Source organism: Acidovorax sp. JG5, from assembly GCF_017939685.1.
Lineage (GTDB): Bacteria > Pseudomonadota > Gammaproteobacteria > Burkholderiales > Burkholderiaceae_C > Acidovorax.
Window position 1 is genome coordinate 305,782 of sequence record NZ_JAGKSE010000002.1, and the last position, 99,890, is coordinate 405,671.

Below are 99,890 nucleotides of genomic sequence, written 5' to 3' on the forward strand. Positions count from 1 at the left end.
AGGAATGTACGCAGTTTCATTTTTTCAGTCTCCTTCAGGTCAGTATGGAAAACGGTTGTACAGCGAAATCAGTAGCCCAGGCGCGCGGGCAGCCACAGGGCCAGTGGTGGGAACGCAATTACCAGCACCATGACGAGGAACATGGCGAACAGCATCCAGCCGACCCAGCGCACGGTGGATTCCATGCGCACGCCGGCGATGCGGCACGACACCATCAGGTTCACGGCCAATGGCGGCGTGAACTGGCCCAGCGCCACCTTGAGGGTGAGGATCACGCCGAACCACACGGGGTCCCAGTGGTAGTGGTTCATGATGGGCAGCAGCAGGGGCACGAAGATCAAAAAGATCGAGATACCGTCCAAAAACATGCCCACGGTGATGAGCAGCACGATGAGCAGCGCCAGCACGCCGTATTCACCCAGGCCCGAGTTCACGATGGCGTTGGCCACGGGGTCGATCACGCCCAGGGTGGAGAGCGAATAGGCAAAGATGCCCGCGAGGGACACCACGATGAGGATCACTGCCGACAACTCGCCCGATTCGCGCAGGATGGGGAATAGGTCGCGCACCGAGATGGTGCGGTGGATGACCATGCCCACAAACAGGCCGTAGAACACCGCCACCACGGCGGCTTCGGTGGGCGTGAACCAGCCCGCACGCATGCCGCCCAGAATCAGTACCGGCGCGGCCAGGCCCCACAGGGCTTCGCGCAGGCTCTTCCAGAACGGCGGGCGGGGCATGGTGGCTTCGAGGGCGCCCATCTTGTGCCTGCGCGCCATCCACACGGCGGGCACGATCAGGGCGATGCCGGCCAGCACGCCGGGGATCATGCCCGCTGCAAACAGCGCCGGCACCGAGGCGCCGGGCACCAGCACCGAGTAGATGATGAACGCGACCGACGGCGGGATCAGGATGTCAGTGGCGGCCGCTGCCCCCACCACACTGGCCGAGAACGAGGGTGGATAACCCGCGCGCGACATGGCCGCGATCATCACGCCGCCCACGGCGGCCGCATTGGCCGGGCCCGAGCCCGAGATGCCGCCCAGGAACATGGCCACGGCAATGGCCACCAGCGGCAGCATGCCGGGGCCGCGCCCCACGATGGCTACGGCAAAGTTGACCAGGCGCAGCGCCACGCCCGAGCGGTCGAAGATGGAGCCCACCAGCACGAACATCGGAATGGCCAGCAGCGGGTATTTGCCCAGCCCGGCGTAGAAGTTCTGCGGCACGGCCAGCAGGCCGAACCATTGGCTGTCGGCGTTGGCCAACGCAATGGCGGCGGCGCCGGCCAGTCCCAGGGCGGCGCCAATCGGCACGCCCACAAACATCATGGCCAGGAAGGCCACGAACAGCAGCGTGGCGATCATGCTGGGAAGTCTCCGTGGTGGTCTGCTGACGGCGTCTGGCGGCCCCGGCGGATGAACAGGCCGATGGCGCGCGCGGCGATCAGCGCCGAGATCACGGGCAGCCAGATCGAATACCACCACTGGGGCAGGCCGATGCCCGGCGAGGTCTCGCCAAAGCGGTAGTCGTCCCACACCACGCGCACGCTCAGCACGGCGATCAGGCCGAACAGCAGGGCCACCATGAGCGCGCCAAACCGCGCCAGCAGCTTGCGCCGGGCCATCGATCCGCCTTCGGCAAAGTATTCGATGCGGATGTGCTGGTCGCGCGCCACGGCGGCCGAACCTGCCACCAGCGCCAGCACGATCATCAGGAAGACCGAGATTTCTTCGGTCCATGCAAACGAGGAATTGGTGAAGTAGCGCACCAGCACGTTGGCGAAGGTGATGAGGGCCAGCGCTGCCATCACGATCACCGTGAGCCAGTCTTCGATGCGCAGCGAGCGGGGGGCGTTGTCTTCAGGCGCCAGGGACGGCGGGGCGACGGAATCCGTCGACCCGGTAGGGAAGGAGGGAGGCATGGGGGCAGGGTCTCAGGGAAACAAACATGGCGAATGCTGTCGCTCTGCCCGGCAGTGTTGTGCACCAGGGGCCTTGGACGGGGACGGCGCTGTGCGCGCCGCCGCACATTATGGGGTGTGTTGCGGTGCGCGCCCGCTTTTGCGTGGCCCGACGGCGACGCCAGCACGCGCGGATAATGCGGCGATGGAAACCAAGTGGCTTGAGGATTTTGTCAGCCTGGCGGAGACGCGCAGCTTCAGCCGCTCTGCCCAGCTGAGGCATGTGACGCAACCGGCCTTTTCGCGCCGCATTCAGGCACTGGAGGCGTGGGCCGGAACCGATCTGGTCGATCGCAGTTCTTACCCCACGCGCCTGACACCGGCGGGCAAGACGCTGTACGACCAGGCGTTGGAGATGCTGCAGGCCCTGCAGAACACGCGCGCCATGCTGCGCGCGCACACCAGCGCCAGCCGCGACATGATCGAGTTTGCGGTGCCGCACACGCTGGCGTTCACGTTTTTCCCGGCCTGGGTTTCAAACCTGCACGAGAAATTCGGCCCCTTCAAAAGCCGCCTCATTGCGCTCAATGTGCACGATGCGGTGATGCGTCTGGTGGAAGGGGGCTGCGACCTGATGATCGCCTACCACCACGCTTCGCAGCCGTTTCAGCTGGATACCGACCGCTACGAGATGGTGACCCTGGGGCAGGAGGTGCTGTCGCCCTATAGCAAGCCCGATGCCGACGGGCAGCCGCTGTTTCGTCTGCCCGGCCGCTCAGGCCAGCCGCTGCCCTATCTGGGCTACGCGCCCGGGGCCTATCTGGGGCGCATGACCGAACTGATTCTCAAAGAGTCGGGCACCGCGATTCACCTGGAGCGGGTGTATGAAACCGACATGGCCGAAGGCCTCAAGGCGATGGCGTTGGAAGGCCATGGTGTGGCGTTCCTCCCTTACAGCGCCGTCAAGAAGGATGTGCGCGCGCGCAAACTCGTGAGCGCGGAACCGGCGGACCAGTCAGGCCTGCAGATCGTGATGGATGTGCGCGCCTACCGCGAAAAACCCAGCGCACGAGAGGCCCCGAAGGGCACGGCGCAAGCCTTGTGGACCTATCTGCAGGGCGTGGGCTCCAGCCAGGGGGCCCTGCGGATATAAACCCTGTGTCTGCTTGCTCGCGCATTCGGCATAGGCAATTCTCGGGACTGACATTGACAATCGGCGTGCACGCGGTGGTGCACAGGCCACGGCCTTGCTGCGGCACGAAGGTTGCTATATAAATTTTCAAGTACTCGCAGGAGCGTGGCATGGCCGGTGGTCGTCCCATGGATCCGGCCAACCCTGTTGCGTACCGAACCCGTCAGTCAGTCAGTCGTTTGCGGCGCGGCACCTGAAAGCACCCTGCCGGCCAGGTGCCGTGGTGACCGGAGCGGCAGGTAAACCCGCTGTTCTGGAGGGCGCTACTCGCTCACAATGCGGGCTGGCGCAAGTCTCTAGAATCCCTTTTTTGCATGACACCAGGAGATTGAAATGAAGAAGCATATTTTCGCGATGGCCGTGGTCGCACTGGCTGCCGGCGGCGCTTTCGCGCAGGCGAACGACACCTTGGCCAAGATCAAGTCGTCGGGCAGCATCACGCTGGGCGTGCGCGAATCGTCGGGCCTGTCGTACACGCTGGGCAACGGCAAATATGTGGGCTTTCATACCGAGATGGCCGAGCGCATCATCTCCGACCTGCGCAAGCAGTTGGGCCTGTCCGCGCTGGAAACCAAGTACCAGCCCGTCACGTCGCAAAACCGTATTCCGCTGGTGACCAATGGCACGGTGGACCTGGAGTGCGGCTCCACCACCAACAACGCCACGCGCCAGAAGGATGTGGCCTTTGCGGTGACCACTTATGTGGAAGAAGTGCGCATCGCCGTCAAGGCGAATTCGGGCATTGCAGCGATCAAGGACCTCAACGGCAAGAGCGTGGCCACCACCACGGGCACAACGTCGGTGCAGACCCTGCGCAAGAACGAGCGCGCCGGCGGCATCGACTTCAAGGAGGTCTATGGCAAGGACCACGCCGACAGCTTCTTGCTGCTCGAAACCGGCCGTGCCGATGCGTTCGTGATGGATGGCTCCATTCTGGCCGCCAACATCTCCAAGGCCAAGAACCCGGCCGACTTCAAGATCGTGGGCGAAGTGCTGTCGGTCGAGCCGATTGCCTGCATGCTGCGCAAGGACGACCCGGCCTTCAAGAAGGCAGTGGACGACAGCATCAAGCGCCAGATTGCCGACGGCTCGCTGACCAAGCTGTACGACAAGTGGTTCATGCAACCCGTGCCGCCGACCAACATCAAGGTTGGCTTGCCGCTGTCGGATGCCACCAAGGCCGCCTGGGCCAACCCCAACGACAAGCCCATGGAAGACTACGCCAAGAAGTAATCTCCCAGGATTGAACCGCCCCTTCGGACCGCGGGTTTGAAGGGGCTTTTTTGTTGGACGCCGCCCGCGGTGCCCAATAAATTCCGTTTGAAGAAGGAACCAACCTATGAGCTGGGATTGGCAGGTGTTCTGCGAAGACACCCTGGAGCGGCAGGCGGTGCAGGGCTGCTTTGGCAAGGGCGGCGACATCACTTACCTGGACTGGATGCTGTCGGCCTGGGGCTGGACCGTATCGGTTTCGTTGTGTGCGCTGGTGCTGGCACTGGTGCTGGGATCGTTCATCGGCACGCTGCGCACGCTGCAAGGGCGGCCCGTGGTGGTGCGGCTGGGCAATGCCTGGGTGGAACTGTTTCGCAACATTCCGCTGCTGGTGCAGATTTTTTTGTGGTACCACGTCGTGCCCACCATGTTCCCCGCCATGCAGGCCGTGCCGGGCTTCGTGCTGGTGGTGCTGGCGCTGGGTTTCTTTACCTCGGCGCGGATTGCCGAACAGGTGCGCTCGGGCATCCAGGCGCTGCCGCGCGGCCAGCGGTACGCCGGCATGGCCATGGGGTTCACCACCTTCCAGACCTACCGCTATGTGCTGCTGCCCATGGCGTTTCGCATCATCATTCCGCCGCTGACCAGCGAGACGATGAACATCTTCAAGAACTCGTCCGTGGCGTTTGCCGTGTCGGTGGCTGAACTCACCATGTTTGCCATGCAGGCGCAGGAAGAGACCTCGCGCGGCATCGAGGTCTATCTGGCCGTCACGGCCTGCTACATCGTCTCGGCATTTGCCATCAACCGCATCATGGCGTTCATCGAGAAGCGGGCGCGCATCCCCGGGATGGTGTTGGCCGGTGGCGCGGGTGGGGGGCACTGACATGAACCTCAGCCTTGATTTTTCCTTCTACAACTGGGACCTGATCTCCAACTTCGTGCTCAAGGGGCTGTATTTCAGCCTCATGCTCACGCTGGTGGCCACCATTGGCGGCGTGATCTTCGGCACCGTGCTGGCGCTCATGCGCCTGTCGGGCAAGAAGTGGCTTGCGGCGCCCGCCACCGTCTATGTCAACGGCATGCGCAGCATTCCGCTGGTCATGGTGATTTTGTGGTTCTTCCTTTTGGTGCCGGCCATCATCGGCCGGCCCATCGGTGCCGAGGTGTCCGCGGTGATCACCTTCATTGCCTTTGAAGCCGCCTATTTCAGCGAAATCATGCGTGCTGGCATCCAGTCGGTGCCACGGGGGCAGGTGTTTGCCGGCCAGGCCTTGGGAATGACCTACAGCCAGAACATGAAGCTGGTGGTGCTGCCGCAGGCGTTTCGCAACATGCTGCCGGTGCTGCTGACGCAGACCATCATCCTGTTCCAGGACACCTCGCTGGTCTATGCCATCGGCGCCTACGACATGCTCAAGGGCTTTGAAGTGGCCGGCAAGAACTTTGGCCGCCCCATCGAGGCCTATCTGGCGGCGGCCGTGCTGTATTTCGTGATGTGCTACGCCCTCTCGTGGATGGTCAAGCGCCTGCACCAGAAGATCGCAATTATTCGCTGATGCGCAAGAGATTGAGGAACAAGTTAATGATCGAACTCAAAAACGTATCCAAGTGGTATGGCCCCGTGCAGGTGCTGACCGATTGCTCCACCACCATCCAGAAAGGCGAGGTGGTGGTGGTGTGCGGTCCCTCGGGTTCCGGCAAGTCCACGCTGATCAAGACCATCAACGCGTTGGAGCCCTTTCAGAAGGGCGAGATCTATGTGGATGGCGTGGCCGTGCACGACCCCAAGACCGACCTGCCCAAGCTGCGCAGCCGCGTGGGCATGGTGTTCCAGCACTTCGAGCTGTTTCCCCACCTGTCGGTGACCGACAACCTCACCATCGCGCAGATCAAGGTGCTGGGCCGCAGTGCCGATGACGCCAAGAAGCGCGGCCTCAAGATGCTGGAGCGCGTGGGCCTGATGGCGCACAAGGACAAGTTCCCGGGTCAGCTCTCGGGCGGGCAGCAGCAGCGCGTGGCCATTGCGCGCGCCCTGAGCATGGACCCCATCGTGATGCTGTTCGACGAGCCCACCTCGGCGCTTGACCCCGAAATGGTCGGCGAAGTGCTGGACGTGATGGTGGGCCTGGCCAACGAAGGCATGACCATGATGTGCGTGACCCACGAAATGGGCTTTGCCCGCAAGGTCAGCAACCGCGTGATCTTCATGGATGTGGGCGGCAAGATCCTGGAAGACTGCTCCAAGGACTCCTTCTTCGGCCACCCCGAGGCCCGCCAGCCACGCACCAAGGACTTTCTCAACAAGATCCTGCAGCACTGAGCACGCAGCACTGAGCACGCAGCGCTGGCGAATGCCCGATGGCGGGGCAGTGATGGGACAATGGCGGCCATGACTGCCGCCCCAGACACCCTCACCATCACCCGCCCCGACGACTGGCACCTGCATGTGCGCGACGGCGAGCCCCTGCACACCGTCGTGCCGCACACCGCCGCCCAGTTCGGCCGCGCGATCATCATGCCCAACCTGCGCCCGCCCGTGACCACGGCGCAGCAGGCGCTGGATTACAAGGCGCGCATCCTGGCCGCTGTGCCCGCAGGCATGGGCTTCGAGCCGCTGATGACGCTGTACCTCACCGACAAGCTGCCGCCCGAAGAAATCGTGCGTGCGAAGGCGGCCGGCGTGGTGGCCTGCAAGCTCTACCCCGCAGGCGCCACCACCAACAGCGACGCGGGCGTGACCGACCTGCGCAAGATCTACCCCACGCTCGAAGCCATGCAGAAGGCCGGCATGCTGCTCCTGGTGCATGGTGAAGTGACCAGCAGCGACATCGACCTGTTCGACCGTGAGGCCGCGTTCATCGAGCAGCAGCTCATCCCGCTGCGCCGCGACTTCCCCGAGCTGAAAATCGTTTTCGAGCACATCACCACCCAGGATGCCGCCGACTACGTGCGCGAAGCCGACCGCTTCACCGCCGCCACCATCACGGCGCACCACCTGCTGTACAACCGCAACGCCATCTTTACCGGCGGCATCCGCCCGCACTACTACTGCCTGCCCGTGCTCAAGCGCGAAACCCACCGCGTGGCCCTGGTGCAGGCCGCCACCAGCGGGTCGCCCAAGTTCTTTCTGGGCACCGACAGCGCGCCGCACCCCGCGCACCTCAAGGAACACGCCAGCGGCTGCGCCGGTTGCTACACCGCGCACGCCGCCATCGAGATGTATGCCGAGGCGTTCGACAACGCGGGTGCGCTGGACCAGCTCGAAGGCTTTGCCAGCTTCCACGGCCCCGACTTCTACAGCCTGCCGCGCAACACCGGCACCATCACCCTGCGCCGCGAAAGCTGGACGCCGCCAGACAGCTTCGCCTTCGGCGAGGCCGAGCTCAAGCCCTTGCGCGCGGGCGAAGCGCTGCCGTGGCGGCTGGTCTAGCGCCCAGCCCGTTCGGCGCCATTGACTGGGCCACACCCTGGCTGGATCCGTGGCGTGGGGCGGGCGAGCCGCTGGCGCGGAAGGTGCTGCAAGGCGGCTGCGCGGTGCACGCCGTGCTGCAGGTCGCAACTTCCGAAGGGGGCCCCGTGGGCTTCGCGCCGCCGCAGGACCTGCCCGATGGCATCGCCTACGAGCAGTTCATCTTCGACACCGGCCGCGTGCCCACGCGTGACAACCTGCATGACTTTTTCAACGGCTTGGTCTGGCAGCAGTTTCCGCAAACCAAGCAGCGGCTGAATCAGTTGCAGGCGCAGGCCATTGCCGCCGATGGCGTGCAGGCGGTGCGAGGGCCGCTGCGTGATGCGCTCACCGTGTTCGACGAAAACGGCGCCCTGCTCAGCGCTCCGCCTGCGCTCTGGGCGGCGCTGCGGGCGCGGGACTGGCGGCGGCTGTTTGTCGACCTGCGGCCGCTGTGGCGCGAGGCCCGGCTGGTGTTGTTCGGCCATGCGCTGCTGGAAAAGCTGGTTTTTCCACGAAAACCCATCACAGCGCATGTGTATCAAGCGCAAGCAGCTATTGATTCGGTAGCATCGCTCGATGCCTGGCTGGCGCAGTCGCTGCAACCCGAGCGCCTGGTGACCAAGCCGTTTGTGCCATTGCCCGTGCTGGGGATACCCGGCTGGTGGCCCGGAAACGAGAACTTTTCCTTCTATGATGACTCCCTCGTCTTTCGCAGCGCGCCCCGCAAAAGCAATCACACCATGGGATCTGCCGTGCTGTGACACCGGCTTGAAGGAGCGCGCGGCCACCCCCATGTGTGCCGCTCAAGGCTTCTAGGGCCAGACAACCCCGCCTCTCTGTGGAGAACCCATGAAACGTATTATTTTGTTCCTCTTGACCAACGTGGCCGTGGTGGCCGTGCTGGGTGTTGTTGCCAGCCTGCTGGGCGTCAACCGCTACCTCACGGCCAACGGGCTGAATCTGGGCGCGCTGCTGGGCTTTGCCTTTGTCATGGGGTTTGGCGGCGCCATCATCTCGCTGCTGATCAGCAAGCCCATGGCCAAGTGGAGCGCGGGCGTGCAGATCATCGAGCAGCCGCGCAATGCCGATGAAGCCTGGATCGTTGAAACCGTGCGCAAGCTGGCCGAGAAGGCCGGCATTGGCATGCCCGAGGTCGGCATCTTCGAGGGCGATCCCAACGCCTTCGCCACGGGTGCGTTCAAGAACTCGGCGCTGGTGGCCGTCTCGACGGGCCTGCTGCAAGGCATGACGCGCGAGGAGGTGGAGGCCGTGATCGGCCACGAGGTGGCGCACATCGCCAATGGCGACATGGTCACCATGACGCTGATCCAGGGCGTGATGAACACCTTCGTGGTGTTCCTGTCGCGCGTGATCGGCTACGCGGTGGACAGCTTCCTCAACAAGAACAACGAGAACCGCTCGGGCCCAGGCATCGGCTATATGGTCACCACCGTGGTGCTCGATATCGTGCTGGGCTTTGTGGCTGCCATCATCGTGGCCTGGTTTTCGCGCCAGCGCGAGTTCCGCGCCGACGCCGGTGCCGCCCAGCTCATGGGCCGCCGCCAGCCCATGATCAACGCCTTGGCCCGCCTGGGTGGCATGCACCCCGCCGAGCTGCCCAAGAGCATGGCGGCCATGGGCATTGCCGGTGGCATCGGCAAGCTGTTCAGCACCCATCCGCCGATTGAAGAGCGCATTGCCGCGCTGCAGAACGCACAGCAGCAAGGCTGATCGGGTTCCCTTTTCGGCCCTTCCCAAGGGAAGGCCGCTGCAGCGCTTTGCGCTGCAGCGGCCTTTTTATTGCCAGTTGGGCAGGCAGATCTTGCGGAGATTTAAGAGGGTGTAACTTTTTGTCGATAAGCTGGGGACTGCCTGCAATCCAATGCCGCGTAGCGTCGCGCCCAGGTTTTTGTTGACTTTTATTCTCTTAAGAACGCTTTATGTCCATCTCTCACGCACGTGTTGCGGTCCGCCTGGCCCTGGCCTTTGGTGTTGTCTGTCTGGTCATGTCGCTGTCAGCGGCCATAGGCATTTGGCGGCTGGCTGACTTGCAGGACATTGCCGATGACCTGGGCGGTGCCTCGTCCGAGCGCGCGTTGTTGGCGCGCGAGTTGCACGCTATCGTGGTGCTTAGCTCAGTGCGCGCCGAAACCCTGCTGGAAATCGACAACCCCACCTATGCCGCACGCATCGATGCAGACCGCAAAGTCACGTCGGCCCGATCCTCTGAAGTGCGCAAGCGGCTGGATGCACTGGCGGCAGACCCGCAATCCCAGGCACTGTTCGATGCCATTGACAAGTCGGGCAACGGCTTCCGTGCAGTGCGTGACGACCTCGTCAAGCGCCGCAAGGCGGGCGAAGCCCTGCCGCCAGACGCCATTGCCAACCAGCTACGGCCTGCAGCCGACGCCTATGCTGCATCGGTGAACAAGCTGGCCGAGTACCAGCGCCAGCGCGTGGCCGAGGCCCGCGAGGCTGCAGCCCGCAGCGAAAGCCAGGGCATCACGCTGCTGGCGGCGGGCTCGCTGGTGGGGCTGCTGCTGAGTCTGGCCTGCGCCTGGTTGCTGTCTCGCTCCATCCTGCAGCCTCTGGCCCATGCGTCCGAGGTGACCGACCGCATTGCCGAAGGCGACCTCACATCCCCCGTGCAGCAGCCGAAGGCGGGCAGCCGTGACGAATTGCAGGCCCTGCTGGCACGCCTGGGTGGTATGCAGGCACGGCTGGCCGAACTGGTGGTGGGCATGCGCCAGGCCAGCACTTCGGTGGCCGGCGCCAGCAGCGAGATCGCTGCGGGCAATAGCGACCTGTCGGCGCGCACCGAGCAGACGGCGTCCAACCTGGAAGAGATCGCCGCCAGCATGGAAGAACTGCTGGCCACTGTGCGTCACAGTGCCGACGCCGCCGCGCAGGCCAGCCACCTGGCCACGGGCGCGAGCGATGTGGCCCGCCGGGGCCGCGAGGCGGTGGACCGCGTGGTGGGCACTATGGACGGCATCGCGCTGTCGTCGCGCCGCATTGCCGACATCACGAGCGTGATCGACGGCATTGCGTTCCAGACCAACATTCTCGCGCTCAATGCGGCGGTGGAAGCTGCCCGTGCGGGTGAACAGGGCCGTGGTTTTGCTGTTGTGGCCAGCGAGGTGCGCAGCCTGGCCCAGCGCTCGGCCACCGCGGCCAAGGAGATTGGTGGCCTGATCGGCGACAGTGTGCGCCAGGTCGATGAAGGCGCGAAGCTGGTGCATGCCGCGGGCGACACCATGGGCGAGATTGTCGATTCCGTCCAGCAGGTGGCCACCATCATTGGCGAGATCAGTACGGCGGCCCGTGAGCAGACCACCGGCCTGAGCCAGGTGGGCGAGGCGGTCTCGCAGCTCGACCAGATGACTCAGCAGAATGCGGCGCTCGTGGAGGAGTCTTCGGCCGCTGCCCAGGGCCTGCGCGCGCAGGCGCAGCAACTGGCGGAGATGGTGGATGCGTTCCGGTTGCCTGCTGCAGCGGGCGGCGTGAGAGCGCTGCATTAAAGCCCGGGATTGTTGATGGACGCGGGGCTTTGCCCGCAGCCCCGGCGCCCTGCATTGAGGCGCAGGGTTAGCGCACCATGAGGCCCATCCAGGGCCAGTAGGTCAGCGCAAAAATCACCAGCAGCACCGAGCCCACCACCGTGATCATGAAGCCGGTGCGCACAAAATCACGGGCCTCGAAGGTGTCGGTGCCGTAGGCAATCATGTTCTGTGGCGCGTTCACCGGCAGGATGAAGCCGAAGCTCACCACGAACTGCAAAATCATGGTCATGCCCACGATGTTGATGCCCGGCGTCTGCACGGTGGACAGCACGCTGATGATGATGGGAATCATGGTGGACGCCAGCGCCGTGGCACTGGCAAAGCCCAGGTGGATGACGATCAGAAAGCCCGACAGCAGCATCAGGATGGCGAATGCCGAGGCCATCTGCAGGCCCAGGTTGGTCACGATGAGTTGCGCCAGCCAGCCAGCGGCCTTGGTCTGCAGCAGGGCCGAACCCACGCTGATGCCCACGGCAAACAGCACCACGGTGCCCCAGGGGAAGCCCTTTTGCGACTGCTTCCAGTCCATCACGCCGATGCGCGGAAACAGCATCAGCGCCACGGCTGCGATGGTGGTGGAGGTGGTGTCAAAGCTGTGCAGCACCTTTTCGGTGGACCAGAACCCCAGCAGCGCCAGCACGATGGCCAGCAGCTTCCACTGGTTCACCGTCATGGGGCCCAGCTCCTGCAATTGCTTGCGGATGGTTTCCTGGCCCCCGGCAATCTCGTGCATTTCGGGCTTCATCATGCGGGTCATGATGAAGAACAGCGCCACCGTCAGCAGCGCGGCAAAAGGCGCTGCGGCCACGAACCATTCGCCCCAGGTGATCTGCGCGCCCAGCTGTTTTTCGATGAAGCCGATGGCCACCATGTTCTGTGCGGCGGCGGTCTTGATGCCCACGTTCCAGATGCTGGCGGTCTGCGCCGTGGTGATCACCAGCAGGCCGGCGAAGCGGCTTTTTCGGTCCACATTGAAGGCCAGCACAAAGCCCATCATGATGGGCATCAGGCAGGCCACGCGGGCGGTGGTGCTGGGCACGATGAACGACAGCAAAAAGCCCACGATCATGGCGCCAATGACGATGTGGTGCGTCTTGGCCCCCACCTTGGAAAGCACCGTGAGCGCGATGCGCCGGTCCAGCCCGGTGGCCGTCATGGCCGAGGCAATGAAGCACGCCGCCGCCACCAATGCCACGGCACTGTTGGCAAAACCCGAGAGCGCCAGGCTGAGCGAAGCCCCGGTGCCCATGGCGGTGGTCATGCCCGGCTTGGCGGCGCTGGGCGCGTAGGCCAGCAAAAAGAGCATCAAGGCGCCAATGACCACGGCGCTGACCGAATAGTCGAGCGCCTCGGTCATCCACACGATCACGGCAAACGCCAGAATGGCCAGCATGTAGTGCCCGGCCAGCGGCAAGTCGGCAGGGGTGGGCAGCAGCAACACGGCCACCATGGCCGCCAGAGCCGCCCACAGCCCAAAACGTTTGATCAGCCCCGCTGGCGCGGGGGGCGATGCGGGAAGGGGTGTTGCGAGCGGTGCGGTCATGGGTGGGTCCTGTTGCGTGGCAACCTTGCCACCTGCAGTGTGCCGCCCCGGTGCGTCTGCGGTTTGATGGATGTCAAGAAACGCGGCGGCCCCGCGGTGGCCGCGCCGCTTGCGAAACCGCCGTTGTCAGGCCGCCGCGCCCAGCAGGCTGCGTGCCACGGCCTCGCCCACCTTGATGCCGTCCACGCCCGCCGAAAGAATGCCCCCGGCGTAGCCGGCACCTTCGCCCGCTGGGTACAGGCCGGCGGTGTTGGGGCTTTGCAGGTGGTCGCCGCGGTCGATGCGCAGCGGCGCCGACGTGCGCGTCTCCACGCCGGTGAGCACGGCGTCGGGCATGTCAAAGCCCTTGATCTTGCGGCCGAACACCGGCAGGGCCTCGCGCATGGCTGCGATGGCGTAGCTGGGCAGTGCGCCCTGCAGATCGCCCAGCGTCACGCCGGGTTGGTAGGACGGCTGCACGCTGCCCAACTCTTTCGACGGCCGGCCGGCGATGAAGTCGCCCACCAGCTGGCCGGGCGCGCTGTAATTGCTGCCGCCGAGCACATAGGCGCCCGATTCCAGCTGGCGTTGCAGCACGATGCCCGCCAGCGGGTGGTGCTGGCCGGCGGCCAGGGCCTCGACGCCGTGCGTGGCGCCCAGCGTGGCTTCGTAGGCCGCAGGGTCGCGCGGATAGTCGCGCGGATCAATGCCCACCACCATGCCGGCATTGGCATTGCGCTCGTTGCGCGAATACTGGCTCATGCCGTTGGTGACCACGCGGCCCGGCTCGCTGGTGGCGGCCACCACGGTGCCGCCGGGGCACATGCAAAAGCTGTACACGGCCCGGCCATTGGCGGCGTGGTGCACCAGCTTGTAGTCGGCCGCGCCCAGCAGCGGGTGGCCGGCGTGGCGGCCCCAGCGGGCGCGGTCGATCACGCCCTGCGGGTGCTCGATGCGAAAGCCGATGGAAAACGGCTTGGCCTCCATCTGCACACCCCGCTCGTACAGCATGGCAAAAGTGTCGCGCGCGCTGTGGCCCAGCGCCATCACCACATGGGAGGCAGCGAGCGCGGTGGTTTCGCCCGTCGCCTGGTTCAGCACCGTCAGGCCGCGCAGGTGGCGGCCTTTTGCACCTTCTTCCACGATCACGTCCGTCACGCGCTGCTCGAAGCGGATCTCGCCGCCCAGCGCGATGATCTGCGCGCGCAGGCTCTCCACCACCTTCACCAGTTTGAAGGTGCCGATGTGCGGATGCGCCACGTACAGGATTTCTTCGGGCGCACCGGCCTTGACGAACTCGGCCATCACCTTGCGGCCCAGGTGGCGCGGGTCCTTGATCTGGCTGTAAAGCTTGCCGTCGCTGAACGTGCCCGCGCCGCCTTCGCCAAACTGCACATTGCTTTCGGGGTGGAGCTCGCGCTTGCGCCACAGGCCCCAGGTGTCCTGGGTGCGTTCGCGCACGTTCTTGCCGCGCTCCAGCACGATGGGCTTGAAACCCATCTGCGCCAGCACCAGTGCCGCGAAGATGCCGCAGGGCCCAAAGCCCACCACCACCGGGCGCAGGGGCAGATGGGCCGGGGCCTGGCCCACGGGCTGCCAGGCCATGTCGGGCGTGGGCTGGATGTGCGGGTTGCCTGCGAATTGGTCGAGCAGGGCGGCTTCCTGCGCGGCGTCGGCAAGCGCGACATCGACGATGTACACCGCCAGCAGATCGGCCTTGCGTGCGTCAAAGCTGCGCTTGAAAACCTGCAGCGTGGCAATGCCGGCGGCATCGGCCAGGCCCAGCGCCTGCGCGGCGAGTGCGCGCAGGGCGGCTTCGGGCTGGGTGTCGGGGTTGGGGTTGGGGTTGGGGTCGGACGGCAGCGCAGACAGCGGCAGCCGGATTTCAGAAAGGCGGATCATGGTCTTGCGGCCCGTGGTTATCGGGCGAAGGGCAATGCAGGGGAGGGGGATTTTACCGGCCGCATCCAACGGCCTTTTCTCGGTTAAGCCGGCAAAAAGCCTTCCACCGACAGATAGCGCTCGCCCGTGTCGTAGTTGAAGCCCAGCACGCGGCTGCCCGCGGGCAGTTCGGGCAGTTTTTGCGCAATGGCGGCCAGCGTGGCGCCGCTGGAGATGCCCACCAGCATGCCTTCCTCGCGGGCGCTGCGGCGGGCGTATTCGCGGGCCGGTTCGGCATCGACCTGGATCACGCCGTCGAGCAGGCTGGTGTCCAGGTTCTTGGGGATGAAGCCCGCGCCAATGCCCTGGATGGGGTGGGGCGCGGGCTGGCCGCCGCTGATGACGGGCGATTGCGTGGGCTCCACGGCAAACACCTTCAGCTGCGGGAACTTGGCTTTCAGCACCCGCGCCACGCCCGTGATGTGCCCGCCGGTGCCCACGCCGGTGACCAGCACGTCCAGCCCGTCGGGGAAGTCGGCCAGGATTTCTTGCGCCGTGGTGCGCACATGCACGTCGATGTTGGCCGGGTTCTCGAACTGCTGCGGAATCCACGCCCCGGGCGTCTGGGCCTTGAGCTCCTCGGCACGGGCGATGGCGCCCTTCATGCCTTTTTCGCGCGGCGTCAGGTCAAAGCTGGCGCCATAGGCCAGCATCAGGCGGCGGCGCTCGATGCTCATGCTGTCGGGCATCACCAAAACCAGCTTGTAGCCCTTGACGGCCGCCACCATGGCCAGGCCCACGCCGGTGTTGCCGCTGGTGGGCTCGATGATGGTGCCGCCGGGTTTCAGGGCGCCGGATTTTTCGGCGTCTTCCACCATGGCCAGCGCGATGCGGTCCTTGATCGAGCCGCCGGGGTTGCTGCGCTCGGACTTGATCCACACGCTGGCGCCCGGGCCAAACAGGCGGTTGATGCGCACATGCGGGGTGTTGCCGATGGTTTGCAGGACGTTGTCGGTTTTCATGGGGAGTCTCCTGAAAAAAGAGGGGGTGTCCGCGCATTCTGGACCAGTTGATCGCTCATTCGGAGCATATGGATATGCCGATCGGGGGATAATCGCCCCCGTGAAGCGCGCCAGACCGCCGCTGGTGCAATCTGGGAAACCAGGCACTGGAGGAACGTCCGGACTGCACAGGACAGCGTAGCAGCTAACGGCTGCCCACCGTGAGGTGAGGATCAGAGCAACAGAGACGAGTTTGGGAGTGGAGCAACCCTTGGGTGTTCTGTGGGTCGCCGGCGCAAGCCGGTGCCGAATGGCGGAAGCCAGTCGGTTCTCGGCGTAAGCCGAGAAAGCCCACAGCCACCTTGGGCGCTCCGCGCCCAAGGTGAAACGGGCAATCTCTACGCGCAGCAATACCAAGTAGGCCAGCGTTGATGTGGTTCCGCAGAGCTGGCGGGTAGGTAGCATCGAGCCGTGGTGGCGACACCCGGCCCAGAGTAATGGCGGTCACGCCGCTGGCCTTCGCAAGAGGGCCAGTGGTGCACAGAATCCGGCTTATCGGCGCGCTTCACACTTTTCATGAAAACAGGCGCTGGCGCTTATCCAGAAAGCGCTGATAGCTATCGTATGGATAGCGTCATGCCCTGCTAAAACCGCTCCCACGGCTGCAGATAGCGCCACTGCCCCTCGGGCACCTTGGCCAGCGGCACGCGGCCGATGCGGATGCGCTTCATGGCCACCACCGACAGGCCCACGGCCTCGCACATGGCGGGCACCTGCCCGGGGCGGATGCCCTTCAGGGCAAAGCGCAGCTTGGTTTCGCTCTGCCAGCTCACCTTGATGGGCGGCAGCGGGCGGCCGTTGAACGACAGGCCGTGGCACAGGCGCTGCAGGCCGTTGGGCGCGATGTCGCCCTTCACCTCGACGATGCACTCCTGCTCCAGCGATTCGATGTCTTCGGCCAGCTTGCGAGCGATGCGCTTGTCTTGCGTGTAGACCACCAGGCCGCTGGCCTCGGTGGGCAGCGGCGTGAAGCATTCGAGCTGCTTGAAATGGCGCTGCAGCACGCGGATGCCCGAGGCGTCTTCGGCCAGGTGCGATGCGGGGTTCAGCAGCGTGACCGCCTGCGGCGCGCCCTGGCTGCGGCTGGCATGGGCGGCCTGCCCGGCGCCGCCTTGGGCAGGCTGGCCCAGCCCGGCCTCCACCCCCACGGGCTTGTGCAGCAGCAGCGTGACGGGCGTGAGTTCGAGCAGGCTGGCATCGGGCGCCACCGCCACCGCCTGGTCGGGGCGCACACGGGCACCGGGGGCTTCCACCACCTGGCCGTCCACGCTGACAAAGCCGCCTTCGATGAACTGCTCGGCCGTGCTGCGCGAGCAGTTCAGTTGTTCGGCCACGCGCTTGGCCAGGCGGATGTGGGTGGGGTCGGGGTTTTTGTCGGTCATATAGGAAATAAGGTGAGCATTCGCCGGATGCGGTTCGATGGTGCAGTGGCCTGATTGTCGGCGGAGCTTTTTGAAACCGGGGCTGCCTTCACGTCAGTGCCACCGTGGAGCCGGCTTTGCCGGGCCACCGGTGGCGTCCCCTGGGGGAAGGCGCGCAGCGCCTCAGGGGGTCAGTTGTTCCCGGGCTGCAGCGCGCGAATACGCTCCACATGCGCCAGCAGCGAGCGCTGGGCCACGGGCCACAGGCGCGGCGGCACGTCGTCATAGGCGTGCTGCACCCACTCTTGAATGCTGCCATCGGGCAGCGCCTGCAGGGCGGCCAGCACCTTGGCCTCGCGCGCCAGGCGGTGGGCTTTGAGCTGGGCGATGGCGCTGCGCGCCCCATGCACCGGGCCTCCCAGCACATAGCCATGCGCGGGCAGGATGAACTCCACGCCGTGTTCGGCGCAGGCGGCATCGAGCTGGTCGAGCGAATCGAGGTAGTCGGCCATGTTGCCGTCAGGCGGGTCGATCACGGTGGTGCTGCCGTTCAGGATGTGGTCGCCGCTGAACAGCAGGCCGTCTTCCTGCAGCAGCAGGCACAGGTGGTTGGCCGCGTGGCCGGGGGTGTGGATGATCTGCAGGGTATGGGTGATTTTGCCATCTAGCCCTTGCCCAATAAGCACAAGTAGCTCATTATTTTGTAGCGAACGGTCGGGCGTGAACTGGCTGGCGGCGCGGGCCGTGGGGGCCGATGGCAGGCCCAGGATGGGCGGCCTGGGTTTGCCCGCCTGCACGCACAGCGCCTGCAACGGCGCGGCGCCGGGCGAGTGGTCGGGGTGCGAGTGGGTGCACACGATCATGCTGATGTCGCCCCCGGCGGCGCGCCAGAGTTTGTCCAGGTGCTCGGCATCGGCCGGGCCGGGGTCGATGGCGATGAAGCCGGTAGCCGGGTCGCCCACCAGGTAGCTGTTGGTGCCGGGGCCGGTCATCACGCCGGGGTTGGGTGCGGTCAGGCGCTGCACGTTTTTGAGCAGCGGCACGGGGCGTTCGGTCTGCCAGTCGAGCGGGTGCACGATCTGCCCGTCGGGGCAGACCAGCGCCAGCTCGCCAAACGGCGCTTCGTCTTCCATGTAGCGCGCTTCCTTGCCCGCCAGCAGGCCTGCGCGCGGGCAGCTGACCCACAGCGGCTGTTCGTGCGCCACGGCGTCCAGCACCGCCTGGGTGCTGGCGAACTTTGCCAGGCGTTGCAGCGTGCGGATGGTGGGGTAGATCATGAAGAACTGCCCCGCCTCATGCCGCGCCAGCGCGTCGGCTGGGCGCACCCACACGGGCTCGAACTGTTCGGTCTCGTCGGCCACGGGCTCCTGGCCCTCGGGCATGCGGGCCACGAGGAAGGGCACCTCGAAGCGGCGCGCCAGGTCGCGGTCGGCCGTCCAGTGGGCCAGCAGGTACACGCTGTCGGCCGCCAGGCGCAGGCCGCGTGCGCTGCACTGCGCGGCAAACGGCTGGTGGCGGTCGATGGCGGCGATGTCTTGCGCATCGGCCATCTGTCCTGTGCGGGGGGCGTGGGCATGGCGCGCCAGCAGCACGCCCAGCTCTTCAAAACTCTCGCGGATGGCGGCAATCGCCTGGGTGAGGTGCAAGTCGTCCTGCGCGGGGCGGCGGTCGGCGGCGGCGTGCGATTCGGGCGACGCGTCGAGCGCATCAATGCCGCCGCCGGGGAACACATAGGCGCCGGGCGCAAAGCTGGCCGTGGCCGAGCGCCGGGTCATGAGCACTTCCAGCCCCCTGTGGCCCGGCGCATCGCGCAGCAGCAGCACGGTGGCGGCGGGGCGGGTGGCTACGGGTTCGCGGTGGGTGTGCAGTTGTTGGGTGGTGCGGGGCATCGGGCCATTATCGGCCGATCACCCCTCAGTCCCAGGCGGGTGCGAGGCCGTCGGGGCTGACCAGCCGTTCGCTGCGGTCCAGCGCGGCGATGCGCGCCATGTCGTCCTCCGTCAGCCGCAGCAGCGGCGCCTTGAGGTTGCTGGCCAGGTTGTGGCGCTTTGTCGACGACGGAATCACGGCGTAGCCCAACTGCAGAGCCCAGGCCAGCACCACTTGCGCAGGCGTGGCGCCGCGGGCCTGGGCGATGGCTTGCACAACCGGGTCAGCCAGTACCTTGCCGTACGCCAGCGTCATGTACGACGTGGTGTGAATGCCCTGGCTGCGCGCGAACTCCGCCACGGCGCGGTTTTGCAAGTAGGGGTGCAGTTCGATCTGGTTGGTGGCGATGGCGTCGGCCCCCACGGCGGCGATGGCCTCGCGCAGCAGGGCGATGGTGAAGTTCGACACGCCGATCAGCCGGGTCAGGCCCTGGGCCCGGGCCTCGGCCAGCGCGCCCATGAACTCGGCCACGGGCACCGCGCCGCCGGGTGAGGGCCAGTGGATGAGGGTGAGGTCAACATGGTCTGTGCGCAGTTTCGTCAGGCTGTCTTTGAGGCTGGGGATGAGCTTGTCACCTGCCAGGTGCTCGGTCCAGACCTTGGTGGTGATGAACAGATCACCGCGCGGCACGCCGCTGTCAGCAATGGCCTGGCCGACGGCGGCTTCGTTGCCATAGATCTGCGCCGTATCGATGGCGCGGTAGCCCAGGTCGAGTGCGTTGCGCACGGAGTCGATGGCGACCTGGTCCTTGAGGCGAAAGGTGCCGACGCCGAAGGCGGGGAGGAGGGGAGAAGAAGGGGTGAAAGAAGTCATGGCGGTTCCAGCAACCAAAAGAAAGAAAGAAAGAAGGTGTGGGGGGGGAAGAGGGCTCAGTGCCCCACGGGCACCGGGCCGGCAGAGCGCACGGGGATGCCGCTGCGCCGGTCGAGCACCCCGCTCCACTGCGTGAGGGCCAGCGACACCAGCACCACCAGCGCGCCGATCCAGGGCGTGTGTTGCAGGCCCAGGTGCGTCACGATCAGGCCACCCGCCCAGGCGGCGCCTGCAATGCCCAGGTTGAAGGCGGCGATGTTCAGGCCCGAGGCCACGTCCACCGCCTGCGGCGTGAAGCGCTCGGCCTGCTTGACCACATACACCTGCAGCCCCGGCACATTGCCAAACGCCACGGCGCCCCACAGCAGCACGGTGCCCACGGCCAGCCAGGGGTAGGGCGCGGTGAACTGCAACAACAACAACACAGCAGCCAGCAGCGCAAAGATGATGCGCAGCGCCGGGATGGGCCCCAGCCGGTCCGCCAGCCGGCCGCCCCAGAGGTTGCCCACGGCCACCGACACACCATAGACCAGCATCACCCAGCCCACGGCGCCCGCGCTGAAGCCTGAGATGTCGGTGAGGATGGGCGCGAGAAAAGTGAACGGGATGAACGTGCCGCCGTAGCCGATGGCCGTCTTGGCATACACCAGCAGCAGGCGCGGCTCGGCCAGCACTTTGGCCTGCTGCAGCAGCGAGGCGGGCGGTGTGTGGGCGATGTTGCGGGGCACGAAGACCGCGCTGCCGATGAAGGCGACCACGCCCAGGGCCGACACGGCCAGGAAGGTCTCGCGCCAGCCAAAGTGCTGGCCGATGAAGGTGCCCAGCGGCACGCCGGTGACCAGCGCCACGGTGAGCCCGGTGAACATGATCGCAATGGCGCTGGCGGCCTTCTCGCGCGGCACCAGGCCGGTGGCGATGGTCGAGCCGATGGAGAAGAACACGCCATGTGCGAGGCCGGTCAGGATGCGCGCTGCCACCAGCGTCTCGTAGCTGGGCGCCTGCCAGGCCAGCAGGTTGCCCACCGTGAACAGCGCCATCAGCGACAGCAGCAGCGCCTTGCGCGGCAGCTTGCCGGTGAGGGCCGTGAGCACCGGCGCGCCGATGGCGACACCCAGCGCATACAGGCTGACCAGCAGGCCCGCCGAGGGGATGGTGATGGACAGATCCGCCGCCACGGTGGGCAGCAGGCCAACGATCACGAACTCGGTCGTGCCGATGGCAAAAGCGCTGAGCGTCAGCGCGAGCAAGGCAATGGGCATGGAAACACTCCTGTGAACATGGGACGGAGTGTGGGCGTTTCAGTCTTGCAGAAAAAGACGGTTGTAATCCATTGATAATTGACTTGAAATCAACAATGAGAACACCGGGGCATTGATGAAAACCACGCTGGAAGAGTTGCAGGCCTTTGTGGCGGTGGTGGATGGCGGCTCCATCACGGCGGCGGCTGACGCGCTGGGTCAGACGGTCTCGGGCGTCAGCCGGGCGCTGGCGCGGCTGGAGACAAAGCTCGACACCACACTGCTGCGCCGCACCACGCGCCGCACAGAGTTGACGGAAGAGGGGCATGCCTTCCTGCAGCGCACGCGCGCCATCCTCGCGTCCATTGACGACGCCGAAGAGCACATGGCCGCGCGCCGCCAGCAGCCCGCAGGCCGCCTGCGCGTGAACGCGGCCACGCCCTTCATGCTGCATGCGGTGGTGCCGCTGGTGCCCGCGTTTCGCAAGGCCTACCCGCAGATCACGCTGGAGCTGGACACCGACGAACTCAACATCGACCTGCTGGAGCGCCGCACCGACGTGGCCATCCGCATCGGCCACCTGCGCGACTCCACCCTGCATGCACGGCCGCTGTGCACCAGCCGTATCCGCGTGCTGGCCAGCCCCGCGTACCTGGAGGCCCAGGGCAAGCCCCGGTCCGTGCAGGACCTGGCGCGGCACACGCTGCTGGGCTTTACCCAGCCCGAGTCGCTCAACCGCTGGCCGCTGCGCGGCACCCATGGGGATGAATGGCCGGTGGCGCCGCAGATCACGGCATCGAGCGGCGAAACCCTGCGCCAGCTGGCGCTGCAGGGCGTGGGCATGGTGTGCCTGTCAGACTTCATGACCACCGCCGACCGCGCGCGGGGTGACCTGGTGCAGGTGCTGGCCAAAGACACGGTGGACGTGCGCCAGCCCATCAGCGCGGTGTATTACCGCAACACGCAGCTGGCCGCGCGCATTGCGTGTTTTCTGGACTTTTTGCAGGAGCGCATGGGTTGATCGTTAGCGCTCCACTGCACACCCGGTGGTCGTTCGGCGCTCAGCCCCGTGCCGGAATGCCCAGCCCTCTGACCACCGCAGGGCGTGCCACAAACGCATCCAGCACACGCTGCACTTCGGTGAACTGGTCAAACTTCACCAGATCGCTCGCGCCATAAAAGCCGACCAGGTTGCGCACCCAGGGCCAGATGGCAATGTCGGCCATGGTGTACTGCTCGCCCATCACCCACTGGCGGCCTGCCAGGCGCTGGTTGCGCACGCCCAGCAGGCGTTTGGAATCGGCCACGTAGCGGTCGCGCGGGCGTTTGTCTTCATAGTCCTTGCCCGCAAACTTGTGGAAGAACCCCAACCGGCCAAACATGGGGCCCACGCCGCCTATCTGCCACATCACCTACTGGATGGTTTCGTAGTGCGCGGCGGCGCCCTGGGGCATCAGCTGGCCGGTCTTGTCGGCCAGGTACAGCAGGATGGCACCCGATTCGAACAGCGCCAGCGGCTGGCCGCCCGGGCCATTTGTGGGTGATGGCAAAGGCGGAATGGTCGGGCATGGAGGTGTCCTGGCGGGTGGCAGCCACGGCGGCGCCACAAGAGCGCAAGACTAATCCGGCAGTGAAACCGGCGCTGCCCGAGGTGATTGGCAGCCCACCGACGATAATCCGGCCCATGCAGATTCGCTTCACCAAAATGCAGGGCGCGGGCAACGATTTCGTGGTGCTCGACGAAACCGAGGGCCGCCTGGGCCTGACGCCAGCGCATTACCGCCTGCTGGCCGACCGCCACTTCGGCGTGGGTGCCGACCAGATCCTCACCGTGCGGCCCTCGCCGGGCGAAGGCATTGATTTTGAATACGTGATCCACAACGCCGATGGCGGCGAGGTGGAGCAGTGCGGCAACGGCGCGCGCTGCTTTGCGCGCTATGTGTACGACAAGGGCCTGACCGCCAAGGACACCATCCGTGTGCAGACGCTCTCGGGCGTGATTGCGCCCCGGCGCACGCCCGACGGCCGCGTGACGGTGGACATGGGCCGCCCGGTGTTCGATGCGGCACGGGTGCCCTTTGATGCGACCGGCCTTACGCCGGTGGTCCAGGGTTTTGGGCAAAAATGGCCTCTAGCCCTTGCTGATAAAGCGCAAGCAGCTCCTATATTTGTAGCGGTTGTGTCCATGGGCAATCCGCACGCCGTGCAGCTGGTGGAGGATGTGGACACCGCGCCCGTGGCGCAGACCGGCCCGCTGATCGAATCGCACCCGCGCTTTCCGCGCCGGGTGAATGCCGGTTACCTGCAGATCGTGGACCGCGGCCATGTGCGCCTGCGCGTGTTCGAGCGCGGCGCGGGCGAAACCCTGGCCTGCGGCACGGGCGCCTGCGCTGCCGTGGCGGCGGGAATTCGCCTGGGGCTGCTCGATGCGCAGGTGGATGTGCACACGCGCGGCGGCCTGCTCACCATTGCCTGGAGCGGCCACGAGGCCGACTCCGTTTTCATGACCGGTCCGGCCATAACAGTTTTTGACGGCCAGATCGAACTCCCTGACACGTTATGACCACCAGTTCCCCCATCTCGCCCATCACTGAAGACGACATCGCCCAGTTCCTCATCCAGACGCCCGGATTTTTCGAGCGCCACGCCGAGGTGCTGGCCAGCGTGCAGATCACCAGCCCCCACGGCGCACGGGCCGTGAGCCTGCAGGAGCGCCAGGCCGAAATGCTGCGCGAGAAGATCAAGGGGCTGGAGCAGCGCATCATGGACATGGTGCGCAACAGCCATGAGAATGCCGCCATCGCCACCAAGGTGGACCATTGGGCCAGCGCCCTGCTGCAAGTGCGCGACCCCATGGACCTGCCCCAGGCCGTGGTGGACGGCGTGCGCACCCTGTTCGATGTGCCGCAGGCCGCCGTGCGGGTCTGGGGAGTTTCGGGGGCCTATATCGACGCCGACTTTGCCCAGGGCGCCAGCGAAGACGCCCGTGCGTTCGCCACCTCGCTGACCATGCCGTTCTGCGGCCCCAACCTGGGGTTTGAACCTGCGGTCTGGCTGGCACAGGAGGATGGTGCGGCGGCCCAGTCGCTGGCCCTGCTGCCGCTGCGCGAAGGCGCCGTGGACAGCGCTGCGCCGGCGTTCGGCCTGTTGGTGCTGGGCTCGCCCGACCCGCAGCGCTTTGACGCCACCATGGGCACCGACTTCTTGTCGCGCATGGCCGAGCTGGCCAGCGCGGCATTGCTGCGTTTGCACTGAGAGGCTGAGAGTCTTTCATCCATGCCCGCCTTGCACGCCAAAACACACCGGCTCGTCGTTGCAAATACTCGCCATAGCCCGAGCTATGGCTGTGTTGTGCGCCTAGACCCGGCGTGTTTTGACGCGCCTTTCGGGCACGGCCGAAAAACGCTCAGCCTCTGAGCCGCCACCCCAGGCACTGGCCGGGTTCCTGCGCATGGCTGACCTCTCCAAGCCGCAAAGCACCGTGGCGGCTGCGCCCGATCCGCTGGTGCTGCGCTACCTGGAGCATGCGCGCGTGGAAAAGCGCCTGGCCGCGCGCACCCTCACGCTGTACACGCTGGACCTGGAAAAGCTGGCGCAGCTGGCGGCGGGCGTGAACCTGCCGCTGCTGCAGCTCACGAGCGCGCACATCCGCCGCTTTGTGGCCCAGATGCACAGCGGCGGGCGCAGCGGGCGCGGCATTGCGCTCATCCTGTCGGGCTGGCGCGGTTTTTTCATTTGGGCCGGGCGGCAGGGGCTGATGGCGCACAACCCGGTGCAGGACGTGCGCGCGCCCAAGGCGCCCAAGCCTTTGCCCAAGGCCCTGGGCGTGGACGACGCCGTGCGCCTGGCCGAGTTCGACAACACCGGCGCCGACCCCTGGCTGGAGGCACGCGATGCGGCCATGGTGGAGCTGCTGTACGGCTGCGGCCTGCGCGTGGGCGAACTGGCCGGGCTCGACGCCATCCCCCATGCCGACACCCAGCGCTTGGGCCGGGGCTGGGTCGATCTGCAGGCGGGCGAAGCCCATGTGTTCGGCAAGGGCAGCAAGCGCCGCACCGTGCCGGTGGGCACCGCTGCCACTGCGGCGCTGGGGGCCTGGCTGCAATTGCGGGCCACACCGTTTGGCGGTGAGGGCTCGGCGCGGCTCGATACCGCCCTGTTTGTCGGCCAGCGCGGCAAGCGGCTCACGGCGCAGTCGATCTGGCTGCGCCTGCGCCAGCGCAGCCAGCAGGCGGGGCTGACCACGCCGGTGCACCCGCACATGCTGCGCCACTCGTTTGCCAGCCACCTGCTGCAAAGCAGTGGCGACCTGCGCGCCGTGCAGGAGCTGCTGGGCCACGCCAACATCACCACCACGCAGGTCTATACGCGGCTCGACTTTCAACACCTGGCCAAGGTGTACGACGCGGCACACCCGCGTGCGCGCAGGAAACCTGGGGGCGCGTGAGCCCCGGGCCACTGCCGACGCGTGCTGCCGGCGCTCTTTTCAGGATTGCGCCAGCCAGCGCAAAAGGTCGGTTTTTTCCATGGGGTAGGCGATGTGGTAGCCCTGCCCGTGGTGGCAGCCCATGGCCTGCAGCGCTTGCCATGCAGCAGCGTTCTCGATGCCTTCGGCCAGCACCTGAAGTCCCAGCTTGCGTCCCAGCTGCACCACCATTTCGGCCACGCGCCCGCCGTGCGGGGCATCCAGTTGCTGCACGAAAGTGCGGTCGATCTTGATGCGGTCCAGCGGCAGCCGCTCCAGGTAACTCAGCGAGGAGTAGCCCGTGCCGAAGTCGTCAATGGCGATGGTGACGCCGTGGGCGCGCAGGGCATTCAGCGTGGATTGCAGCAACTGTGTGGGCAGGACCACCACGGATTCCGTGATTTCCAATTCCAGGTGGTGTCCCGCCAGGCCGTTGGCCGACAGTGCGGCGCACACCATGCCGAAAAAGCCGGGGTCGCGCAGCTGGACCACGGAGACGTTGACCGCCATGCGCGCAGGTGCCAGTCCGGCCATTTGCAGTTCACGCAGGGTCTGGCAGGCCATCTCGAGCGCCCTCTGGCCCAGGGGCAGGATCAGGCTCGAATGTTCGGCCACGGGGATGAATTGGTCTGGCGGCACCAGGCGGCCATCGGCGGTGCGCCAGCGCAGCAAGGCTTCCAGTCCGATGACATTGCCCGTTTCGAGATCGACCTGCGGCTGGTAAACCAGAAACAGCTCAGCGTTTTCTATGGCCTTGCGCAGTTCTGAGAGCAGCACTGCGCGCTCTTTCGCTTCTGCGCCCATGTGGGCCGCGTACTGCAGTTGCTGACCGCGGTGATCGCGCTTGGCACGCTTGAGCGCGATGGTTGCGTCCTTGACGAGGTCGTCGCCCGTTCTGGCACCCTGGGGCAGCAGCACATACCCACAGGTCATTGATACCTTGTGGGGCGTGTCGTTGATGGTCAGCGGGTCGCGCACGCAGTCCGGCAGCTGCTGTGGTGGAACCATGTGTGCGGGCCCCAGGATGCCAAAGGTGTCGGGCCCCACGCGGGCCAGCATCACTCCGGCGGGCAGGACTTCGGCCAGGCGCTGCGCAACGGCACTGAGCAGGCGATCGCCGAAGCGGTGCCCCATCATCTCGTTGGTGGCGCTGAAGTCGTCAATATCGACCAGGGCCAGCATCATGCCTTCCGTGCCGCGTTGCACGCATTCACCCACCTTCTCAATAAAGTAGGCCCGGTTGGGCAGCGAGACCAGCGGGTCGGAATAGGCCGACCGGCGCAGGCGTTCCAGCAACCCCCGGTTGCGCAGCAAGGTGCTGAAACTGACACAGAAGAAATCGAGCAACTGCCGATCGGGCCCGATGGCCGGGTCCGCCAGTTCGATGAACACCACCATGTCCTGGTCGCCGGGGCTGCCGATGTACAGGGCCAGTCCGCGGTCATCGCCAAAGACGTTGTCGCCGCAGCAGCGGGGCGGTGGCAGCACGCCGGGCGCAGCAAACGGCTGGACGGGGTTGTCCAGCGCGTTGCCCCGTGTGTCGAGGGCCCGGTGCAGTAGGCGCAGCATGGTCGCATCAGGCAGCGCGGCCATGGGCAAGTCCAGCAAGCCCGCGAAACGTCCCGTGGCGGCTTGCACGCGGTAGGTGCCGGATGGACCTGCCGTGGTATCCCGAACACAGGCCAGTGCTTGCCCCGGCACACCCAGCAAGGCTGCGAGCTGGGTGATGACCCCGGTGGCGAAGGCGCTCAGATCGGTGTGCTCCAGCAGCGCTGTGCTGGAGCACACGATCGCTTCCATGCTGCGGCGACTGGCCTCGAAGGCGCACAACCGCTGGTAGCCTTGCACGGATCTGGCCGCGATGGCCCCCCAGCGATCCGGCGTCAAATCGGTCTTGGAGTGGTAGTCGCTGATGTCATAGCGCAAAAGCGTGTCCAGATCGGGCACGCAGTGCGGGGCTTCCGTGCGCAACACGAGGCGTGTCTTGCGCAGGCCGGCGGTGTGGCGCATGAAATCGAGCAATGCCAGGCCGCCGCCCGCGTGCTGCGATACCAGGTCCATCATCACCACGGCCAGGTCGGCCTCGCCCAGCAGCAGCGCGCGTACGTTATCGCCATGCGTGCAATGCACGAGTTCCAGCGGGCGGTCAAACAGCCTCAGACCTGCGGATGCGTCGCGAATACCGTCATGCACCTCGGGGTCGTCGTCGATGACCAGCACCCGCCAGGCTGGCAGTTGCGAGCTTGCACAGCGCAACGGGTCTGTGGCGGTAGTGGAGGACATCATTTCAGCACGCATCACGGACTGCCTGCGATTTAGCTCGGCACAGTGTCGACCGCACGCACTACCTGGTTGCGGCCGCCGCGTTTGGCGACGTACAGGGCTTCGTCGGCAAGCCCGTAGGCGTCATCGAAGCTGCCGCCGCGTGACAACTGGCTCACACCGAAGCTGGCCGTGATGCGGCTGCCATCAGGGAGGTTGAATGCGTGGTTCTCGATGGCTTCGCGCATCAATTGGGCAACCTGCTCTGACGTTTGCGCCTCCTGCTGTGGCAGGAGCACGGTGAATTCTTCCCCGCCGACGCGGCCGATGAGGGCATTGGGGGGCACCACGGCCTTGAGGCTGTCCACAACGCCCAGAATGACGGTGTCCCCCACGGGGTGGCCAAAGCTGTCGTTCACGCGCTTGAAATGGTCAATGTCCAGCACGATCAGGGCCAGGTCGTGTTGCAGGGCGTGCTGATTGACGCGCTCGATGATGGCGGCGCGGTTGAGCACGCCCGTCAGTGGGTCGTGCGTGGCGCGGTATTCGAGTTCTGTGGCCAGGTCCTGCAGGCGCTGGTTGAGCAGGGTCATCTCCAGCTCGGCGCGGTCGCTGCGGCGCACCAGGCGGCGCGTCTCGCGCAGCAGGCGCTCATAGGCGGCCAGCAGATCGCCCAGCGCCTGGCGGTACGCGTCACCCCCTGCCGCAGTGCCCGTCTCGTAAACGGCACGGGCATCCAGCATCGACCGGTGCTCGGCCTCGAAAAGATCTGGCGCTGGCTTGGCTGAGTCCATTCAGGCGGGTCTCACCGTGTGGCTGACGAAATGAATGGCCGGAAAGTCCTCGTGCAGTTCCTGCCCGAACTCGAAAATGGTGTCGTCTTCCTCGTCGTGGTACCAGTTAAGGGCAATGTGGTTGCCGGCCTCCGCCGCCTCGTCGAGCGCTGCGATCACATTGAACAGCATCTTGGTGCTGGAGCTGTTGAAGTACGCCAGCGCGATATTCACTTCTACCTTGCTGTCCTGCAGCGTGCCAAGGAACTCCTTCAGGCGCTCGATGACCTGGCCGTAGAAGGCGGCTGCATTCTCGGGGTAAGACTCGCCGCGCAGGCCCAGGGTGTGGGTGTCAAATCGAAAATCCACCTCTGGGGAGCTGGGTGTGGGGGCGATGTAGAGGTTGTCCATTCGTGATCTCTGTTCGTTGTCGGGCCGGCGCGTCAGATCGCGGCCTTCAGATAGAAAACCGCGGACCCGTTGGCGCTTTCGGGCGGTGCAAAATCAAATTCCAGGGGTTCGCGCGCATCCCGGGCCATGGTGAGCAGGCCCATGCCGGCACCTTTGCTGCCCTCGGGCGTTTCCTCGCGCAGCGTCATGCGGTAAGCCTGCTTGATTTCTTCGGGCGACATGCCGGTCAGCGTTTCCAGCTTCGTGCGCAACGCATCGCCCGTTTCGGGGTGGACGGGATTGGCACACAGCAACAGAAAGCTGCCATCGTCCTCGCGCCGGATGCAGACCGAGCCGTGGCGCAGCTCGCCATTGTCCTGGCTGGGGGGGGTGAGTGCATCGGACGAGTAGTGGATGATGTTCTGCGCCATTTCAACGAAGGACGAGAACAGCTTGCGTCGCGTCGGGCCCGCCACGCCCGCACTTTCGAGTTGCAATTTCACCGCCTCTGCCATGGCGGCGACGATGTTTTGCGAGAAGTAGCCCACGTAGTAAAAAATGACCTGGTGCTCTCGCGCCAGATGGAAGAAGGTGCCATATTCCTTGGCAACGGCAGAGCGGATCATTCGAAGTCTCTTCAGGTACGGAAACAGAAAAACGTCACGTCGTCGCGGCGGTGGTGCTCGCCCTGCCACTGCTGCAGCGCGGCGAGTACATCGCGATTGAGCTGGGCAGGGGTGCTGCTTGCCAGGCCCCGCAACAGCTCACACAGGCGGCGCTTGCCAAAGGCGATGGCGCGCGGGCCGCCCACCTGGTCCACCAGCCCGTCGGTGGTGGCGAACACCAGGCTGCCCGCAGGCAGGTCCACCGCCACGTTGCGCCAGGCGTAATCGAGTTCGCTGTCCACATAGCCCACGCCCTTGCGCTGGCCTTCGACCACGTCCACCTGATCGACGCCGGGGCGCAGCACGAACAGCGAAAGGCGGGCTCCGGCAAAAACCATCTGGCGGGTGCCGGGCTCGTACCAAAAGCATGCGGCATCCATGCCATCGTCGGAGCCTGGTGTGCCGTCCTGGCCACCGACCTGGCCCAGCATCTGCTTGATGCTGCGGTTGACGATGGCGAGCAACGCGGCGGGATCGCGCGCCCCTTTTTCCTTGATCGCCTGGCTCAGGCTGCTGGAGGCGATCAGGGTCATGAAGGCGCCCGGAACACCGTGCCCTGTGCAATCTGCCACGGTGGCAAACCAGCCGCCGTCATCCACGCTGAACTGGTAGAAATCACCGCCGACGACATCGCGAGGCTCCCAGACCAGATCGGCCTCGGGGCAGGCAAGCGAGAGAATTTCGCGCGAGCTGCGCAGGGCAGACTGTTGAATCACGCTTGCATATTCGATGCTGTGCATGATCTGGCGATTGCGCGCGGCCTGAATGTCGGCCACTGCGCGCATGAGCTGCAGGCCGTTGCCCACGCCGGCAAATTCGTTGTTGCGGGTAATGATGAAGCCGTCGGACAAGGCTTTTTCGCCGAACTCGACGGCCTTGAAGGTCAGCGTCTCGATGTCCATGGATGCATCAACGACCAGTGGCTCTTTGTCCATGAAAGCGATGCAGCTCTTGCGGCCGTAAAGTTCCAGGCGAAATGGCTTGCTGATCTGCGAGAGGAAGATGTCGCGATTGATCAGACCGATGGGTTGTTGGCCCTCTACCACCGGCAGGCTGACCAGCTCGCGGTGCTGCGTGAACGTCTCCAGCACCTTTTCGTTGGTGGACTCGGTCGTCATGCAGGGAGCCGGTGTGCACAAGTCTGCAGCGCTGGGCTGGCGGAAGCGGGGCCGGAAGTCGCTCAGATACGCGGAAGACTCAGACATGTGGGCGCCATAAAAAGTGTACAAGAATGTTACGACTTGTATGTGACTGAACCGTGACGTTTGTGTCATTGAGATGGATGCCTCCAGGCTGTCAGCCTGTCGGGTTGTTCACGGCGCCAGAGGATTCTTGCGACGCTGGCACGGCCTTGTGCGCAGCCGTTCGCGCATGCGTGCCGTGCACATGGCCCGCGTGCGGGCGGCCAGGTCGGCTGGCGAGGTCGGTCAGCTCATTGAGGATGCCGCAGTGGGCGGCGTCCTGCGCCTCGTGGCACTGCTCGCGCAGGTTCTTGAGCTGCTTTTCGAGCTGGCGCAGTTCACGGATGCGCGCGGCAACATGGCCGATGTGTGCGTCCAGCAGGGCGTTGACATCGCCGCAGTTGCGGGTGGGCGCATCCTTGAAGCGCAGCAGCGTGCGAATCTCGTCCAGCGTCATGTCCAGGCCCCGGCAATGCCGTATGAACGACAGTCGTGCAGCCTGGGCCTCGTTGTAGATGCGGTAGTTGCCCCCGGTGCGGGCGGCCTCGGGCAGCAAGCCCTCGCGTTCGTAATACCGGATGGTTTCGACCGGGGTGTGGGTCAGGGTGGCCAGCTCGCCGATTTTCATGGGATGCGCCGCTTGGGTGGTGGTACCGCGATGGTACGCCGCTGGCATGCTTGACTCTATAGTGGCATCAGGGTTTCCAATAGATGCCAGCAAGGAAAGCAACCATGAGCCCATCCCCCCACACCCCGCCCGCCGCGGCCGACCCATGCAGCCATTGTGCGTCCGATGCGTTCATTGACAACGCCCCTGCGCAGCGCGCTGCGGCCAGCGCGCCCGGCGCAGCCCGTGGGACGGTTTTTCGCATCGCCACGATGGACTGTGCGGCCGAGGAAAGCGAGATCCGCCACGCGGTGGCGGGTGTTTCGGGCCTGCGCGGCCTGCGCTTTCAGCTGGCCGCCCGCACGGTGGCCGTCGATGCACCGCCATCGGTGATGCCCCAGGTCCTGGCGGCCATCCGGCGGGTGGGGTTTGATCCACAGCCCGTGGCCCAGGAGGGTGTGGAGGCGCAGGCACACGCGCACGCTCACCTGCCGGGCGCCGAAGGCCTCGCGCGCCTGGGCTTGGCGCTCGGGTTGGCCGTGGCAGCCGAGCTGCTGGCGTTTCTGTCTCCGGACCAGCGGGTTTTCCAGGTGGCGGGCATGGCGCTGGCGGCCGTCGCCATCGGGCTGGCCGGGTTTTCCACCTACCGCAAGGGCCTTGCCGCGTTGGGGCGCGGGCGGCTCAACATCAATGCGCTGATGACCGTGGCCGTGACCGGCGCCTTTGTGATCGGCCAGTGGCCCGAAGCGGCCATGGTGATGGCGCTGTATGCCATCGCCGAGCTCATCGAGGCGCGGTCGGTGGACCGGGCACGCAACGCCATCAAAAGCCTGCTCGACCTGACCCCCGACACGGCCGAGCTGCGCCAGCCCGACGGCACCTGGCAACCGGTTGCCGCAGCCGCCGTGGGACCGGACGCCGTGGTCCGCATCCGGCCCGGTGCGCGCGTGCCGCTCGACGGCGTGGTCGTCGCGGGCGCCAGCGCCGTGAACCAGGCGTCGGTCACGGGCGAGAGCATGCCTGTAGACAAGGCAGCGGGCGACACCTTGTTTGCCGGCACCATCAATGACACCGGCACCCTGGAAATGCGGGTGACTGCCACGGCCAGCAACACCACGCTGGCCCGCATCATCCACGCGGTGGAACAGGCGCAGGCCAGCCGCGCGCCCACCCAGCAGTTGGTGGACCAATTCGCCGCCATCTACACGCCGGTGGTGTTCGGGCTGGCGGTGGCGGTGGCAGTGCTCATGCCCTGGCTGACAGACGTGACGTGGCTGCAGGCGCTTTACAAGGCCCTGGTCCTGCTCGTGATTGCCTGCCCGTGCGCACTGGTCATCGCCACGCCTGTCACGGTGGTGAGCGGCTTGGCCGCAGCCGCGCGGCGCGGCATTCTCATCAAGGGCGGGGTCTATCTGGAAACCGCGCACCAGCTCAAGGCCGTAGCGCTCGACAAGACCGGCACCATCACCGAAGGCCGGCCCCGGCTGGTGGCGGCCGAGGTGCTGCCGCAGGAGGGGCCAGCCTCTGTGCCAGAGGCGCAGGTGCTGCGCTGGGCCGCCGATCTGGCGGGGCATTCCGACCACCCGGTGTCGCGCGCCATCGCGCAGGGGCTGGCTGTGGCGCAGGTGGCGCCCCCGGATGGTGCGCTGGAGGGTTTCACGGCCTTGCCGGGGCGCGGCGTGCAGGCCCGCATTGCCGGGCAGGCGCTGGTGCTGGGCAACCACCGCCTGATCGAGGAGCGTGGCCTGTGCAACGCCGGTATCGAGGCCCGGCTGGAAGCCCACGAGGCGCAGGGCCGTACGGTGACGCTGCTGGCGACGGATATCGCCGTACTGGCCATTTTTGCCGTGGCCGATACCATCAAGGACAGTTCGCGCGAGGCGCTGGCCACGCTGCATGCGATGGGCGTGGCGTCGGTGATGCTGACGGGCGACAACACCGTGACGGCCCGCACCATCGCCACTCAGGCGGGCATTGATGAGGTGCAGGGCAACCTTTTGCCGCAAGACAAGCTGGCAGCCATCGAAGCCCTGCAGGCGCGCCATGGTCTGACGGCGATGGTGGGAGATGGCATCAACGATGCCCCCGCGCTGGCCCGGGCCGACATCGGCATCGCGATGGGGGCGGCGGGCACCGACACGGCCATGGAGGCTGCCGATGTGGTCATCATGAACGACGACCTGCGGCGCATTCCTGAGCTCATCCGGCTGTCGCGTCAGGTGCGCGCTGTGCTCTGGCAGAACATTGCCCTGGCGCTGGGCATCAAGCTGGTTTTTCTGGGGCTGGCGCTGTTCAACGGCGCCTCAATGTGGATGGCCGTGTTTGCCGACATGGGGGCCAGCCTGATCGTGGTGTTCAATGGCCTGCGCATGCTGCGCGCGGTGGACAAGGCGCCAACGAAATAGGGCGAAATGGCGCCTGTTCCCGCAGCAGGCGGCCTGGTTTGGCGGTGTCCGGCACGGGCTTTGCTCCCCCGCTAAACTCATCCCTTTTTGCGGCCTGGCTTGCCAGCGGCGCACCATTTGGCAGCCGGTTGCACGGCCCGTTGCTTATCCCAAGGCTCCCCATGTCCCTCATTCCTGTCACCATCCTCACCGGCTTTCTGGGTTCCGGAAAGACCACGCTGCTCAAGCGCCTGCTGAGCGAAGCCCATGGCCAGAAAATCGCCGTCATCGAGAATGAATTCGGCGAGGAGAACATCGACAACGACATTCTCGTGACTGAATCGAAGGAGCAGATCGTTCAGATGAGCAATGGCTGCATCTGCTGCACCATTCGCGAAGACCTGCGCGAGACGCTGCAACTTCTGGCGGCCAAAAAGCGCAAGGGCCTGCTGGACTTCGAGCGCATCGTGATCGAGACCACCGGCGTGGCCGACCCCGGCCCCGTGGCGCAGACCTTCTTCATGGATGAGGAAATCGCCGAAACGTATCTGATCGACTCCATCATCACGCTGGTCGATGCCAAGCACGCGCCCCAGCAGCTCAATGACCGCCAGGAAGCGCGCCGCCAGGTGGGTTTTGCCGACCAGATATTCCTGTCCAAGACCGACCTGGTGAGCGCCGAGGAAACCGATGCGCTGATCCATCGCTTGAAGCACATGAACCCGCGCGCGCCCATCAAGGCCGTGCACTTTGGCGAGGTGCCGCTCAAGGAGGTGCTGGATTTGCGGGGCTTCAACCTCAATGCCAAACTGGATATCGATCCGGACTTCCTCAAGGAGGAGGACGCAGAGCACGATCACCATGACCACGCCCATGGCGAGCACTGTGACCACCCATCGCACCAGCACGGCCATGAAGGCCATGGGCACCACCACCACCATCACGACGATGATGTGAAAAGCTTTGTCTACCGATCGGACCGCCCGTTCGATCCGGCCAAGCTGGAGGATTTTCTGGGTGCCATCGTCAACATCTATGGCCCGCGCATGCTGCGTTACAAGGGCGTGCTGAACATGAAGGGCACCGACCGCAAGGTGATCTTTCAGGGCGTGCACCAGCTCATGGGCAGCGACCTGGGGCCGCAATGGGCTGAAGGAGAGGCGCGCACCAGCAAGATGGTCTTTATCGGCATTGATTTGCCCAAGGACATCTTCCTGCAGGGGCTGGAGCAGAGCCTTGTTTGACCGGTTTTGACGGGGGAGGCGGGGATTGCCCCACATCCTTATGTGTTGTATCTGCAACGTTTTCGTTTGCGTCCGCCCAGGTCGATACAATCGCGCCCCGGTAAAACCCCGGAAGGCTTGCCACCCGCCCTTGGCTGCCTGCGCAGCCCGGGCCAGCCCGTTACGCGAGGAGTCCCGTCAGTGAAAGCCGAAACCAGCAAACCCAAGGCGGCCGCAAAAGCGGCCCCATCCGCGGCACACAGTGCTGCCGCCCCAGCGGCAACCAAGACTGCTGCAAAGGCTGCTGCCAAGGTCGCCCCCAAAGCCGCCAGCCTGGCAGTGGCAGAGGAGCCCGCACAGGTTTTGCGGGCCGGCAGCCAAGTACCCGTGCGCAGCACCCGGCCTTCATCCCGGCTGGCCCAATTGACCGTACCATCCATGGCCCAGGCAGTGGCGTCGACCGCTGCCAAAGCCAGTTATCAACACACCATGCCCACGACCGCGCAAGTGCACCCCACCTACACGGCTGCCAAAAAAGACCCCAAGCTGGCGAACAACTGGAAGGCCAAAACGGCCGAAGAGCTGACCGACGCCGAAGTGATCGCGATGCCCGACAGCGAGTACATGAACGACAAGCAGATGGCGTTTTTCCGCCTCAAGCTCGTTCAACTCAAGCAGGAAATCCACAACAGTGCCGGTGAAACCACCGAGCACCTGCGCGAAGACACCGTGGTGGTGCCCGATCCCGCCGACCGCGCCACCATTGAAGAAGAGCACGCGCTCGAGTTGCGCACCCGCGACCGCGAACGCAAGCTGCTCAAGAAGATCGAGCAGTCCATTGCTCGCATCGACTCGGGTGACTATGGTTATTGCGATGAAACCGGCGAACCCATCGGGGTGGGTCGCCTGATTGCCCGCCCCACCGCCACGCTGTCGTTGGAAGCGCAGCAACGCCGTGAACTCAAACAGAAAATGTTTGGAGACTGAAGGCCGAGCGGCTTCATATTTCCATGCGCACCCGTTCTGACTGCCTATGAGCAAGGAAGAAACCACACCCGGCGGCCTGCTGTCCAAGGTGGTGCGGTTTGTGCGCAACCCCACGGTTAACTGGACGGAGCTCGACTCGATCCAGGCCGACCGGGAAAGCCAATACAGCAAGCAGATGCTCAAGGAGATGATCGAGCGCAAGCGGCGCAACGACTTCGTGCGCCGCCGCGAGTTTGATCAACTGCGCAAGCTGCGCCAGCGCGAGGTGCTGCAGGGCGATCGCGCGGAAGACCCCGCGGGTCGCCCGTCGTTCTTTCAGAGCAGCATGGCGTCACCCGACGGGCGCGCCGTCACGCTCAAGAAGATCGACGAGATCGAAGCGCAGATGTCCCAGCAGTGGTGGAAGGGCAAGCACACGGCAGATGCCCCCACCCAGCCTGCCGACATGCAGCCCCAGGGCCAAGAGGAGGCCGCCGCGCGCGCCTATGCGCTCACCCGGCCGGGCACTTTGCAGGCTCCGCTGGAGGTCAGGCCCTCGGTGGCGCCGTTGTTTGCGGACGACAGCATGGCCATTGCGGGGTTTGGCGGCAAAGATGCCCCCATGCGCGCTGGCGCACCCGCAGCGTCTTTCAGCCCTGCCGCAGCCGAACCTGAACCCGCAGTCGAACCGGAGGAATTTGTGCACGAACCCGATCTGGAAGAAGCCGCCATCCGGTTTGCCAATGGCGATCATGCCGGCGCCGAGTCTGGCCTGCGGGATGTGCTTGCCCAGCACCAACAGGATGACCCGCTGCAGCAGCTGGAAATCTGGATGACGCTGTTTGACCTGTACCGCGCAACCGGCCAGCAGGACCGTTTTGACACCCTGGCGATCGACTTTGCCGCGCGTTTCAGCCGGTCGGCACCCCTGTGGTTTTCGATGCCCGAGCAGCTGGGGCTGGCCTCTGCGGCTGCACCCGTCGTGGCGCCTGCGGTTGCACGGCGTGATTTCAGCTGGGCTGCACCTTCGACCGTGGCCGTGTCATCGGTGGCCGCGTTGCAGGCCGCGTTGGCCCGTGCCACCCCGCCCTGGACTTTGGCCTGGGGCCGCCTGACCGCCATTGACGAGGCGGCCGTGCCGCTGCTGGCCGATCAGTTCATCCAGTGGGCCAATCGCAGTGGGCAGTTTGTGTTTTCCGGCGTGTCTGCGCTCAATAGCCTGCTTGAGAGCAAAACCCAGTCGGGCGACCGCTCCAGCAGCCCTGAGTGGTGGCGCCTGCGCATGGCGGTCCTGCGGCTCATGGCCAGCCCGGATGAGTTCGAGCTGGTCGCACTGGACTACTGCGTGACCTACGAAGTCTCGCCGCCCTCGTGGACTGCGCCGCGCTGCGGTTATTCGGACAGCGAACATGCGGCCGCAGGGGTGCAAGCGGCCGGACACGATCTGCTGGCTCCCGAGGCGGCCGATGCCACCGTGCCTGCAGTGCTCGAATCGTCCCCTGCGACGATGCTCAGTGGCCACATTGACGGCGATGCCGCGCCACTGCTGGAGCCTTTCCAGGCGCTGGCGCGACCTGGTGAACCCCTGATCATCGACTGCGACCGTCTTATCCGCATCGATTTCGGCGCCGCCGGCTCGGTGCTCAACTGGGCTGCCGAGCAGCAGTCCCGTGGCTATGTGGTGCAGTTCCACAATCTGCACCGCCTGGTGGCGATCTTCTTCAATGTGATCGGTGTCAGCGAGCACGCCTGGGTCGTTCCGCGCAAGAACTGAAGCGGTGATGGGTGGGGCATGAGGCTGGCGGCTTGCAAATGGCAACCCCGCCCTCACCTGACGCGGCTATGGACCAATCTAGTCAAACTCCTGTTTTCCACGGCACCACCATCCTGAGCGTGCGCCGCCAGACACCCCAGGGCCTGCAGGTCGCCATTGGCGGCGATGGCCAGGTCACTCTGGGCAACATCGTTGTCAAGGGCACGGCGCGCAAGGTGCGCAAGCTCTACCATGGCAAGGTGCTGGCGGGCTTCGCCGGTGCCACGGCCGATGCCTTCACGCTGTTCGAGCGTTTCGAGGCCAAACTCGAAAAGCACCAGGGCCATCTCACCCGTGCTGCCATCGAGCTCACCAAGGACTGGCGCACCGACCGCGTGCTGCGCCGCCTCGAAGCCATGCTGGCCGTTGCCGACGCCAGCGCCTCGCTGATCATCACCGGCAATGGCGATGTGCTGGAGCCGGAGCAGGGCATCGTGTCCATCGGCTCGGGCGGCGCCTACGCGCATTCGGCCGCCAAGGCGCTGCTCAACCACACCGATCTGTCGGCCCAGGACATCGTCAAGCGCTCGCTGGAAATCGCCGGCGAGCTGTGCATTTACACCAACATGAACCACACCATTGAGACGCTGTAGGCCGGCTGGGTGGAAGGTTTGTTGATTATTTTGATATGTTTTTGATAGCTACTAACGCTTTATAGGTAAGCGCTAGAGCCATATTTGACTGGAATTTCTGCCATGTCGTCCATGACCCCCCAGGAAATCGTTTCCGAACTCGACAACCACATCGTCGGCCAGGCCAGCGCCAAGCGCGCCGTGGCCATTGCGCTGCGCAACCGCTGGCGCCGCCAGCAGGTCGAAGGCAGCCTGCGCCAGGAAATCACGCCCAAGAACATCCTCATGATCGGACCCACCGGCGTGGGCAAGACCGAGATCGCCCGGCGCCTGGCGCGCCTGGCCGATGCGCCTTTCATCAAGGTGGAGGCCACCAAGTTCACCGAAGTGGGCTATGTCGGCAAGGATGTGGATGCCATCATCCGCGACCTGGCCGAAATGGCTGTCAAGCAGACGCGCGAATCTGAAATGAAGAAGGTGCGCACCCGCGCCGAAGATGCGGCCGAAGAGCGCATTCTGGACGTGCTGATCCCGCCGGCCCGTGCCGCCGCGGGCGCCGAGCCGGCTACAGACAGCACGGCACGCCAGGTGTTTCGCAAGAAGCTGCGCGAAGGCAGCCTGGACGACAAGGACATCGAGATCGATCTGGCCGAGAGCCGCCCCCAGGTGGAACTCATGGGCCCGGCGGGCATGGAAGAGATGACCGAGCAGTTGCGCGGCATGTTCAGCCAGATGGGGCAGGGCAAGCGCCACACCCGCAAGCTCAAGATCGCCGAGGCCCTGAAGCTGCTCACCGAAGAGGAGGCCAGCAAGCTGGTCAACGAAGAAGAGATCCGGGCCCGCGCCATCGCCAGTGCCGAGCAGAACGGCATCGTGTTCATCGACGAGATCGACAAGGTGGCGGCGCGCCAGGAGACCAGTGGCGCCGACGTGTCGCGCCAGGGCGTGCAGCGCGACCTGCTGCCGCTGGTGGAGGGCACCACGGTGTCCACCAAATACGGCATGGTCAAGACGGACCACATTTTGTTCATCGCCTCCGGGGCCTTCCACCTGTCCAAGCCCAGCGACCTGATTCCCGAACTGCAGGGGCGCTTTCCGATCCGGGTGGAGCTCGAATCCCTGTCGGTGCAGGACTTTGAAGCCATCCTCACGCAGACCCACGCCTCGCTGGTCAAGCAATACCAGGCGCTGCTGGCCACCGAGGGCGTGACGCTCGAATTTTTGCCCGAAGGCATCACGCGCCTGGCGCACATCGCCTTCGATGTGAACGAGCGCACGGAAAACATCGGTGCGCGCCGCCTGGCCACTGTGATGGAGCGGCTGCTGGACGACGTGAGCTTCGACGCGGCCCGCCTGTCCGGCCAGACGGTGACCGTGGACGCGGCCTATGTCGACACACGCCTGCAAACCCTGAGCCAGGACGAAGACCTGTCGCGCTACATCCTTTGAGAACAAAGTTCACGATCTCGCCCCGACCGCGGTGAGTTCGTGAACGCGTTCCAGTCCGGCCTGCCTTCAGGTAACACTTCCATAGGCAGTTCTAAGTGCTTATTGGATAACGGATTTTGTCGTTTTCGTTTCTGCGAAATCGCTGCTAAGTCCTTGATTTCATTGCAAAAGTTTGTTGCATGCCCCCTTGTTTGGCGCGCTTTTCCTGCTACAGTGCAAAAAAGTGCAATTAAGTGGTGAAAAGTGCCCTTGAACTTCGATATCCGGGTTCGAGGGGCCATCGCCCGAACAGGGGAATCGGTCCGTGTTTCAAGGTGCCTCGTCGCTGAGTCTCGATGCGAAAGGTCGGCTGTCTGTGCCGACCCGGCATCGTGACGTCCTGAGCGCGACGGCTGCCGGCCAACTCACAATCACCAAGCACCCCCACGGCTGCCTGATGGTGTTTCCCCGCCCGGAGTGGGAAAAGTTTCGCGAACGCATCGGCCAGTTGCCCATGTCCGCCCAGTGGTGGAAGCGCATCTTTCTGGGCAATGCCATGGACGTGGAGATGGATGCCACCGGTCGCGTACTGGTGTCGCCCGAGCTGCGCGAGGCGGCCGGCATTGCCAAGGACGCCATCCTGCTGGGCATGGGCAACCATTTCGAGTTGTGGGACAAGGCCACGTACGACGCGCAGGAAGCGCAAGCCATGCAGGGCGAAATGCCCGATGTGTTCAAGGATTTCTCTTTCTAAGGCTCGTGGTGACCCCTGATCTGCAACACACCACTGTCCTGCTTGATGAAGCGGTCGACGCGCTGCTGGGCGGCGCGGGCCCCGAGCCCTCAGGCACCTGGGTGGATGCCACCTTTGGCCGGGGAGGGCATTCGCGCCGCATCCTGCTGCAGCTGGGGCCGCAAGGGCGCCTTGTGGCCTTTGACAAGGACCCCGAAGCCATCGCCGAAGCAACGCGCATCACCGATGCGCGTTTTTCCATTCGGCACGAAGGTTTTCGCCATCTGGCGGATTTGCCGCCGGGCAGTGCGGCCGGGGTGCTGATGGACCTGGGCGTGAGCTCGCCCCAGATCGACAGCCCCGGGCGCGGCTTCAGTTTCCGTTTCGACGGCCCGTTGGACATGCGCATGGACACCACGCGTGGCGAGAGCGTGGCCCAGTGGCTGGCCACTGCCGAGGTTCAACAGATTGCGGAGGTGATACGTGACTACGGTGAAGAACGGTTTGCTGGCCCCATTGCAAAGGCGATTGTTGCTCGGCGCGAGGAACGGGGCCCCCTTGCGACCACCGCCGAGCTGGCCGATCTCGTGGCTGGTGCGGTCAAGACCCGCGAGTCGGGCCAGAACCCTGCAACGCGCACATTTCAGGCTTTACGGATTTTCATCAACGCTGAACTTGAAGAGTTGCAGCAAGCACTAGAAGCCAGCCTGCATGTGCTGCAGCCCGGTGGCCGGCTGGTGGTGATCAGTTTTCATTCGCTCGAAGACCGCATCGTCAAGCAGTTCATCGCGCAGCATTCCAAGGAGGTGTACGACCGCCGCGCGCCCTTTGCCCCGCCCAAGGTCATGAAGCTGGTCGCGCTGGACCGCGTCAAGCCCAGCGCGGCCGAAGTGGCGGCCAACCCTCGTTCGCGCAGCGCCATCATGCGCGTGGCCGAGCGCACAAAGGCCCCGGCATGACCCGGCTCAGCCTCGTCCTGCTGGTGGCGGTCATGGCCAGTGCCCTGTATCTGGTGCACACGCAATATGAGTCGCGCCGCCTGTTCACCCAGCTGGACCGGGCGGTTGCCGAGTCGCGCCGGCTGGAAACCGAGCACCAACGGCTGCAGGTGGAAAAGCGCGCGCAGGCCACGCCGCTGCGGGTGGAAAAACTGGCGCGGGCGCAGTTGCACATGCGCACGGCCACACCGGCCATCACCCAGTATGTGGCCGACCCTGCCGGTGCCAATGGCACCACGACCGCTTCGGGGGCGCAGCCATGAGCCGCAGCGTGCTCTACACCTCCAGCCCGCTGCTGGCCAGCAAGACGCCCGTGTGGCGCAGCAAGTTCATTGTGGCCATGATTGCGCTGGGGTTCGTGGGGCTGGGCGCGCGCGCGGCTTATGTGCAGGTGTTCGGCAACGCATTTTTCCAGCGCCAGGGCGAAGTGCGCTTCGCGCGCACGCTCGAATTGCCGGCCAACCGGGGCAAGATTCTGGACCGCAACGGGCTCATCCTGGCCTCCAGCGTGCCGGCGGCCAGCATCTGGGCCATTCCTGAAGACGTCGAGCAGGACAAGCCCGAGGTGCGCGCCAAGCTCAAGCAACTGGCCCGCCTGCTCGATATGCCTCTGGCCGAGCTCAATGCCAAGCTGGCCGACGAAGACAAGACGTTTGTCTGGATCAAGCGCCAGCTCGACTGGGACGTGGGTCAGCAGATCACGGCCCTGGACATCAAGGGCATTTACCAGCGCAAGGAATACAAGCGCCAATACCCCGAGGGCGAATCGGCTGCACACGTGGTCGGCTTCACCAACGTGGAAGACAAGGGCCAGGAGGGCATGGAGCTGGCCTTCAACAGCGAGCTGGCAGGCAAGCCCGGTTCGCGCCGCGTGATCAAGGACCGCCTGGGCCGCGTAGTCGAAGGCGTGGGCGAGACCGTGCCGCCGGTCGATGGCCGCGACATGCAGCTGTCCATCGACAGCAAGGTGCAGTTTTTTGCCTACCAGAAGCTGCGCGACCAGGTCGCTGCCCACAAGGCCAAGGCCGGCAGCGTGGTGGTGCTCGATGCGCACACGGGCGAGCTGCTGGCCCTGGCCAACTACCCCAGCTACGTGCCCGACAAGCGCCAGAACCTTACCGGCGAGCAGTTGCGCAACCGCGCGCTCACCGATGTGTTCGAGCCCGGCTCGATCATGAAGCCATTCACCGTTGGCCTGGCGCTCGAATCGGGCCGCGTGCGGCCCGAGACCGTTATCGACACCTCCCCGGGCCGCCTCACCATCACCGGGTCCACCATTTCCGATACGCACAACTATGGTGCGCTCACCGTCGAAGGCGTGATCCAGAAGTCCAGCAACGTCGGCACCACCAAGATCGCCATGCAAATGCCTGCGCGCGAGATGTGGGAAACCTTCTCGGCCGCCGGTTTCGGCCAGAAGCCGCAGCTCGGGTTTCCGGGCGTGGTCAGTGGTCGGCTGCGGCCCTACAAGAGCTGGCGTCCGATCGAGCAGGCCACCATGTCGTATGGCTACGGCCTGTCGGCCAGCCTGTTCCAGATGGCGCGCTCTTACACCGTGTTTGCCAATGGCGGGCGCATCATTCCGGCCACCTTGCTCAAGAGTTCCGAGCCCGCCATTGGCGTGCCCGTGTTCTCCGAGCGCACGGCCGATCAGGTCCGCAAGATGCTGCAGATGGCCGCAGGCCCCGGCGGCACGGGGCAAAAAGCACAGACCGTGGGCTACTCGGTGGGCGGCAAGTCCGGCACCGCCCGCAAGCAGGTGGGAAAAAACTACGCGAGTGGCAAATACCGCGCCTGGTTCGCCGGCATGGCGCCCATCGACAAGCCGCGCATCATCGTGGCCGTGATGATTGACGAGCCCACCAACGGCCAGGTGTATGGCGGCCTGGTGGCGGCGCCGGTGTTCAGCGAGGTGGTGCAGCAAACGCTGCGCATGATGGGCGTGCAGCCGGACATGGCCGTCAAGCCGCAGATCGTGACCAACGGGGTGGAGGAGTCGCTGTGATGCACACGTTGACCTCGTCCCATGACGCCGTGCAGTGGCTGCGCGAGCGGGTGACCGGCACCCTGCAGACCGACAGCCGCCTGATTGCCCCCGGCGATGGCTTCATTGCCTGGCCCGGCGCCGCGACCGACGGGCGCGCCCATGTGGCCGATGCCCTGGCGCGGGGCGCCGCGGCCTGCCTCGTGGAGCAGGCAGGTGTGGAGGCGTTTGGTTTCACGGGCGATCACTTGGCCGCATTGCGCGGCCTCAAGGCTGCCACCGGGCTGATGGCGGCGCAGTGGTTTGACCATCCCACCAGGCACCTGGCTGTGCTGGCGGTGACAGGGACCAACGGCAAGACCAGCACCGCATGGTGGCTGTCGGGTGCCTGGAATTTGCTATCAAATAGAGAGCTTCATGCGCAAGCTGGTTGTGCGCTGGTTGGCACTTTGGGCATGGGTGTGCCGCCCGCCCTCGAATCCACGGGCATGACCACGCCCGACCCGGTGCGCCTGCAGCGCGCGTTTCGCCAATATGCCGACCAGGGGCTGGGTGCTTGCGCCATTGAGGCCTCCTCCATCGGGCTGGCCGAGGCGCGCCTGGCGGGCACGCAAATCCGCGTGGCCATCTTCACCAATTTCACCCAGGACCACCTGGATTACCACGGCAGCATGGCCGACTACTGGCTCGCCAAGCGGGCCTTGTTCGACTGGCCCGGTCTGCAAGCGGCCGTCATCAACGTGGACGACCCCGCTGGTGCGCAGCTGCACGCCGAGCTGGCGGGGGGCGCGCTCGATCTGTGGAGCATCTCGGCGCAAGGCCCGGCGCGGCTGGTGGCGCAAGACATCGCCCTGGGCGACCAGGGGTTGTGCTTCACGGTGGTGGAGGGGGCCGAGCGGCTGCCCTTGCAGACCCGCGTAATCGGCCACTACAACGTACTGAACCTGCTGGGCGTGCTGGCCACGCTGCGCAGCCAGGGCGTGCCGCTGGCTGATGCCGTGCGCGCCTGCGCCGGCCTGCAACCCGTGCCCGGTCGCATGCAGCGGCTGGTGGCGCCGGGGCAGCCGCTGGTGGCGGTGGACTATGCCCACACGCCTGATGCGCTCGATAAAGCCCTGCAGGCGCTGCGCCCGCTGGCGACCGAGCGCGGCGGTCAGCTGTGGTGCGTGTTCGGCTGCGGCGGCGACCGCGATGCCGGCAAGCGCCCGCTGATGGGCGCCGTGGCGCAGCAGCATGCCGACTGGGTGGTGGTGACCAGCGACAACCCGCGCAGCGAAGAGCCCGTGGCCATCCTGCACCAGATATTGCAAGGCACGATTGCCGGCGAGACCGTGCGGGCCGAGCCCGATCGCGCCGCCGCGATTGCGCTGGCGATTGGCGAAGCCGACGCGGCCGATGTGGTGCTGATCGCCGGCAAGGGCCACGAGGATTACCAGGAAACTGCCGGCGTGCGCCGGCCATTTGACGACATGGCGCAGGCGCAGGCAGCGCTGGCCGCCCGGGGAGCCAGCACATGGGCATGATGAACCTGCAGCGGGCGCTCGACTGGATTCGCCACAGCATTCCCCAGGCCCGCCTGGTGGGCGATGCGGCGACGCCCGTGGCACGCGTGCACACCGACACCCGCACCCTGCAGGCGGGCGATTTGTTCGTGGCGCTCAAGGGCGAACGATTTGATGCCAATGCTTTTCTGGCCGACGCCCGCGCCGGTGGCGCCGTGGCGGCCATCGCGCATGGCGGGCTCGAAGCCGCTGGCCTGCCCGGCATCGAGGTGCCCGACAGCCTGGCGGCCTTGGGTGCGCTGGCGGCCGGGTGGCGCGCCCAGTTCAGCCTGCCGCTGATCGGCATCACGGGCAGCAATGGCAAGACCACGGTGACGCAGATGGTGGCGTCCATCCTGCGCGCCTGGCAGGGTGATGCGGCCTTTGCCACGCAGGGCAACTTCAACAACGACATCGGCGTGCCCCTGACGCTGCTGCGCCTGCGCGCACAGCACGCCGCCGCGGTGATCGAGATGGGCATGAACCATCCCGGCGAAATCGCCACGCTGGCCGCCATCGCGCAGCCCACGGTGGCGCTGGTCAACAACGCGCAGCGCGAGCACCTCGAATTCATGCACACGGTGCAGGCCGTGGCCGAGGAAAACGGCTCGGTGCTGGCGGCGCTGCCGGCCGATGGCGTGGCGGTGTTTCCCGCTGGCGATGCCTACACCACCCTGTGGGCTGGCCTGGCGGCGCCGCGCCGGTGCATGACCTTTGGCGCGGGTGGTGATGTGCAGTGCCTGCAAGCCAGCTGGCAGCAGGGCGCATGGGCGGTGGAGCTGGCCACGCCGGCCGGCGCGCTGTCGTGCGCGCTGCAGATTGCGGGCCGGCACAACGTGACCAATGCGCTGGCGGCTGCCGCCTGTGCCCTGGCGGCGGGGGCGCCGCTGGAGGCCATTGCGCGCGGCCTCAGTGCCTTCAGCCCCGTCAAGGGGCGATCGCGCGCGCTCAGCGTGCGGCAGGCGGGCCGCGACATCACCGTGGTGGATGACACCTACAACGCCAATCCCGACTCCATGCGCGCCGCCATCGACGTGCTGGCCGCACTGCCCGCGCCGCAGCTGCTGGTGATGGGCGACATGGGCGAGGTGGGCGACCAGGGGCCGCAGTTCCATGCCGAAGCGGGCGCGCACGCGCGCGCGGCGGGCATTGCGCACCTGTATGCGCTGGGCGCGCAATCGGTGAGCGCGGTGCAGGCATTTGGCGCCGCAAGGCATTTTGACAACATGGCAGCGCTGCAGGCAGCGGTGCGCGAGGTGCTGCCCCAGGTGGGCAGCGTGCTGGTGAAGGGATCGCGGTTCATGAAGATGGAACAGGTGGTGGAGGCGATGGTCGCCGCCGCAGAACAACAAGAAAACATCCACCCGGAGGCGCGCCATGATGCAAGCCACTGATGCCCGCCGCACCTCGCACGGAGGCACCCCATGCTGCTGATGCTGTCGCAATGGCTGCAGGGCCTGTCGCCCGAGTTCGGCTTTTTCCGGGTGTTCCAGTACCTCACCTTCCGCGCCGTGATGGCCGCCATGACGGCGCTGCTCATCGGCCTGGTGGCGGGCCCCAAGGTGATCCGCGTGCTTACCTCGCTCAAGATCGGCCAGCCGATTCGGGGCTATGCGATGCAGTCGCACCTGTCCAAGAGCGGCACGCCCACCATGGGCGGCGTGCTCATCTTGCTGTCGATCGCCATCTCGAGCCTGCTGTGGTTTGACCTGTCCAACCGCTTTGTCTGGATCGTGCTGCTGGTCACGCTGGGCTTTGGCGCCATTGGCTGGGTGGATGACTGGCGCAAGGTGGTCAATAAAGACCCCGAGGGCATGCGCTCGCGCGAAAAGTATTTCTGGCAGTCGGTGATCGGCCTCATGGCAGCGCTGTACCTGGTGTTCAGCATTTCCGAAAGCTCCAACGCCAAGGTGTGGGAGCTGTTTGTGGGCTGGGTGCAGTCGGGCTTCTCGCTCGACCTGCCGCCCAAGGCGGGGCTGCAGCTGCCGTTCTTCAAGGAAGTGAGCTACCCGCTGGGTGTGCTGGGCTTCGTCATCCTGACTTACCTGGTGATCGTGGGTTCGAGCAATGCGGTGAACCTGACCGACGGCCTGGACGGACTGGCCATCATGCCGGTGGTCATGGTGGGCTCGGCCCTGGGTGTTTTTGCCTACGTGACCGGCAGCTCGGTGTATTCCAAATACCTGTTCTTCCCGTACATCCCGGGCTCGGGCGAGCTGCTCATCTTCTGTGCGGCCATGGCCGGTGCGGGGCTGGCCTTTTTGTGGTTCAACGCGCACCCGGCCCAGGTCTTCATGGGTGACGTGGGCGCGCTGGCGTTGGGCGGCGCCCTGGGCACCATCGCCATCATCGTGCGCCAGGAGATCGTGCTGGCCATCATGGGCGGCATCTTCGTGGTCGAGGCCCTGTCGGTGATGCTGCAGGTGACCTGGTTCAAATACACCAAAAAGCGCTACGGCGAAGGCCGGCGTCTGCTCAAGATGGCGCCGCTGCACCACCACTTTGAAAAGAGTGGCTGGAAGGAAACGCAGGTGGTGGTGCGCTTTTGGATCATCACCATGCTGCTGTGCCTGGTGGGGCTTTCGACCCTGAAACTGCGATGAGCACCCACGACCCCCTCCTGCCCGGCCAACCCCCGGCCGTGCATTCCGAGGCCGGGGGCGGTGCGCCCGCCATCTCTGCCGCCCAGGCGGCGGCTGATTTCGTGGCGCAGATCTTTGCCGAGGTGGCTGCGCCCGAGCCCGGCCCCGCGCAGTTGCCCGCGGTGCCGTCTGATGCTGCAGCGCCGGCGCAAGCATCCGCCGAGCCCGTGGGCCGCCCGGGCGAGGGCATGAAGCCGCTGCAGGACCAGAACATCCTCATCCTCGGCCTGGGTGCGTCGGGCCTGGCCATGGCCCGCTGGTGCGTGCGCAGTGGCGCCCAGGTCACCGTGGCCGACACGCGCCAAGCCCCGCCCCAGCTGGCCGCATTGCGCCACGAGCTGCCGCAGGTGCGTTTCGTGGCGGGGGCATTCGGCGCCCACCTGGTAGAGGGGCAGGGCCTGCACGCCGTGTACCGCTCGCCGGGGTTGAGTCCCGCTTCGGTTGCTCCTGTATTCGTAGCTGCTGGCGCAATGGGCATCAGCACTGGAGGCGAATTAAGCCTTTATTCCATGGCGCTCGACGCATTGCGCGCAGCGCATGGCTATGCGCCGGCGGTGCTGGCCATCACCGGCACCAACGGCAAGACCACGGTCACTTCGCTCACGGGCCAGCTGGTGGAGCGCGCGGGCAAGACCGTGGCCGTGGCGGGCAATATCGGCCCCACGTTGCTCGACACGCTCAGCGAGCGCATCGACGCGGGCACGCTGCCCCAGGTGTGGGTGCTGGAGCTGTCAAGCTTTCAGCTCGACGGCGTGGCGGGCTTTGAGCCCACGGCCGCCACGGTGCTCAACATCACGCAGGACCACCTGGACTGGCATGGCGACATGCAGGCCTATGCCGGCGCCAAAGCCCGCATCTTCGGCCAGAGCGCGGTGATGCTGCTCAACCGCGACGAGCCCGCCGTGATGCAGATGCTGCCGCCGCCGGTGAAGGCCAAGCTGCAAAAACCGCAGCAGCGCGCGCACCGCACCTTTGGCGGCGACATGCCCCGGCGCCCCGGCGACTTTGGCATCGAAATGGTCAGCGGCATGGCCTGGCTGGTGCGCGCCCTGGAGTCGGACGAAACCAAAAAGCGCGGACGCAACGACGAGGCAGAGCTGCACATCCAGCGCCTGATGCCGGCCGATGCACTGCGCATCCGCGGGCGCCACAACGCCATCAACGCCCTGGCTGCCCTGGCGCTGGCCTGCGAGGCCGGCTGCGCGTTGTCGCCCATGCTGTATGGCCTGCGCGAATACCGCGGCGAGCCGCACCGCGTGGAGCCCATCGGCAGGGTGTCGGGCGTGGAGTATTTCGACGATAGCAAGGGCACCAATGTGGGTGCCACGGTGGCGGCGCTGACCGGCCTGGGGGCGGATCGCCGCATCGTCGTCATCCTGGGGGGCGAGGGCAAGGGGCAGGACTTTGCGCCGCTGGCAGCGCCGGTGGCGCGCCATGCGCGGGCCGTGGTGCTGATGGGCCGGGACGCGCACTTGATCCGTTCTGCCCTGCAAGGCACAGGGGTTGCGCTGGTCGATGCGCAGACGCTGGCGCAGGCCGTGCAGCTGGCCGCGCAGCACGCCCACCCGGGCGATGCGGTGCTGATGTCGCCCGCCTGCGCCAGTTTCGACATGTTTCGGGACTACGCGCACCGCGCCCAGGTGTTCTGCGACGCCGTGCGCACGCTGGCCCATGACGCCGGCCAGGAACTGGAGGGCCTGCAATGACCACCGCCACAGGTGCATGGCCGCGCGTCACGGCCTGGCTGAGGGGGCTTTCGGGCAAGGCCGCCGATGTGCTGCCGGTGCGCGTGGGCGGCACCGACTACCGCCCCACCCGCAGCACGCCCGCTGCCGTGCTGGGGTTCGACCAGGCCCTGCTGTGGGTGGTGGTGGCGCTGCTGGCCTGGGGGCTGGTGATGGTGTATTCGGCCTCGATCGCCATGCCCGACAACCCCCGTTTCGGCAAGATCGCCGCCACCCATTTCCTGGTGCGCCATGTGTTGGCCCTGGTCATCGGCTTTGTGGTGGCGCTGCTGGCGTTCCAGGTGTCCATGGCCACCTGGGAGCGCGTGGCGCCCTGGCTGTTCGTGGCCTCCATCGTGCTGCTGGTGGCGGTGCTGATTCCGCATGTGGGCACGGTGGTCAATGGGGCGAGGCGCTGGCTGTCGCTGGGCGTCATGAACTTTCAGCCCTCGGAGCTGGCGAAGTTCGCCGTGCTGATCTATGCGTCCGACTACATGGTGCGCAAGATGGACGTGAAAGAGCGCTTCTTTCGCGCTGTGCTGCCGATGGGCGCGGCCGTGGCCATCGTGGGCGTGCTGTTGCTGGCCGAGCCGGACATGGGCGCCTTCATGGTGGTGGCCGTGATCGCCATGGGCATCCTGTTCCTGGGCGGTGTCAACGCGCGCATGTTCTTCCTGATCGCGGGGGTGCTGGTGGCGGCCTTCGGCGTCATGATCGCCAGCTCGCCCTGGCGGCGCGAGCGCGTGTTCGCCTATCTGGACCCGTTCAGCGAAGAGCACGCGCTGGGCAAGGGCTACCAGCTCTCGCACTCGCTCATCGCCATCGGGCGCGGCGAGATCTTTGGCGTGGGCCTGGGCGGCAGTGTCGAAAAACTCCACTGGCTGCCCGAGGCGCACACCGACTTCTTGCTGGCTGTGATCGGCGAAGAGTTCGGCCTGGTGGGCGTGCTCACCCTCATCGTGCTGTTCGTCTGGATGACGCGCCGCATCATGCACATCGGCCGCCAGGCCATCGCGCTGGACCGGGTGTTCGCCGGCCTGGTAGCGCAGGGCGTGGCCATCTGGATCGGCTTTCAGGCCTTCATCAACATGGGCGTGAACCTGGGCGCGCTGCCGACCAAGGGGCTCACGCTGCCGCTGATGAGTTTTGGGGGGTCTGCGATCTTGATGAACCTGGTGGCGCTGGCGGTGGTGCTGCGGGTGGACTACGAGAACAAACTCCTCATGAGAGGGGGGCGCGTATGACGCAGAAAACGGCCCTCATCATGGCCGGCGGCACGGGCGGCCACATCTTCCCGGGCCTGGCCGTGGCCGAAGAATTGCGCGCGCGCGGCTGGCGCGTGCACTGGCTGGGTGCACCGGGCAGCATGGAGTCGCGCATCGTGCCGCAGCACGGCTTTGCGCTGGAGTTGATCGACTTCTCGGGCGTGCGCGGCAAGGGGCTGGTCACGCTGGCCTTGCTGCCGCTGCGCCTGCTGCGCGCCTTCTGGCAGGCGCTGGCCGTGGTGCGCCGCGTCCAGCCCGACGTGGTGGTGGGCCTGGGCGGCTACATCACCTTTCCGGGCGGGATGATGGGCGTGCTGGCGGGCAAGCCCCTGGTGCTGCACGAGCAGAACTCGGTGGCCGGCATGGCCAACAAGGTGCTGGCCGGTGTGGCCGACCGCGTGTTCACCGCCTTCCCCAACGTGTTCAAGAAAGGCCAGTGGGTGGGCAACCCGCTGCGCGCCGCCTTCACGCAGCAGCCCGGCCCGGCCGAGCGTTTTGCCGGCCGCGCAGGCCCGCTGCGCCTGCTGGTGGTGGGCGGCAGCCTGGGCGCGCGGGCGCTCAACGAGATCGTGCCCCGGGCGCTGGCGTTGATTCCTGCCGCGCAGCGGCCGGTGGTCACGCACCAGAGCGGCGCCACGCAGATCGACGCGCTGCGCGCCAACTACGCTGCCGCCGGGGTCGATGCAGAGCTGACGCCTTTCATCGACGACACCGCCAGCGCCTTTGCGGCGGCCGACATCATCGTCTGCCGCGCGGGTGCCAGCACCGTCACCGAAATCGCTGCCGTGGGGGCGGCGTCCATCTTTGTGCCCTTCCCGTCGGCCGTGGACGACCACCAGACCTCCAACGCGCAGTTCCTCGTGAACGCCGGTGGCGGCTGGCTGGTGCAGCAAAGCGACCTGACGCCCGAGGGCTTGTCTGAAATGCTATTGAAATTAGAGCGATCCACGCTTGTGGATGTAGCGCTCAAGGCCAAAAACATGCAAAAAATCAACGCCACCCGTGAAGTGGTGACTGCCTGCGAGGAGCTTGCCGCATGAAGCACGCCATTCGCCATATCCACTTCGTCGGCATCGGCGGCGCCGGCATGAGCGGCATCGCCGAGGTGCTGTTCAACCTGGGCTACCGCATCTCGGGCTCCGACCTGGCCGACAGCGCCACGCTGCGCCGCCTCAAGGGCCTGGGCATCCAGACCTGCCTGGGCCATGCAGCCGCGCACATCGAGGGCGCGGATGCCGTGGTCACCTCCACGGCGGTCACGGCCGACAACCCCGAGGTGCTGGCCGCGCGCGACAAGAAGATTCCAGTCGTGCCGCGTGCCCTCATGCTGGCCGAGCTGATGCGCCTCAAGCAGGGCATCGCCATCGCCGGCACGCACGGCAAGACCACCACCACCAGCCTCGTGACCAGCGTGCTGGCCGAGGCGGGGCTGGACCCGACCTTCGTCATCGGCGGGCGCCTGAACAGCGCGGGCGCCAATGCCAAGCTGGGCAGCGGCGACTACATCGTGGTCGAGGCCGATGAGTCGGATGCGTCGTTCCTGAACCTGCTGCCGGTGATGGCCGTGGTGACGAACATCGACGCCGACCACATGGAAACCTACGGGCACGACTTCGGCCGGCTCAAGGGCGCGTTTGTCGATTTTCTGCACCGCATGCCGTTCTATGGCACGGCCGTTCTGTGCATTGACAGCCCGGCGGTGCGCGACATTTTGCAAAGCGTAACCTGCCCGGTCACCAGTTACGGCTTTTCGGAAGACGCCCAGGTGCGCGCCATCAACGTGCGGGCCGAGGCGGGGCAAATGCGCTTCACGGTGCAGCGGCGCAACGGCGTCACGCTGCCCGACATGGATGTGGTGCTCAACCTGGCGGGCGAGCACAACGTGCTCAACGCCCTGTCGGCCATCGCGGTGGCCGTGGAGCTGAACATTCCGGACGAAGCCGTGCAGCGCGCGCTGGCCGGTTTCAAGGGCGTGGGCCGGCGCTTCCAGCGCTATGGCGAGCTGCCCGCCAAGGACGGTGGCCAGTTCACGCTGATCGACGACTACGGCCACCACCCCGTCGAGATGGCCGCCACGCTGGCGGCAGCGCGCGGTGCCTTCCCGGGGCGCCGCCTGGTGCTGGCATTTCAGCCGCACCGCTACAGCCGCACGCGCGACTGCTTTGAAGATTTCGTCAAGGTCATCGGCACGGCCGATGCCGTGCTGCTCTCCGAGGTCTATGCCGCCGGCGAAGCGCCCGTGGTGGCGGCCGACGGCCGCGCGCTGGCGCGGGCGCTGCGCGTGGCCGGCCGGGTGGAGCCGCACTTCGTTGACAGCGTTTCCGAGATGCCCCAGATCATTGCCGACAACGCCAAGGCGGGCGACGTGGTGATGTGCATGGGTGCCGGCTCCATCGCCGCCGTGCCCGGAAAAGTCGTGGAAATGCTACAAAATAATGAGCTATTGACGCAAACAGGGAGAGCGCAATGAGCGCATTTGGTTCCAATGTGGATGTCCGCGCGCTGGGCAAGGTGGCGGTGCTGATGGGCGGCGCGTCGGCCGAGAGCGATGTGTCGCTGATGTCCGGCCGCGGCGTGTTGCAGGCGCTGCGCTCGCGCGGCGTGGATGCCCACGCTTTTGACCCTGCCCACAACGATCTGGGCGAGCTGAAACGCGGCGGCTATGACCGCTGCTTCATTGCCCTGCACGGGCGCCATGGCGAAGACGGCACGGTGCAAGGCGCGCTGGAGTTGCTGGGCATTCCGTACACCGGCTCCGGCGTGATGGCGTCCAGCATGTCGATGGACAAGATCATGACCAAGCGCATCTGGCGTGCCGAGGGCTTGCCCACGCCCGACTGGCGCCTGGTAGCCAGCAGCGAAGAAACCGTTTTGGCCCTGCAGGCGCTGGGCGCGCCCATGATCGTCAAGCCCGCGCGCGAGGGCTCGACCATCGGGTTGAGCAAAGTTACCTCGCCCGAACAATGCGCCCAGGCCTACGCGCTGGCATCGAAATACGACCCCGAGGTGCTGTGCGAGCAGTTCATCGAGGGCGACGAAACCACTTGCCCGGTGCTGGGTGAAGGTGCTGGCGCCCATGCGCTGCCGGTGATCCGCATCGTGGCGCCGCAGGGCAACTACGACTACCAGAACAAGTATTTCACCGACGACACCAAATACCACTGCCCGAGCGGCTTGCCGGAGGCAGAGGAGCGCGAGATCCAGCGCCTGGTGGTGCAGGCCTTCCGCTCGCTGGGTTGCCGCGGCTGGGCGCGGGCCGACATCATGATCCGGGCCAGTGACCGCAAGCCGTTTCTGCTGGAAATCAACACCTCGCCAGGCATGACCGGGCATTCGCTGGTGCCCATGTCGGCGCGGGCCGTTGGTATCAGCTACGAAGACCTGTGCGTGGGCTTGCTTGCCACGGCCACGCTGGACACGCCGCCAGGCGCCACGCTGAGCCCGGCGCCAGGCCAGCCCCAGGAGGTCGTCACGCCATGAATCCGTCGCTGCCCGCGCCGCTGGACGTCAAGCTCATGAACCTGACCGCATCGGTCTTGTTCGTGTGCTGCGTCCTGCTGTTGCTGGGGGCGGGGGCGCGCTGGGTGTTGCTGCACCCGGGGTTTGCCGTGGCGCGCATCGTGGTCGAGGGTGAGTTGGTGCACAACAACGCCGTGACCTTGCGGGCCAATGTGGCGCCGCAACTGGCGGGCAACTTCTTCACCCTCGACCTGCGCGCCGCGCGCACGGCGTTCGAACAGGCGCCCTGGGTGCGCAAGGCCCTGGTGCGGCGCGAGTTTCCTGGCGGTCTGCGCGTGGAGCTGCAGGAACACGATGCCGTCGCCTACTGGGGGCCCGACTCCGGCGCCGCACTGGTCAATAGCCAGGGCGAGGTGTTCGAAGCCAATGTGGGCGATGTGGAGCAAGAGGGCTTGCCCCGTCTGGTGGGCCCGCAGGGCAGCTCGGCCCAGGTGCTCCAGATGCATGGCCTGCTGCAGCCGGTGTTCGAGCCGCTGGGCATGGCGGTGGACGAACTGGTGCTGACGGGACGTGGCGGCTGGCGTGCCACGCTCGACAGCGAAGCCGTGCTGGAGCTGGGAGGCGGCACGCCGCAGGAGGTGGTGGAGCGCACGCAGCGCTTTGCCCGCACGCTGACGCAGGTGGCGGCGCAATACCAGCGCCGCGCCGACGCGCTGGAGTCGGCCGACCTGCGCCATGCCGGGGGTTATGCACTGCGCCTGCGCGGCGTGACAACGGTGACCGCGCAAGCGGCTGCCAAGAAGTAGCCGCGGGGAGCGGATGCGACTGGACAGAACAATGAAGGGCAGACACTGATATGGCAAGAGAATACAAAGACGTGGTGGTGGGGCTGGACATCGGCACGGCCAAGGTCATGGCCGTGGTGGCCGAGGTGCTGCCCAATGGCGAACTCAAGCTCGCCGGCCTGGGCGTGGCGCCGAGCAATGGCTTGAAACGCGGTGTGGTGGTGAACATCGACGCCACGGTGCAGAGCATCCAGCAGGCGCTGAAAGAGGCCGAGCTGATGGCCGACTGCAAGATCCAGCGCGTTTACACCGGCATCACGGGCAGCCATATCCGGGGCCTCAATTCGAGCGGCATGGTGGCGGTCAAAGACAAGGAAGTCACAGCCGCCGACGTGGCGCGCGTGGTCGAAACCGCCAAGGCCATCAACATCAGCAGCGACCAGCGCCTGTTGCTGGTGGAGCCGCAGGAGTTCGTGATCGACGGGCAGGACGTGAAAGAGCCCATCGGCATGAGCGGCATCCGCCTGGAGGCCAAGATCCACATCGTGACCGGCGCGCAAAGCGCGGCCGAGAACATCATCAAGTGCGTGCGCCGCTGCGGCCTGGACGTGGAGCAGCTCATGCTCAACCCGCTGGCATCGAGCCAGGCCGTGCTGACCGATGACGAGCGCGAACTGGGCGTGGTGCTGGTGGACATCGGCGCGGGCACGACCGACGTGGCCATCTTTACCGGTGGCGCCATCCGCCACACGGCGGTGATCCCGATTGCCGGCGACCTGATCACCAGCGACATCGCCATGGCGCTGCGCACGCCCACGAAGGACGCCGAAGACATCAAGGTCGAAAGCGGCTACGCCAAGCAGCTGCTGGCCGACCCCGAGGCCCAGGTGGAAGTGCCCGGCCTGGGCGACCGCAGCCCGCGCATGCTCAGCAAGCAGGCGCTGGCCGGCGTGATCGAGCCCCGGGTGGAAGAAATCTTCTCGCTCGTGCAGCAGGTGGTGCGCGAGTCGGGCTACGAAGAAGTGCTGTCGTCGGGCATCGTGCTCACCGGCGGCAGCTCGGTGATGCCCGGAATGATCGAGCTGGGCGAGGACATCTTTTTGAAGCCCGTGCGCCGTGGTATCCCCAAGTATTCCAGTGCACTGTCGGACATGGTGGCCCAGCCCCGCGCCGCCACGGTGATGGGCTTGCTCGAAGAAGCGCGTCTGGCCCGCATGCGCGGCTACAAGGTGGCGCAAAAGAGCGGGTCGATGAAGACCGCGTTCGGGCGTTTCAAAGACTTCATCGTGGGGAATTTCTGACCATGAAATACCCACTCTGGCTTGCACGAGGGAGTCCCCATCGCATACCGCGCGGTCGATGGCGATGTACCGGCCCGCCTTATGTACCGCGAACCAGACCCCTTTTCATCCATTGGCAATTGCATACGAATTTAGAAACAGGAGCTCCAACATGACCATCGAAATGATCGAAGCCGAAGAATTTAACCAGGGCACCCAGATCAAGGTGATCGGTGTGGGCGGTGGCGGCAGCAACGCCGTCGAACACATGATTGCCCGCAGCGTGCAGGGCGTGGAGTTCGTCAGCGCCAACACCGACGCGCAGGCGCTCACCCGCAGCTCGGCCCACCGCACCATCCAGCTCGGCCAAAGCGGCTTGGGCGCCGGCAGCAAGCCCGACAAGGGCCGCGAAGCCGCCGAAGCCGCAGTGGACGACATCCGCGCCGCCATCTCGGGCGCGCACATGCTGTTCATCACTGCCGGCATGGGTGGCGGCACGGGCACCGGCGCTGCACCCGTGATTGCGCGCGTGGCCAAGGAAATGGGCATCCTCACCGTGGGCGTGGTCACCAAGCCCTTCGATTGGGAGGGCGGTCGCCGCATGAGCAATGCCGACAACGGTCTGGCCGAGCTCGAAGCCAATGTGGATTCGCTGATCGTGGTGCTCAACGAAAAGCTGCTCGAAGTGCTGGGCGATGACATCACCCAGGACGAGGCCTTTGCCCACGCCAACGACGTGCTGAAAAACGCCGTGGGCGGCATTGCCGAAATCATCAACGAATACGGCCATGTGAACGTCGACTTCGAAGACGTGCGCACCGTGATGGGCGAGCCCGGCAAGGCCATGATGGGCACGGCCACCGCCAGCGGCCCCGACCGTGCGCGCATCGCCGCCGAGCAGGCCGTGGCCTGCCCGCTGCTGGAAGGCATCGACCTGTCGGGCGCCAAGGGCGTGTTGGTGCTGGTGACGGCCGCCAAGGGCAGCCTGAAGCTGTCTGAATCGCGCCTGGCCATGAGCACCATCAACGCCTATGCCTCGCCCGACGCGCATGTGATCTACGGCGCGGCCTACGACGACAGCCTGGGCGACGAGATCCGCGTGACCGTGGTGGCCACAGGCCTGTCGCGCCCCAACGCACGCCGCCAGCCCATTTCGGTGGTGCAGGGTGGCCTGCGCACGGGCACGGACAACATCGCCTACCAAATGCCCATGGCCACCAGCGGTGGCTTGGGTGGTGCCGTGGGTGTGGCCGGCGGCATGGTGGGGGGCTCGCAGGCCGACTACGGCAGCATGTCGGTGCCCAGCGTCTGGCGCACCAACCGCACGCAGGCAGCAGCCCGCGTGGATGCACTGTCGTCGGGCGGCATGGATGATCTGGAGATTCCGGCTTTCCTGCGCAAGCAGGCAGATTGACAGGGTACATCCTCCTGAGCGGCTTCGCCGCTTCCCCCTTCTCTCGCTGAGCGCGGGAAGGGGGACGACGCCAGCGCGGCGGGGCGGCCCTTGCGCGGCGTCCCTGGTGGGGCGTGCGCCGATTTCAGGTGTTCCGTTTTCTATCAGGGTCATAGGAAGTCACAGGTACTTCCTGCTGGGCGGGCCCACTAAAATTGCAAGATGCTCCAGCAACGCACCATCAAGACACTGACCCGCGCCGTGGGCGTGGGGCTGCACAGCGGCCAGCGGGTCGAGTTGACCCTGCGGCCGGCACAGCCTGACACGGGCATCGTGTTTCGCCGGGTGGATTTGCCCCAGCCCGTCGATATTCCCATCTCGGCCGCCGCAGTGACCGACACCCGGCTGGCATCGACCATCGGCACGGGCAATGCCAAGGTGCACACCGTCGAGCACCTCATGTCGGCCTGCGCGGGCCTGGGTATCGACAACCTGTATGTGGACATCACCGCAGAAGAGGTTCCCATCCTGGACGGCTCATCGGCTTCGTTTGTCTTTTTGTTGCAAAGCGCGGGCATTGAACTGCAGAACGCGCCACGGCGCTTTATCCGCGTGACCCGGCCGGTCGAGGTGCGCCAGGGCGAAGGGGCCTCAGCCAAGTGGGCGCGGCTGGTGCCCTACCACGGGTACAAGCTCAGTTTCGAGATCGATTTCGACCACCCGGCGGTCGATTCCACGGGCCAGCGGGTCGAGTTTGACCTGGGGTCAGGCAACTACAGCCGCGACATTGCGCGCGCACGCACCTTCGGATTCACCCGCGACGTGGAAATGATGCGCTCCAACGGCCTGGCGCTAGGGGGCGGGCTTGACAACGCCATCGTGATGGACGACTACAAGGTACTCAACAGCGACGGGTTGCGCTATGACGATGAGTTCGTCAAGCACAAGATCCTCGACGCCATGGGCGACCTGTACCTGATCGGCAAGCCCCTGCTGGCTGCCTACAGCGCCTTCCGCTCGGGCCATGCCATGAACAACCTGCTGCTGCGCGAGCTGCTGGCGCAGCGCGATGCCTGGGAAGAAGTGACGTTCGAGGATGAACGCCAGGCACCCAGCGGGTTCCTGCAACCCGTGCGTGCGTGGTAGCGGGCCCATGCTGCTGTTTCGCTGGCTGGCCATGGCACTGCTGCTGACCGCGGTGGTTTCCTTTGCGTTCTATGCCGGCACGGGCCAGGCGCGCTACAAGCGCTTTGGCCTGGTGGTGCTGAAATGGACCATCATCGCTGCCGTCTTTTTCTTTGCCGTGCTGTTCATCGGGCGCCTGGCCTGAGCCTGTTCAAGGCCGTAAGGCAGCGCTGTCCTATACTCGCGCCTGCTCCGGGGTGTGCGTAAGCGCTGAGATGCGAGGTGGCTGAAGAAATTCGGCAGGCCTTGCGAACCCGACGAACTTGATCCGGTTCATACCGGCGGAAGAAGAGTCGACCTCCTTGTCCCCGTGCCCGCAGTCCCTGTGGGCACGCCTTGCCTCAGGCGCTGCCATGCGCAGCCACCTGAGGGGCGCACAGGTCCATTCCGGAGCAGACCCCACCGCCACCGGAACCAGGAGACCTGCCCATGAACGCCCCCGACCCCCACGCCAAGCTCGCTGCCCCCGAAAAGTTTGCGGAGCTGCTGGCCCGCACGCGCGAGCCCTTTCCTGCATCGCGCAAAGCCTATATCCCCGGCCATTTGCACACCGACCTGCGCGTGCCCGTGCGCGACATCGCGCTGACCAATGGCGAACTGGTCAGTGTGTACGACACCTCCGGCCCCTACACCGACCCCGATGCCGTGATTGACGTGCGCAAGGGCCTTGCCGGTGTGCGCAATGAGTGGATTGCCGCGCGTGGCGATGTGGAGCACTACGAAGGCCGCGCCCCCGTAGCGCTGGACGACGGGCAAAAAAGCGAAGATGCCACCCGCCTGGCCCAGCTGCGCGCCGAGGCCGCCGCCCTGCAGCGCAAGCCCCTGCGCGCCAAAAGGACGAATGGTGTGGGTGCCAACGTCACGCAGATGCACTACGCGCGCAAAGGCATCATCACGCCCGAGATGGAATACGTGGCCATCCGCGAAAACGGCAAGCGCGAGTGGATGGCGCAGTACATGGCCGACGCTGGTCGCGAGCAGCGCCTGATGGGCAACCCGATGGGTGCCAGCATCCCGCGCATCATCACCCCCGAATTCGTGCGCGACGAAGTGGCCCGGGGCCGCGCCATCATCCCCGCCAACATCAACCACCCCGAGGTGGAGCCCATGGCGATTGGCCGCAATTTCCTGGTCAAGATCAACGCCAACATCGGCAACTCGGCCGTCACGTCGAGCATCGAGGAAGAAGTCGAAAAACTGGTGTGGGCCATCCGCTGGGGTGCCGACAACGTGATGGACTTGTCCACCGGCAAGGCCATCCACACCACACGCGACTGGATCGTGCGCAACAGCCCCGTGCCCATTGGCACCGTGCCCATCTACCAGGCGCTGGAGAAGGTGGGTGGAGTGGCCGAAGACCTGACCTGGGAAATCTTCCGCGACACCCTGATTGAACAGGCCGAGCAGGGCGTGGACTACTTCACCATCCACGCGGGCGTGCGCCTGGCCTACATCCACCTCACGGCGGCGCGGCGCACGGGTATCGTCTCGCGCGGCGGTTCCATCATGGCCAAGTGGTGCATGGCGCACCACCGCGAGAGCTTTTTGTACGAGCACTTCGAGGACATCTGCGACATCATGAAGGCGTACGACGTGTCGTTCAGCCTCGGTGATGGCCTGCGCCCCGGCTGCGCATCGGATGCCAACGACGAAGCGCAGTTTGCCGAGCTGCATACGCTGGGCGAGCTGACCCAGGTGGCCTGGAAGCACGACGTGCAGACCATGATCGAAGGCCCCGGCCATGTGCCCATGCACATGATCCAGGCCAACATGACCGAGCAGCTCAAGACCTGCCACGAGGCGCCGTTCTACACGCTGGGTCCGCTGACCATCGACATCGCGCCCGGCTACGACCACATTGCTTCAGCCATCGGCGCGGCCATGATCGGCTGGATGGGCACGGCCATGCTCTGCTACGTGACGCCCAAGGAGCACCTGGGCTTGCCCGACCGCGACGATGTGAAGCAAGGGATCATTGCCTACAAGATCGCCGCCCATGCCGCCGACGTGGCCAAGGGCCACCCCGGCGCCCGCGCGCGCGACGACGCGCTCAGCCAGGCGCGCTTCGACTTCCGCTGGCAGGACCAGTTCAACCTGGGCCTGGACCCCGAGACGGCCAAGGAATATCACGACGAGACCCTGCCCAAGGACGCCTCCAAGGTGGCGCATTTCTGCTCGATGTGCGGGCCCAAGTTCTGCTCGATGAAGATCACACAGGAAGTGCGCGACTTCGCAAAGCAAAAGGGCGTGGCGGAAGCCGAAGCGCTGGCGGCGGGCATGGAAACCAAGGCCGAAGAGTTTCAGCGTGGCGGCGGCAACCTGTACGTGCCGATCAAACCGGCCTGACGTTTGCTATTAGAAAAAGAGCTTCTTGCGCTTTCTGCATAAGCGCTAGAGGCTCTTTTAACGACATATCCTTCGGTTATTACCGGGACAGAGACTGCATTGTCGCCGGGACACAACCCGGCGTGGCTTAGCGCGCTGTCAGCAGTGCCTGCTGCGGGCGTGCCGGGCCAATCTGGGGCGATGCCGATTCCGCGCCCTGTCCGGGCAGCACAAAGCGGCTGATCAGTGTGGACAGTTCATGGGCCTGGTTGCGCAGGCCGGCAGAGGCGGCCATCGACTGCTCCACCAGCGCCGAGTTGGCCTGGGTCATCTGGTCCAGCCGCGCCACTGCGGTGTTGATCTGGCCAATATCGCGGTTCTGGTCCTGCGTTGCGGAGGTGATCTCGCCCATCATGCGTTCGGCGTTCTGGATTGAGCCCACGATGCGCTGCATGGTGTGGCCGGCAACCCCGGCCAGGCTTGTGCCTTCTTTCACCTGATCGACCGATTCGTTGATCAGCGCCTTGATTTCCCGCGCTGCGGCGGCCGAGCGCGTGGCCAGGCTGCGCACCTCGGCGGCCACCACGGCAAAGCCGCGGCCCTGTTCGCCCGCATGGGCCGCCTCGACGGCGGCGTTGAGCGCCAGGATGTTGGTCTGGAAGGCGATGGAGTCGATCACGCCGATGATGGCCACGATCTTGCCGGCCGATTTGTGGATGCCTTCCATGGTGCGCTCGACCTGCGCCACCACGTTGCCACCGTCATGCGCCACCGTGGTGGCGGTGGCCACCATCTGCTGCGCGTCGTGCGCGGCCTGTGCCGAGTGCATCACCCGGATGGTGATCTGCTCCAGTGCCGCCGCGGTCTGCTGCAGGCTGGCAGCCGTTTCTTCGGTGCGGCTCGACAGGTCGGTGTTGCCGCCCGCGATTTCGGAGGCGGCCGCGCTTACGTTCTGCGCCGATCCACGCACCTGCTCGACCAGGCCGCGCAGCGCCTGCTGCATCACCGCCAGCGAGTTGAGCATGCGACCCGCCTCGTCTTTTTCATGGCCTGCAATGTCGTGGCGCAGGTCCAGCGCCGCCACGCGGTCGGCCGTGGCGCCGGCCAGTGCAATCGGGCGCGAGATGCTGCGCACCAGCCAGAGTGCCAGCACGGAGCCCACCAGCAGCGCCATGGCGCTGAAGGCCAGCAGCGCCGTGCGGGCCACTGCGCCCAGGCGTTCTACCTCGCGTGCACCGGCATCGATGGCGTTGCGCTGCGACTGGGTCAGCGTGCCCAGTGCGGACAGCAATGCACCAGAAGAGGGCAGAAACCGCTCGGCGTACACCGTGCGGATGCGTTCGGTCACGCCCGAGTCGCGGGCCGCCACCAGCTCGGTGCGGGCTTTCAGGAAGTCTTTCCCGGCAGCATCGATGCTGTCGAGCAAGGCACGGTCTTCGGCCACCAGCAGGCGTTGGCCCAGCTCGGCAATGCGTGCGTCATAGAGCTTCTGGGTGGCGGCAATGTCCGCGCCCAGGATGTCGCCCACCTCGGGCTCCGAGCTCAGGGCGATGGCCTTGTAGCGTTCGGAGTTGATGGCCTGGTAGCGGTAGGCGTCGGCGACCAGGCGCTCGGTGGCCACGCCCTGGCTCACCATGGTTTCGGTGGATTGCTGAATCTGGCGCAGCGACCAGATGCCGATGAGCGAGCCGAGCAGGGACAGCGTCAGCACCACGGCGAATGTGGTCAGCAAGCGCTTGCCCAGCGTGCCCTGGGATGGCTTGGGGGAGGGGAGGGTGGTGGACATGGGTGTTCGTCAATGGGATCGGGGCTTGTCAGGTGCTCGCAGGGGGACTGGCCATCCCTGCCGGCACGCGGCCATGGCGGAGGGTGCGGGTATCGCACGACGCACCCTTGGGCGAGGCGTCCAAGGGTTTGCCCTGATTATTTGCTACAAATGTGACAAATTGCTTTCAATCCCGCGCCACTGGCAAACCGCTGCCACTGTGCGGATGCAGGAGCGTCAATGCCGGTGAATACCCTGTGCAGCAACGGATTGGGCGGGATTTATAGTCCTCCAGCACCCCGTCCAGAAGGCTGGGCAAGTGCATGGCATCAAATTTGCTTTATTGTGGTAGTTGTCAAAATATGTAAGGAAGAGCCATGAATGCTCTGGGTCGATTTTCCATTCGCACGCGCCTGTATTTCGCCACGACCTTTTCACTCGTGCTGCTGGTGATCATCGGGGGCATGGGGTTCATGGCACTGGACCGCACCCGTGGAACGCTGGAAACCTTGTTCTCCCAGCGGGTCCAGACGCTCACCGACATGTCCGACCTGCGCACCTCGCTGGGGGATCTGCGCCGCGCCGAAAAAGACATCATCATCAATTTCAACAACACCGTGGAAGTGGCGGCCCTGCGCGAAAGCTGGGGCAAGACGCTGGCGGCGCTGCGCAAGAGCCTGGCCGACGTGCGCCAGGTGCAGGCGGGCGATCCGGCCTTTGTGGCGGCCATCGACAAGTCGCTCGACGAGATCAAGCAATACGAGACCGGCATTGTTCCGATCTTCGACCAGATCGAGCGCGCCCAGATCGACGGCGCCGGCGGCGGCGCCTATGCCGACAGGCTCAAAACGCACATGGAGGCCACCGACCAACTGTTCTCCCAGCTGGCCACAGCCGCCCGTGCGCAAATGCAGGAGGCGCGCCAGGGCGTGGACACCCTTGCCGCCACCATGTCCGGCCTGATCGGCGTGGCCCTGGTGCTGGCTCTGGCGGTGCTGATTCCGCTCACCTACCTGAGCGTGCGCTCCATCACCCGCTCGCTGGCCCAGGCCCGCGATCTGGCCGAGCGCATTGCCGGTGGCGACCTGTCGCGCGATGAACAGGCGCTCAACCACGACGAAGTGGGCCAGCTGGTGGGCGCCATGGGCCGCATGCAGCACGCGCTGCGCGGCCTGGTGCACCAGGTGCAGGATGCGGCGGGCAACATTTCCACCGCCAGCCACGAAATCGCCACCGGCAACCACGACCTGAGCCAGCGCACCGAGCAGACCGCTGCCAACCTCGAAGAAGCGGCCTCGTCCATGGAAATGCTCACCAGCACGGTGCAGCAAAACGCGCAGTCCTCGCGCCAGGCCAGTGACTTTGCCGCGTCGGCCGCCGAAGTGGCGGCGCGCGGCGGTGCCGTGGTGTCGCAGGTGGTGAGCACCATGGACCAGATCACCACCAGCTCCCGCAAGATTGCCGACATCACGGGCGTGATCGACTCCATCGCCTTCCAGACCAATATCCTGGCGCTCAACGCAGCCGTGGAGGCCGCACGCGCCGGCGAGCAGGGCCGCGGGTTTGCCGTGGTGGCCAGCGAGGTGCGCAACCTGGCCCAGCGCAGCGCCGGGGCGGCCAAGGAGATCAAGGAGCTGATCGGTTCATCGGTCGAGCGCGTGGAAGACGGCTCGCGCCTGGTGAGCCAGGCGGGCCAGACCATGACCGAGATCGTGGGCAGCGTGCGCCGCGTGTCGGGCATCATCAACGAAATCACCGCCTCGGCCGCCGAACAAAGCGACAACATCGGCCACATCAGCCAGTCGGTCACCCAGCTCGACCAGATGACGCAGCAGAACGCGGCCCTGGTGGAGCAGTCCACGGCGGCGTCGGAATCGCTGCGCGAGCAGGCCCTGCAACTCACGCGCGCCGTCAGCCAGTTCAAGCTGCATGACGACGGTGTTGCGGCGGCAGGCGCCCAGCCTGGCGCACTGCTCGCCGCCGCCGATACTGCGGCCCGTGGCCGTCAGCCTGCAATGGCGTGGCAGGCGCAGGTGGCGCTTCAGATTCGATAGTGGTTTTTTGCCTGATTAACGACCCATCTCAGATAGAACCCGTTCGCCCTGAGCCTGTCGAAGGGCTGTTCGCCAGAAGCGACCTGGCTTCGACGGGCTCAGCCCGAACGGATGGGGTGAGACATCTGAGACAAGTCGCTAATCAGGTGTTTTTGGTTGCTAGCGCTTATGCAGTAAGCGCTAGAAGCTATTAAATATATAGCATTTCATTCCTGGGCTTCGCGCTGCGGTACATGAGGCGGTGGCGCCAGCAACCGGAGCATCCCGGGCCAGGACCACCGTGGAGTCAGCTTGGCCGGGCTACGGTTGGCGTCCCCCTGGGGGGAAGCGGCGAAGCCGCATTGGGAGGTCAGTCCCTGGTGACTCGCACCACCTCTTCGCGGCTGGTGATGCCGGCGGCAATCAGGCGCTCGCCGTCGTCGCGCATCAGCGCCATGCCATTGGCCAGTGCGGCCGCGCGGATGTCGGCCTCGGAGGCCTGGTTGTGGATCTGGGCGCGGATGGCATCGTTGGTGACCAGCAGCTCGAACACGCCGGTGCGGCCTGCGTAGCCGGTCTGGCCGCAGGCATCGCAGCCCTTGCCGGCGCAGTGGGTGCAAATCTTGCGCACCAGGCGCTGGGCCAGCACGCCCAGCAGGGACGAGGACAGCAAAAACGGCTCCACGCCCATGTCGGTCAGGCGCGTGACGGCGCTGGCGGCGTCGTTGGTGTGCAGCGTGGCCAGCACCAGGTGGCCGGTGAGCGAGGCCTGGATGGCGATCTGCGCGGTCTCGAAGTCGCGGATTTCGCCAATCATGATGATGTCCGGGTCCTGGCGCAGGATGGCGCGCAGGGCCTTGGCAAACGTCAGGTCGATCTTGCTGTTGACCTGCGTCTGGCCCACGCCGGGCAGCTCGTATTCGATGGGGTCTTCCACCGTCATGATGTTGTTGCGCGTGGCGTCCAGGCGCGACAGCGCCGCATACAGCGTGGTGGTCTTGCCCGAGCCCGTGGGCCCGGTGACCAGCACGATGCCGTGCGGCTGGGCAATCAGGCTTTCAAAGCGGTGCAGCGTGTCGCCCTGCATGCCCACGGCTTCGAGGCTGATCTTGCTTTCGGATTTGTCCAACAGGCGCAGCACGGCGCGTTCGCCATGGGCGCTGGGCAGGGTCGATACGCGCACGTCAATCGCTCGGGTGCCCAGGCGCAGGCTGATGCGGCCGTCCTGCGGCAGACGCTTTTCCGAAATATCGAGGTCGGCCATGATCTTCAGCCGCGAGATCAGCGCGGCGTGCAGCGCGCGGTTGGGCTGCACCACCTCGCGCAGGCTGCCGTCCACGCGAAAGCGCACGCTGCTGTGGCGCTCGTAGGGCTCGATGTGGATGTCGCTGGCGCCGTCGCGCGCGGCCTGCGTGAGCAGGGCGTTGAGCATGCGGATGATGGGCGCGTCGTCGGCGGTTTCCAGCAGGTCTTCCACCGCGGGCAGCTCCTGCATCATGCGCGAGAGGTCGGCGTCGCTTTCCACCTCGCTGACCACCGTGGCGGCGCTCGATTCGCCCTGCGCATAGGCGGCGCTGATGCGCTGGGCCAGGCCGTGGGCATCGAGCAGCAGCAACTGCTGCACGGCGTGCTTGCGCAGCACTTCCGACAGCGCGCTGGCGTTGGGCTGGGGGCCGTGCCACAGCACCAGCTGCTGGCCGTCGTCCTCCAGCAGCAACTGGGCGGTGCGCGCAAAGGCGTAGGGCAGGGGATGGCGCATCGCGGGTGTGCTCAGGGCTTGGTGATGGGCGCGGGCTCGGACACGGGCGCAGCCAAGGGCTGTGCGGGCGAAGCGGCTTCAGGACGCAGCGCGGGCAGCACCGGGGCGCCGGAAACCGAGCGCAGCACGGTGCTGGCAGCGGGTTGCGTGGCCTGCTGCAGCGCGCGGATGGCGTCGTAGCGGTCGAGCATCAGCGCGTCGCTGGCGGCTGCATCGCGCACCACCACGGGGCGCAAAAATACCATCAGGTTGGTCTTCTTGCGCGAGCGGTTCTCGCTGCGAAACAGATTGCCCACCACGGGAATGTCGCCCATCAGCGGCACCTTGTCCTCGGCCTGCTGGTAGCTGTCTTCCAGCAGGCCGCCGAGCACGATGATGCTGCCGTCCTCGACCAGCACGTTCGATTCGATGGAGCGCTTGCTGGTGGTTGGGCCGTTCACGTCCTTGAGGGTGTTGCCGTCGATCTTCGAGACTTCCTGGTAGATGGCCATCTTGACGGTGCCGTTCTCGTTGATCTGCGGGCGCACGCGCAGCATCAGGCCCACGTCCTTGCGCTCTACGGTGGTGAACGGGTTCACCGAATTGTTGCCGGTGGTGTTGGCATACGAGCCGGTGACGAAGGGCACGTTGTTGCCAATGACGATGCGGGCCTCTTCGTTGTCCAGCGTCATCAGGTTAGGGGTGGAGAGCACGTTGGCATCGCCGCTGTTTTGCAGGAAGTTGGCCAGCGCACCCAGGTAATACTGGCCATTGATGCGCGGCGCCAGCGCAATGTTCAGACCGCCGCCCAGCGCCGTGATCGCGCTGGCATCGCCAGTGGCAATGCCGGCGGCCAGCCCCAGGATGTTGCCGCCCGACACTGCCGAGTTGGTGCCGATGGCGCCCACCAAGCCATCGCCCTTGCTCCCCAGCGCGCTTTGCCACTGGATGCCGAACTCGGCCAGCTTGCTGGCCGAGACCTCGACGATCAGGCTTTCCACCAGCACCTGTGCGCGCCGGCCGTCGAGCTTGTCGATCACGGCGCGCAGCTGCCGGTATTGGGGCTCGGGCGCCGTGATGATGAGCGAGTTGGTGGTGGGGTCGGCCTGGATTTGTCCGCCGGTCGAGGGCTGGTTGCTGCTGGCACTGTTGCTCAAGCCCCCGCCTGCGCCCATGCCCAGGCCACCGCTGCTGGCGCCCAGACCGGCGCTGTTGCTGGCGCTGGTGTTGCCGGTCGTGCTTGCTGCCGCGGTGGTGGACAGGCCGCCCGAGCCCGCATTGCCCGACGACGACGCGGCGCTACCGTTGCCGCCCCCGGTGGCCGACATGGCCGCGCGCAGCGTGGTCGCCAGCTTGGTGGCATCGGCATTCTTGAGGTAAACCACATGGATGTTGCCGCTGGCCGCGCTGCTGCCGGGCACGGGCGGCTGGTCGAGCTTGTCCACCAGCGCGCGCACCTGGGCCACGCGGGCCGGGTTGGCGGCGCGAAGGATCAGGGCGTTGCTGCGCGGCTCGGCCAGCAGCGTGGTCTTGAACGAGGTGTCGGTCTGGCCCTGGGCCGCGGCCGGTGCGGCTGCGCTGCCGCCGCCATCAATGAGCCGCGCCACCAGCGGGGCCAGGTCGGCGGCTACGGCATTCTTGAGCGGGATCACCTCGACATCGCTGGCATTGGCGACATCCATGGCCGCCACGATGCGCGCCAGGCGCTGCAGGTTGTCGGCATAGTCGGTGATCACCAGCGAGTTGTTGCCGGGGTTCACGTTGATGGTGTTGTTGGGGCTGATCAGCGGGCGCAGCACCGGCACCAGGTTGGCCGCGTTTTCGTAGTTGAGCTTGAAGATTTGCGTGACGATTTGCCCGCCGCCGGGGCCGGGCGCGCCGCCGCGCGTCACGCTCACGCTGCCGCCCTGCAGCTTGGCGTCGGCCTCGGGCACCACCTTGTACAGGCCGGCCGACTCGACCACCGTGAAGCCCTGCAGCCGCAGCGCGGCCAAAAACTGCTGGAACGCGGCGGCCGGCGTCACGGCCCGCTCGGTGATCAGGGTGAGCTGGCCTTTGACGCGTGGGTCCACCACCACATTGCGGCCGGTGATGGTGGCCATGGTGCGGGCCACGGCCTCGATCTCGGCGTTGGCAAAGTTCAGCGTGACGGGCTCACCCGGGCGCACGCTGCTGGTGCCGGGGCTGATGGCCGTTTGTGCTTGAATTTGCCCGTTGGCGCTTGCCAGTAAAGCGCAAGCAGCTATCGTATTAAGAGCAAATCGCAGCTGGGGCGGAAGATTGGAAGTCATAGGATCAACCCACGGTGATGATGGAGCGCGCGCCGCTGCGCCGTCCGATGATGTTCAGAAGATTGGCCAGGGCCGCCTCGCGCTCGGGCTTGGCGCTGGCCTCGCCCGCAAAACGCAGGCGCTGGCCCACCCATTGGCCGCTGCCGCTCAACTGCAGGTCGCCGTCGAGCGTGCTCAGGGTGAGCGTGGGCACTTCGCCCCCCTGCAAAACGAGCCGGTAGCTGCCCATGGGGCGCAGGGTGGACAGGCGCGATGACATGGCCCGCGCATCGAGCTGGGCCATGCCCGCCAGGGTCAGGCGGCCTGCCGTCCACACGGCTTCGAGGCCTTGGGTCTGCACCGCCAGCTGGCCCTGGGGCTGCAAGGTGTTCCACGGCGTTCCCAGGCCCGTCAAAAGGCCGGCCGGGAACTGGCTTTGGCCATCGGCCAGCGCCAGCCGCGCGCCGCCCCAGCGGGCATCCATGCGGGCTTGCAGCGGCGCCGGCATGCAGCAGGCGGCGTGCACCTGCGCGCGCAGGCCGCGCCAGGTGGGGCGCAGGCGCCATTCCATGCGCCCGGGCAGGGCGGCCCGGTCCTGGCTGGCGCCGCCGCCGGTCAGCACCAGCTGGGCCGATCCGGTCCACACCGTGCCGCGCGCCTGGGCCAGCAGCACCTGCCCGTCGCTGGCGCGTTCCACCGCCTGGGCCAGCCACTGCGCTGGCGCAAAGCAGATCACCGCGGGCAACACGCCCACCAGCACCCCGGCCGCAGCCCAGCCCCAGGGCGCACGCGGTGCCGCCGTGGCGGTGCGCCGGGCGCGGGAACGCGGGGTGGAGGGCATGTGGCGCAGCACGTTGCGGGACATGAAAAAGGCCACCGCTCAGCGCGCAGGCAGGGCCAGCACCAGGCTGCCATCCCAGCGCGGTGCGGCCGCAGCGGGCGCATTGCCCAGGGTGGCGGGGGGCGTTGTGGGCGCCGCCGCCGGGCTGCGCGTGAGCCGCGCTTCCACCGGCACCGCCAGCGCATTGCTGCGCGCCTGGGCCAGCCATTGGGCCAGGGCATCGGCCGGTGCTCCCTTGAGCGTGATGGTGGCGCGGTCACCCACCAGGCTGAGCTGGGCGGTGGCGCCCAGGCGCTGGGTCAGCGCGCTGCGCAGGCTGGCCACGGCATCGCCCGGTGCGCTGCGCGGCGCGGCCTGCAGTTGCAGGGCTTCGGCCTGCAGGCTTTGCATGCGCTGCAACTGGGCATCCAGCGCCGCATGGCGGGCCGGGGCCGTGCGCAGCGTGTTCAGGGCTGGCGCCAGGGCCAGCCACCACAGCAGCGCCAGGGCCACCACGCTGCCCGCGGCCAGGACCAGGTTTTGCTCGCGCGGGGCCAGGGCCTTCCAGCGCGCTGGCAAGGAGAGGTTCATGGTGGGGGCGTTCATGGCGTTACCTCTGCGCGCAGCAACAGGCTGCCGTCGTCCAGGCGGGCGCTGTAGCCCGCAGCCTGCAGCCGGGTGACCACGGCGGTCTGCTCCTCGCCGGTCAGCGTGACGCCGCGCAGGCGCAATTCGCCGGTGCTGTATTCCAGTGCATTGGGCAGCTGGCCTGCGGGCAGGGCAGCGCCTGCTGCGGCCAGCAGGGGCTCCAGGTCGCGCGGCGATACGCTGCCTGCGGCCTGGCGCAGTGCGGCCAGTTCGCGTTCCATCTGCACGGGGGCGTCCACCACCACCTGCACTTTGGGAAAGGTCTGCGTGAGCGCATTGCGAACACCGACTTGCTTGGCGGCGAGCGCGGCGCGTTCCTGCCAGGCCCAGGCGTTCAGGCCGACGAGGTGGGCAGCTGCCAGAAGGCCTGCGCCCCAGCGCGCCGCGCGCCACTGCGGCGCATACAGAAAGGCACTGGCGGCGCTGCCGGCCTGGCGCAGGGCGCGGGTGCGCCCGGTGCTGGCCAGGTCGAATTGCGCCAGGTCCCAGTCGCCGCGCGCCGCATCGAGCGCGCGCTGGCTGGCGGTGTGCAGCACCACAGGGCGGCCCAGCGTGCGCTCGGCCAGCGCCGCCACGGCGGGTTCGGCGCGCACCGGCGGCGCAGCGTCGTCGGTGTCTGCGGAGGTGGCCACCGGGCCGATCAGGCCCAGGGCCATGGACGACAGGGGCAGCACGGCCACCGCCTGCTCGGCCCCGTGGCCGCACAACACCAGGTGGGCCTCTTCGGGCGTGCCCAGCGCAAACAGCTCGGGCTGGCCGCTGGCGGTGGTGCCCGGTGCAAATTCTGGCACCACGCGCGATACGCGCCGGCCTGCGGCCTCCAGCACCTGCAGCGCTTCACGCAACCAGGCGCGGTCGCACACGGCCACCCACACGGGTTCGCCCGCGCGGGCCGCCGGTTGCAGGGCAAAGTGCAGTTGTGCCGGGTCGTCGAGCAGCTGGTCTTCCAGCAAGCCTTCCAGCACCGAGCGCAGGCGCGGCGTTTGCTGGCCGGTGCCCAGCGGCACGCCCTGGGGCAACTGCACGCGCTGCCACGAAAGCGCCTGCGCCGGCACCACGGCCACCACCTCGCCGCCCGGCCGGGCAGGCTCGGGCAGCAGCGCCGCGGGCGCGCTGGCGTGGCGAAGTGCGGTGTGGCCGTCGGCGGTCAGTGTGTAGCTGTAGTCGGCGGTGGGCCCGGACGGGGCCAGGGGCAGGAAAAGGATCAGGGTGCTCATGGGCGGGGTTTGCGGGCCATTTTAGGGGGCAGGCTTGACAGTGCTGCGGCAAGGGGCGCTCAGCGCATTGCCTGGGGCCCAACGGTTGCGGGTTCTCTGTCAAAGGCTCCGCGTTCGCGCCACAGCGTGGTCACGGTGGCGCCCTGGCGCATCACCAGCGAGCGCTCGTCCACCATGGTGGCGCCCAGGCGCAATCGCCCGCGCACTTCAAAGTACCGCGAGGCGATGGCGTGGTCGTCGGCGTTCAGGTCGATGCTGGCGCCCAGCTGGTCGGAAGCATCGGTCAGCACTCGAAAATGGCGCGCCTGCCGGGCCTGCACCAGTTTTTGCGCGCCCGCCATGTCGAGGCCGTCGATGGCGGACGCCAGCACATCCACATCGGCGGTGTTCAGGTTTACCGGGGTGCGCGCAGGCAGCAGCGTGACATGGGGGGCCAGCACGGCCACGGTTGCGGGTGGCAGGCCCAGCCAGCCCAGCTGGGCAAAAGTGGGCGGCAGCAGCGGCGCGCTGCTGTCGGCCCCCGGGCTGGACCTGGCCTCGCGCAGCGCCTGCACCAGCTGGTCCAGTTGCTGCGGGGGCAGGCCCAGGCGCGCGAACAGGCGCGAAAACTGGCGCAAGGCGCTGGCTTGCACCTTGTCGCCCACGATCAGGTTGGTCAGGTTCAGCCGGGCCTGCAGGTCGGTGATCTGGCCGGACAGAAAGGCATCGGTGGTGTCGGTGCTGGCATCGTCCACCTGGGCCACGTTGCGGTCGGCCGCCAGAAACGTGGACAGGCGCGCCTCCTGCAGCGGCACGGCCCAGGGCTCGGCCAGATGGTCGGCGCCACCGGTGATGCCGTCTTCGCGCAGGATCAGGCGCGACCAGTCGAGCGCGCCCACCAGAATCCAGGCCGATTGCAGCCGGGCGCGCTCGGCCGTCTCGACCTCGACCGCGCGCCACTGCTGCCACAGCGCGGCGGCGGCAAAGGTAGCCACCAGCGTCACGGTCAGCATGGCCGCGAGCAACGCAGCACCGCGTTGGCGCGCAAGGCCTGCGATGTTTTTGCAAGAGGGGGTGCGGTGGGTCATGACTTGCCCCCGCCCAGCAAGGGGTTGACCCAGTCGCGCGTGATCTGCCCGGCCAGGGCCTGGCCGGGGCTGATGGTGATCTGCAGGCGTACGCCATCGGGCACGGTGGCGGGCACGGCGGCGGCATCGCCGGGCGTGGCGTCGCTGCTGGACTGCGGGTTCGACCAGGCGCCTCCGCGGTAATAAAAGAGCTGCCAGTTGTCCAGCGGCAGCAACACCACCTCGCGGCGCCGCTCGGCTTCGCCCGGGTTGCTGGCCCACAAGGCCGCCTGCTGCCAAGCCTGCTGCCAGTCGGCGCGGGTGCGCACCGGGGGCGATTGCCAGCGCAACCAATGGCTGGCGCCCTGCACGTCGCGCCGCGTCCAGGCCACCACCAGGGCGCCTTCATCGGGCACGGCACTGCTGCGCCGCGTGATGCGCAGCACCTGGCCATCCCAGTGCAGCGGCGTGGTGTGGGGCAAGGCCAGGAGGGCGTCGAGGTCGTTACCCCACTGCCCCAGCGCCGCCTGCACCACCAGCAGTTCGTCGGCCCGCTGGCGGGTGGCCTCCTGCGCCCGCGCCATGCCGTCCAGCCCGCGCCAGCCCAGAATGGCCATCAGCGCCATGATGGCAATGCCCACCAGCAGCTCGATCAGGGTGAAACCGCGCTGCGTGCGCGCGCGGCGTGTGCCATGCACTGCCGGAGAAGCGATCCACATAGCTAGTACCGCCCTACGATGGTGGACAAGCGCAGTACGGAGTTCTCCCCATCGAGCACCTGCGCATCCACGCGCCGAAAGCTTGGGTTCGGCGTGGGCCGCACGATCACGGCCACGTCGAAGCGGCGCCCCGCCTGCTCGCAGGGCTGGGTGCTGTCGCCCACCCCCGGCATCTGGCGCGACAGGCGCACCTTGACCAGTTCGTTCTCGGCGCACAGCTGGGCCAGCACGATGTCCGATTGCCGCTGGGCATTGCGCGTCAGCGCGGTGGTGGCCTGCAGGCCCGCCATGAGGGCGATGGCCACAATGCCCAGCGCCACCAGCACCTCGACCAGCGTGAAGCCGCGCTCCGCGCGCTTCATTGCAGCGGCTCCACCGTGAAGGGCCTGACGCCATCGGTCACCACGCGCAGCGCGCGCTCGGGGTGGGCCTGGTTTACCAGCAGCACCTGCTGCGGGCCGATCAGCGGCTCGGGCCCCAGTTGCAGGATGGCGGGGCCGCGCACGGTGGTGCCGGCATCCAGCCACTGGGTGGGGAGTGTGCTGGTGGGCAGACCGTCAAACCGGAAGCCCTGCGCATCGGCGCGCCAGCGCACCGGCACGCCCGTGCCGCGCGACTGGGCCCGGCCCGATTCCAGCAGGGCCGCCAGCCGCGCCGCTTCGCGCTCGAGCTGGGTCTGCCCGCTGTCGCGCAGCGCCAGGCTGACGCCCGCCGTGGCCAGCGCCATGATGCTGATGACGATCAGCAGCTCTAGCAGGGTGAAACCGCGCGAGGAAGCGACACCCCCCTGAGCCGCTGCGCGGCTTCCCCCCTCTCTCGCTGCGCGGGAGGGGAGACGACGCCAGCGCGGCGGGGCGGCCCTTGCGCGGCGTCCACTGGCGTGGGACGGTGCCAATTGCATGCGCTGGGGATGCTCTGAACAGAAATCTTTATTGCCAGCTGCCGATATCCGCATCCTTGCCTTCGCCGCCCGACTGGCCGTCGGCGCCGAACGACATCACGTCGATCTCGCCCTTGATGCCGGGGTTCAGGTACTGGTAAGGCCGGCCCCAGGGGTCGTTGGGCAGCTTTTCGAGGTAGGGCTTCCAGTTGCCCGGCACGGGGCCGGTGGTGGGTTTGGCCACCAGCGCCTGCAGGCCCTGCTCGGCCGTGGGGTAGCGCTGGTTGTCCAGGCGATACAGCTTGAGGGCCTGCATCACATTGGTGACGTCGGTGCGCGCCGCGGTGGCGCGCGCATCGTCGGCGCGGTCGAGCACGTTGGGCACGATCAGCGCGGCCAGCACGCCGATGATGACCAGTACCACCATCAACTCGATCAGGGTGAAGCCCCGCGCCACATGCGTGGCCAGGTTGCGGCGGGTGCGGCGCAGGAGGAAGAGGGTGGAGTGGTTCACGGCAGGCAGTCTCGGGAGGGTCAGATCGCGTGAATCATAATCTCCTGATGGTGACCAATACACACAGCAAATGGGGCGTGCGCCTGGGGACTCTGGCTCTCTGGGCTCTGGCGGGCGCCAGCGTGGTTTATTGGGGGCTGCGCCTGTCGGCGCGGCCGGTGGGGCTCACGGTGCCGGCCGTGGCCCCTGCGCCGGTGGCACCGGATGCCCAGGCCATGGCGCGCCTGCTGGGTGTGCCAGCGGCCGATGCAGCCGCTGCCCGGGCGCCGGTGGCGTCGCTGGCCAGCCGGTTTGCCCTGATCGGTGTGCTGGCGGGCCGCAGCAGCGGCGGCGGCGCGGCGCTGATCGCGGTAGACGGCAAGCCGGCCAAGCCGTTTCGGGTGGGTGCGGCGGTGGACGAGGGGCTGGTGCTGCAATCGCTGGACCCGCGCCAGGCCCGGTTGGGTGCCAGTGTGGATGGCCCCGCCACGCTGACGCTGGACATGCCCGCCAAAAACTGACGGGTAATGGTTACCGCGCCTCGTGCGCTGTGTTTGCTCAACTCAGATCGTGCATTGCCCATTCGCCCCAGGCCGGGGCAGGCACGGGCCACTCGTCGGCCCTGGGTATGCGCCCCTCGCCATGCGCCAGCAGCCAGGCCACGCAGCGCGCCACGCCGGCGTGGGTGAACCACACCACATCGCTCCCGCCCCGCGCCTGCTGGCGTGCCTCGTTCAGGGCCGCCGCCACGCGGGCCAGCAGCGCGGCCAGGTTGTCGCCGCCGCCGGGGCGGTGCAGCGCAAAGTCGGCGGTCCAGGCGTCGATGGCGTTTTGGCCGATGCGGTCCCAGGCGCGGCCTTCCCAGGTGCCGAAATCCATCTCGCGCAGACGAGCGTCGGGATGGATAGTCAAATCGTGTCGCAGCGCTTGTGTGGCAAGCGCAAGCAGCTCACATCTTTGTAGCGTTGAATGGTGCGCGATCACGCGCTTTGGCAAGGCCTGCGCCAAACGCCGGGCGGCTGCCTGCGTGGCGGCCGCATCGGCGGGCACATCCAGCGCGCCGTAGCAGGTGCCGGCGGCCACCAGGGGCTGGGCGTGGCGCACCAGCCACAGGCGGGCGGGGGGGGTAGGGCTCATGCCCAGCGCAGGGCCAGCGCCGCGCCCAGGTAAAAGCCGATTTCGCTGACCTGCTGCGTGGCGCCCAGGCAGTCGCCGGTAAAGCCCTGCAGGCGCCGCGCAAACCAGCGCCCCATCCAGGCGGCGGCCAGGCCGCTGCCGCTTGCGGACGCTATTAAAAACAGAGCTGACTGCGCTTGCCAGACAAGCGCTAGAGGCATCAAACACCATATAAATGCAGCGGCCAGCGCCGCGCCGGTGATCTGGTCGGCCAGCGGCTTGCTTTTGGACCGGGCCGTGTCGCCCACATGCGGCAGGCTGCGCACGATGAGCAGCGGCCACAGGCGCGACAGCACATGGCCACCTACCAAGGCGGCGAGTGCGGTTTGCAGGCTGTGCGCGCCCAGCAGCGCCAGCAGGCACAGCTTGGCCAGCAAGGCCAGCACCAGCGCCATGGCACCAAAGGCGCCGATGCGCGAGTCTTTCATGATGTCGAGCGCCCGCTCGCGCTCGTGGCTGCCGCCCAGGCCGTCGGCCACATCGGCCAGGCCGTCCTCGTGGAAGCCGCCAGTCATCAGCACCGTGGCGATGGTGCAGAACACCGCCGCCACCGCCGGGGCCAGCGGGTTGGGCGCCAGGGCCCCGTGCAGCGCGGCATAAACGCCCGCCGCCAGTGCCGCCGCCAGCCAGCCAATGCCCGGAAAATGCGCGGCACTGGCGCGCAGCATGGCCGGGCTGTAGCCCACCCAGTGGGCCAGCCGCCCCGTGACGGGAATGCGGGTAAAAAACTGCACGGCCAGCAGGTAGTGGCGCAGGGCTTGCATGGGCAGGCTGGGGCTGTATCAGATTTGATAGCTGCCAGCGCTTGGTGGATAAGCGCTAGCGGCCAATTGGACCCATATTCCGGTCACTTGGAGCGCAAAAAGAGCCGGTAGGCCGGGTTCAGCGTTTCTTCCACGCAGGGGTAGCCCAGCGTGGCCAGGAAGGCATCGAACGCCGCGGCGTCTTCGGGCGGCACCTGCAGCCCTACCAGGATGCGGCCATAGTCGGCGCCCTGGTTGCGGTAGTGGAACAGGCTGATGTTCCAGGTCGGCTGCATCAGGCTCAGAAACTTGAGCAGCGCACCGGGCCGCTCGGGGAACACAAAGCGCAGCAGGCGCTCGTCTTGCGCCAGTGCCGAATGGCCGCCCACCAGGTGGCGCAGGTGTTCCTTGGCCAGTTCGTCGTGCGTCAGGTCGAGCGACTCGAAGCCGTGGCGCTCGAAGTTCCTGGTGATTTTTTCCGATTCGCCCTTGCCGTGCGTGGTCAGGCCCACGAACACATGGGCGCGCGTGGCGTCGCTGATGCGGTAGTTGAACTCGGTCACGTTGCGTGGGCCGCCTGGCAGGCTGCCCACCACCTCGCAAAAGCGCCGGAAGCTGCCGCGCTCTTCGGGGATGGTCACTGCCAGCAGCGCCTCGCGCTCCTCGCCCACTTCGGCGCGCTCGGCCACGAAGCGCAGGCGGTCGAAGTTCATGTTGGCGCCGCACAAAATGGCGGCGTAGGTCTCGCCCCGGGTCTTGTTCTTGGCAACGTATTGCTTGATGGCGGCCACGGCCAGCGCGCCCGCCGGCTCGACGATGCTGCGCGTGTCCACAAACACGTCCTTGATGGCGGCGCAGACGGCATCGGTGTCCACAGTGATGTATTCATCGACCAGGCCCTGTGCTATGCGAAAGGTTTCCTCGCCCACCAGCTTGACGGCCGTGCCGTCGGAAAACAGGCCCACATCGGGCAGCGTGACGCGCTCATGCGCGTTGACCGACTGGATCATGGCGTCCGAGTCGTTCATCTGCACGCCAATCACCTTGATCTCGGGCCGCACGGCCTTGATGTAATTGGCCACCCCGGCCACCAGGCCGCCGCCCCCAATCGCCACGAACACGGCATCGAGCTGGTTGCTGCCCAGCTTTTGCAGCTGGCGCAGGATTTCCATGGCAATCGTGCCCTGGCCCGCGATCACGTCGGGGTCGTCAAAAGGGTGCACAAAGGTCAGCCCTTGTTCTTTTTGCAGCCGCACCGAGTGGTCGTAGGCGTCGGAATAGCTGTCGCCAGCCAGCACCACCTCGCCGCCCAGCGCCTGCACGGCGTCGATCTTGAGCTGGGGCGTGGTGGTGGGCATCACCACCACGGCGCGCGTGCCCAGCTTGCGCGCGCTCATGGCCACGCCCTGCGCATGGTTGCCGGCCGAGGCGCAGATCACCCCTTTTTGCAGCTGCTCGGGCGCGAGGTGGGCCATCTTGTTGTAGGCGCCGCGCAGCTTGAAGCTGAATACGGGCTGTTGGTCCTCACGCTTCAAAAGCACCTTGTTGTGCAGGCGGCGGCTGAGGTTCTTGGCGGGCTCCAGGGCCGACTCGATCGCCACGTCATAGACGCGGGCGGTCAGGATCTTTTTCAGGTAATCGGAGGGGGTGAGATGCTGGGTCATGTGTGGCAGAAGGTGCGCCGCCGCAGCGGGGTGGCGGGGCAATCATCATAGGCGCAACGCCGGGCCGCCCGGCGCGCAGGCGTCGTTCGGGCCTTGCGGGCCGCACCGGCAGCGCGGCGCAGGCAAAAAAAAGCCCCAGGCGGTAAGGCCCAGGGCTGAATCCATCCTTTGAGGAGATGGAGGAGACAATCGGTGCGTTGCGGCTGTTGGTGACCTTCTCGGTACCAACCCTTTTTTGAAAAAAGGGCAACGCATGGCGCTATCTTAGCGCAATCGGTGTTGCAATGCAGCAAAATTCACCGCCCATTTTGTGAAAAAACCACGCATCAACAAGGAGCGAAAGACATGGAATGCACAGTCAGCTGGACCGGCGGCGCCGGAACGCGGTCGGGAATGGGCTTTGTGGCCGAAACGGGCAGCGGCCATATCCTGGCCATGGACGGCGCCCCCGATGCCGCCAACCCCGCCAATGGGGGGCAAAACTTGGCGCCCCGGCCCATGGAAACCGTGCTGGCCGGCACCGGCGGCTGCACCGCCTATGACGTGGTGCTGATCCTCAAGCGCGGGCGCCACGATGTGCGCGGCTGCAGCGTCAAGCTCACCTCGCAGCGGGCCGAGGTGGACCCCAAGGTGTTCACCGCCATTCATATGCAGTTCACCGTGACGGGCAAGGGGTTGACGCACGGGGCAGTGGAGCGCGCCATTGCCATGAGCCACGAAAAATACTGCTCAGCCAGCATCATGCTGGGCAAGACGGCAAACATCACCACGGGCTTCGAGATCGTCGAGGCTTGAGATCGTAAGCCAGCGCTGTGGCCGCGCCGGTTCAGACGTAATGCGCCGTGGTCGTCATGACCTTGGCGGCCATTTTCATCATCAGGCGGGCGGGTGCGGGCAGGGCCACGGCGCCGGCATCGCGCGCGCTGGCTGCGTGGCGCTCTTCATCGTCCTTCATGCGGCTGACCACGGCGCGCGAGGCCAGGTCGTCCGGCGGCAGCTTGTCCAGGTGGCCCTGCAGGTGCTCGGACACCTGGTTTTCGGTTTCCACCACAAACCCCAGGCTCACGCGGTCGCTCACCTTGGCGGCCACCACGCCCAGTGCAAACGCGCCCGCAAACCACAGCGGGTTGAGCAAGCTGGGCCGGGCGCCCAGGGCGTCCAGCCGCTGCTGCGTCCAGGCCAGGTGGTCGGTTTCCTCGCGGGCTGCTTCTAGCAGGTGGCGGCGCAATTGGGCGTCACGCGTGACGGCGGCCTGCGCCGTGTAAAGGGCTTGCGCGCAGACCTCGCCCACATGGTTCACCCGCATCAGTGCGCCGGACAGGCGCTTTTGGGCCGGGTCGAGCGCTGTCTCGGCAAAGGGCGCCGCCGGAGATGCCTCCATGGCGTGGGGTTTTGCAAACAGGGTGCGCAGCGCGGTGTCTGCGGCGCAAAGTAATGAGTCCATGGCTGATTTTCTCTGGAAGGATTGGCTCGGTTTGGCACGGAAGATGCATGCATAAACCTGCCGCGTTGTTCTGCATTGTGGCAAATGGAAGGAATGATGCGACTTCCCCATGGGTGCATTGTGCGAAGGTTGGAAGGAGAACGGAACTTGTTACAGACAAGAAAGCTAGTTTCAAGGTAATTTGCCGCAAATTCAGCCGTGTTGACACGAGATGCCCCGCGTAGCGCGGCATTGTTGTCTGCACTGGGGCCGCCAAGCCGGTGTCATCGTCCGAAGGCCGGCAAGGGTATGGGGGTGCAATGTTGCAGCGCCGCAACGAAATTAACCCTGCGTGCCGATTTCCTTTGCGCAACCGCGCCCCGTCTGGTGAAATAACCGCAACTTCCCCACCAGGAGGTTGGCCCGGGGAGCCGGTAGGACTGCGCAGATGCTGCGCTATAGACCTCCGAACCGGTGCCCATGTTTAACCTTGGAGTAACTCGCAATGAAAAAATCCCTGATTGCCTTGGCTGTGCTGGCCGCTTCCGGCGCCGCAATGGCCCAATCTTCCGTGACCCTGTTTGGTATTGTTGATACCAACGTCAGCTACCTCGACGGCGTTTCCAACGCTGCTGGCACCAACACTGACAGCAAGTATGGCATTGGCACCAGCGGCAACGCTACCAGCCGTCTGGGCTTCCGTGGCGTGGAAGACCTGGGTGGCGGCCTGAAGGCTGGTTTCCACCTGGAAGGCGAAATCTTCGGTGACGACGGCAATGCTTCTGGCTTCAATTTCAAGCGTCGTTCCACGGTCAGCCTGATGGGCAACTTCGGTGAAGTTCGTCTGGGCCGTGACGAAGTTCCTAGCTATAGCAAGGCGAGATCCTACGATCTGTTCGGCCAGGCTGGCATCGGCCAGTTCATGGGCTGGGGCAACTGGAATGGCAACAACCAAACCACGGCTAACAACAACAACGATGCCAACGGTATCCGTTCGAGCAACCTGATCAGCTACTTCACCCCTAACTTCAGCGGCTTCACTGCCGGTCTGGGTTATGGCTTCGACGAAAAGGCTGACACGACGAACTCGAAGAAGGGTCGTTACGTTGGTGGTTATGTTGCCTATGACAACGGCCCTTTGAGTGTTGCCCTGTCTTATGACGAGAGCAGCGCCCTGACCCTGGGCTCCGGTGCTACTGCCGTCAATGGTGTTGACCGCAATCGCCTGACCTTGGGCGGTTCGTACAACCTGAACGTTGTCAAGCTGAACGCCATCCTGCAGCAGACCAAGGATGATGTCCCTGGCGGTTCCGAGCGCAAGGTTAACGCCTACATGTTGGGCGCATCCGCTCCTGTGGGCGCTGGCGAAGTCAAGCTGCAATACGCTCTGTACGACCAGAAGGCCATCGACTCCAAGGCCCACCAGATCAGCCTGGGTTATGTCCACAACCTGTCCAAGCGCACCGCTGTGTACGGCACCGTGGCATACATGGACAACAAGGACGCCTCGAAACTGAATCTGTCTGCCAAGGGCCTGGGTACCATTGATGCCCGCGCTGGCGACAGCCAGACCGGCGTGCAAGTCGGTATCCGTCACTCCTTCTGATGACATGCTGGCCTGGTGCCAGCATTCACAGACGTGACCTCAAGCCACCCGTCGCAAGACGGGTGGCTTTTTCGCATTTGGCACCTCTTTTTGAACAATGCGCGGTCTTGTCGCCATTCGGTTTGACCGCTGGCAGGGCTTTCTTGGGCCAGGCTTTTCTGCAAAAGGTTGCGGCTGGAGGGCGGGTGTTCGTGCCCTGGAAAGTCGTGATGGCGCGGTGGTTTTTAGTAAGTGAACGGTCGTTCTATTAGGGAAAGCCTGTGTAAGCGATATGCAACAAACGCTTACGCACGAGCGTGCCTTTACTAAACTGGACCGGCACCCAACCAACCACAGAAAGAGACAAGATCCATGAAAAAACCAATATCACAAAGCTGTTCGCTTTCGGAGCCGTTGCCCTGGCTTCAAGCTTTGCTTGCGCACAGACCGCCAGCGCGCCGACGAGCAGCGTGCAGTTATGGGGCATTGTGGATATGGCCTATCGCCATACCAATAACGAAGGTGCGAGTAAAGACAGCCTGTCGAAGATGATGGGTGGCGGCATGTCGCAAAGCCGCTGGGGTATCAACGTGGACGAAGATCTGGGCGGTGGTTCCAAGGCCCTGGTTGTTTTGGAAAATCGTTTGAATGCAGATGACGGCAGTGTTTCCACTCCCTTCTTCCAGTTGTCCTATGTGGGGTTGCAAGGCCCCTATGGCCGCCTGACCGCTGGGCGCCAGTGGAATGTGCTGTTCGACGTGGTGACCAGCACTTACGCTTCGTTCCCCTATTCTCCGTATATGGAGGCCTACAAGCCTGAGCTGGGCATGGCCATGGGCGCGCGCACCAGCAATATGCTCAAGTACACCTTCGCAACGCCAGACCGCAGTTTCGTGGGTTCGCTGCAATACTCGTTTGACGAGAATAACGACACCAAGGCACTGGAAGCGCAGCTGCCGACTCTTACGACGCCGCAGCAGTTGGCCCAAGCAGTGGGTTCTTATGTGGGCAGTACGCTGGGTGGCGGCGCATGGCAGACGGCTGGCGGCTATCTGCGCTACGCCGCCAATGGCTTCGCAGTGGGTGGGGGTTACATGCGCACCACGCTGCCTGGTGGCACCGATGTCGATGCCTGGACGCTGGGCGGTTCGTATCGCACCGGCCCTTGGTACTTCAACACCGGCTACGGCCTGAACAAGGCGAAATACGCTGCGGTGACCAGCACCGTTCAGGGTTTCCGTAACAACGTAGACCGAGCACTCCTGGGCCAATTCTGGGCGGGTCAGACCAATGGCGGCTTCCAGCCGGGTGATGCCGACAAGCGCCAACTGTTCAAGGTGGGCGTGGGCTACCAGCTGACGCCTCAACTGAACCTGGGTGCGCATTACTTCCGCGGCAAGCAATCAGGCTCGGTCAACGGCACGTCCAATGGCAACGTCAACTTCTATGTCGCCGTGGCGGACTACGCTTTCAGCAAGCGCACCGACGCCTACTTTGGCGTAGACCATACCAGCATCAGCGGAGGCGCTCAGCTTGTGCTCGACGCAGCGAGCGGCGCCCGCAGCCGTACCGGTATCACTGCTGGTATTCGTCACCGCTTCTAAATCACTGGTGGGGGAAAGCGCTGCTCCGGCAACGGAGCAGCGCAGGTTTCCAAGGGAAAACCGGATTGCTAGCGATAGCGATCCGGTTTTTTTCTTTATTGCAAGAGCAACTTCAGGCGCATTGCAGTTGGCGCCCTCTGGTCGACTGCGGTTGGCCTGGTTCCTGCATGGGTGTTGTTTAGCTGCGCTGGATTTGTAGGTCCTGGTGCACCCGAAAAACATCGTTTGTTGCCAGAACCTTCCCTGTTAGCATGGTTCTTCATTTTATGCTTTACCGATGCTTGCATTCATTTTGCGACGCCTGATTCAGGCGGTCATGGTGATGATCACTGTGGCCTTTATCGCCTTCATGCTGTTTCAGTATGTGGGTGACCCGGTGGTGTTTTTGCTCGGGCAGGACGCCACCCCCGAACAGATCCGCAGCTTGCGCGCCGACCTGGGGCTCGACAAGCCCTTTTTTGTGCAGTTCTGGCACTTCTTGCTGAACGCCGCGCAGGGCGAGTTTGGCCTGAGCCTGCGCCAGGGGGCCAAGGTGTCGCGTCTGATGTCCGAGCGCTTTCCGGCCACGCTGGAACTGGCCCTGGTGGCTGCGGCGCTGGCCTTGCTGGTGGGGGTGCCCATGGGGGTGTATGCGGCGCTCAAGCGCGGCACCTTCATCAGCCAGGCCTTCATGACCTTGTCGCTGCTGGGCGTGTCGCTGCCCACGTTTTTGATCGGCATTCTGCTCATTTTGGTGTTTGCCGTGGTGCTGGGCTGGTTTCCCAGCTTTGGCCGCGGTGAGGTGGTGCAGCTCGGGTGGTGGACTTCGGGCTTGCTCACGGCCAAAGGCTGGCACCACATCACGCTGCCGGCCGTCACGCTGGCGATTTTTCAGCTCACGCTCATCATGCGCCTGGTGCGCGCCGAGATGCTGGAGGTGCTGCGCACCGACTACATCAAGTTTGCCCGTGCCCGGGGCCTGTCCAGCCGGGCTATCCATTTTGGCCATGCGCTCAAGAACACGCTGGTGCCGGTGATGACGATCACCGGGCTGCAACTGGGCGGGCTGATTGCCTTTGCCATCATCACGGAAACGGTGTTCCAGTGGCCGGGCATGGGGCTGCTGTTCATCCAGGCGGTGACGTTTGCCGACATTCCGGTGATGGCGGCCTATCTGTGCCTGATTGCGCTGATTTTTGTGGTGATCAACCTGGTGGTGGATCTGCTGTATTTTGTGGTCGATCCGCGCCTGCGGGTGGGCCATGCGGGAGGGCACTGATGCTCAATCCACGATGGAAAGCAGGCGGGCGGGCCTTTGCCCACATTGCGCAATTCCACCCCGAGCTGACTGCGCTGCGGCGCGACCTGCACGCCCACCCCGAGCTGGGTTTTGAAGAGGTGTACACCGCCCGGCGCGTGAAGGAAGCCCTGCAGTTATGCGGTGTGGACGAAATTCACGAAGGCATCGGGCGCACGGGCCTGGTGGCGGTGGTGCGCGGCCGTGGCCAGTCAAGCGGCGCCATGGTGGGCCTGCGGGCCGATATGGACGCGCTGCCCATTACCGAGCACAACGATTTTTCCTGGAAATCGTGCAAGCCGGGGCTCATGCATGGCTGCGGCCATGATGGCCACACCGCCATGCTGGTGGGCGCCGCCCGCTACCTGGCCGAAACCCGCAACTTTGACGGCACCGCCGTGCTGATCTTCCAGCCCGGCGAAGAGGGCTTTGCCGGCGCCCGCGTGATGATGGAAGACGGCTTGTTCGACCGGTTTCCGGTGCAATCTGTTTTTGCCATGCACAACTGGCCGGCCATGAAGCCGGGCACCGTGGGCATCAACACGGGGCCCATGATGGCGGCGGCCGACCGCATCACCATCGAGATCACCGGGCGCGGCGGCCACGGCGCGCACGCCTACCAGACGGTGGACGTGGTGCTGGTGGCCGCGCACATCATTACCGCGGCGCAGAGCATTGTTGCGCGCAACGTGCGGCCCATTGAAAGCGCGGTGGTCAGCCTGTGCGCCATCCAGGCGGGCGACCTGGGCGCTTTCAGCGTGTTGCCGGGCACCGCCACGCTGGTGGGCACGGTGCGCACCTTCGATCCGGCGGTGCAGGAGATGGTGGAGCAGCGCCTCAAAGAGCTTTGCAGCGCCATTGCCCTGGGGTTTGGCGCCACGGCCACGCTGCATTACGAGCGCATGTACCCCGCCACCATCAACACCGAGAGCGAGGCCGTTTTTGCCGCCGACGTGGCCGAGTCGCTGGTCGGTGCCGACCATGTGGTGCGCGACCTGGAGCCCAGCATGGGTGCGGAAGACTTTGCGTTCATGCTGCAGACCAGGCCCGGCGCCTACCTGCGGTTGGGGCAGGGCACGGGCGCCAGTGGCAGTGCGCTGCACAACAGCCGCTACGACTTCAATGACGAGGTTCTGCCCCTGGGGTCGGCACTGCACGCCAGCCTGATCGAGCAGGCCATGCCCTTGCCGACGCCCTGACGGACTGCCTCCCGCGTGCCGTCTTGCCCACTGATTTCTTGTTTCCGCCATCCTCCAGGATATTTGCATGAAATTAAAGAAAAAAACCGCCTTGGCCCTTGTGCTGCAAGCGCTAGTAGCTACTACTTTGGTAGCAAACGCGCAAACGATCCGGGTGGCCAATCAGGGTGATGCGCTTTCCATGGACCCCCACTCGCTCAACGAGTCGCTGCAGCTGAGCACGACGGGCAATGTGTATGAGCCGCTGGTGGGGCGCAACAAGGATTTGAGTCTGGCACCCGCACTGGCCACGGCGTGGCGGCAGACCGCGCCCACGGTGTGGCAGTTTGAGCTGCGCCGGGGTGTGCAATTTCATGACGGCACCCCGTTCACGGCAGACGATGTGCTGTTTAGCTTTGCGCGCACCCAGGCCGACGGCTCGGACATGAAGAGCTACACCAACGACTTCAAGGAAGTGCGCAAGATCAACGACTTTTTGGTGGAGATCGAGACCAAGATGCCGTTCCCGATTCTTCCGGACGTGATCTCGCAAGTGGCCATCATGAGCAAGAAATGGTGCGAGACCCACCAGGCGGTGACGCCGGTGGACCGCCGCAAGGGCATCGAGAATGCCGCGTCGTTCCGGGCCAACGGCACGGGGCCGTTCCGCCTGCGCGAACGCCAGCCCAACGTGCGCACGGTGTTCACGCGCAATGGCACTTATTGGGGCAAGATCGAAGGCAATGTGGCCGAAGTCATCTTCACGCCGATTGGCAACGACGCCACCCGTGTGGCTGCGCTGCTGTCGGGCGAGGTGGACGTGATGGAGCCAGTGCCGGTGCAGGACATCGAGCGCGTGAACAACAGCGCCAACACCCGCGCCATCACCGGCCCCGAGCTGCGCACCATCTTCCTGGGCATGGACCAAAAGCGCGACGAGCTGCTGTATTCGAGCGTGAAGGGCAAGAACCCGTTCAAGGACAAGCGCGTGCGCCAGGCTTTCTACCAGGCGATCGACATCGACGGCATCAAAAAGACGGTGATGCGCGGCGCCTCCAACCCGTCCGCGCTGCTGGTGGGCCCGGGCATCAACGGGTTTCAGCCCGAGGCCAAGCGCCTGCCCTACGACGTGGAAGCCGCCAAGAAGCTCATGGCCGAAGCGGGCTATGCCAGCGGCTTCGAGGTGTCGATGAATTGCCCCAATGACCGCTATGTGAACGATGGCCGCATCTGCCAGGCCGTGGCGGCCAACCTGGCGCGCATCAACGTCAAGATCAACCTGCAGGCCGAAACCAAGGGCACCTATTTCCCCAAGATCTTGCGCCGCGACACCAGCTTTTACATGCTGGGCTGGACGCCTTCGACCTACGACGCACACAACGCGCTCAATGCCCTGATGGCCTGTGTGGACGACAAGGGCGCGGGCCAGTTCAACCTCGGTGCCTATTGCAACCCCAAGGTGAACGAGCTGACCAAAAAGATCCAGGCCGAGACCGACAAGGCCCGGCGCAACGCCATGATCAAGGAGGCGTTTGACCTGCATGCCGCCGATGTGGGGCACCTGCCGCTGCACCAGCAGGCCCTGGCCTGGGGCGTGAGCAAGAACGTCAAGCTCGTGCAACTGGCCGACAACTACATGCCCTTCAAGTGGATGAGCAAGAACTGACCTGCTGCCCACCACGACTTTCACTGTCCCCGTGGGCAGCCAGGCATGGCTGCCCGGTGCGGCGGGCCTGGCTCCCTGTTTTTTGGTTCCTGTGATGAAAAAAACCCTTGCGCGCTGGCTTGACAGCGATGTTGGCTACAGCTTTCGCACCTCGCCCATGGCCATGGTGGCGGCAGCGATAGCCGTGGTATGCGTGTTCTGCGCGCTGTTTGCGGGCTGGGTGGCGCCGCACAATCCGTTCGATCTATCTACGCTGGAACTCAGTGATGCACGGCTGCCCCCGGCATGGAGTGCCGAGGGCTCGCGCAAATACCTGCTGGGCACCGACGACCAGGGGCGCGACATTCTCTCGGCCCTGATCTACGGCGCCCGCATTTCGCTGGTGGTGGGGCTGGCCTCGGTGCTGCTGTCGGTGGTGGTGGGCGTGGCGCTGGGCCTGCTGGCCGGTTTTCGGGGCGGCTGGATTGATGCGGTGCTGATGCGCCTGTGCGATGTGATGCTGTCGTTTCCCGCCATTTTGGTGGCCTTGCTGATTGCGGGGGTGGGCCGTGCCTTGTTTCCGAATGCGCACGAATCGCTGGCCTTTGGCGTGCTGATCTTTTCCATTTCGCTCACGGGCTGGGTGCAATATGCGCGCACGGTGCGCGGCTCCACCCTGGTGGAGCGCAACAAGGAATATGTGCAGGCCGCGCGCGTGACCGGCGTGGCCCCGCTGCGCATCATGCGCAAGCATGTGCTGCCCAATGTGATGGGCCCGGTGATGGTGCTGGCCACCATCCAGGTGGCCACGGCCATCATCACCGAGGCTACCCTGTCGTTTCTGGGGGTGGGTGCGCCGCCCACATCGCCTTCGCTGGGCACGTTGATCCGCGTGGGCAACGATTATTTGTTTTCGGGCGAGTGGTGGATCACCGTGTTCCCGGGGCTCATGTTGGTGTTGATTGCGCTGTCGGTGAACCTGCTGGGCGACTGGCTGCGCGATGCGCTCAACCCGCGTCTGCGCTAAAGGTTTTGATAAAAATTGGCCTCTAGCCCTTGTGCAGCAAGCGCAAGCAGCTATCAAAAAAGTAGAAATTTACGGATGAACGCGCCCACACCGCCCCTGCTTGAAGTCAAAAACCTCGTCGTCGAGTTTCCCAGCCGCCGCGGCACGCTGCGCGCTCTGGACGATATTTCGTTTTCCATCGCCCCCGGCGAAATCCTGGGCGTGGTGGGCGAGTCAGGGGCCGGCAAGTCGCTCACGGGCGCTGCCATCATCGGCCTGCTGGAGTCGCCGGGGCGCGTGGCCTCGGGCCAGATCCTGCTGGAAGGCCAGCGCATCGACAACCTCAGCGATGCGCAGATGCGCCACATCCGGGGGCGGCGCATCGGCGCGATCTTCCAGGACCCGCTGACCTCGCTGAACCCGCTGTACACCGTAGGCCGGCAGCTTACCGAAACCATCCAGGCGCACCTGCCGGTGACTGCGGCCGAAGCGCGGCGGCGCGCCATCGCGTTGCTGCAGGACACCGGCATCCCGGCGGCCGAGCAGCGCATCGACCACTACCCGCACCAGTTCTCGGGCGGCATGCGCCAGCGCGTGGTGATTGCCCTGGCCCTGGCGGCCGAGCCGCAACTCATCGTGGCGGACGAGCCCACCACGGCACTCGATGTGTCGATCCAGGCGCAGATCATCACGCTGCTCAAAACCATCTGCCAATCGCGCGGCGCGGCCGTGATGCTGATCACCCACGACATGGGCGTGATCGCCGAAACCTGCGACCGGGTAGCGGTGTTGTATGCCGGGCGCGTGGTCGAAATCGGCCCGGTGCACGAGGTCATCAACCACCCCGCGCACCCCTATACCGCCGGCCTCATGGCCTCCATCCCCGACATGGCGCAAGACCGCGAGCGCCTGAACCAGATTGACGGAGCCATGCCCCGCCTGAACGCCATTCCTGCCGGTTGTGCCTTCAACCCGCGCTGCCCGCGCCGCTTTGACCGCTGCACGGCCGAGCGCCCCGACCTGCTGCCCGCCGGTGCCACCCGCGCGGCCTGCTGGTTGCACGCACCGGAGGTGGCGGCATGAGCACAGCAACACCTTCTGGCACCCCGCTGGTGCAGGCGCACGACCTTGCCAAGACTTTTGATGTCTCGGCCCCCTGGCTCAACCGCGTGCTCGAAGGCAAGCCGCGCACGCTGCTGCACGCCGTGGATGGCGTGAGTTTCGAAATCGAAAAAGGCAAGACACTCGCCCTGGTGGGCGAATCGGGCTGCGGCAAAAGCACGGTGGCGCGCCTGCTGGTGGGCCTGTACGAGCCCACGCGCGGCGGCCTCACGTTTGACGGGCAGGATGCGCACGCCGCCTTCAAGGGCAACGACGCCAAGGCCATGCGCCGCCGCATCCAGATGATTTTTCAGGACCCCTATGCCAGCCTGAACCCGCGCTGGCTGGTGGAAGACATCATCGGTGAGCCGCTCAAGGAGCATGGCCTGATCACCGACAAGGCCGAGCTGAAGGCTCGCGTGGGCCAGTTGCTCCAGTCCGTGGGCCTGAGCCCGCTGGACATGGTCAAGTACCCACACCAGTTCTCGGGCGGGCAGCGCCAGCGCATCTCGATTGCGCGCGCTTTGGCCACCGAGCCCGAGTTTCTGGTGTGCGACGAGCCCACCAGCGCGCTCGATGTATCGGTGCAGGCGCAGGTGCTGAACATCATGAAAGACCTGCAGCGCGAGCGGCAGCTCACCTACCTGTTCATCAGCCACAACCTGGCCGTGGTGCGCCATGTGAGCGACCAGGTCGGCGTGATGTACCTGGGCCGCCTGGTGGAACTGGCCGATAAACACACGTTGTTTGACACGCCGCGCCATCCCTACACGCGCATGCTGCTCGATGCCATTCCCAAGATGCACGACACCGGCAAGGCACGCACCCCCGTGCAGGGCGAGGTGCCCAACCCGCTCAGCCCCCCGCCAGGCTGCGCCTTCAACCCGCGCTGCCCGCATGTGAACGAGCGCTGCCGCACCGAGCGGCCGCAGCTGTTGAGCCTGGGCGGCATCCGCATTGCATGCCATGCGGTGGAGGAAGGGCGGATCTGAGTGATTAAGTGCTCCTGAAAAAGGAGCGTGTTGCGCTTGATGGATAAGCGCTTGAAGCCTATTTGATGCAAATACTCAAGTGCAAGGTGCGTGGCCAAGTGGTGCAGGCCGGGTCAACTCGCCGGCAGGCCCGGCGCTGACGGGTCGGTGGCGGGCAGGGCGCGGCCCAGCAAATAGTCGATGCAGGTGCGCACCGCCCGCGTCTGGTGGCGGTCGGGCATGTAGAGCATGAACATTTGCGTGCCGAAGATGCTCAGGCGCCAGTCGTCCAGGGTGGTCAGCACCTCGCCGCTGGCCACGGCGTCCTGCACCACGTAGTCGGGCACCAGCCCCACGCCCAGCCCGGCCAGGATGCCCTGGCGCAGAAACGGAAAGTGCTCTGAAATCAGCGTGGGCTCCAGCGTCACCTCTTCGCGCCGCTCGCCCTGGTAGGCGCGCAGGCGCAACTGGCGCCCCACCACGCCGGCCGTGATCAGCGGCGCGGTGCGCAGCGCCTCCAGCCCGGTGGGCAGGCCGTGCGCCTGGGCGTAGCCGCGCGAGGCACAGGCGACATAGTGCACCGCCCCCAGATCGCGGGCCACCAGCGTGGGCGGTGGTTCGGGAATGACGCGGATGGCAATGTCCACTTCGTCGCGGATCAGGTCGTCCACCCGGTTTTCAAAGCGCACATCGAGCACGATGCCGGGGTAAAGGCGCTTGAAGTCGATCAGCCAGTCGGACATCACCATCTGCCCGTAGCCGCTGGGCACGCTCAGGCCCACGCGGCCTTGCAGGCCCTGGCCCAGCGTGGCGATGGTTTCGCGCGCGGCCAGCATTTCGTTCTGGATGGCGCGGCCATGCTGGTACAGGCGCAGGCCCACCTCGGTGGGCTCGACCCGGCGCGTGGTGCGGCGCACCAGTTGCACGCCCACTGACTTTTCGAGCTGGTTGAGGTGGTAGCTCACGTTGGCACGCGACATCTTCAGATTGCGCGCGGCCTGGCTCAGGTTACCGGCGTCCAGGATGTCCACGAGGACGGTCAGGGAGGTGAGTTCCATAAATCGGGTGCGAACGGGTGCGTCAAGGATTATTTGACAGTCTGTCAATCGTTAATGTAATTGTCAAGATTGTTTGGCGCATCAACAATACCGGCTCTTTCCAATCCTCCAGGAGACTCCCGCATGGGCGCAGCCACCCCCGATTCCGTTGTCACCACCGCCCGCGTGGGCGCCATCCTGGTCGTGACCGTCAACAACCCGCCCGTCAATGCACTGGGCGTCGCCGTGCGCCAGGGCCTGGCCGCTGCCATGGCTGCCGCACAGTCCGACGACGCGGTTGCCGGCGTGCTGCTGGTGGGAGCCGGCAAGGCCTTTATTGCGGGTGCCGACATCCGCGAGTTTGGCAAGCCTGCCATGCCGCCGTCGCTGCCCGAGGTGTGCCGCGCCATCGAAGACTGCACCAAGCCCGTGGTCGCGGTGCTGCATGGCGCCGCGCTGGGCGGTGGCCTGGAAGTGGCGCTGTCGGCGCACTACCGCCTGGCGCTGCCCGCCGCCAAACTGGGCCTTCCCGAAGTCTCCCTGGGCCTGCTGCCCGGCTCCGGCGGCACGCAGCGCGCGCCGCGCCTGATGGGCGCCAAAGCCGCCACCGAGCTGATGCTCAGCGGCAAGCATCTGTCGGCCAAGGCCGCGCTGGCAGCCGGCCTGGTGGACAAGCTGGTCGAGGGCGATGACGCCCGGGCCGCTGGGTTGGCTTACATCAACGAGCTGCTGGCCCAAAAAGCCCCCGTGCGCCGCACGCGCGACATCGCCATTGCCGACCCCGTCGCAGCGCTGGCCGACCTTGAATTGCTCAAGGCCGAGACCGCCAAGAAAACCCGCGGCCTGTTCTCGCCGCTCAAGATCATCGAATGCGTGCAGGCCGCCGTGCAGCTGCCGTTTGACGAAGGCATGGCCCGCGAACGCGCGCTGTTTCTCGAGTGCCTGGACAGCCCGCAACGTGCCGGCCTGATCCACGCCTTTTTTGCCGAGCGCGAAGTGGTCAAGGTGCCCGAGGCCAAGGCCGCCGCACCGCGCGCGTTTGCCACCATCGCCATCATTGGCGGCGGCACCATGGGCGCGGGCATCACCGTGTCGGCCCTGGATGCAGGCTACCCCGTGACCATGATCGAGCGCGACGCCGAGTCCATCGCCCGGGGCCGCGCCAATGTGGAAAAGGTCTACACCGGCCTGGTCGCCAAGGGCCGCATGACCGAAGAGGCCAAGGCCGCCGTCATGGCCCGCTACACCGGCAGCACGTCGTATGACGACCTGGCGAATGTGGACCTGGTGATCGAAGCGGTGTTTGAAGACCTTGAAGTGAAGAAGGCGGTGTTCAAGGAGCTCGACCGCGTGTGCAAACCCGGCGCCGTGCTGGCCACCAACACCTCGTACCTGGACATCGACGCCATCGCCGCCGCCACCCGCCGCCCGCAGGACGTGATTGGCCTGCACTTTTTCAGCCCGGCCAACATCATGAAGCTGCTGGAGATCGTGGTGCCCGCCAAGGTCAGCGCCGACGTGGTGGCCACGGCCTTCGAGCTGGCCAAGAAGCTCAAAAAAGTGCCGGTGCGCGCCGGTGTCTGCGACGGCTTCATTGGCAACCGCATTCTGGCCGTGTACAAGCAGGCCGCCGACTACATCATGGAAGACGGCGCCAGCCCCTACGAAATCGACGCGGCCGTGCGCGGCTTTGGCTTTGCGATGGGCCCGTTCCAGGTGACTGACCTCGCCGGCGGCGACATTGGCTGGGCCACGCGCAAGCGCCGCGCCGCAACGCGCAAACCGGGCGACCCCAAAGCGCGCTATGTGGAAGTGGCCGACCGCATCTGCGAGCGCGGCTGGTTTGGCCAGAAAACCCAGCGCGGTTTTTACCTGTACCCCGAAGGCGCCCGGGTGGGCCAGCCCGACCCCGAAGTGCTGGCCATCGTCGATGCCGAGCGCGCCAAGAAGGGCATCACGCCACGCACCTTCACAGCCGATGAAATCATGCGCCGCTACATGGCGGCCATGGCCAACGAAGGCGCCAACGTGGTGCACGAAGGCATTGCGCTGCGCCCGCTGGACGTGGACGTGACGTTCATCTCTGGCTACGGCTTTCCACGCTTTCGCGGCGGCCCCATGAAGTGGGCCGACATGTACGGCCTGCCCCAGCTGCTGGCCGACATCGAGGCGTTTGCCAAAGAAGACCCGCTGTTCTGGAAGCCATCGCCGCTGCTGGTCCAGCTGGTGCGGCAAGACAAAAACTTTGACAGCCTGAACCACAGCGCCTGAGCGTTGCGTGAGGTCGGCGCACCGGCCGGCCGAAGCCGCACGGCGCTGTTGCTGGCCCCATTGACCGAAAGACCCGAGACCCCATGGACCTGAATTTCACCCCCGAAGAACAAGCCTTTCGCGCCGAGGTGCAGGCTTTCCTGAAAGAAAAACTGCCCGCGCGCATCGCCACCAAGGTCAAGGCCGGGCAGCGCCTGACCAAGGAAGACCAGGAGGAATGGCACGCCATTCTGAACGCGCGCGGCTGGCTGGCCAACCACTGGCCCGAGCAATATGGCGGCCCGGGCTGGGGCGCCGTGCAAAAGTTCATTTTTGACAACGAGTGCGCCGTGGCCGGTGGCCCGCGCATCGTGCCGTTCGGCGTCAACATGCTGGGCCCGGTGCTCATCAAGTACGGCAACGAGGCACAAAAGCAGCACTGGCTGCCGCGCATCCTGAGCGGTGCCGACTGGTGGTGCCAGGGCTACTCCGAGCCGGGCTCGGGCTCGGATTTGGCCTCGGTCAAGACCACGGCCGTGCGCGGTGTGGATGCGCAAGGCGCGCACTACATCGTCAACGGGCAGAAGACCTGGACGACCCAGGGCCAGCACGCCAACATGATTTTTTGCCTGGTGCGCACCGACCGCGAAGCGCGCCCGCAGTCGGGCATCAGCTTTTTGCTGGTGGACATGAACACGCCCGGTGTGGAAGTGCGCCCCATCCGTACGCTCGACGGCGACCGCGAAGTCAACGAGGTGTTCTTCACCGACGTGCGCGTGCCCGCCGAGAACCTGGTGGGCGAAGAAAACAAGGGCTGGACCTATGCCAAGTTCTTGCTGACCTATGAGCGCACCGGCATTGCCGGCGTGGGCTTCTCGGTGGCCGCGCTGGAAAAGCTCAAGGTCATCGCCGCCAAGGTGCAGCGCAACGGCAAGCCCCTGAACCAGGACCCGCAGTTTGCCGCCCGCATGGCCCAGGTCGAGATCGACCTCGAAAACATGAAGATCACCAACCTGCGCGTGATTGCCGCCGTGGCCGGTGGTGGTGTGCCGGGCGCAGAAAGCTCGATGCTGAAGATCCGTGGCACCGAAATCCGCCAGGAAATTTTGTCGCTGATCCGCCGCGCCGTGGGGCCGTATGCGCTGCCTTTCATTGAAGCGGCGCAGTACGAGGGCTATGCCGATGCGCCAGTGGGGCCCGCCGAGGCGGCCACGGCGGCGGCCAACTATTTCAACTACCGCAAGCTGTCGATTTTTGGCGGCTCCAATGAAATCCAGAAAAACATCATCTCCAAGATGATTCTTGGACTGTGAGGTTGACCCCATGAATTTTGAACACACCGAAGACCGCCGCATGCTGGCGGACACCCTGAACCGTTTCGTGGCCGAGCAGTACGGCTTTGAAACCCGCAATGCCATCGCCTATGGCGAGGTCGGCATGGAGCCCGCGCTGTGGAGCCAGTTTGCCGAGCTGGGCGCCATTGGCGCGCTGTTCCCTGAAGCCGAAGGCGGTTTTGGCGGCGCAGGCTTTGACGTGGCCGTGGTGTTTGAAGCCCTGGGCCGTGGCCTGGTGGTCGAGCCCTTTCTGGGCGCGCTGGTGGTGGGGCGTGCCCTGGCCGCAGCGGGCACCGCCGCGCAAAAAGAGCACATCGCCAGCCTGATCGACGGCAGCACCGTGGCCGCACTGGCGCACGACGAGCCCGGCAGCCACTACGAAATGGCCCGTGTCAGCACCCGTGCGGTGCGCAGCGAAGGCGGCTGGGCACTCACCGGCGCCAAGGCCGTGGTGGTGCATGGCGACAACGCCCAGCTATTGCTGGTGTCGGCGCGCACTGCAGGCGCGGTGGACAGTGAGGACGGCATTTCGCTGTTCCTGGTGCCTGCCGATGCGGCGGGCGTGGCACGACGGGGCATGGGCCGCATCGACGGTGGCCGCGTGGCCGAAATCACCCTCGACAACGTGCAGGTGGGCGCCGACGCGCTGCTGGGCGCCGAAGGCCAGGGCATTGCCACGCTGGAGCGGGCCATCGGCTGGGGCGTGCTGGCGCTGTGCGCCGAAGCCCTGGGCGCCATGGAAGTGGCCAAGAAGGACACGCTTGAATACCTGCAGACGCGCAAGCAGTTTGGCGTTCCGATTGGCAGTTTCCAGGCCCTGCAGCACCGCATGGCCGACCTGCTGCTGGAGGTGGAGCAATCGCGCTCGGCGGTCATCAACGCCGCCGCCGCCATCGACAGCGCCGACCGCACCGAGCGCGAGCGCGCGCTGTCGGCGGCCAAGTTCACCATTGGCCGCATTGGCGCGCTGGTGTCGGAAGAAAGCATCCAGATGCACGGCGGCATCGGCATGACCTGGGAGCTGCCGCTGTCGCACTACGCCAAGCGCCTGGTGATGGTGGACCATGATCTGGGCGACGAAGACCACCACCTGGCGCGCTACATGGCGCTGGGCCGGGCCTGAGCGCCGCCGCCACCCCGCTGCTGCAGCGGCAGGGTGGCGCGGTGCTGGTAAAACGCCCACCGAATTTCAAGCCCCTGAGCCAGCTGCGGGCCTAAGATCGTGAACACGTTCTAAAGCCCAGGCATGGAGACAACAACAAATGACCACGACAACGACAACAACAGCTACTTCCCCGGCAGCCTCTGACGGCATGGACTTTCCGCTCGAAGGCGTGCGCGTGCTCGACCTCTCGCGCGTGTTTGCCGGGCCGCTGTGCGGCCAGGTGCTGGCCGACTTTGGCGCCGAGGTCATCAAGGTGGAGCACCCTGGCCGCGGCGACGACACGCGCGACTGGGGCATGCGCATCGGCAAGACCGAAACCACCTACTACAACAGCATGAACCGCAACAAGCGGTCCGTCACCGTGGATCTGCAGACGCCCGAAGGGCTCAAGATCATCCACGAGCTGCTGCCGCAGTGCGACGTGGTCATCCACAACTTCAAGACCGGCGGCGCCGAAAAACTCGGCCTGGGCTACGAGCAGCTCAAGGCGCTCCAGCCCGGTCTGATTTATTGCGCCGTGGCCGGCTACGACACCTCGGGCCCCGAGGCCAAGCGCCCCGGCTATGACCTTGTGATCCAGGGCGAAGCCGGGCTGATGGCCCTGAACGGCGAGGCGAACCAGCCGCCGCTCAAGTTCGGCGTTGCCGTGGTGGACCTGATGACCGGCATGTACGCCGCCCAGGCCGTGCTGGCCGCGCTGTTTCAGCGCACGCGCACCGGCAAGGGGCGCCTGATCGAGATGGCGCTGTACGACTGCGGCGTCATGATCACCGGCTACTACGGGCTCGACGCCATGCTGCTGGGGCACGACCCCCAGCGCTATGGCAACGCCCATCCCTCCATCGTCCCCTATGGCATGTTCGATGCCGCCGACGGCCCGCTCATCGTGGCCGTGGGCAACAACAGCCAGTTTGACAAATTCTGCCGCCAGGTGGTGATGCGCCCCGACATCGTCGAAGACCCGCGCTACGCCACCAACGTGGAGCGCGCCAAGAACCGCCTGACCCTGCTGCCGGTGATGAAAGAGCTGATTGCCAGCTTTCCGCGCGACGTGCTGCTGCAGCGCCTGACGACCGCCGGCATCCCCTGCGGCAAGGTGGCCGGCCTGCACGAGGCCCTGACCAGCGAGCGCACCCGCCGTGGCGGCCTGCTGCAAGAAATGCCCCACCCGGTGGCGGGCACCACGCAGGTGTTCGCGCCCCCCTACCGGCTCGATGGCCAGCGCCTGCCGATTCGCAATGCGCCGCCCACGCTGGGCGAGGGCACCCGCGAGGTGCTGCAGCAACTGCTGCAACTGTCCGAGCAGGAGCTGCAGGCGCTGCGTGACAAGGGCGTACTGACGCTGCCGCAGGCTTGAATATGTCAAAAATGATAGCTATTGGCGCTTGCTGAATAAGCGCTAGAGCCTGTTTTTATATAAAACGGAGACTGCCATGAAATTTTCACCTTTTTGCCGACGCACCGTCTTGGCCCTGGCTGTTGCGCCGCTGCTGGTCGGCAGCGCCATGGCGCAGCAGGCAGCCTGGCCTGACAAGATGATCAAGCTGGTCGTGCCCTTTCCGGCGGGCGGCCCTACTGACACGGCTTCGCGCATCGTCGGCCAGAAGCTGGGTGAGCGCCTCAAGCAGACCGTGCTCGTCGAGAACAAGGCGGGTGCCTCGGGGTCGATTGCTGCCGCCCAGGTCAGCAAAAGCCCTGCCGACGGCTACACGCTGATGATGCTGGCCACGCCCACGCTGCTGGCGCCGCACCTGTACAAAAAGGCCGGCTACGACACGGTGAAAGACTTCACGCCCGTGGCCACGGTGTACGACCTGCCCATCGTGGTGGTGGTCAACCCCAGGCTGCTGCCCGATGTGATCGACCTCAAGAGCCTGATCGCCCATGCCAAGGCGCAGAAGACGCCGCTCAACTACACCAGCTCGGGCGCGGGCAGCTTTGGCCACCTGAGCATGGAGCTGCTCAAGCAGATGGCGGGCTTTGACATGCAGCATGTGCCCTACAAGGGCGGCGTGCCGGCCATCACCGATACCATTGGCGGCCAGGTGCCCATCATGTATGCCGACCTGGTTGCCGCGCTGCCGCATATCCAGGCAGGCAAGCTGCGCGCCATTGCCGTGGGCTCGCCCCAGCGCGTGACCATGCTGCCCGAGGTCAAGACCATTGCCGAGCAGGGCATCAAGGGCTACGACGCCGTATCGTGGGGCGGCCTGCTGGCGCCTGCGGGCACGCCCAAGGCCGTGGTCGAGCGCATCGCGGGCGAGGTCAAGCAGATCCTGGCCGACAAGGAAATCCAGGACAAGCTGCTCAACGCGGGCGCCATTGCCCATTTCCAGGACCCGGCGCAAATGGGCCAGCGCGTGCAGCAGGACTACACCCGCTGGGGCCAGTTGATCCGCGCCAAGGGCATCGCCTCTGAGTAACGCCGCCATGAAGACACGCATCACCGAACTCTTTGGCATCGAACACCCCATCATCCAGGGCGGCATGCACCACGTCGGCCTGGCCGAGCTGGCGGCGGCGGTCTCCAATGCCGGCGGCCTGGGCATCATCACCGGCCTCACGCAGCGCACGCCCGAGCTGCTGGCGCGCGAGATTGCGCGCTGCCGCGCCATGACCGACAAGCCCTTCGGCGTGAACCTGACCTTTTTGCCATCGGTCAACCCGCCCGACTACCCCGGCTACGTGAAGGCCATCATCGAAGGCGGCGTGAAAGTGGTCGAAACGGCGGGCAACAACCCGCAAAAATGGCTGCCCGCCCTCAAGGATGCCGGCATCAAGGTCATCCACAAATGCACCTCGGTGCGCCATGCGCTCAAGGCCGAATCGATTGGCTGCGACGCGATCAGCGTCGATGGTTTTGAATGTGGCGGCCATCCGGGCGAGGATGATGTGCCCAATTTCATCCTGCTGCCGCGCGCGGCAGAGGCGCTGAAGATTCCCTTCGTCGCATCTGGCGGCATGGCCGATGGCCGCTCGCTGGTGGCCGCGCTGGCACTCGGCGCCGAGGGCATCAACATGGGCACGCGTTTCATCGCCACGCAAGAGGCGCCCGTGCACGACAACGTCAAGCGTGCCATCGTGGCGGCCAGCGAACTCGACACCCGCCTGGTGATGCGCCCGCTGCGCAACACCGAGCGCGTGCTGACCAATGCCGCCACCGAGCGCCTGCTGCAAAAAGAGCGCGAACTGGGCGCGGCCATCACCTTCGCGGACATCGCGCCCGAGGTGGCTGGCGTCTATCCGCGCATCATGCAGCAGGGCGAGATGGAGGCCGGTGTCTGGTCTTGCGGCATGGTGGCCGGCCTGATCCACGACGTGCCCACCGTGCAGCAATTGATTGACTCCATCATGGCCCAGGCCGAGGCGCTGATCTCCGGGCGCCTGGCGGGCATGCTGCGCCCGACGGCCTAGCCCGCACATTTCATTTCAGGAACCTAGCAAGGAAATACCCCATGAAAATTCTCGTCCCAGTCAAACGCGTGGTTGACTACAACGTCAAAGTCCGCGTCAAATCGGACGGCAGCGGCGTGGACATCGCCAACGTCAAGATGAGCATGAACCCCTTTGACGAAATCGCCGTTGAAGAGGCCGTGCGCCTGAAAGAAAAAGGCCTGGTGACCGAAGTCATCGCCGTCTCTTGCGGCGTGGCGCAATGCCAGGAAACCCTGCGCACCGCCATGGCCATCGGCGCCGACCGCGCCATCCTGGTGGAAACCGACGCAGAACTGCAGCCCCTGGCCGTCGCCAAGCTCTTGAAGGCATTGGTGGACAAAGAACAACCCGGCCTCATCATCCTGGGCAAACAAGCCATCGACGACGACGCCAACCAGACCGGCCAGATGCTCGCCGCCCTGGCCGACCTGCCCCAGGCCACCTTTGCCAGCAAGGTCGAACTGACGGCCGACAGCGTCAGCGTCACCCGCGAAGT

The 99,890-nt window shown here is 65.9% G+C and carries 87 protein-coding genes, 1 other RNA gene, 1 pseudogene and 1 riboswitch (1 of these 90 running past the window's edge); of the genes and pseudogenes, 56 read left to right on the forward strand and 33 right to left on the reverse strand.

Annotated elements, in window-relative coordinates; genetic code table 11:
- The 3 genes in view from J8G26_RS03625 to J8G26_RS03635 are tightly spaced (at most 48 nt apart) and all read right to left on the reverse strand, a layout consistent with a single transcriptional unit that may run on beyond the window.
- On the reverse strand, positions 1-20 hold the 5' end (the start) of the coding sequence (locus J8G26_RS03625; RefSeq protein WP_210567963.1) for a DctP family TRAP transporter solute-binding subunit. It extends 1,018 nt beyond the left edge of the window; the window shows 20 of its 1,038 coding nt (coding positions 1-20); the start codon lies at positions 18-20; the stop codon falls past the left edge of the window.
- Between the two features lie 48 nt (positions 21-68).
- On the reverse strand, positions 69-1,367 hold the full coding sequence (locus tag J8G26_RS03630) for a TRAP transporter large permease (RefSeq protein WP_210567964.1): 1,299 nt from the start codon (positions 1,365-1,367) through the stop codon (positions 69-71).
- The gene (locus J8G26_RS03635; protein ID WP_210567965.1) at positions 1,364-1,924 is read right to left on the reverse strand and encodes a TRAP transporter small permease; all 561 of its coding nucleotides are present in this window, start codon (positions 1,922-1,924) and stop codon (positions 1,364-1,366) included. The genes J8G26_RS03630 and J8G26_RS03635 overlap by 4 nt, the downstream gene beginning before the upstream one ends.
- 184 nt (positions 1,925-2,108) lie before the next feature.
- Here J8G26_RS03635 and J8G26_RS03640 point away from each other — a divergent pair, with 184 nt between their 5' ends.
- The 9 genes from J8G26_RS03640 (at position 2,109) to J8G26_RS03680 (ending at position 11,282) form a co-directional block, all read left to right on the forward strand.
- A complete protein-coding gene (locus J8G26_RS03640) occupies positions 2,109-3,056 on the forward strand; it encodes a LysR family transcriptional regulator (RefSeq protein WP_210567966.1) in 948 nt (315 codons plus the stop codon).
- Between the two features lie 372 nt (positions 3,057-3,428).
- Positions 3,429-4,328 (forward strand): amino acid ABC transporter substrate-binding protein, encoded by a 900-nt coding sequence (locus J8G26_RS03645; protein WP_210567967.1) that lies wholly within the window; start codon positions 3,429-3,431, stop codon positions 4,326-4,328.
- 106 nt (positions 4,329-4,434) lie between these two features.
- On the forward strand, positions 4,435-5,193 hold the full coding sequence (locus tag J8G26_RS03650) for an amino acid ABC transporter permease (protein WP_087747605.1): 759 nt from the start codon (positions 4,435-4,437) through the stop codon (positions 5,191-5,193).
- Between the two features lies 1 nt (position 5,194).
- The gene (locus J8G26_RS03655; RefSeq protein WP_087747604.1) at positions 5,195-5,866 is read left to right on the forward strand and encodes an amino acid ABC transporter permease; all 672 of its coding nucleotides are present in this window, start codon (positions 5,195-5,197) and stop codon (positions 5,864-5,866) included.
- Positions 5,867-5,892: 26 nt separating this feature from the next.
- On the forward strand, positions 5,893-6,630 hold the full coding sequence (locus J8G26_RS03660) for an amino acid ABC transporter ATP-binding protein (RefSeq protein WP_087747603.1): 738 nt from the start codon (positions 5,893-5,895) through the stop codon (positions 6,628-6,630).
- 69 nt (positions 6,631-6,699) lie between these two features.
- Positions 6,700-7,740 (forward strand): dihydroorotase, encoded by a 1,041-nt coding sequence (gene pyrC / locus J8G26_RS03665; RefSeq protein ID WP_210567968.1) that lies wholly within the window; start codon positions 6,700-6,702, stop codon positions 7,738-7,740.
- Complete coding sequence (locus J8G26_RS03670) at positions 7,725-8,522, forward strand: DUF3025 domain-containing protein (protein WP_349238301.1); 798 nt, start codon at positions 7,725-7,727, stop codon at positions 8,520-8,522. Before pyrC ends, J8G26_RS03670 begins: the two co-directional genes overlap by 16 nt.
- Positions 8,523-8,610: 88 nt before the next feature.
- Positions 8,611-9,492: a protease HtpX gene (gene htpX, locus J8G26_RS03675; protein ID WP_087747600.1), complete on the forward strand. Its 882-nt coding sequence runs from the start codon at positions 8,611-8,613 to the stop codon at positions 9,490-9,492.
- A 209-nt stretch (positions 9,493-9,701) separates the two neighbouring features.
- A complete protein-coding gene (locus tag J8G26_RS03680; RefSeq protein ID WP_087747599.1) occupies positions 9,702-11,282 on the forward strand; it encodes a methyl-accepting chemotaxis protein in 1,581 nt (526 codons plus the stop codon).
- Between the two features lie 67 nt (positions 11,283-11,349).
- On the opposite strand, the gene J8G26_RS03685 is transcribed toward J8G26_RS03680, so the two are convergent.
- The 3 genes from J8G26_RS03685 to cysK all read right to left on the reverse strand — a co-directional run bounded on the left by J8G26_RS03685 (position 11,350) and on the right by cysK (position 15,749).
- A complete protein-coding gene (locus J8G26_RS03685; RefSeq protein ID WP_087747598.1) occupies positions 11,350-12,867 on the reverse strand; it encodes a DASS family sodium-coupled anion symporter in 1,518 nt (505 codons plus the stop codon).
- A gap of 126 nt (positions 12,868-12,993) precedes the next feature.
- On the reverse strand, positions 12,994-14,748 hold the full coding sequence (locus tag J8G26_RS03690; RefSeq protein WP_210567969.1) for an FAD-dependent protein: 1,755 nt from the start codon (positions 14,746-14,748) through the stop codon (positions 12,994-12,996).
- 83 nt (positions 14,749-14,831) lie between these two features.
- Positions 14,832-15,749, reverse strand: coding sequence for a cysteine synthase A (gene cysK / locus J8G26_RS03695; protein ID WP_087747596.1), 918 nt, complete (start codon positions 15,747-15,749; stop codon positions 14,832-14,834).
- 102 nt (positions 15,750-15,851) lie between these two features.
- Here cysK and rnpB point away from each other — a divergent pair.
- An RNA gene (gene rnpB, locus J8G26_RS03700) (RNase P RNA component class A) lies at positions 15,852-16,299 on the forward strand.
- Between the two features lie 73 nt (positions 16,300-16,372).
- Here rnpB and J8G26_RS03705 read toward each other — a convergent pair.
- From J8G26_RS03705 to J8G26_RS03720, 4 genes are all read right to left on the reverse strand, one after another.
- A complete protein-coding gene (locus J8G26_RS03705; RefSeq protein ID WP_210567970.1) occupies positions 16,373-17,170 on the reverse strand; it encodes an rRNA pseudouridine synthase in 798 nt (265 codons plus the stop codon).
- A gap of 170 nt (positions 17,171-17,340) precedes the next feature.
- Positions 17,341-19,038, reverse strand: a complete 1,698-nt coding sequence (locus tag J8G26_RS03710) for an MBL fold metallo-hydrolase (protein WP_210567971.1) — start codon at positions 19,036-19,038, stop codon at positions 17,341-17,343.
- A 25-nt stretch (positions 19,039-19,063) separates the two neighbouring features.
- The gene (gene dkgB, locus J8G26_RS03715) at positions 19,064-19,891 is read right to left on the reverse strand and encodes a 2,5-didehydrogluconate reductase DkgB (protein WP_210567972.1); all 828 of its coding nucleotides are present in this window, start codon (positions 19,889-19,891) and stop codon (positions 19,064-19,066) included.
- A gap of 56 nt (positions 19,892-19,947) precedes the next feature.
- On the reverse strand, positions 19,948-21,150 hold the full coding sequence (locus J8G26_RS03720; RefSeq protein WP_210567973.1) for an MFS transporter: 1,203 nt from the start codon (positions 21,148-21,150) through the stop codon (positions 19,948-19,950).
- A gap of 115 nt (positions 21,151-21,265) precedes the next feature.
- Here J8G26_RS03720 and J8G26_RS03725 point away from each other — a divergent pair, with 115 nt between their 5' ends.
- Positions 21,266-22,150, forward strand: coding sequence for a LysR family transcriptional regulator (locus tag J8G26_RS03725; RefSeq protein ID WP_210567974.1), 885 nt, complete (start codon positions 21,266-21,268; stop codon positions 22,148-22,150).
- Between the two features lie 40 nt (positions 22,151-22,190).
- Here the strand turns inward: J8G26_RS03725 and J8G26_RS03730 are convergent.
- Positions 22,191-22,664: pseudogene (locus J8G26_RS03730) on the reverse strand (glutathione binding-like protein); the annotation flags it as partial.
- A gap of 149 nt (positions 22,665-22,813) precedes the next feature.
- On the opposite strand from J8G26_RS03730, the gene dapF reads away from it, so the two are divergent.
- The 3 genes from dapF (at position 22,814) to J8G26_RS03745 (ending at position 25,576) form a co-directional block, all read left to right on the forward strand.
- Positions 22,814-23,692 (forward strand): diaminopimelate epimerase, encoded by an 879-nt coding sequence (dapF, locus tag J8G26_RS03735; protein WP_210567975.1) that lies wholly within the window; start codon positions 22,814-22,816, stop codon positions 23,690-23,692.
- On the forward strand, positions 23,689-24,384 hold the full coding sequence (locus J8G26_RS03740; RefSeq protein WP_087747588.1) for a DUF484 family protein: 696 nt from the start codon (positions 23,689-23,691) through the stop codon (positions 24,382-24,384). Before dapF ends, J8G26_RS03740 begins: the two co-directional genes overlap by 4 nt.
- Before the next feature lie 196 nt (positions 24,385-24,580).
- Positions 24,581-25,576, forward strand: coding sequence for a tyrosine-type recombinase/integrase (locus J8G26_RS03745; protein ID WP_087748399.1), 996 nt, complete (start codon positions 24,581-24,583; stop codon positions 25,574-25,576).
- Positions 25,577-25,615: 39 nt separating this feature from the next.
- On the opposite strand, the gene J8G26_RS03750 is transcribed toward J8G26_RS03745, so the two are convergent.
- The 6 genes from J8G26_RS03750 to cadR all read right to left on the reverse strand — a co-directional run bounded on the left by J8G26_RS03750 (position 25,616) and on the right by cadR (position 31,493).
- Complete coding sequence (locus J8G26_RS03750) at positions 25,616-27,880, reverse strand: EAL domain-containing protein (RefSeq protein WP_246881215.1); 2,265 nt, start codon at positions 27,878-27,880, stop codon at positions 25,616-25,618.
- A gap of 29 nt (positions 27,881-27,909) precedes the next feature.
- Positions 27,910-28,650, reverse strand: a complete 741-nt coding sequence (locus J8G26_RS03755) for a GGDEF domain-containing protein (RefSeq protein WP_087747586.1) — start codon at positions 28,648-28,650, stop codon at positions 27,910-27,912.
- The gene (locus J8G26_RS03760) at positions 28,651-29,040 is read right to left on the reverse strand and encodes a DUF1987 domain-containing protein (protein ID WP_087747585.1); all 390 of its coding nucleotides are present in this window, start codon (positions 29,038-29,040) and stop codon (positions 28,651-28,653) included. It abuts the gene before it with no gap.
- 32 nt (positions 29,041-29,072) lie between these two features.
- On the reverse strand, positions 29,073-29,645 hold the full coding sequence (locus J8G26_RS03765) for a SiaB family protein kinase (protein WP_087747584.1): 573 nt from the start codon (positions 29,643-29,645) through the stop codon (positions 29,073-29,075).
- Positions 29,646-29,656: 11 nt separating this feature from the next.
- On the reverse strand, positions 29,657-30,889 hold the full coding sequence (locus tag J8G26_RS03770; protein ID WP_087747583.1) for a SpoIIE family protein phosphatase: 1,233 nt from the start codon (positions 30,887-30,889) through the stop codon (positions 29,657-29,659).
- Positions 30,890-30,980: 91 nt separating this feature from the next.
- The gene (cadR, locus tag J8G26_RS03775; protein ID WP_210567977.1) at positions 30,981-31,493 is read right to left on the reverse strand and encodes a Cd(II)/Pb(II)-responsive transcriptional regulator; all 513 of its coding nucleotides are present in this window, start codon (positions 31,491-31,493) and stop codon (positions 30,981-30,983) included.
- Between the two features lie 251 nt (positions 31,494-31,744).
- Between cadR and J8G26_RS03780 the strand changes: the two genes are divergently transcribed.
- The 24 genes from J8G26_RS03780 (at position 31,745) to thiC (ending at position 61,193) form a co-directional block, all read left to right on the forward strand.
- On the forward strand, positions 31,745-33,877 hold the full coding sequence (locus J8G26_RS03780; protein WP_246881231.1) for a cation-translocating P-type ATPase: 2,133 nt from the start codon (positions 31,745-31,747) through the stop codon (positions 33,875-33,877).
- Positions 33,878-34,038: 161 nt separating this feature from the next.
- Positions 34,039-35,100, forward strand: coding sequence for a GTP-binding protein (locus tag J8G26_RS03785; protein ID WP_210567979.1), 1,062 nt, complete (start codon positions 34,039-34,041; stop codon positions 35,098-35,100).
- A 468-nt stretch (positions 35,101-35,568) separates the two neighbouring features.
- Positions 35,569-36,066: an RNA polymerase-binding protein DksA gene (dksA, locus tag J8G26_RS19305; protein WP_232476411.1), complete on the forward strand. Its 498-nt coding sequence runs from the start codon at positions 35,569-35,571 to the stop codon at positions 36,064-36,066.
- A gap of 46 nt (positions 36,067-36,112) precedes the next feature.
- Positions 36,113-37,819 carry an STAS domain-containing protein gene (locus J8G26_RS03795; protein ID WP_210567981.1) on the forward strand — a complete coding sequence of 569 codons (1,707 nt, stop codon included), beginning with the start codon at positions 36,113-36,115 and terminating at the stop codon, positions 37,817-37,819.
- 68 nt (positions 37,820-37,887) lie between these two features.
- The gene (hslV, locus tag J8G26_RS03800) at positions 37,888-38,451 is read left to right on the forward strand and encodes an ATP-dependent protease subunit HslV (protein WP_086911320.1); all 564 of its coding nucleotides are present in this window, start codon (positions 37,888-37,890) and stop codon (positions 38,449-38,451) included.
- A gap of 102 nt (positions 38,452-38,553) precedes the next feature.
- A complete protein-coding gene (hslU, locus tag J8G26_RS03805; RefSeq protein WP_210567982.1) occupies positions 38,554-39,879 on the forward strand; it encodes an ATP-dependent protease ATPase subunit HslU in 1,326 nt (441 codons plus the stop codon).
- A 304-nt stretch (positions 39,880-40,183) separates the two neighbouring features.
- Positions 40,184-40,612 carry a division/cell wall cluster transcriptional repressor MraZ gene (gene mraZ / locus J8G26_RS03810; protein WP_026436642.1) on the forward strand — a complete coding sequence of 143 codons (429 nt, stop codon included), beginning with the start codon at positions 40,184-40,186 and terminating at the stop codon, positions 40,610-40,612.
- 8 nt (positions 40,613-40,620) lie between these two features.
- Positions 40,621-41,550: a 16S rRNA (cytosine(1402)-N(4))-methyltransferase RsmH gene (rsmH, locus tag J8G26_RS03815; RefSeq protein WP_210567983.1), complete on the forward strand. Its 930-nt coding sequence runs from the start codon at positions 40,621-40,623 to the stop codon at positions 41,548-41,550.
- On the forward strand, positions 41,547-41,852 hold the full coding sequence (ftsL, locus tag J8G26_RS03820) for a cell division protein FtsL (RefSeq protein WP_210567984.1): 306 nt from the start codon (positions 41,547-41,549) through the stop codon (positions 41,850-41,852). Before rsmH ends, ftsL begins: the two co-directional genes overlap by 4 nt.
- The gene (locus J8G26_RS03825) at positions 41,849-43,594 is read left to right on the forward strand and encodes a penicillin-binding protein 2 (protein ID WP_210567985.1); all 1,746 of its coding nucleotides are present in this window, start codon (positions 41,849-41,851) and stop codon (positions 43,592-43,594) included. Before ftsL ends, J8G26_RS03825 begins: the two co-directional genes overlap by 4 nt.
- Positions 43,594-45,096 carry a UDP-N-acetylmuramoyl-L-alanyl-D-glutamate--2,6-diaminopimelate ligase gene (locus tag J8G26_RS03830; protein WP_210567986.1) on the forward strand — a complete coding sequence of 501 codons (1,503 nt, stop codon included), beginning with the start codon at positions 43,594-43,596 and terminating at the stop codon, positions 45,094-45,096. Before J8G26_RS03825 ends, J8G26_RS03830 begins: the two co-directional genes overlap by 1 nt.
- Positions 45,087-46,508 carry a UDP-N-acetylmuramoyl-tripeptide--D-alanyl-D-alanine ligase gene (murF, locus tag J8G26_RS03835; protein ID WP_210567987.1) on the forward strand — a complete coding sequence of 474 codons (1,422 nt, stop codon included), beginning with the start codon at positions 45,087-45,089 and terminating at the stop codon, positions 46,506-46,508. Before J8G26_RS03830 ends, murF begins: the two co-directional genes overlap by 10 nt.
- A 30-nt stretch (positions 46,509-46,538) precedes the next feature.
- Positions 46,539-47,717, forward strand: coding sequence for a phospho-N-acetylmuramoyl-pentapeptide-transferase (gene mraY, locus J8G26_RS03840; RefSeq protein WP_210567988.1), 1,179 nt, complete (start codon positions 46,539-46,541; stop codon positions 47,715-47,717).
- A 227-nt stretch (positions 47,718-47,944) separates the two neighbouring features.
- Positions 47,945-49,462, forward strand: a complete 1,518-nt coding sequence (murD, locus tag J8G26_RS03845; RefSeq protein ID WP_210568044.1) for a UDP-N-acetylmuramoyl-L-alanine--D-glutamate ligase — start codon at positions 47,945-47,947, stop codon at positions 49,460-49,462.
- Entirely contained in the window at positions 49,459-50,724 is a 1,266-nt protein-coding gene (ftsW, locus tag J8G26_RS03850) for a putative lipid II flippase FtsW (RefSeq protein ID WP_087747570.1), read from the forward strand. The genes murD and ftsW overlap by 4 nt, the downstream gene beginning before the upstream one ends.
- Entirely contained in the window at positions 50,721-51,785 is a 1,065-nt protein-coding gene (gene murG / locus J8G26_RS03855) for an undecaprenyldiphospho-muramoylpentapeptide beta-N-acetylglucosaminyltransferase (protein WP_210567989.1), read from the forward strand. The genes ftsW and murG overlap by 4 nt, the downstream gene beginning before the upstream one ends.
- Positions 51,782-53,215 (forward strand): UDP-N-acetylmuramate--L-alanine ligase, encoded by a 1,434-nt coding sequence (murC, locus tag J8G26_RS03860; protein WP_210567990.1) that lies wholly within the window; start codon positions 51,782-51,784, stop codon positions 53,213-53,215. Before murG ends, murC begins: the two co-directional genes overlap by 4 nt.
- The gene (locus tag J8G26_RS03865) at positions 53,212-54,225 is read left to right on the forward strand and encodes a D-alanine--D-alanine ligase (protein ID WP_210567991.1); all 1,014 of its coding nucleotides are present in this window, start codon (positions 53,212-53,214) and stop codon (positions 54,223-54,225) included. The genes murC and J8G26_RS03865 overlap by 4 nt, the downstream gene beginning before the upstream one ends.
- The gene (locus J8G26_RS03870; RefSeq protein ID WP_210567992.1) at positions 54,222-55,010 is read left to right on the forward strand and encodes a cell division protein FtsQ/DivIB; all 789 of its coding nucleotides are present in this window, start codon (positions 54,222-54,224) and stop codon (positions 55,008-55,010) included. The genes J8G26_RS03865 and J8G26_RS03870 overlap by 4 nt, the downstream gene beginning before the upstream one ends.
- Before the next feature lie 50 nt (positions 55,011-55,060).
- Complete coding sequence (ftsA, locus tag J8G26_RS03875) at positions 55,061-56,290, forward strand: cell division protein FtsA (RefSeq protein ID WP_087747565.1); 1,230 nt, start codon at positions 55,061-55,063, stop codon at positions 56,288-56,290.
- Positions 56,291-56,441: 151 nt separating this feature from the next.
- Positions 56,442-57,683 carry a cell division protein FtsZ gene (ftsZ, locus tag J8G26_RS03880; protein ID WP_210567993.1) on the forward strand — a complete coding sequence of 414 codons (1,242 nt, stop codon included), beginning with the start codon at positions 56,442-56,444 and terminating at the stop codon, positions 57,681-57,683.
- Between the two features lie 201 nt (positions 57,684-57,884).
- Positions 57,885-58,808 carry a UDP-3-O-acyl-N-acetylglucosamine deacetylase gene (gene lpxC / locus J8G26_RS03885; protein ID WP_210567994.1) on the forward strand — a complete coding sequence of 308 codons (924 nt, stop codon included), beginning with the start codon at positions 57,885-57,887 and terminating at the stop codon, positions 58,806-58,808.
- 7 nt (positions 58,809-58,815) lie between these two features.
- Positions 58,816-58,992, forward strand: coding sequence for a hypothetical protein (locus J8G26_RS03890; RefSeq protein ID WP_198314724.1), 177 nt, complete (start codon positions 58,816-58,818; stop codon positions 58,990-58,992).
- Between the two features lie 38 nt (positions 58,993-59,030).
- Positions 59,031-59,154, forward strand: a riboswitch (TPP riboswitch).
- Positions 59,155-59,276: 122 nt separating this feature from the next.
- Complete coding sequence (gene thiC / locus J8G26_RS03895) at positions 59,277-61,193, forward strand: phosphomethylpyrimidine synthase ThiC (RefSeq protein ID WP_210567995.1); 1,917 nt, start codon at positions 59,277-59,279, stop codon at positions 61,191-61,193.
- 127 nt (positions 61,194-61,320) lie between these two features.
- Here the strand turns inward: thiC and J8G26_RS03900 are convergent, their stop codons facing one another.
- Positions 61,321-62,958, reverse strand: coding sequence for a methyl-accepting chemotaxis protein (locus J8G26_RS03900; RefSeq protein WP_210567996.1), 1,638 nt, complete (start codon positions 62,956-62,958; stop codon positions 61,321-61,323).
- Positions 62,959-63,314: 356 nt separating this feature from the next.
- Here J8G26_RS03900 and J8G26_RS03905 point away from each other — a divergent pair, with 356 nt between their 5' ends.
- On the forward strand, positions 63,315-64,991 hold the full coding sequence (locus tag J8G26_RS03905; RefSeq protein ID WP_210567997.1) for a methyl-accepting chemotaxis protein: 1,677 nt from the start codon (positions 63,315-63,317) through the stop codon (positions 64,989-64,991).
- Between the two features lie 349 nt (positions 64,992-65,340).
- Here J8G26_RS03905 and J8G26_RS03910 read toward each other — a convergent pair whose 3' ends face one another.
- The 10 genes from J8G26_RS03910 to gspG all read right to left on the reverse strand — a co-directional run bounded on the left by J8G26_RS03910 (position 65,341) and on the right by gspG (position 74,798).
- A complete protein-coding gene (locus tag J8G26_RS03910; RefSeq protein ID WP_210567998.1) occupies positions 65,341-66,729 on the reverse strand; it encodes an ATPase, T2SS/T4P/T4SS family in 1,389 nt (462 codons plus the stop codon).
- An 11-nt stretch (positions 66,730-66,740) separates the two neighbouring features.
- Complete coding sequence (gspD, locus tag J8G26_RS03915) at positions 66,741-68,999, reverse strand: type II secretion system secretin GspD (RefSeq protein ID WP_210567999.1); 2,259 nt, start codon at positions 68,997-68,999, stop codon at positions 66,741-66,743.
- Positions 69,000-69,003: 4 nt separating this feature from the next.
- The gene (gene gspN, locus J8G26_RS03920) at positions 69,004-69,819 is read right to left on the reverse strand and encodes a type II secretion system protein N (RefSeq protein ID WP_246881234.1); all 816 of its coding nucleotides are present in this window, start codon (positions 69,817-69,819) and stop codon (positions 69,004-69,006) included.
- A gap of 39 nt (positions 69,820-69,858) precedes the next feature.
- Complete coding sequence (gspM, locus tag J8G26_RS03925) at positions 69,859-70,404, reverse strand: type II secretion system protein GspM (protein ID WP_210568001.1); 546 nt, start codon at positions 70,402-70,404, stop codon at positions 69,859-69,861.
- A complete protein-coding gene (gene gspL, locus J8G26_RS03930; RefSeq protein WP_210568002.1) occupies positions 70,401-71,663 on the reverse strand; it encodes a type II secretion system protein GspL in 1,263 nt (420 codons plus the stop codon). Before gspL ends, gspM begins: the two co-directional genes overlap by 4 nt.
- A gap of 59 nt (positions 71,664-71,722) precedes the next feature.
- Complete coding sequence (gene gspK, locus J8G26_RS03935) at positions 71,723-72,730, reverse strand: type II secretion system minor pseudopilin GspK (RefSeq protein ID WP_210568003.1); 1,008 nt, start codon at positions 72,728-72,730, stop codon at positions 71,723-71,725.
- A complete protein-coding gene (locus J8G26_RS03940) occupies positions 72,727-73,428 on the reverse strand; it encodes a prepilin-type N-terminal cleavage/methylation domain-containing protein (RefSeq protein WP_210568004.1) in 702 nt (233 codons plus the stop codon). The genes gspK and J8G26_RS03940 overlap by 4 nt, the downstream gene beginning before the upstream one ends.
- A 2-nt stretch (positions 73,429-73,430) precedes the next feature.
- A complete protein-coding gene (gspI, locus tag J8G26_RS03945) occupies positions 73,431-73,790 on the reverse strand; it encodes a type II secretion system minor pseudopilin GspI (RefSeq protein ID WP_210568005.1) in 360 nt (119 codons plus the stop codon).
- On the reverse strand, positions 73,787-74,185 hold the full coding sequence (locus J8G26_RS03950) for a type II secretion system protein GspH (RefSeq protein ID WP_246881235.1): 399 nt from the start codon (positions 74,183-74,185) through the stop codon (positions 73,787-73,789). Before J8G26_RS03950 ends, gspI begins: the two co-directional genes overlap by 4 nt.
- Before the next feature lie 172 nt (positions 74,186-74,357).
- Positions 74,358-74,798 (reverse strand): type II secretion system major pseudopilin GspG, encoded by a 441-nt coding sequence (gene gspG, locus J8G26_RS03955; RefSeq protein WP_210568045.1) that lies wholly within the window; start codon positions 74,796-74,798, stop codon positions 74,358-74,360.
- A 71-nt stretch (positions 74,799-74,869) separates the two neighbouring features.
- Between gspG and J8G26_RS03960 the strand changes: the two genes are divergently transcribed.
- Positions 74,870-75,322 (forward strand): type II secretion system protein N, encoded by a 453-nt coding sequence (locus tag J8G26_RS03960; RefSeq protein ID WP_210568007.1) that lies wholly within the window; start codon positions 74,870-74,872, stop codon positions 75,320-75,322.
- 37 nt (positions 75,323-75,359) lie between these two features.
- On the opposite strand, the gene J8G26_RS03965 is transcribed toward J8G26_RS03960, so the two are convergent.
- From J8G26_RS03965 to ilvA, 3 genes are all read right to left on the reverse strand, one after another.
- Positions 75,360-75,938 (reverse strand): histidine phosphatase family protein, encoded by a 579-nt coding sequence (locus tag J8G26_RS03965; RefSeq protein ID WP_210568008.1) that lies wholly within the window; start codon positions 75,936-75,938, stop codon positions 75,360-75,362.
- Positions 75,935-76,741 (reverse strand): adenosylcobinamide-GDP ribazoletransferase, encoded by an 807-nt coding sequence (locus J8G26_RS03970; protein WP_210568009.1) that lies wholly within the window; start codon positions 76,739-76,741, stop codon positions 75,935-75,937. The genes J8G26_RS03965 and J8G26_RS03970 overlap by 4 nt, the downstream gene beginning before the upstream one ends.
- Positions 76,742-76,824: 83 nt before the next feature.
- The gene (gene ilvA / locus J8G26_RS03975; protein ID WP_210568010.1) at positions 76,825-78,384 is read right to left on the reverse strand and encodes a threonine ammonia-lyase, biosynthetic; all 1,560 of its coding nucleotides are present in this window, start codon (positions 78,382-78,384) and stop codon (positions 76,825-76,827) included.
- 345 nt (positions 78,385-78,729) lie between these two features.
- Between ilvA and J8G26_RS03980 the strand changes: the two genes are divergently transcribed.
- Positions 78,730-79,179, forward strand: coding sequence for an OsmC family protein (locus J8G26_RS03980; protein ID WP_210568011.1), 450 nt, complete (start codon positions 78,730-78,732; stop codon positions 79,177-79,179).
- Between the two features lie 31 nt (positions 79,180-79,210).
- On the opposite strand, the gene coq7 is transcribed toward J8G26_RS03980, so the two are convergent.
- The gene (gene coq7, locus J8G26_RS03985; RefSeq protein ID WP_087747549.1) at positions 79,211-79,828 is read right to left on the reverse strand and encodes a 2-polyprenyl-3-methyl-6-methoxy-1,4-benzoquinone monooxygenase; all 618 of its coding nucleotides are present in this window, start codon (positions 79,826-79,828) and stop codon (positions 79,211-79,213) included.
- 484 nt (positions 79,829-80,312) lie between these two features.
- On the opposite strand from coq7, the gene J8G26_RS03990 reads away from it, so the two are divergent.
- The 8 genes from J8G26_RS03990 (at position 80,313) to J8G26_RS04025 (ending at position 90,194) form a co-directional block, all read left to right on the forward strand.
- Entirely contained in the window at positions 80,313-81,413 is a 1,101-nt protein-coding gene (locus tag J8G26_RS03990; protein WP_210568012.1) for a porin, read from the forward strand.
- Positions 81,414-81,811: 398 nt separating this feature from the next.
- Positions 81,812-82,996 (forward strand): porin, encoded by a 1,185-nt coding sequence (locus tag J8G26_RS03995; RefSeq protein ID WP_246881236.1) that lies wholly within the window; start codon positions 81,812-81,814, stop codon positions 82,994-82,996.
- 277 nt (positions 82,997-83,273) lie between these two features.
- Complete coding sequence (locus tag J8G26_RS04000; RefSeq protein ID WP_210568013.1) at positions 83,274-84,254, forward strand: ABC transporter permease; 981 nt, start codon at positions 83,274-83,276, stop codon at positions 84,252-84,254.
- On the forward strand, positions 84,254-85,471 hold the full coding sequence (locus J8G26_RS04005; RefSeq protein ID WP_210568014.1) for a M20 aminoacylase family protein: 1,218 nt from the start codon (positions 84,254-84,256) through the stop codon (positions 85,469-85,471). Before J8G26_RS04000 ends, J8G26_RS04005 begins: the two co-directional genes overlap by 1 nt.
- A 67-nt stretch (positions 85,472-85,538) precedes the next feature.
- Positions 85,539-87,116, forward strand: a complete 1,578-nt coding sequence (locus J8G26_RS04010) for an ABC transporter substrate-binding protein (protein WP_210568015.1) — start codon at positions 85,539-85,541, stop codon at positions 87,114-87,116.
- A 94-nt stretch (positions 87,117-87,210) separates the two neighbouring features.
- Entirely contained in the window at positions 87,211-88,122 is a 912-nt protein-coding gene (locus J8G26_RS04015; RefSeq protein ID WP_210568016.1) for an ABC transporter permease, read from the forward strand.
- A 75-nt stretch (positions 88,123-88,197) separates the two neighbouring features.
- Positions 88,198-89,184 (forward strand): ABC transporter ATP-binding protein, encoded by a 987-nt coding sequence (locus tag J8G26_RS04020; RefSeq protein ID WP_210568017.1) that lies wholly within the window; start codon positions 88,198-88,200, stop codon positions 89,182-89,184.
- Positions 89,181-90,194: a dipeptide ABC transporter ATP-binding protein gene (locus J8G26_RS04025; RefSeq protein ID WP_210568018.1), complete on the forward strand. Its 1,014-nt coding sequence runs from the start codon at positions 89,181-89,183 to the stop codon at positions 90,192-90,194. The genes J8G26_RS04020 and J8G26_RS04025 overlap by 4 nt, the downstream gene beginning before the upstream one ends.
- Positions 90,195-90,307: 113 nt before the next feature.
- Here the strand turns inward: J8G26_RS04025 and J8G26_RS04030 are convergent, their stop codons facing one another.
- Positions 90,308-91,231, reverse strand: a complete 924-nt coding sequence (locus J8G26_RS04030) for a LysR family transcriptional regulator (protein WP_210568019.1) — start codon at positions 91,229-91,231, stop codon at positions 90,308-90,310.
- Positions 91,232-91,354: 123 nt separating this feature from the next.
- Here J8G26_RS04030 and J8G26_RS04035 point away from each other — a divergent pair, with 123 nt between their 5' ends.
- From J8G26_RS04035 to J8G26_RS04065, 7 genes are all read left to right on the forward strand, one after another.
- Entirely contained in the window at positions 91,355-93,481 is a 2,127-nt protein-coding gene (locus J8G26_RS04035; RefSeq protein WP_210568020.1) for a 3-hydroxyacyl-CoA dehydrogenase NAD-binding domain-containing protein, read from the forward strand.
- 83 nt (positions 93,482-93,564) lie between these two features.
- Positions 93,565-94,773 carry an acyl-CoA dehydrogenase family protein gene (locus J8G26_RS04040; protein ID WP_210568021.1) on the forward strand — a complete coding sequence of 403 codons (1,209 nt, stop codon included), beginning with the start codon at positions 93,565-93,567 and terminating at the stop codon, positions 94,771-94,773.
- A 10-nt stretch (positions 94,774-94,783) separates the two neighbouring features.
- Positions 94,784-95,917 carry an acyl-CoA dehydrogenase gene (locus J8G26_RS04045; RefSeq protein WP_210568022.1) on the forward strand — a complete coding sequence of 378 codons (1,134 nt, stop codon included), beginning with the start codon at positions 94,784-94,786 and terminating at the stop codon, positions 95,915-95,917.
- A gap of 139 nt (positions 95,918-96,056) precedes the next feature.
- On the forward strand, positions 96,057-97,316 hold the full coding sequence (locus tag J8G26_RS04050) for a CoA transferase (protein ID WP_210568023.1): 1,260 nt from the start codon (positions 96,057-96,059) through the stop codon (positions 97,314-97,316).
- Positions 97,317-97,392: 76 nt separating this feature from the next.
- The gene (locus J8G26_RS04055; RefSeq protein WP_210568024.1) at positions 97,393-98,382 is read left to right on the forward strand and encodes a tripartite tricarboxylate transporter substrate binding protein; all 990 of its coding nucleotides are present in this window, start codon (positions 97,393-97,395) and stop codon (positions 98,380-98,382) included.
- A gap of 7 nt (positions 98,383-98,389) precedes the next feature.
- The gene (locus J8G26_RS04060; protein ID WP_210568025.1) at positions 98,390-99,373 is read left to right on the forward strand and encodes a nitronate monooxygenase family protein; all 984 of its coding nucleotides are present in this window, start codon (positions 98,390-98,392) and stop codon (positions 99,371-99,373) included.
- Between the two features lie 41 nt (positions 99,374-99,414).
- A partial coding sequence (locus J8G26_RS04065) for an electron transfer flavoprotein subunit beta/FixA family protein (protein WP_210568026.1) occupies positions 99,415-99,890 on the forward strand: 476 nt, incomplete at its 3' end.

Excerpts from the sequence above, each read along its gene's own strand:
- J8G26_RS03630 (WP_210567964.1), bottom strand. The coding sequence starts at position 1,367 with ATGATCGCCACGCTGCTGTTCGTGGCCTTCCTGGCCATGATGTTTGTG.
- J8G26_RS03635 (WP_210567965.1), bottom strand. The coding sequence starts at position 1,924 with ATGCCTCCCTCCTTCCCTACCGGGTCGACGGATTCCGTCGCCCCGCCG.
- J8G26_RS03640 (WP_210567966.1), top strand. The coding sequence starts at position 2,109 with ATGGAAACCAAGTGGCTTGAGGATTTTGTCAGCCTGGCGGAGACGCGC.
- J8G26_RS03645 (WP_210567967.1), top strand. The coding sequence starts at position 3,429 with ATGAAGAAGCATATTTTCGCGATGGCCGTGGTCGCACTGGCTGCCGGC.
- J8G26_RS03650 (WP_087747605.1), top strand. The coding sequence starts at position 4,435 with ATGAGCTGGGATTGGCAGGTGTTCTGCGAAGACACCCTGGAGCGGCAG.
- J8G26_RS03655 (WP_087747604.1), top strand. The coding sequence starts at position 5,195 with ATGAACCTCAGCCTTGATTTTTCCTTCTACAACTGGGACCTGATCTCC.
- J8G26_RS03660 (WP_087747603.1), top strand. The coding sequence starts at position 5,893 with ATGATCGAACTCAAAAACGTATCCAAGTGGTATGGCCCCGTGCAGGTG.
- pyrC (WP_210567968.1), top strand. The coding sequence starts at position 6,700 with ATGACTGCCGCCCCAGACACCCTCACCATCACCCGCCCCGACGACTGG.
- htpX (WP_087747600.1), top strand. The coding sequence starts at position 8,611 with ATGAAACGTATTATTTTGTTCCTCTTGACCAACGTGGCCGTGGTGGCC.
- J8G26_RS03680 (WP_087747599.1), top strand. The coding sequence starts at position 9,702 with ATGTCCATCTCTCACGCACGTGTTGCGGTCCGCCTGGCCCTGGCCTTT.
- J8G26_RS03685 (WP_087747598.1), bottom strand. The coding sequence starts at position 12,867 with ATGACCGCACCGCTCGCAACACCCCTTCCCGCATCGCCCCCCGCGCCA.
- J8G26_RS03690 (WP_210567969.1), bottom strand. The coding sequence starts at position 14,748 with ATGATCCGCCTTTCTGAAATCCGGCTGCCGCTGTCTGCGCTGCCGTCC.
- cysK (WP_087747596.1), bottom strand. The coding sequence starts at position 15,749 with ATGAAAACCGACAACGTCCTGCAAACCATCGGCAACACCCCGCATGTG.
- J8G26_RS03705 (WP_210567970.1), bottom strand. The coding sequence starts at position 17,170 with ATGACCGACAAAAACCCCGACCCCACCCACATCCGCCTGGCCAAGCGC.
- J8G26_RS03710 (WP_210567971.1), bottom strand. The coding sequence starts at position 19,038 with ATGCCCCGCACCACCCAACAACTGCACACCCACCGCGAACCCGTAGCC.
- dkgB (WP_210567972.1), bottom strand. The coding sequence starts at position 19,891 with ATGACTTCTTTCACCCCTTCTTCTCCCCTCCTCCCCGCCTTCGGCGTC.
- J8G26_RS03720 (WP_210567973.1), bottom strand. The coding sequence starts at position 21,150 with ATGCCCATTGCCTTGCTCGCGCTGACGCTCAGCGCTTTTGCCATCGGC.
- J8G26_RS03725 (WP_210567974.1), top strand. The coding sequence starts at position 21,266 with ATGAAAACCACGCTGGAAGAGTTGCAGGCCTTTGTGGCGGTGGTGGAT.
- dapF (WP_210567975.1), top strand. The coding sequence starts at position 22,814 with ATGCAGATTCGCTTCACCAAAATGCAGGGCGCGGGCAACGATTTCGTG.
- J8G26_RS03740 (WP_087747588.1), top strand. The coding sequence starts at position 23,689 with ATGACCACCAGTTCCCCCATCTCGCCCATCACTGAAGACGACATCGCC.
- J8G26_RS03745 (WP_087748399.1), top strand. The coding sequence starts at position 24,581 with ATGGCTGACCTCTCCAAGCCGCAAAGCACCGTGGCGGCTGCGCCCGAT.
- J8G26_RS03750 (WP_246881215.1), bottom strand. The coding sequence starts at position 27,880 with ATGATGTCCTCCACTACCGCCACAGACCCGTTGCGCTGTGCAAGCTCG.
- J8G26_RS03755 (WP_087747586.1), bottom strand. The coding sequence starts at position 28,650 with ATGGACTCAGCCAAGCCAGCGCCAGATCTTTTCGAGGCCGAGCACCGG.
- J8G26_RS03760 (WP_087747585.1), bottom strand. The coding sequence starts at position 29,040 with ATGGACAACCTCTACATCGCCCCCACACCCAGCTCCCCAGAGGTGGAT.
- J8G26_RS03765 (WP_087747584.1), bottom strand. The coding sequence starts at position 29,645 with ATGATCCGCTCTGCCGTTGCCAAGGAATATGGCACCTTCTTCCATCTG.
- J8G26_RS03770 (WP_087747583.1), bottom strand. The coding sequence starts at position 30,889 with ATGTCTGAGTCTTCCGCGTATCTGAGCGACTTCCGGCCCCGCTTCCGC.
- cadR (WP_210567977.1), bottom strand. The coding sequence starts at position 31,493 with ATGAAAATCGGCGAGCTGGCCACCCTGACCCACACCCCGGTCGAAACC.
- J8G26_RS03780 (WP_246881231.1), top strand. The coding sequence starts at position 31,745 with ATGGACTGTGCGGCCGAGGAAAGCGAGATCCGCCACGCGGTGGCGGGT.
- J8G26_RS03785 (WP_210567979.1), top strand. The coding sequence starts at position 34,039 with ATGTCCCTCATTCCTGTCACCATCCTCACCGGCTTTCTGGGTTCCGGA.
- dksA (WP_232476411.1), top strand. The coding sequence starts at position 35,569 with ATGCCCACGACCGCGCAAGTGCACCCCACCTACACGGCTGCCAAAAAA.
- J8G26_RS03795 (WP_210567981.1), top strand. The coding sequence starts at position 36,113 with ATGAGCAAGGAAGAAACCACACCCGGCGGCCTGCTGTCCAAGGTGGTG.
- hslV (WP_086911320.1), top strand. The coding sequence starts at position 37,888 with ATGGACCAATCTAGTCAAACTCCTGTTTTCCACGGCACCACCATCCTG.
- hslU (WP_210567982.1), top strand. The coding sequence starts at position 38,554 with ATGTCGTCCATGACCCCCCAGGAAATCGTTTCCGAACTCGACAACCAC.
- ftsL (WP_210567984.1), top strand. The coding sequence starts at position 41,547 with ATGACCCGGCTCAGCCTCGTCCTGCTGGTGGCGGTCATGGCCAGTGCC.
- J8G26_RS03825 (WP_210567985.1), top strand. The coding sequence starts at position 41,849 with ATGAGCCGCAGCGTGCTCTACACCTCCAGCCCGCTGCTGGCCAGCAAG.
- J8G26_RS03830 (WP_210567986.1), top strand. The coding sequence starts at position 43,594 with ATGCACACGTTGACCTCGTCCCATGACGCCGTGCAGTGGCTGCGCGAG.
- murF (WP_210567987.1), top strand. The coding sequence starts at position 45,087 with ATGGGCATGATGAACCTGCAGCGGGCGCTCGACTGGATTCGCCACAGC.
- mraY (WP_210567988.1), top strand. The coding sequence starts at position 46,539 with ATGCTGCTGATGCTGTCGCAATGGCTGCAGGGCCTGTCGCCCGAGTTC.
- murD (WP_210568044.1), top strand. The coding sequence starts at position 47,945 with ATGAAGCCGCTGCAGGACCAGAACATCCTCATCCTCGGCCTGGGTGCG.
- ftsW (WP_087747570.1), top strand. The coding sequence starts at position 49,459 with ATGACCACCGCCACAGGTGCATGGCCGCGCGTCACGGCCTGGCTGAGG.
- murG (WP_210567989.1), top strand. The coding sequence starts at position 50,721 with ATGACGCAGAAAACGGCCCTCATCATGGCCGGCGGCACGGGCGGCCAC.
- murC (WP_210567990.1), top strand. The coding sequence starts at position 51,782 with ATGAAGCACGCCATTCGCCATATCCACTTCGTCGGCATCGGCGGCGCC.
- J8G26_RS03865 (WP_210567991.1), top strand. The coding sequence starts at position 53,212 with ATGAGCGCATTTGGTTCCAATGTGGATGTCCGCGCGCTGGGCAAGGTG.
- J8G26_RS03870 (WP_210567992.1), top strand. The coding sequence starts at position 54,222 with ATGAATCCGTCGCTGCCCGCGCCGCTGGACGTCAAGCTCATGAACCTG.
- ftsA (WP_087747565.1), top strand. The coding sequence starts at position 55,061 with ATGGCAAGAGAATACAAAGACGTGGTGGTGGGGCTGGACATCGGCACG.
- ftsZ (WP_210567993.1), top strand. The coding sequence starts at position 56,442 with ATGACCATCGAAATGATCGAAGCCGAAGAATTTAACCAGGGCACCCAG.
- lpxC (WP_210567994.1), top strand. The coding sequence starts at position 57,885 with ATGCTCCAGCAACGCACCATCAAGACACTGACCCGCGCCGTGGGCGTG.
- J8G26_RS03890 (WP_198314724.1), top strand. The coding sequence starts at position 58,816 with ATGCTGCTGTTTCGCTGGCTGGCCATGGCACTGCTGCTGACCGCGGTG.
- thiC (WP_210567995.1), top strand. The coding sequence starts at position 59,277 with ATGAACGCCCCCGACCCCCACGCCAAGCTCGCTGCCCCCGAAAAGTTT.
- J8G26_RS03900 (WP_210567996.1), bottom strand. The coding sequence starts at position 62,958 with ATGTCCACCACCCTCCCCTCCCCCAAGCCATCCCAGGGCACGCTGGGC.
- J8G26_RS03905 (WP_210567997.1), top strand. The coding sequence starts at position 63,315 with ATGAATGCTCTGGGTCGATTTTCCATTCGCACGCGCCTGTATTTCGCC.
- J8G26_RS03910 (WP_210567998.1), bottom strand. The coding sequence starts at position 66,729 with ATGCGCCATCCCCTGCCCTACGCCTTTGCGCGCACCGCCCAGTTGCTG.
- gspD (WP_210567999.1), bottom strand. The coding sequence starts at position 68,999 with ATGACTTCCAATCTTCCGCCCCAGCTGCGATTTGCTCTTAATACGATA.
- gspN (WP_246881234.1), bottom strand. The coding sequence starts at position 69,819 with ATGCCCTCCACCCCGCGTTCCCGCGCCCGGCGCACCGCCACGGCGGCA.
- gspM (WP_210568001.1), bottom strand. The coding sequence starts at position 70,404 with ATGAACGCCCCCACCATGAACCTCTCCTTGCCAGCGCGCTGGAAGGCC.
- gspL (WP_210568002.1), bottom strand. The coding sequence starts at position 71,663 with ATGAGCACCCTGATCCTTTTCCTGCCCCTGGCCCCGTCCGGGCCCACC.
- gspK (WP_210568003.1), bottom strand. The coding sequence starts at position 72,730 with ATGACCCACCGCACCCCCTCTTGCAAAAACATCGCAGGCCTTGCGCGC.
- J8G26_RS03940 (WP_210568004.1), bottom strand. The coding sequence starts at position 73,428 with ATGTGGATCGCTTCTCCGGCAGTGCATGGCACACGCCGCGCGCGCACG.
- gspI (WP_210568005.1), bottom strand. The coding sequence starts at position 73,790 with ATGAAGCGCGCGGAGCGCGGCTTCACGCTGGTCGAGGTGCTGGTGGCG.
- J8G26_RS03960 (WP_210568007.1), top strand. The coding sequence starts at position 74,870 with ATGGTGACCAATACACACAGCAAATGGGGCGTGCGCCTGGGGACTCTG.
- J8G26_RS03965 (WP_210568008.1), bottom strand. The coding sequence starts at position 75,938 with ATGAGCCCTACCCCCCCCGCCCGCCTGTGGCTGGTGCGCCACGCCCAG.
- J8G26_RS03970 (WP_210568009.1), bottom strand. The coding sequence starts at position 76,741 with ATGCAAGCCCTGCGCCACTACCTGCTGGCCGTGCAGTTTTTTACCCGC.
- ilvA (WP_210568010.1), bottom strand. The coding sequence starts at position 78,384 with ATGACCCAGCATCTCACCCCCTCCGATTACCTGAAAAAGATCCTGACC.
- J8G26_RS03980 (WP_210568011.1), top strand. The coding sequence starts at position 78,730 with ATGGAATGCACAGTCAGCTGGACCGGCGGCGCCGGAACGCGGTCGGGA.
- coq7 (WP_087747549.1), bottom strand. The coding sequence starts at position 79,828 with ATGGACTCATTACTTTGCGCCGCAGACACCGCGCTGCGCACCCTGTTT.
- J8G26_RS03990 (WP_210568012.1), top strand. The coding sequence starts at position 80,313 with ATGAAAAAATCCCTGATTGCCTTGGCTGTGCTGGCCGCTTCCGGCGCC.
- J8G26_RS04000 (WP_210568013.1), top strand. The coding sequence starts at position 83,274 with ATGCTTGCATTCATTTTGCGACGCCTGATTCAGGCGGTCATGGTGATG.
- J8G26_RS04005 (WP_210568014.1), top strand. The coding sequence starts at position 84,254 with ATGCTCAATCCACGATGGAAAGCAGGCGGGCGGGCCTTTGCCCACATT.
- J8G26_RS04010 (WP_210568015.1), top strand. The coding sequence starts at position 85,539 with ATGAAATTAAAGAAAAAAACCGCCTTGGCCCTTGTGCTGCAAGCGCTA.
- J8G26_RS04015 (WP_210568016.1), top strand. The coding sequence starts at position 87,211 with ATGAAAAAAACCCTTGCGCGCTGGCTTGACAGCGATGTTGGCTACAGC.
- J8G26_RS04020 (WP_210568017.1), top strand. The coding sequence starts at position 88,198 with ATGAACGCGCCCACACCGCCCCTGCTTGAAGTCAAAAACCTCGTCGTC.
- J8G26_RS04025 (WP_210568018.1), top strand. The coding sequence starts at position 89,181 with ATGAGCACAGCAACACCTTCTGGCACCCCGCTGGTGCAGGCGCACGAC.
- J8G26_RS04030 (WP_210568019.1), bottom strand. The coding sequence starts at position 91,231 with ATGGAACTCACCTCCCTGACCGTCCTCGTGGACATCCTGGACGCCGGT.
- J8G26_RS04035 (WP_210568020.1), top strand. The coding sequence starts at position 91,355 with ATGGGCGCAGCCACCCCCGATTCCGTTGTCACCACCGCCCGCGTGGGC.
- J8G26_RS04040 (WP_210568021.1), top strand. The coding sequence starts at position 93,565 with ATGGACCTGAATTTCACCCCCGAAGAACAAGCCTTTCGCGCCGAGGTG.
- J8G26_RS04045 (WP_210568022.1), top strand. The coding sequence starts at position 94,784 with ATGAATTTTGAACACACCGAAGACCGCCGCATGCTGGCGGACACCCTG.
- J8G26_RS04050 (WP_210568023.1), top strand. The coding sequence starts at position 96,057 with ATGACCACGACAACGACAACAACAGCTACTTCCCCGGCAGCCTCTGAC.
- J8G26_RS04055 (WP_210568024.1), top strand. The coding sequence starts at position 97,393 with ATGAAATTTTCACCTTTTTGCCGACGCACCGTCTTGGCCCTGGCTGTT.
- J8G26_RS04060 (WP_210568025.1), top strand. The coding sequence starts at position 98,390 with ATGAAGACACGCATCACCGAACTCTTTGGCATCGAACACCCCATCATC.